General features: G+C 42.1%; 93 protein-coding genes (1 of these 93 running past the window's edge). 41 read left to right on the top strand and 52 right to left on the bottom strand.

The annotated features are described in order from the left end of the window. Both BY457_RS10845 and BY457_RS10840 read right to left on the bottom strand, forming a co-directional pair. Window positions 1-137, bottom strand: partial view of a YceI family protein gene (locus tag BY457_RS10845; RefSeq protein ID WP_106153352.1) — the 5' portion only. 430 nt of this gene lie to the left of the window's left edge; 137 of the gene's 567 nt are visible here — the first part of the coding sequence; its start codon is at window positions 135-137; its stop codon lies off the left edge, out of view. Between the two features lie 440 nt (window positions 138-577). Further along, the gene (locus tag BY457_RS10840) at window positions 578-1195 is read right to left on the bottom strand and encodes a nitroreductase family protein (protein WP_106153351.1); all 618 of its coding nucleotides are present in this window, start codon (window positions 1193-1195) and stop codon (window positions 578-580) included. A gap of 149 nt (window positions 1196-1344) precedes the next feature. Here BY457_RS10840 and BY457_RS10835 point away from each other — a divergent pair, with 149 nt between their 5' ends. Then, window positions 1345-2214 carry a pirin family protein gene (locus tag BY457_RS10835; RefSeq protein ID WP_106153350.1) on the top strand — a complete coding sequence of 290 codons (870 nt, stop codon included), beginning with the start codon at window positions 1345-1347 and terminating at the stop codon, window positions 2212-2214. 102 nt (window positions 2215-2316) lie between these two features. Here BY457_RS10835 and BY457_RS10830 read toward each other — a convergent pair whose 3' ends face one another. The 8 genes from BY457_RS10830 to BY457_RS10795 all read right to left on the bottom strand — a co-directional run bounded on the left by BY457_RS10830 (window position 2317) and on the right by BY457_RS10795 (window position 14110). Beyond that, entirely contained in the window at window positions 2317-4656 is a 2340-nt protein-coding gene (locus BY457_RS10830; protein ID WP_106153349.1) for a glycoside hydrolase family 3 N-terminal domain-containing protein, read from the bottom strand. 66 nt (window positions 4657-4722) lie between these two features. Beyond that, window positions 4723-6936 (bottom strand): glycoside hydrolase family 3 C-terminal domain-containing protein, encoded by a 2214-nt coding sequence (locus BY457_RS10825; protein ID WP_106153348.1) that lies wholly within the window; start codon window positions 6934-6936, stop codon window positions 4723-4725. 341 nt (window positions 6937-7277) lie between these two features. Continuing rightward, window positions 7278-8627 carry a voltage-gated chloride channel family protein gene (locus BY457_RS10820; RefSeq protein ID WP_106153347.1) on the bottom strand — a complete coding sequence of 450 codons (1350 nt, stop codon included), beginning with the start codon at window positions 8625-8627 and terminating at the stop codon, window positions 7278-7280. A 354-nt stretch (window positions 8628-8981) separates the two neighbouring features. After that, the gene (locus BY457_RS10815; RefSeq protein WP_146130968.1) at window positions 8982-10814 is read right to left on the bottom strand and encodes a (Fe-S)-binding protein; all 1833 of its coding nucleotides are present in this window, start codon (window positions 10812-10814) and stop codon (window positions 8982-8984) included. Window positions 10815-10819: 5 nt separating this feature from the next. After that, window positions 10820-11167 (bottom strand): 4Fe-4S dicluster domain-containing protein, encoded by a 348-nt coding sequence (locus BY457_RS19360; RefSeq protein ID WP_106153345.1) that lies wholly within the window; start codon window positions 11165-11167, stop codon window positions 10820-10822. After that, window positions 11164-12198 carry an FAD-dependent oxidoreductase gene (locus BY457_RS10805; protein WP_106153344.1) on the bottom strand — a complete coding sequence of 345 codons (1035 nt, stop codon included), beginning with the start codon at window positions 12196-12198 and terminating at the stop codon, window positions 11164-11166. Before BY457_RS10805 ends, BY457_RS19360 begins: the two co-directional genes overlap by 4 nt. A 165-nt stretch (window positions 12199-12363) precedes the next feature. Then, window positions 12364-13413 (bottom strand): heterodisulfide reductase-related iron-sulfur binding cluster, encoded by a 1050-nt coding sequence (locus BY457_RS10800; RefSeq protein ID WP_219885156.1) that lies wholly within the window; start codon window positions 13411-13413, stop codon window positions 12364-12366. Next, window positions 13403-14110 (bottom strand): 4Fe-4S dicluster domain-containing protein, encoded by a 708-nt coding sequence (locus BY457_RS10795; RefSeq protein ID WP_106153342.1) that lies wholly within the window; start codon window positions 14108-14110, stop codon window positions 13403-13405. Before BY457_RS10795 ends, BY457_RS10800 begins: the two co-directional genes overlap by 11 nt. A gap of 345 nt (window positions 14111-14455) precedes the next feature. Between BY457_RS10795 and BY457_RS10790 the strand changes: the two genes are divergently transcribed. From BY457_RS10790 to BY457_RS10755, 8 genes are all read left to right on the top strand, one after another. Further along, entirely contained in the window at window positions 14456-15391 is a 936-nt protein-coding gene (locus BY457_RS10790) for a sensor histidine kinase (protein WP_106153341.1), read from the top strand. Continuing rightward, a complete protein-coding gene (locus BY457_RS10785) occupies window positions 15388-16020 on the top strand; it encodes a response regulator (RefSeq protein ID WP_106153340.1) in 633 nt (210 codons plus the stop codon). Before BY457_RS10790 ends, BY457_RS10785 begins: the two co-directional genes overlap by 4 nt. 99 nt (window positions 16021-16119) lie before the next feature. Beyond that, a complete protein-coding gene (locus BY457_RS10780) occupies window positions 16120-17139 on the top strand; it encodes an inorganic phosphate transporter (RefSeq protein ID WP_106153339.1) in 1020 nt (339 codons plus the stop codon). Window positions 17140-17292: 153 nt separating this feature from the next. After that, window positions 17293-18558, top strand: a complete 1266-nt coding sequence (locus tag BY457_RS10775; RefSeq protein ID WP_106153338.1) for an alginate export family protein — start codon at window positions 17293-17295, stop codon at window positions 18556-18558. A 94-nt stretch (window positions 18559-18652) separates the two neighbouring features. Beyond that, window positions 18653-19588: a PstS family phosphate ABC transporter substrate-binding protein gene (locus BY457_RS10770; protein ID WP_106153337.1), complete on the top strand. Its 936-nt coding sequence runs from the start codon at window positions 18653-18655 to the stop codon at window positions 19586-19588. Window positions 19589-19760: 172 nt separating this feature from the next. Beyond that, window positions 19761-20651 (top strand): phosphate ABC transporter permease subunit PstC, encoded by an 891-nt coding sequence (pstC, locus tag BY457_RS10765; RefSeq protein ID WP_258176695.1) that lies wholly within the window; start codon window positions 19761-19763, stop codon window positions 20649-20651. A 24-nt stretch (window positions 20652-20675) separates the two neighbouring features. Next, a complete protein-coding gene (pstA, locus tag BY457_RS10760; protein WP_106153336.1) occupies window positions 20676-21530 on the top strand; it encodes a phosphate ABC transporter permease PstA in 855 nt (284 codons plus the stop codon). A gap of 7 nt (window positions 21531-21537) precedes the next feature. Next, a complete protein-coding gene (locus BY457_RS10755) occupies window positions 21538-22356 on the top strand; it encodes a phosphate ABC transporter ATP-binding protein (RefSeq protein WP_106153335.1) in 819 nt (272 codons plus the stop codon). A 321-nt stretch (window positions 22357-22677) separates the two neighbouring features. Here the strand turns inward: BY457_RS10755 and arsB are convergent, their stop codons facing one another. The 16 genes from arsB to BY457_RS10675 form a co-directional block, all read right to left on the bottom strand. After that, entirely contained in the window at window positions 22678-23709 is a 1032-nt protein-coding gene (gene arsB, locus BY457_RS10750; RefSeq protein ID WP_106153334.1) for an ACR3 family arsenite efflux transporter, read from the bottom strand. Between the two features lie 87 nt (window positions 23710-23796). Continuing rightward, window positions 23797-24585 carry an arsenite methyltransferase gene (locus BY457_RS10745; protein WP_106153333.1) on the bottom strand — a complete coding sequence of 263 codons (789 nt, stop codon included), beginning with the start codon at window positions 24583-24585 and terminating at the stop codon, window positions 23797-23799. Further along, window positions 24582-25007: an arsenate reductase ArsC gene (locus tag BY457_RS10740; RefSeq protein ID WP_106153332.1), complete on the bottom strand. Its 426-nt coding sequence runs from the start codon at window positions 25005-25007 to the stop codon at window positions 24582-24584. Before BY457_RS10740 ends, BY457_RS10745 begins: the two co-directional genes overlap by 4 nt. 298 nt (window positions 25008-25305) lie before the next feature. Further along, the gene (locus BY457_RS10735; protein WP_106153331.1) at window positions 25306-25638 is read right to left on the bottom strand and encodes an ArsR/SmtB family transcription factor; all 333 of its coding nucleotides are present in this window, start codon (window positions 25636-25638) and stop codon (window positions 25306-25308) included. A 255-nt stretch (window positions 25639-25893) separates the two neighbouring features. Beyond that, on the bottom strand, window positions 25894-26484 hold the full coding sequence (locus BY457_RS10730; RefSeq protein WP_106153330.1) for a hypothetical protein: 591 nt from the start codon (window positions 26482-26484) through the stop codon (window positions 25894-25896). A 431-nt stretch (window positions 26485-26915) separates the two neighbouring features. Beyond that, window positions 26916-28235, bottom strand: coding sequence for a permease (locus BY457_RS10725; protein ID WP_106153329.1), 1320 nt, complete (start codon window positions 28233-28235; stop codon window positions 26916-26918). Between the two features lie 242 nt (window positions 28236-28477). Continuing rightward, window positions 28478-29176 carry an aromatic aminobenezylarsenical efflux permease ArsG family transporter gene (locus tag BY457_RS10720; RefSeq protein WP_106153328.1) on the bottom strand — a complete coding sequence of 233 codons (699 nt, stop codon included), beginning with the start codon at window positions 29174-29176 and terminating at the stop codon, window positions 28478-28480. Window positions 29177-29188: 12 nt separating this feature from the next. Beyond that, window positions 29189-29620 (bottom strand): nitrophenyl compound nitroreductase subunit ArsF family protein, encoded by a 432-nt coding sequence (locus BY457_RS10715; protein ID WP_106153327.1) that lies wholly within the window; start codon window positions 29618-29620, stop codon window positions 29189-29191. Between the two features lie 23 nt (window positions 29621-29643). Next, a complete protein-coding gene (locus BY457_RS10710; RefSeq protein ID WP_106153326.1) occupies window positions 29644-29874 on the bottom strand; it encodes a thioredoxin family protein in 231 nt (76 codons plus the stop codon). 67 nt (window positions 29875-29941) lie between these two features. Further along, window positions 29942-30262, bottom strand: coding sequence for an ArsR/SmtB family transcription factor (locus BY457_RS10705; protein WP_106153325.1), 321 nt, complete (start codon window positions 30260-30262; stop codon window positions 29942-29944). 483 nt (window positions 30263-30745) lie between these two features. Further along, window positions 30746-32782 carry a glycoside hydrolase family 97 protein gene (locus BY457_RS10700; RefSeq protein ID WP_106153324.1) on the bottom strand — a complete coding sequence of 679 codons (2037 nt, stop codon included), beginning with the start codon at window positions 32780-32782 and terminating at the stop codon, window positions 30746-30748. A gap of 260 nt (window positions 32783-33042) precedes the next feature. Continuing rightward, complete coding sequence (locus BY457_RS10695; protein ID WP_106153323.1) at window positions 33043-34431, bottom strand: alpha-amylase family glycosyl hydrolase; 1389 nt, start codon at window positions 34429-34431, stop codon at window positions 33043-33045. 256 nt (window positions 34432-34687) lie between these two features. Continuing rightward, window positions 34688-36292, bottom strand: coding sequence for a DUF6377 domain-containing protein (locus tag BY457_RS10690; RefSeq protein ID WP_106153322.1), 1605 nt, complete (start codon window positions 36290-36292; stop codon window positions 34688-34690). 196 nt (window positions 36293-36488) lie between these two features. Continuing rightward, complete coding sequence (locus BY457_RS10685; protein WP_106153321.1) at window positions 36489-37205, bottom strand: DUF3307 domain-containing protein; 717 nt, start codon at window positions 37203-37205, stop codon at window positions 36489-36491. Continuing rightward, entirely contained in the window at window positions 37202-37801 is a 600-nt protein-coding gene (locus tag BY457_RS10680; protein ID WP_106153320.1) for a transcriptional regulator, read from the bottom strand. The genes BY457_RS10685 and BY457_RS10680 overlap by 4 nt, the downstream gene beginning before the upstream one ends. Before the next feature lie 505 nt (window positions 37802-38306). After that, window positions 38307-42611, bottom strand: a complete 4305-nt coding sequence (locus BY457_RS10675; RefSeq protein WP_181256457.1) for a hybrid sensor histidine kinase/response regulator transcription factor — start codon at window positions 42609-42611, stop codon at window positions 38307-38309. 351 nt (window positions 42612-42962) lie between these two features. Here BY457_RS10675 and BY457_RS10670 point away from each other — a divergent pair, with 351 nt between their 5' ends. Continuing rightward, entirely contained in the window at window positions 42963-44432 is a 1470-nt protein-coding gene (locus BY457_RS10670; protein WP_106153318.1) for an arabinan endo-1,5-alpha-L-arabinosidase, read from the top strand. Window positions 44433-45006: 574 nt separating this feature from the next. On the opposite strand, the gene BY457_RS10665 is transcribed toward BY457_RS10670, so the two are convergent. Together BY457_RS10665 and BY457_RS10660 are read right to left on the bottom strand one after the other, a co-directional pair. Then, window positions 45007-45603, bottom strand: a complete 597-nt coding sequence (locus tag BY457_RS10665; RefSeq protein ID WP_106153317.1) for a thioredoxin family protein — start codon at window positions 45601-45603, stop codon at window positions 45007-45009. Next, window positions 45600-46079 carry a TlpA disulfide reductase family protein gene (locus tag BY457_RS10660; protein WP_106153316.1) on the bottom strand — a complete coding sequence of 160 codons (480 nt, stop codon included), beginning with the start codon at window positions 46077-46079 and terminating at the stop codon, window positions 45600-45602. Before BY457_RS10660 ends, BY457_RS10665 begins: the two co-directional genes overlap by 4 nt. A 655-nt stretch (window positions 46080-46734) precedes the next feature. On the opposite strand from BY457_RS10660, the gene BY457_RS10655 reads away from it, so the two are divergent. The 5 genes from BY457_RS10655 (at window position 46735) to BY457_RS10635 (ending at window position 51958) form a co-directional block, all read left to right on the top strand. Continuing rightward, a complete protein-coding gene (locus BY457_RS10655; protein ID WP_106153315.1) occupies window positions 46735-48042 on the top strand; it encodes a carbohydrate porin in 1308 nt (435 codons plus the stop codon). Window position 48043: 1 nt separating this feature from the next. Beyond that, the gene (gene nhaC, locus BY457_RS10650; RefSeq protein WP_106153314.1) at window positions 48044-49489 is read left to right on the top strand and encodes a Na+/H+ antiporter NhaC; all 1446 of its coding nucleotides are present in this window, start codon (window positions 48044-48046) and stop codon (window positions 49487-49489) included. A gap of 126 nt (window positions 49490-49615) precedes the next feature. Next, on the top strand, window positions 49616-50236 hold the full coding sequence (locus BY457_RS10645) for a hypothetical protein (RefSeq protein WP_106153313.1): 621 nt from the start codon (window positions 49616-49618) through the stop codon (window positions 50234-50236). 120 nt (window positions 50237-50356) lie between these two features. After that, window positions 50357-51157 carry an SDR family NAD(P)-dependent oxidoreductase gene (locus BY457_RS10640; protein WP_106153312.1) on the top strand — a complete coding sequence of 267 codons (801 nt, stop codon included), beginning with the start codon at window positions 50357-50359 and terminating at the stop codon, window positions 51155-51157. A gap of 246 nt (window positions 51158-51403) precedes the next feature. After that, complete coding sequence (locus BY457_RS10635; RefSeq protein ID WP_106153311.1) at window positions 51404-51958, top strand: sugar O-acetyltransferase; 555 nt, start codon at window positions 51404-51406, stop codon at window positions 51956-51958. A gap of 262 nt (window positions 51959-52220) precedes the next feature. Here the strand turns inward: BY457_RS10635 and rbr are convergent, their stop codons facing one another. After that, window positions 52221-52799, bottom strand: a complete 579-nt coding sequence (gene rbr, locus BY457_RS10630; RefSeq protein WP_106153310.1) for a rubrerythrin — start codon at window positions 52797-52799, stop codon at window positions 52221-52223. A gap of 179 nt (window positions 52800-52978) precedes the next feature. Here rbr and BY457_RS10625 point away from each other — a divergent pair, with 179 nt between their 5' ends. The 5 genes from BY457_RS10625 (at window position 52979) to BY457_RS10605 (ending at window position 57579) form a co-directional block, all read left to right on the top strand. After that, window positions 52979-53902 (top strand): SMP-30/gluconolactonase/LRE family protein, encoded by a 924-nt coding sequence (locus BY457_RS10625; protein ID WP_106153309.1) that lies wholly within the window; start codon window positions 52979-52981, stop codon window positions 53900-53902. Between the two features lie 64 nt (window positions 53903-53966). Next, on the top strand, window positions 53967-54755 hold the full coding sequence (locus BY457_RS10620) for a hypothetical protein (protein WP_106153308.1): 789 nt from the start codon (window positions 53967-53969) through the stop codon (window positions 54753-54755). A 5-nt stretch (window positions 54756-54760) separates the two neighbouring features. Next, window positions 54761-55318 carry an RNA polymerase sigma factor gene (locus tag BY457_RS10615; RefSeq protein WP_106153307.1) on the top strand — a complete coding sequence of 186 codons (558 nt, stop codon included), beginning with the start codon at window positions 54761-54763 and terminating at the stop codon, window positions 55316-55318. Continuing rightward, on the top strand, window positions 55305-56588 hold the full coding sequence (locus tag BY457_RS10610) for an outer membrane beta-barrel protein (protein ID WP_106153306.1): 1284 nt from the start codon (window positions 55305-55307) through the stop codon (window positions 56586-56588). The genes BY457_RS10615 and BY457_RS10610 overlap by 14 nt, the downstream gene beginning before the upstream one ends. 100 nt (window positions 56589-56688) lie before the next feature. Further along, window positions 56689-57579, top strand: coding sequence for a DUF4382 domain-containing protein (locus BY457_RS10605; RefSeq protein ID WP_106153305.1), 891 nt, complete (start codon window positions 56689-56691; stop codon window positions 57577-57579). A gap of 156 nt (window positions 57580-57735) precedes the next feature. Here the strand turns inward: BY457_RS10605 and BY457_RS10600 are convergent, their stop codons facing one another. Continuing rightward, on the bottom strand, window positions 57736-58992 hold the full coding sequence (locus BY457_RS10600; protein WP_106153304.1) for a 3-keto-disaccharide hydrolase: 1257 nt from the start codon (window positions 58990-58992) through the stop codon (window positions 57736-57738). 348 nt (window positions 58993-59340) lie between these two features. Here BY457_RS10600 and BY457_RS10595 point away from each other — a divergent pair, with 348 nt between their 5' ends. The 3 genes from BY457_RS10595 (at window position 59341) to BY457_RS10585 (ending at window position 64140) form a co-directional block, all read left to right on the top strand. Then, window positions 59341-59949 carry a Crp/Fnr family transcriptional regulator gene (locus BY457_RS10595; protein WP_106153303.1) on the top strand — a complete coding sequence of 203 codons (609 nt, stop codon included), beginning with the start codon at window positions 59341-59343 and terminating at the stop codon, window positions 59947-59949. A gap of 152 nt (window positions 59950-60101) precedes the next feature. Then, window positions 60102-61535 carry a T9SS type A sorting domain-containing protein gene (locus BY457_RS10590; RefSeq protein WP_106153302.1) on the top strand — a complete coding sequence of 478 codons (1434 nt, stop codon included), beginning with the start codon at window positions 60102-60104 and terminating at the stop codon, window positions 61533-61535. Between the two features lie 127 nt (window positions 61536-61662). Then, window positions 61663-64140, top strand: coding sequence for an outer membrane beta-barrel family protein (locus BY457_RS10585; RefSeq protein WP_258176694.1), 2478 nt, complete (start codon window positions 61663-61665; stop codon window positions 64138-64140). A gap of 161 nt (window positions 64141-64301) precedes the next feature. Here the strand turns inward: BY457_RS10585 and trxB are convergent, their stop codons facing one another. Beyond that, window positions 64302-65225 carry a thioredoxin-disulfide reductase gene (trxB, locus tag BY457_RS10580; RefSeq protein ID WP_106153301.1) on the bottom strand — a complete coding sequence of 308 codons (924 nt, stop codon included), beginning with the start codon at window positions 65223-65225 and terminating at the stop codon, window positions 64302-64304. 1 nt (window position 65226) lies between these two features. Then, entirely contained in the window at window positions 65227-65574 is a 348-nt protein-coding gene (locus BY457_RS10575; protein WP_106153300.1) for a hypothetical protein, read from the bottom strand. 460 nt (window positions 65575-66034) lie between these two features. Here BY457_RS10575 and BY457_RS10565 point away from each other — a divergent pair, with 460 nt between their 5' ends. Next, window positions 66035-66721 (top strand): Crp/Fnr family transcriptional regulator, encoded by a 687-nt coding sequence (locus BY457_RS10565; protein ID WP_106153298.1) that lies wholly within the window; start codon window positions 66035-66037, stop codon window positions 66719-66721. An 88-nt stretch (window positions 66722-66809) separates the two neighbouring features. Here BY457_RS10565 and BY457_RS10560 read toward each other — a convergent pair whose 3' ends face one another. From BY457_RS10560 to BY457_RS10525, 9 genes are all read right to left on the bottom strand, one after another. Continuing rightward, complete coding sequence (locus BY457_RS10560; RefSeq protein WP_106153297.1) at window positions 66810-67043, bottom strand: hypothetical protein; 234 nt, start codon at window positions 67041-67043, stop codon at window positions 66810-66812. 90 nt (window positions 67044-67133) lie between these two features. Beyond that, entirely contained in the window at window positions 67134-68825 is a 1692-nt protein-coding gene (locus tag BY457_RS10555; protein WP_106153296.1) for an FAD-dependent oxidoreductase, read from the bottom strand. 347 nt (window positions 68826-69172) lie between these two features. Beyond that, entirely contained in the window at window positions 69173-70069 is an 897-nt protein-coding gene (locus BY457_RS10550) for an ATP-binding protein (RefSeq protein WP_106153295.1), read from the bottom strand. Next, complete coding sequence (locus BY457_RS10545; RefSeq protein WP_106153294.1) at window positions 70041-70940, bottom strand: ATP-binding protein; 900 nt, start codon at window positions 70938-70940, stop codon at window positions 70041-70043. The genes BY457_RS10550 and BY457_RS10545 overlap by 29 nt, the downstream gene beginning before the upstream one ends. A 120-nt stretch (window positions 70941-71060) precedes the next feature. Next, window positions 71061-71243, bottom strand: coding sequence for a DUF5320 domain-containing protein (locus BY457_RS10540; RefSeq protein ID WP_106153293.1), 183 nt, complete (start codon window positions 71241-71243; stop codon window positions 71061-71063). Window positions 71244-71247: 4 nt separating this feature from the next. Further along, window positions 71248-71565, bottom strand: a complete 318-nt coding sequence (locus BY457_RS10535) for a NifB/NifX family molybdenum-iron cluster-binding protein (protein WP_106153292.1) — start codon at window positions 71563-71565, stop codon at window positions 71248-71250. Window positions 71566-71581: 16 nt separating this feature from the next. After that, on the bottom strand, window positions 71582-71737 hold the full coding sequence (locus BY457_RS19010) for a hypothetical protein (RefSeq protein WP_181256456.1): 156 nt from the start codon (window positions 71735-71737) through the stop codon (window positions 71582-71584). Between the two features lie 8 nt (window positions 71738-71745). Next, window positions 71746-72147, bottom strand: coding sequence for a DUF134 domain-containing protein (locus BY457_RS10530; protein ID WP_181256455.1), 402 nt, complete (start codon window positions 72145-72147; stop codon window positions 71746-71748). A 206-nt stretch (window positions 72148-72353) separates the two neighbouring features. Next, window positions 72354-73232, bottom strand: coding sequence for a patatin-like phospholipase family protein (locus BY457_RS10525; protein WP_106153291.1), 879 nt, complete (start codon window positions 73230-73232; stop codon window positions 72354-72356). Window positions 73233-73889: 657 nt separating this feature from the next. Here BY457_RS10525 and BY457_RS10520 point away from each other — a divergent pair. Next, window positions 73890-74789: an NAD(P)-dependent oxidoreductase gene (locus tag BY457_RS10520; RefSeq protein ID WP_219885155.1), complete on the top strand. Its 900-nt coding sequence runs from the start codon at window positions 73890-73892 to the stop codon at window positions 74787-74789. On the opposite strand, the gene BY457_RS10515 is transcribed toward BY457_RS10520, so the two are convergent. Further along, the gene (locus BY457_RS10515; RefSeq protein WP_106153409.1) at window positions 74776-75564 is read right to left on the bottom strand and encodes an aspartate dehydrogenase domain-containing protein; all 789 of its coding nucleotides are present in this window, start codon (window positions 75562-75564) and stop codon (window positions 74776-74778) included. The genes BY457_RS10520 and BY457_RS10515 overlap by 14 nt on opposite strands. Window positions 75565-75885: 321 nt before the next feature. Here BY457_RS10515 and BY457_RS10510 point away from each other — a divergent pair, with 321 nt between their 5' ends. Both BY457_RS10510 and BY457_RS10505 read left to right on the top strand, forming a co-directional pair. After that, window positions 75886-77103, top strand: coding sequence for a metallophosphoesterase family protein (locus BY457_RS10510; RefSeq protein ID WP_106153290.1), 1218 nt, complete (start codon window positions 75886-75888; stop codon window positions 77101-77103). A gap of 158 nt (window positions 77104-77261) precedes the next feature. Further along, a complete protein-coding gene (locus tag BY457_RS10505; protein ID WP_106153289.1) occupies window positions 77262-80342 on the top strand; it encodes an AAA family ATPase in 3081 nt (1026 codons plus the stop codon). Here BY457_RS10505 and BY457_RS10500 read toward each other — a convergent pair whose 3' ends face one another. After that, a complete protein-coding gene (locus tag BY457_RS10500) occupies window positions 80343-84362 on the bottom strand; it encodes a hybrid sensor histidine kinase/response regulator transcription factor (RefSeq protein ID WP_106153288.1) in 4020 nt (1339 codons plus the stop codon). Window positions 84363-84482: 120 nt separating this feature from the next. Between BY457_RS10500 and BY457_RS10495 the strand changes: the two genes are divergently transcribed. The 5 genes from BY457_RS10495 (at window position 84483) to BY457_RS10475 (ending at window position 90342) form a co-directional block, all read left to right on the top strand. Next, window positions 84483-85877, top strand: coding sequence for a 3-keto-disaccharide hydrolase (locus tag BY457_RS10495; RefSeq protein WP_106153287.1), 1395 nt, complete (start codon window positions 84483-84485; stop codon window positions 85875-85877). Window positions 85878-86095: 218 nt separating this feature from the next. After that, on the top strand, window positions 86096-87445 hold the full coding sequence (locus tag BY457_RS10490) for a Gfo/Idh/MocA family protein (protein WP_106153286.1): 1350 nt from the start codon (window positions 86096-86098) through the stop codon (window positions 87443-87445). Window positions 87446-87473: 28 nt separating this feature from the next. After that, window positions 87474-88283, top strand: a complete 810-nt coding sequence (locus BY457_RS10485) for an FAD:protein FMN transferase (protein ID WP_181256454.1) — start codon at window positions 87474-87476, stop codon at window positions 88281-88283. 14 nt (window positions 88284-88297) lie between these two features. Continuing rightward, entirely contained in the window at window positions 88298-89584 is a 1287-nt protein-coding gene (locus BY457_RS10480) for a Gfo/Idh/MocA family protein (protein ID WP_106153284.1), read from the top strand. A 527-nt stretch (window positions 89585-90111) separates the two neighbouring features. Next, the gene (locus BY457_RS10475; RefSeq protein WP_106153283.1) at window positions 90112-90342 is read left to right on the top strand and encodes a hypothetical protein; all 231 of its coding nucleotides are present in this window, start codon (window positions 90112-90114) and stop codon (window positions 90340-90342) included. Between the two features lie 77 nt (window positions 90343-90419). Here BY457_RS10475 and BY457_RS10470 read toward each other — a convergent pair whose 3' ends face one another. The 3 genes from BY457_RS10470 to BY457_RS10460 all read right to left on the bottom strand — a co-directional run bounded on the left by BY457_RS10470 (window position 90420) and on the right by BY457_RS10460 (window position 95307). After that, window positions 90420-91511 carry a fatty acid desaturase family protein gene (locus BY457_RS10470; RefSeq protein ID WP_106153282.1) on the bottom strand — a complete coding sequence of 364 codons (1092 nt, stop codon included), beginning with the start codon at window positions 91509-91511 and terminating at the stop codon, window positions 90420-90422. Between the two features lie 216 nt (window positions 91512-91727). Further along, window positions 91728-92570, bottom strand: coding sequence for a LytTR family transcriptional regulator DNA-binding domain-containing protein (locus BY457_RS10465; protein WP_106153281.1), 843 nt, complete (start codon window positions 92568-92570; stop codon window positions 91728-91730). A 253-nt stretch (window positions 92571-92823) separates the two neighbouring features. Next, the gene (locus tag BY457_RS10460) at window positions 92824-95307 is read right to left on the bottom strand and encodes a helix-turn-helix domain-containing protein (RefSeq protein WP_106153280.1); all 2484 of its coding nucleotides are present in this window, start codon (window positions 95305-95307) and stop codon (window positions 92824-92826) included. 766 nt (window positions 95308-96073) lie between these two features. On the opposite strand from BY457_RS10460, the gene BY457_RS10450 reads away from it, so the two are divergent. Further along, window positions 96074-98230, top strand: a complete 2157-nt coding sequence (locus BY457_RS10450) for a S9 family peptidase (protein ID WP_106153279.1) — start codon at window positions 96074-96076, stop codon at window positions 98228-98230. Window positions 98231-98272: 42 nt separating this feature from the next. Here the strand turns inward: BY457_RS10450 and BY457_RS10445 are convergent, their stop codons facing one another. After that, window positions 98273-98629: a hypothetical protein gene (locus tag BY457_RS10445; protein ID WP_106153278.1), complete on the bottom strand. Its 357-nt coding sequence runs from the start codon at window positions 98627-98629 to the stop codon at window positions 98273-98275. 188 nt (window positions 98630-98817) lie between these two features. Between BY457_RS10445 and BY457_RS10440 the strand changes: the two genes are divergently transcribed. Both BY457_RS10440 and BY457_RS10430 read left to right on the top strand, forming a co-directional pair. Next, window positions 98818-99636 carry an SDR family NAD(P)-dependent oxidoreductase gene (locus tag BY457_RS10440; protein WP_106153277.1) on the top strand — a complete coding sequence of 273 codons (819 nt, stop codon included), beginning with the start codon at window positions 98818-98820 and terminating at the stop codon, window positions 99634-99636. A gap of 404 nt (window positions 99637-100040) precedes the next feature. Next, window positions 100041-101240 (top strand): metallophosphoesterase, encoded by a 1200-nt coding sequence (locus BY457_RS10430; RefSeq protein WP_258176693.1) that lies wholly within the window; start codon window positions 100041-100043, stop codon window positions 101238-101240. On the opposite strand, the gene BY457_RS10425 is transcribed toward BY457_RS10430, so the two are convergent. Continuing rightward, window positions 101184-103583 carry a TonB-dependent receptor gene (locus BY457_RS10425; RefSeq protein WP_106153274.1) on the bottom strand — a complete coding sequence of 800 codons (2400 nt, stop codon included), beginning with the start codon at window positions 103581-103583 and terminating at the stop codon, window positions 101184-101186. The two genes, BY457_RS10430 and BY457_RS10425, sit on opposite strands and share 57 nt — an antisense overlap. A 153-nt stretch (window positions 103584-103736) precedes the next feature. Here BY457_RS10425 and BY457_RS10420 point away from each other — a divergent pair, with 153 nt between their 5' ends. After that, complete coding sequence (locus BY457_RS10420; protein ID WP_106153273.1) at window positions 103737-105533, top strand: chloride channel protein; 1797 nt, start codon at window positions 103737-103739, stop codon at window positions 105531-105533. Between the two features lie 319 nt (window positions 105534-105852). On the opposite strand, the gene BY457_RS10415 is transcribed toward BY457_RS10420, so the two are convergent. Further along, window positions 105853-106236, bottom strand: coding sequence for a co-chaperone GroES (locus BY457_RS10415; protein WP_106153272.1), 384 nt, complete (start codon window positions 106234-106236; stop codon window positions 105853-105855). Window positions 106237-106313: 77 nt separating this feature from the next. On the opposite strand from BY457_RS10415, the gene BY457_RS10410 reads away from it, so the two are divergent. From BY457_RS10410 to BY457_RS10390, 5 genes are all read left to right on the top strand, one after another. Then, on the top strand, window positions 106314-107894 hold the full coding sequence (locus BY457_RS10410; RefSeq protein ID WP_106153271.1) for a YfcC family protein: 1581 nt from the start codon (window positions 106314-106316) through the stop codon (window positions 107892-107894). A gap of 84 nt (window positions 107895-107978) precedes the next feature. Continuing rightward, window positions 107979-108569, top strand: coding sequence for an NUDIX domain-containing protein (locus BY457_RS10405; protein WP_258176692.1), 591 nt, complete (start codon window positions 107979-107981; stop codon window positions 108567-108569). Beyond that, entirely contained in the window at window positions 108569-109219 is a 651-nt protein-coding gene (locus BY457_RS10400; RefSeq protein WP_106153270.1) for an urease accessory protein UreH domain-containing protein, read from the top strand. Before BY457_RS10405 ends, BY457_RS10400 begins: the two co-directional genes overlap by 1 nt. A gap of 24 nt (window positions 109220-109243) precedes the next feature. Continuing rightward, the gene (locus BY457_RS10395; RefSeq protein ID WP_106153269.1) at window positions 109244-109603 is read left to right on the top strand and encodes a hypothetical protein; all 360 of its coding nucleotides are present in this window, start codon (window positions 109244-109246) and stop codon (window positions 109601-109603) included. A 423-nt stretch (window positions 109604-110026) separates the two neighbouring features. Continuing rightward, complete coding sequence (locus BY457_RS10390; protein ID WP_106153268.1) at window positions 110027-110842, top strand: universal stress protein; 816 nt, start codon at window positions 110027-110029, stop codon at window positions 110840-110842. Between the two features lie 649 nt (window positions 110843-111491). Here BY457_RS10390 and hgcB read toward each other — a convergent pair. Genes hgcB through BY457_RS10375 form a run of 3 tightly spaced genes read right to left on the bottom strand, consistent with a single transcriptional unit; the run spans window position 111492 to window position 115325 of the window. Further along, window positions 111492-111782: a mercury methylation ferredoxin HgcB gene (hgcB, locus tag BY457_RS10385; protein WP_106153267.1), complete on the bottom strand. Its 291-nt coding sequence runs from the start codon at window positions 111780-111782 to the stop codon at window positions 111492-111494. A 6-nt stretch (window positions 111783-111788) separates the two neighbouring features. Continuing rightward, the gene (locus BY457_RS10380; RefSeq protein ID WP_106153407.1) at window positions 111789-112883 is read right to left on the bottom strand and encodes an acetyl-CoA synthase subunit gamma; all 1095 of its coding nucleotides are present in this window, start codon (window positions 112881-112883) and stop codon (window positions 111789-111791) included. Window positions 112884-112916: 33 nt separating this feature from the next. After that, entirely contained in the window at window positions 112917-115325 is a 2409-nt protein-coding gene (locus BY457_RS10375) for a DUF5916 domain-containing protein (protein ID WP_106153266.1), read from the bottom strand. Window positions 115326-115343: the final 18 nt, after the last annotated feature.

The following is a 115343-nucleotide window of genomic DNA, read 5'->3' as shown; positions in this document are numbered from 1 at the left end:
CCATCGTGAGACCCACCAATTTTTCCGGCTTCCCAGGTAAGGGTACTCTTCTTTACGTCAACCTCTTTGGTTTCCTGAGCATCAACATTTAATGCAAATGAAATTCCTATTATAAAAACAAACAATAACTTCTTCATCACGATAAAATTTTCAATTAAAAAACTTGTTTATCAAATCAATAGTGCCCCAAATATTATCCCAATAGGGATTTCATCCCTTAAACCCTGATCCCGATTATGGTTTTGTAAGGTTTTGTTTTCCAAAACCAACAAAAACCTATTTCGGGACAAAGAAATTATGAACATGATTATTGCTACGCTCGACAATATTCAAGCAAGCTTGATATTGTTCTCACTAAACGCAATAATTCAAGACTGAGCCAGCTTTCGCTCTAAAAACTACGGTTCTTTTTTCGTAATCGCCAAAACTCATCTCGCTTGCTGCACGCACGAGATTCAAACAGAGACGATTTTACGATAAAACAACCTGGTTTTTAGGCTTACCTGCCAAAGTCAGCCCAAATCAGGTCAGTCAGTAGGTTAAAAATATATATTTAAGACATAATTATTTTCAAATCTCAAAATACGGTCACGATATCATCGAACGACCTTCTGGGGCGACGGGGATAAAGCTTTTGGGAATCATCAGCATAACCCAATGCAATAGCCATGACCACCTCCTCACTATCTTTCAGTCCAAAAGCTTTATGAACGCCGTCAAAATCAAGTCCGCTCATTGGATGCGAGTCCACACCGTATTCTTTGGCTGCGATCATCAACGACATGGCCAATAACCCTGCGTTGCTTTCTGCGAACTTTAACTTACGCTCCTCACTGGTTCCATAGAGAAACTGTGCAGCCTGCTTGGCTCCTTCAACGATTTCTTCTCTGCCACCAACCGATTGAAGCATTTCCTCCCATACCGGATTTTCATTATTGTATCCTTCTTTATTTCCAACAACAATAAAGGTAACAGGGGCCTGAAGAATCTTTTCCTGATTATTGGCCAATTCATAAAGCTTGGTTTTATTCTCATCGCTCTGAACCATCACAAGCCTCCATGGTTGAAGATTAAAAGCCGAAGGAGCCATCACTGCCAGGTCAACAATCTCTTTAACCTGCTCTTGCGAGAGTGATTTTGACTTGTCAAAATTATTGACTGAACGTCGTTCGCTAAAAAGTTTTCTTGTTTCCATATCAACGTATTTACTTTTTTAAAATTCAATTACACTGCAAATATATGTTTTAACTTTATTTGTTGCAACATCTATTTATGAATTTTTGTTTTTTTAACAAACAAATTACTATCTTCAGAACTCATAAAATCTTTTAGAACAAAAACATTATGTCAGTAAATAACCTGATTATAGAAGAAAGAGCAGCAGACATAGGCAACTTTTTAGTAGGAAGACTCCTTCCCTTTCGCCGGAAACGAGCTGTAGGTCCATTCGTATTTATAGACCACATGGGACCAGCCAAAATGAATGAGAACCAAAATCTGGATGTATTACCCCATCCACACATCGGACTTTCCACCCTTACCTACCTCTTCGAAGGTGCCATCATGCACCGCGACAGCTTAGGAAATGAAGTTGAAATAAAACCGGGGGCAGTCAATTGGATGACCGCAGGGAAAGGTGTCGTACATTCCGAACGAACCCCTGACAATCTGCGTAACGAACACAAGAGTCTCCACGGACTGCAAATATGGGTAGCTTTGCCAAAAGAGGAGGAGGAAATCGAACCATCTTTTACACACATCGAAGCAGATAAAATACCGGAATGGGAACAAGATGGGTTACAATTCAGACTGATTGCAGGAGAAGCATTTGGACAAAAATCACCCGTGCCGGCTTTTAGCAATCTCTACATGGTAGAAATCAAAAGCAAATATCCTCAAAAAGTCTCACCTGGCAAAGATTTGTATGGCGAAAGCGGTATCTATATTCTGAAAGGAGGTATCAAAAGCGAAGGGCAAGCATACGAGTCCAAACAATTATTAATTGCAAAAGACAGCAGTGTTTGTGAATTTGAAATGGGAGAAAATTCAACTGTTTACATTTTTGGCGGCACTCCCCTCCCGGAAGAACATTACATCGACTGGAATTTTGTCTCCTCGAGTAAAGACCGATTAAAGCAAGCCAAAGAAGAGTGGATAAAACAAGTTTTCCCAAGGGTACCGGGAGAAACAGAGTTTATTCCCTATCCCGGTTAGAAAGAAATAAAAACAAATCAGATTCCAGATCATTTCTCTCTCAAAAAAAACGGGAGTGCCCGAATGGACAATCCCGTTTTTATCTCATATTGTGCAATCTTATTAAATATTGGGAGTTTCCCATTTTTTAGTCTCGGCACAAACAATGTCCAGGACTTCATCGCCAACCTGAACTTTGAAATCTCCTTCTTCCAGAACCCACTTTCCGTCAGACCCCACAAAAGCAAGGTCCGAACCTTTAAGAGTCATAGTAACCGTTTTTGTTTCTCCGGGTTGAATTTCTACTTTTTCAAAATTGCGCAGACGGCGTACATCAGGCGTCAATGAAGCCACCAGATCGCTGCTAAACAGCAGTACACTTTCTTTACCTGCAACATCACCGGTATTGGTCACATCCACAGTAAATGTCAGCTCATCTCCGGCAGTAAAGGAAGATTTATCAACTGATAGATTGCTGTAATCGAAATCGGTGTAGCTCAAACCATAACCAAATGCCCATTGAAATGACATCTGAGAGTTGTAGTTGTAGGCACCTTCCATGGTTCCGGTTTGCTCGCTAGGCTTGTAATCATAGCTACCCAAAGAATTAACGGCTTTGGGATATGAAAATGGAAGCTTACCACTGAAATTCACATCACCACTAACCAGGTTGGCGAGGGCATCACCACCAAAATTACCGGGCAGCATCACATCTATCACAGCATCAGCCAATGGCTCAATGTCACTAATAACACGGGGGCGACCACTGTTGATTACCAACACAATTGGCTTACCTGTTTTGCTAAGGGCTTTAACAAGATTGCGCTGATTTTCAGACAAAGTAAGATCAGTCAGATTCCCGGGAGTCTCGCAATAAGAGTTCTCACCAATACAGGCAAAAATCACATCTACCCCGCGGGCAGCAGCAACAGCCTTTTCAATTTCAGGCTCATTCTCTTCCCAGTACTGACCATCATTATTGTAAGTTACACCGGGTTCATAAACCACATTATTGCTTCCAAATTTAGCTTTAAAAGCCTCCTGGATGGTATTGTGTTTGGCAGCAAATTTATCAGCACCTGTACCCTGCCATGTATATGACCATCCGCCATTCAAGGTACGCATAGAATTGGCATTAGGACCGGTAACCAGAATTTTCTTTTCGTCCGCCAAAGGCAAAACATCTTTCTCGTTTTTAAGCAACACAATTGACTCTTCGGCAGCCTGCAAAGCAGCTTTTCCAAACTCTTCTCCACCAAACAAGGGGAAATCCTCCACCTCGTAAACAGGAGTTTCAAAAAGCCCCAAACGATACTTCATGCGCAATACACGACGAACAGCATCATCAATGCGGCTCATTTTCACTTCTCCTTCTTCCACCAACTCTTTCAACAACACGCAGTAATCCCAGCTGTAAGGTTCCATAGCCATATCAATGCCGGCATTGATCGCCAGTTTGATGGCTTCTTTTTTATCTTTGGCAATTTTCTCCCTGGTGTAGAGGTTGTTGATATCAGCCCAATCAGTCACAATCATTCCATCCCAGTTCAGATCCTCCTTCAACCACTCTGTGAGGAGTTCATGACTGGCATGCACCGGCATACCGTTTACAGAACCGGAATTACCCATTACAGATAAAGCTCCGGCGCGGATGGCCTCCAAAAAAGGAGCAAAATGCTTCTCACGCAACTGACGTTCACTGATAATAGAGGGCGTACGGTCCTTTCCTGAAAAAGGAGCACCATATCCCATATAATGTTTCATACAAACAGCAATCTGTTCCTTACCAATCTCATTGGGGTTTTCACCCTGATGGCCAAGCACGGCTTCACGTCCCATTTCTGCATTGACATAAGCATCTTCACCAAAATTCTCCCACATACGTGGCCAGCGGGCATCGCGACCAAGGTCAACCGTTGGCGCAAAAGTCCAGGGTACACTACCTGCTTTGGTTTCGTAAGCTGTGATTTCTCCGCCTCTGCGAACCAATGACCGGTTAAAGGTAGCTCCCATATTCAGTGTCTGAGGGAACATGGTTCCATCTAAAATATAGGTAGATCCGTGAATCTGATCGAGACCATAAAGGGTAGGAATTCCCATCACCTCCATGGATTTATCCTGAATTTTACTGATGATCTCATGCCACTTTTCACGAGTCTGAGCAGTTGTTCCGGGAGTATTGAGAATAGATCCGACCTTATATATTCCGATAACGGTATCCAACATAGCTTCGCTAATCTGGAAGTCACCCTGATAAGCAGAACCGGGAACGCCCAACACGTCAATGGTCAATTGGGTCATTTGCCCGATTTTCTCTTCGAGAGTCATTTCACTAAGCAATGCCTCCACTTTTTTCTCAATCTCTGCATCTTGCGCAATAGCAGGTTCTGCACCCTTCTGAGCGGAGGTTGTGCAAGCCTGTAAAAACACTACAGCAAGCAATAGAATTAAAATTCGTTTCATGGTTTTATTAGTTTTTTAGTTTGAGTGTGTAAATATAACACCAATGATTAAATTATCGATGATATTTTACTTCAATACAAACGCTGTTTTCCCTTTAACATCAGACGCCGAAGCCCCAACAATAGCTTCAAAATCACCTGATTCCGCAATCCACTCGTGCTTTTCAGCATCGAAAAAGCTCAGAGCAGATTTATCGATGGTGAAAGTAACAGTTTTTGTTTCTCCGGGTTGCAAAGTTACCTTCTCAAAGGCTTTCAACTCCTTCACGGGACGAGGCAAAGAAGATTTCACATCACGGATATACAACTGCACAATTTCAGCTCCTTGGCGTTTACCGGAATTTGTTACATCTACAGTGAAAGTTATTTTTCCATCAGGAGTCATCTCGTTTTTATCAGCAGAAACTTTTCCATATTTAAAAGTAGTATAACTCAATCCATGCCCGAAGCTAAAAAGTGGTTCAATGTTTTCCTTCTCTTGCCATCTGTATCCCACGAAAATGCTCTCTTTGTAATGCACCTGCCCGCCTTCTCCGGGAAATTCACCAATAGAATGAGCCGAATTGTCCGTCAGTTCCACAGGGAAAGTAAAAGGCAGTTTACCTGAAGGATTAGCATCACCAACCAATACTGAAGCCAAAGCATTTCCGGTCTCTGAGCCCAGGAACCATCCCTGTACTATAGCCGGAACTTCATTTACCCAGGGCATGGCCACTGCATTTCCTGAAATGTTTACAACCACCAGATTTTTATTCGTAACAGCCAGTTTTTGAATCAATTCATCCTGATTGTATGGCAAATCCAGGCTCAGGCGGTCGGCGCCTTCACTATCCTGATTCTGGCTCTTATTCAGACCTCCGACAAAGATCACCACGTCAGCGTCTTTAGCAACCTCAAGGGCTTCTTGAGTCAATTCCTCAGACGAACGATCATCCTCTAAATCCTGCCCGGTAACCACCCCGTTGTAGCTCCCGCTGGCATCTCCCACATATCCGCGTGCATAAACGACCTCTGCAGCATCGCCTACACGATTTCTGATACCATCCAATGGAGAAATTTCATATAAAGCCTTCAGCGAAGAACTTCCTCCACCCACGGTCATCATTTTAATAGCATTCTCTCCAATAACAGCAATTTTATCGGTTTTATTTAAGTCGATAGGCAGGGTGTTTTTATCATTTTTCAGTAAAACAATTCCCTCTTCAGCAATTTTCTTTGCAGCAGCAGCATGTGCAGGACTTCCCATTGACCCCCAGGGTTTATTGCGGTTCATGGCTGTACGGAAATTCAGACGTAATACATTGCGAACTTTTTGATCCAGTTCTTCGGTTCCAACCTCTCCCATTTTAATCAAATCGCGGTAAGGATTTGCAAGATGATAATTGTCGTAAGAGTTGGTAGCTCCCATGGTCAATCCATCTGTCCATGTACCAAACTCAAGATCCAGCCCGTTCTTAATGGCCTCCATGGTATTGTGCACACCACCCCAGTCAGAAACCACGGCACCATCGAAGCCCCATTCATTGCGGAGAATTTCAACAAGCAGGCGCTCATTGTGACATCCCTGCTGATTTTGATAACGGTTGTAAGAGCCCATAATGGCCCAGGCGTCTCCTTCCTGAACAGCAGCTTTAAAAGCGGGAAGGTATATTTCGTACAAAGCACGATCATCCACATTGACATTAATGGTATGACGATCAGTTTCCTGATTGTTCAAAGCATAATGTTTTACACAGGCGGCAACTCCATTTTGCTGAACTCCCTTGATGTAAGGAACGACCATTTTTGAGGCCAGATAAGGATCTTCACCCATATATTCAAAGTTTCGACCATTGAGCGGTGAACGGTAAATGTTTATTCCGGGTCCCAACAATACATCTTTTTCACGGTAACGGGCTTCTTCGCCAATTGATTGTCCATACAGCAACGATAAATCCTCATTCCAGGTTGAAGCAAGACACGTAAGTGCCGGAAATGCAATACAGGAGTCGTTGGTCCAGCCGGCCTGTTCCCATTCATCCCAAAGCACCTCGGGACGAATGCCGTGCGGACCGTCAGTCATCCACAGCTCAGGAATTCCCAGTCGGGCGACTCCGGGTGAACTAAATTTCGATTGCGCATGAATAATGGCAATTTTTTCATCCAGTGTCATACGTGAAAGCGCATCTTCCACGCGTTCCTCAATGGGTTGGTTTTCGTCAAGATAGATGGCTTTTTTCTCCTGACCACTTGCAGCAATAGCAAACAGAAGCATAAGAGATACCAGTTTAATAGTTTTCATAGTAGTTTTTATTTGTATGTGTTTTTGTGTTTGGCAAGATAAAGGGAAATGTACGAAGAAAAATAGTTCAGGCCCAAAAAGTAGTTATTCAGAGAGATTTGATCCTTCTCAAACCCACTTCACAATCAACTAAAACACTATCCTAAAGCACATTAAAACTTACAAAAAGAATACGCTCAGATCAGAAAAAAGTAGAAAAAATAGAGACTAAAACATCAATTAAATCAAGGTTTCCTTATTGACAACCATTGGTGTCCGCTTTACAAATTAAGATTGCTTCCCACTGACTAAAAGAAGCTCGCAACACCCGCATTTATCACCAATTCTTTCAGGCAATATCATTACTGTCGGTTCTCTTTACTCTTTCGGGCACTCTTTAAGGTACTACCCCGTTCAATGGAAGAATCAATATCTCCCTTGGAAACATCTATTCTTTGCGAACTGTAAATTCCGGAGTGCCCACTGAAATAATAGGCCACAAAGGTAGCCACGGCAAAATAAAGAATGTGCTCACCTCCAAACAACTCCACTCCCATTATGGTGCAGGCCAGTGGAGTGTTCGTAGCGCCGGCGAAAACAGCAATAAACCCAATGGCAGCAAACAACGGAACCGGATTCCCTGTTACCATGGCAATGGTATTGCCCAAGGTAGCTCCGATAAAAAACAAAGGAGTTACCTCTCCACCTTTAAATCCGGTACTCAGGGTGATGGCTGTCAGCAGAAGCTTCCAAAGCCAACTGAAGGTATCGGCACCTCCGGCTTTAAATGAATTAACAATGGAAACACCCTCCCCGTCGGCAGAATAAACACCCAATCCAAGATAGTCGCGCGTTCCCAACAAAAATGAGATTCCCAAAACAAGGGCAGCTCCAACCACCGGAATTAAAAACTTCTTTTGAATATACTTGTTGGCAAAATGTTTTATCTGGTGAGACAATTCAGAGAAACCAAAACTTGCCAATCCGAAAAAGACACCGGCCAGCATCACCCAGAATAAGAGAGATAAATCAAAATGCAGAAAGGAAGATCCGGATGCAACAGTCTCATGAAAATCAATCTGATAGTGTGTATGTGTAATGCCATAAGCGGTACAGACGATATGTGACATCACCGAGGCAAAAAAAGCAGGCAGCAATGCATCATACTTTATACGTCCGATAGCCATTACTTCAAGTGCAAAAATGGTTCCGGCTACGGGAGTACCAAACACCCCGCCAAAACCCGCAGCCATCCCTGAGATTAACAAAATCCGGAAATCAGCCTGATTCAATTTGAAAATTTTACCCAACCAGTGGGCCATACTCCCACCAATCTGAATGGCAGTCCCCTCACGTCCCGCTGACCCGCCAAATAAGTGCGTAACAACCGTTGTAATCAGCACAAAAGGAGCCATTCGAACAGGAATGCCCCCTCCCGGTTTGTGAATCTCATCCATCACCAGATTGTTTCCGGCTTCAGCATTCTTCCCCTTAAACCGATAAAGTGCAACAATAAGTATCCCGGCAACTGGCAACAGATAGATCAGCCATTCATGCTCCCAACGTAGATGGGTAGCTTTTTCAAGCAAAAAAAGGAACAATGCTACCAGGGAGCCTGAGACAACAGCCACCGGTATGGCCAAAATAAACCACTTGACCACATATTTAAGAATTCTATATTGATCGAAGGAATGCCGGATATTATTAATCATCTTTTCCCTTAAAACTAAAACCACCAAATTTATCCTGCTCTATTCATGACTTTATGCAAAAAGACACCCAAGAAAATGGAAACACCAACAAGAGCAAACAATTAAAATCGCAAATAGCGAAGGATTCTCTATTCTGATTTAGTAATCACTCTTGTTTTACAACAATATTCGAACTCCACCAAAGTTCATATATGAAAAATGCAGGATTGGTTGGTTATTACAATAATGATTATACAAAAATACCCAATAAACTTTTGACGACAATACTTTTCTTTGAATATAATTAACTTAAGGTATTGTGCTGATAGTACTGCCTTAAAAAAGAACAGACTACTTCACAATAAACGAATCACTTTAAAGGCCTTCAACAGCATAACAATCAGCCTCTTGCTTTTCCAAAATTTCTTTTTCCTTCGATAAAGAATCTACACAAATAGCACCAGCCACAATTTCTGCCAAATCGAAGACCTTTAATTTCCTGCCAGCAGCAAAAGTCTTTTTGCATTTGGGACAAGCAGTAACCAATATATCCGGAGAAAACCCTTCATAGGTAACAAGGGCCTGATCGCGCAACAATTTTCTTTTATCTTCACTAATTTTCAAATTCCCAAGACTTCCCCCACAACAAAAAGCATATTCCTTTTCATCTTTCATGTGGACAACTTCCCCAATACGCCCCAACAATTTGCGTGGAGTCTCATACATCCCCATACCACGTCCCAATTCACATGGATCGTGATAGACCATCCTTTGGTTACTGGTGTCGACAGAAAGTTTTCCAGAATGGATTAAATCGTAAATATATTGCGCGTGAAAAACGACTTCCACATCCGGCAACTTATAATCCTCCTTAAATACCTTGTAACAAATAGGGCATGAAACAACCAACGTATGAGCGCCAGAGTCCAGAATCATCCTGCTGTTGTTTTCTATTAACTTCCTGGCAGCTTCGTATTGTCCGGCAAGCATCAGTGGTCGCCCACAACAGGGGGCTTTTACTTCATCCATAAACCAGACATCCTCTTCTGCTGTAGCGAATATCTTTTTCATGGAAGAAATAACCCGCGGCGTGAGGTGAGTCATACAGCCCGCAAAATAAACCACATCAGCCTTCGTAGCGACTTCCTGAATCAGATAATCGTACGATGAATTATATTCCCGAGTAGATTCAATACGCTGAACGGTTCTCAATTCAATCGTTTCAATTCCCACCGGACAATCTACCTGGCATCTTCCACACATCAGACAGTTAAAGAGCTTCTCGTCGCTCAGGTTTTTATTCCGGATATTTTTTAACAAATAAACCGACTGGGAATCATCAATTCCTGCTACTGAAAGCTGACATTTATCCAGACAAATACCGCAGCGGGAACAGGAAAAAACCTGTACATCAGTATAGGAATCGTTTTGCTTCTTCAGCCTGATGCCCGCAACACGAAGAAAAATAAAAACTACCTCGGTGGGGATGTGCATATACCGGCTATTGGGCAAAGCAACAAAAAAGAACCCAAGCGACAGTGAATAAGCCATCCACAAAGGGTAATAGAAGATTGCAGGATTTCCGATAAAGTCAATTGCCGCCCCCACCCCTGAGGTCAAAAATCCACCGTTGTGGTAAACAGCGGCTGATGTGCTCTCGGCCAAAAGACGCAAGGGAAATATCAACCAAAGGGACGTCAATGCAATCTTATCACCCGATTTTAAATGAGTGGTTCGTCTGAGCCCAAACAATTTCTTTCTGAAGCGTTTTACGATGGCAAACATTAAGCCCGACAACACAAAAAGCAATAGAAAATCCATTAAAAAAGAAAACAATCCGGAAAGGAAAAATTCATCGAAACCTTCGTAATACCTAAAAAACACAGCCTTATGAAAGGGGACAAACAAAGAATGTTCTGCAATCATAGTTTCCAAATGCCCTACGACAATAAGAAGAAACCAGCCAAAGGCCAGACTCATGTGCATATAGCCTAAAACCGGATTTTTGCGAAATATCTTTCTGTGCAACAATGCTTCCATAAACGTCTCTTTTATGGATTGAAACAAGCGCCTGCTTCTAATCGACTTAAAAAGACGAATCTTATCAAACTTAGAAAGACCCACAATCCATTTAATGCATCGGAAAGTCAATACCACAAAAAGATAGCCTATCCCAATAAGAAAAGGTATGCTGATAATATTTTCCACTGGTTCTATAATGTTTTTTCAGTTTCAAGTTGGGCAATGCCTTTTTTAATCAACAACACTACATTGCGAATATTGATATCGCGCGGACAAACAAGCGTGCACTTTCCGCAAAACATACATTTCTGGACTTCGTCGGACAGGTCGTTTATATTGCCACGTCTGAGAGAAAGTCCTATTTTCCGAACATTGAAACTCGTGAGATTTCCTGCACTACATGTAGCCGTACATCCCCCACATGATATACACGTCAAAAAAGACTGTTCTCTTTCAAGCACATAAGTCAAAATCCGGTCGTCAAATTGTTCTATTTCAATCTGTCGTGATTTTGGCTGCAAAAAATCAAATTGGCTCATCTCTCCTGTACTTTTAATGATTTATCGACTAACATTGCAGCCGACCGGGCACTTTCGAGACTTTCATTTACGGACATAGGACAAATGCAGCTTCCGGCCAGAAAAACCCCGGACTGCGTACTACTATTCCGATGATTATAAATATTCTTCGATTTAAAAAACCGGTTTTCATCAAGTTCCAAAGCATTATCCCGGCACAGATCCTCGTTTTGTTTGCAGGCCTCCATTCCAATCAACAAGACTACTATATCCGTTTTCATTCTCAAAGGTCGCCCCTGAAGTGTATCTTCGGCTTTTAGCTGAAGTTCTTTACCCTGTCTCTCTGACACTTCAGACAATCGTCCCCGAATAAACTGAATTTTGTGATGTTTTTGAGCCTCCAGATAAAGAGCATCATATTTAGAGCCGTACAAACGCAAATCCATATAAAAATTGAAGACTTCACATTCCGGCCACATCTGAGTAACTTCAATAGCCTGTTTAACGCCGGTAATACAACATACTTTGGAACAATAAGTATTGCCCGTCTTTGCATCACGGGATCCGACACAATGAATAAAAGCAACCCGCCGGGGAGCCTTCCCGTCAGCAGTGGTCAGCTTCTCGCCCGACTTATGTACTTTTTCAAAATCAGCCGATGTTATTACATTTTCAAAAACACCGTATCCGTATTCTTCTTTCAGTGTCGCATCAAATAAATTATACCCCGTTGACATTATCACCGCATCTGCATAAACGTCCAGGCTGGAATTATCCGATAATTTAAACCGGCCGTTTTCTTTTTGAACAGAAAAAATATCAGCATTACAAATCACATTCAGGTTCTTATCTGTGGCAACCTTCACGGCATCTAAAACCAGTTGTGAAGATGAAAAATCAGGAAAAAGTTTACTCCATTTATTGAGCATACCTCCCATTCTTTCATTCTTTTCCAAAATCGTGACTTTATACCCGAGTCCTGTCAAAACGGACGCAGCCTCTTGCCCGGCGATACCGCCCCCTATAATGGCAATATGTTTTTTATCAATCATAAATTGCAATCGGTTGTTATAGTTTTTTTCTAACAAAAGTGAGGGCAGACACAACTAAAAAACAACATTTAAATTTACCAATCAGTCTCTTAACACAAAAAATACGAACAACACAGAAATGGATCTTTTTACCCATTTCATATAGCCTAACAATTCTTATATTAATCAATCCAGACACCCAATAAACTCAGGTTTTCCCATAAAATTTCCGTTTGCATCGAGATACTTTTCATCAGGATTATAATCAAACCCAATTTTCTCAAGTAAAGGTTCAACATCAACCTGATGCATTTGCAATCCGATATCCCAGGGATTATAGCCCAGAACCAGAGCAGCCAATTCCTCAGAAGACAAAACGGGAATTCCATTTTTATCACCACTGTATGTTTTCCCTTCAATTTTAGCCAGGGCATACTGCCACTTGTCCAGAAACATGTTGCAACCGGGACAGTTGGTAACTATCATATCCGGGCAATAAGGCTCCATACTTTCAAATTTCTTTTTTGAATTGGAAATGGAATAACTTCGGTTATTTTTCACCAAGTAATGTCTAAATCCAAAGCCGCAACAGTGACGACGCTCCGGATAATCGACTGACTCACCGCCCCAGGCTTCCACAACAGCCGACAAAACCGTATTTTTCTCGGCCCCTCCAACCCCCTTGTCGGGAAAAATCTTTGCATAATGACACCCGATGTGGTCCACGATTCGGAGCGGTTTACCAGTCTGTTTATTGATTAATTTGTATTTGGCAAGCTCAGCAATGTCATGTCTGAACCTATAAATAATATCACACGAATGAGAAATATTCTCCGGAATTTCAAAACACCGTCCGGTGGCATTTTTTAGGTTCTTACGGGCCTTGGCCTCCTCTTCCGGAAATTCTTTCCAGGTTTCAAGTACTTCATGATAGCCTCCATAGGAAGTAATACAGGAAACAGCTGCATTTCTAAAGCCATGCTCAGTCATAAGGGCAAATTGCCGGGCAACCATAGTCTGATAAGTCTCATAAGGCACTATATCAGAATGATAACCTATGCCAGTACAAGATGTGTGGTTCGCATTGTCAATGATGTTTTTACCTAGCTTATTTTTCAGAATATCGAGAAAAACATTCTCGGCTCCGGGAAAAAAATTCTGACGGATGCAACTCCGCAAATAAAAATAGTTGTCATCTGCTATTTCCTTAGTTACATTCACCTGACTATTTTTCATCGTTATCTTCATTGAGTAAAAAATCGGTATATTTTTCCATATCTGGTTGTCCGTTAGCATCTACAAAACCTGATTCTTTGGCATAAGCCCGGCTATATTCAACGATTGAAGTAAAAAGAGTCTGACCACCACTTTCGGCAAAAACGCGTTCCAGTTCATCTAAATTTTCACGCCCAATTTTCCGCATAGCCCCGGGCCCTTCCTTGTCAAGATTAGCCCCTACACGCTCATAGACTGCCTCCTTGTTGTCATATATCCATTTCCAAACATCCCCTTGTTCGGGGTGAGTTTCAGGTACAACTGATGCCGGATAAACGCAATATCCTGTTTCCAGAATGTTAGTGCCAATGGTTTTTAGAATAAGATATTGCTGACGGCCCAGACGACTTTTCACAAATGCCCCGGTCTCTTGGGACACCCTGCGCAAAACACTAATAATCAAACCCGGGCAATTATTTCGCGGACATCTGGGTTTACAAGACATACATTGACCGCACATCCAGATGGTATCACTTTCGATGAGTTTCCGGATTTTCTCCTCATTACCCGATTGCACAGTTACCACAATGCTTCTCGGATCGTACTCGAAATATTCTGCAGCAGGGCATACAGCAGTACAAATTCCACAGCCCATACATGCATTAAGCCCCTCTTTCAGACGAACATCTTCCCTTAATTTTTGCATCATTGTTCTCATAATGCAAATTTGAGTCTTTCAATTGAATGGTAAAACCGTCAAAACACATATTCAACAATACGTTAAAAGACGTAATTTGAAAAAAATCAATGCTTCAGCGAACTTTCTTAAAGGAAAAAACTTATTTTTTCACCAGTTTTTAAGCATTTTATTATTCTCAATAGTCCGTTAAAAAAAGCTTAAACGCAGAGGCGCAATGACGCAAAGCATTTATTATGAGAGAGTTGCTGTTTGCCGCCCTGGTTTTACAACTGATTATTTATCAACTATTTGTAAAAGTATAACGGAGTATTAATTCTAATACCTGTCATTAAACTTGAAGATGCATCTTTTAATACTTACACCATGATTATTCAGACGGCACTTTTATTATCCGTTCTCCTCCAGTTTGGAGCATTCTTCAAAACACTTGGACTCATCAAGAAAACACGTTTTAATGTTTCCTGGATAAGTATTTCCATTGCATTTTTTCTAATGGCCATACGTCGGGGAAACGAATTAATGACTTTTGCTGCAACTCCTGAGCCAACGCGGGTAGATTACTTTAACAGTTGGACAGCTGTTATCATTTCTCTGCTTATGTTTATTGCCTCGTTCTACATCAGACGAATTTTCAACCTTCAGGAAGAAATAGATAAACTGAGAAAACAAAGTGAAGCAAAGGTGTTATCAGCCATTATTAATACAGAGGAAAAAGAGCGGGCTTTATTTTCCAGGGAGCTGCATGATGGACTGGGACCTATTCTCTCTTCAATAAAAATGGCATTCTCAGCTATCGATAAGGAAAACATTGGCCAAAAGAACAAACTAATCGTTAGCAGAACAGAAACTTCTATAGACCATGCTGTTACTGCAGTCAGAGAGATATCTAACAATCTGAGTCCTCATCTGCTGGAAGCTTTTGGCCTCAAAAAGGCCCTTCTCTCATTTTACAATTCCATAGCCGTTTCGCAAAAACCTGTTTTAGAGCTTGAAAAATATTCCATCCCCAAAGAACTTTCAAAAAATACGGAAGTCATAATTTATCGTATTATTTGCGAGCTCATCAACAACACGCTCAAACATGCAAAGGCTTCAAAAATAACTGTTGGAGTTTTTCATCATTTACGAAAACTCGAGATACATTATAGTGACAATGGTTATGGATTTGATCCTGAGACCAAAGCAACCGGAAACGGGTTGGCCAACATCAGCTCAAGAGTAAAGTCGCTCGATGGCAAAGTGAATATTTTCAGTAAAAAAAATAATGGATTCTATATGAAAATTAATATACCACTATGATTCTGTACATTGTAGATGATCACCAGTTGTTCCGAGAAGGTTTGCGGTTTTTGCTTTCAGAATGGGATTTTGTGACCGAAATCCGTGAAGCTGAAAGTGGAGAAACCTTTTTAGAAATGATAAAAGACCAAAAACCTGGAATTGTTCTTATGGATATCGAACTTTCCGGCATTAATGGTATTCAAGCCACCGAAAAGTGCATGCAAAAAAGCCCCGAATGGAAAGTAATAGCACTCTCCATGTACGGAAATGAAAATTATTACACCGGAATGATTGATGCGGGGGCCAGTGGTTTTCTATTGAAAAATTCAAAGCTTGAAGATGTCAAACAAGCAATTATAGAAGTGGCTGAAGGAAATAATTTTTTCTCGGCAGAAATACTATCCGGAATCATCCAGAACATAAATAAAAAACAAAATGGTCCCAGAAACAGCGGCCTTACAGAAAGAGAAATAGAAGTCCTCTTTAATATATGCAAAGGCCTTTCCAATAGCGCAATAGCCGAGCAGCTCAATATAAGCAAAAGAACCATTGACAAACACCGTGAAAATATTTTGGTCAAGACACATTCTTCCAACACAGCACAAATGGTAGTTTACGCCATAAAAAACAAAATATTTGAAATATAAAACTACGCATAAAGACGTATGCGTTTTACGCCTTTATGCGGTTTTTTTGCATACGTTTTTGTGCGAATTTTGCAAGTTCAAATCATAAAACTACCAATCATGCTGATCCCTTTTCTGATTCCTTTCGTAATAGCTATGTTTCTTGCCATCACCATGGGAGGAAGCGGTACTGCTCCTGCTTTTTCGGCAGCATACGGAACGAATCTGATAAAGCAAAGCGCCATTCCCGGGCTTTTCGGGGTGATGGTATTCATTGGGGCAATAGTAGGCGGCAAAAACACTGCTCATACCATAGGCAAGGGATTGTTGGATCCCGAAATGATGACTTTCACCATTGTCTCCGTAATCCTAATCTCCGTAGCGTTTGCTCTTTTAATAGCCAATTTGTTTGGCATACCTCAATCAACAAGTCAGGCCACAGTGTTAGCAGTTATTGCCCCGGCAGTTTACTTCAACTCCCTCAATACCCACAAGCTGGTTTATGATGTTCTTCCTACCTGGTTTATTATGCCTGTATTATCCTTCGGCCTTTCTTTTCTGATAGGTAAATACATCTACAAACCCATTAGGAAAAGAGGATATACCATGTCGAAGAAACTCAACGATCATTATATGTTTAAAGGTGGTATAATCGCTATGTCTATGTATGTGGCTTTCTCGATCGGAACCAACAATGTGGCAAATGCTGCAGGCCCCATAGCCATGATGGCGGTAAATGAACTGAACATAAATGACTCCTATTTTCTGCAGGTGCTTATACTCTCTACTCTCATTGTAGCTCCGAGTTTTGGAATTGGAAGCTCAATTTTTGGCAAAAAAATTCTTCAGAATACGGGAAAAGAAATTGTCCTGTTCGGAAAAGTAGAAGCTGTCATCATTGCTTTCATTTCTGCTTCCTTACTCCTGACTGCCTCTCTTCTGAAAGGTATTCCAACATCTCTGATTCAACTCAATGTGGCGGCAATAATAGGCATTGGTGTAGCAAAGCTCGGATTCAAAAACATATTCCTCAAAACCGAAGTAAATCGTTTTTTCATTATGTGGGTTGTAGCTCCACTAATTGCTTTTTGCATAGCATTTTTGTTAACATGGGGAGCAGATACCTGGGGATTGATCTAATAGTATCTTGTTATATGCCCCCTGCGGCAGCTTGCCATAAAAGACTATCATCAAGAGACATACGTGTTAATACGTAAAACGGATTTAAGTAAAAACACTGTTTTTTGTAGGTCCGTAACCCCCTACTTTTGCTGAAAACAAATTATATTAACTATGAACAATTTCTTTTCAGCAAGAAAAAAATGGTTTTTTTTAGCCATCATTCTGCTTTCTTTGCAGAATATTACTGCACAGCTAACCGTTGACGCTCACTACCGTCCGCGCTTCGAAGTGAGAAACGGATATCGCGAATTAATTCCGGAAAGTTCTATTGCTTCAGTTATTGCATCCCAAAGAATGAGGCTGTCATTTGTTTATGAAACGGATAAACTGAAACTTAAATTTTCCCCGCAGGATGTACGAGTCTGGGGAGATGAAAATCTGTCCAGTTCAACAGGAGTTTACGGAAACAATGCATCACTGGATTTATTTGAAGGATATGTAGAGCTAAAGCCCTCTGAAAAATTAAGCATTTCAGTAGGTCGCCAGACATTGGTTTACGACAACCAAAGACTGTTGGCTGAGCGCAACTGGAACCAAAATGGACTGGCCTACGATGCCTTGGTTTTAAAATGGAAACTTAACCGATGGAACTTGCATGCCGGAACCTCCTGGAATTCTCTCAAAGAAACCACATCAGATAATCTTTATTTGTCCAACCGAATTAAATCCCTAAACTTCTTGTGGCTCGGCTATCAATTTTCTGACAAGTTTGATGTCTCATTTTTGCACATTGCTTCCGGAATAACCGAAACCGATACTACCAACATCTTGAATTTCCGACATACTTCAGGTGCTTACCTCAACTATAACTCAAGTTCATTAAACGCAAAATCAAATGCTTACTTCCAGTACGGAAACAACCGCGAAGGACAAAAAGTAAGTGCTTTTCTTTTTGATGCAGATGTGGCTTTTAAAACCGGCCGTCTTTCTCCGGGGCTTGGCATCAGCTATCTATCGGGCAATGACGATGCCAACGGAAGCACCGACCACTTATTTGATGTTTTGTATGGTGCCCGTCATCGGTTTTTCGGGCACATGGATTACTTCAGAAACATACCTTCACACACCAATGGGGGCGGGCTGACCGACATCTACGGATATCTTAATCTGAAAATTTCGCCTGAAATAAATCTAAAAAATACCGGGCATTTTTTCTCTCTGTCAGAAACTAACCAAAATACGCCAACAGACAGATACCTTGGATATGAAAATGAGTTGGAACTTAAATACAACTTTAATGAATGGGGATCTCTAAAATCGGCATGGCTATTCTACCTGACCACTGATGCTTTTGAGCAATTACAGGGAGTCAGCAATCCGGTTTTTCCCCAGTTTTTGTATGTGAGTCTTACCGTCGATACCAGCATTTTTGAATAATACGTCTTTTTACTTACTTAATATTTAAGTAAAAAGACTGAAGTATTTTATCACGCAATCAAATAATTTTGTCACCAGACTAAATATTGAAATCATGAAAAAAACAGCATTATACAGTCTTACACTATTGCTCCTGCTTTCAGCCTGTGTTTCAAAAAAAGAGAAAGAAAACACCCTCAGCTTTTCAGGAGCTTTCGCACTCTACCCATTGGTTATCAAGTGGGCCGAGGTATATAAAGAAAAAAACCCGGAAGTTCGATTTAACATATCGGCAGGTGGCGCAGGCAAAGGAATGGCGGATGCCCTTGCAGGAACAGTTGATTTGGGAATGTTTTCGCGAGAAATTACCCAGGCTGAGAAAGACAAAGGTGTATGGTGGGTCGGGCTTTGCAAAGATGCAGTTTTTCCCACCATCAGTGCCAAGCATCCGTATCTCGAACAATTAAAACAGCGCGGATTGACCCAAAGCGAATTTAAGGCCATATTTATTGATGGAACCATTACCAACTGGAATGAGATTCTAAAGAATACAGAACCTTTACAGTTACAGGTTTACACACGCTCTGATGCTTGTGGCGCTGCCGGAACCTGGGCCAAATACCTGGGCGGAAAGCAGGAAGACCTGAAAGGAGTAGGGATTCATGGAGATCCGGGCCTTGCCGAAGCTGTGGGCAAAGATGAAACAGGTATCGGATATAACAACACAGCTTTTATCTATGACATCAACACTGGCAAAAAACACCCCGGCATTGAAGTGATTCCCATTGACCTGAATGAAAATGGTCAGATTGACCCCGAAGAAGGCTTTTATGAAGAATTCGACAATGCACTAAAAGCCATTGCCGACAGAGTTTATCCCTCGCCTCCGGCCCGTGAATTGTACTTTGTGGCTAAAGGAAAGCCGGAAAAACAAGCTACTTTAGATTTTATTAAATGGACGCTGACTTCAGGCCAGGATTACGTAAAATCAGCCGGATACGTACCTATTTCAGATACCAAACTAAAGAATTATCTGAAACAGGTCAATTAATTAGTGCTCGTCTATAAAGTCGGAAAAATATCTAACAAGAGCTGTGTCTGTTCATAAAGAACCAGTTGCTTCGCAATTGGTGTTTTATGAACAGACATTAATTAATCAGAGAATACGTGACAATTACCAAAAGCGTAAAAATCCATTATTTTACCCCAAGATCAATTCAATAATGAATAGCAGAGAAATACGATCAAAAATAACCGGTAACTGGATGCTGACAGCTCTGGTACTCATTCTCCTCTTCCCTCTCCTGATAGGAGTAGCGTTGCTGTTCAAGTCTATTCCCCTGCTGAATGCCGATTCAATAGTTAATCTATTGTTCTCCGATAACTGGGCCCCCAATAGCGGAAAGTTTGGTTTCTGGCCATTTATTTTCAGCTCATTATATGTAACGGTTTTGTCATTTATTTTCTCGGCCCCTTTATGCTTACTGGCAGCTATTTATCTTACCGAATTTGCTTCCGCACGCCTTATCCGGATTATGCATCCGGTAATCGACATATTGGCAGGCATTCCCTCTGTGATTTACGGCATGTGGGGAATTCTGGTAATAGTCCCTTTCGTGGGGGACTACCTGGCCCCGGTTTTTGGGTTAAACTCGTCAGGTTATTCCATTTTGGCAGGAGGAATTGTTTTAGCCATTATGTGCATTCCATATATGTTGAATATGCTGATTGAAACTTTCAAATCGGTTCCGTATGGTCTCAAAGAAGCAGGTTTTTCACTGGGAGCTACTCATTGGGAAACCATTAAGCATATTGTCATCAGAAAAAGCAGGCCAGGCATTATTTCGGCTTTCGGGTTGGGCATGGCCAAAGCCTTTGGAGAAACACTGGCGGTAATGATGGTCGTTGGAAATATTGCCCGTATTACCGGAAATCCATTCGAAGCAGGATACCCGCTTCCGGCACTTATTGCCAACAATTACGGCGAAATGCTTTCCATTCCGTTATACGATTCGGCTCTAATGTTTGCTGCACTCGTGCTCTTTGTGGTAGTGTTACTGATCAACCTCGTATTCCGGTACCTGATAATAGCCAGCAATCCGGCAAAAGTATAGAACCAGTCACAAAATTATCCTGTCATGCAGAAACGAAAAACTATAGAAGAAAGAGTATTCAGAATACTTACCGGAGTGGCATGCTATTCTCTGATAGGCATACTCGGCTATATCATTTTCATCATCTTCAATAAAGGGTTCAGTTCCCTTACTCTTGATATGGTAACAAAATTGCCCTCCGGAGGATATTACTATGGCGGCGAAGGAGGGGTATTAAATGCCATTGTTGGTTCTCTCTATATTGCAGGGGGAGCCACACTGATAGCCATTATCCTTGGTGTTCCTGCTGCCCTTTATATCAACTCTCATCTTATCCGCTACAAACGTACTCAAAATACCGTCAGATACATTCTGGATTCGCTATGGGGAGTTCCCTCTATTGTTTACGGTGCTTTTGGATTCACGTTAATGATATGGCTTGGTATGAGCGCTTCGTTACTTGCAGGTATTATAACCGTGGCCTTTTTGATTACGCCTATTGTAATCCGATCTTTTGACGAAGCCCTCAGTACAATACCCATAGGCCTTCAGGAAGCAGCCCTTTCCCTTGGATCCACCAAATCACAAACAGCTTTTAAGGTGCTTCTGAAACAAGGGTTTTCCGGATTGGTTACTGCCATCCTTTTGGCTTTTGGCAGGGCTATTGGTGATGCAGCCTCCGTACTTTTTACTGCCGGATATACCGATCTGATTCCCACTAATCTGGACGAACCTGCCGCCACTTTACCATTGTCCATATTTTTCCAACTCAGCTCTCCCATTCCGGCAGTAAGGGAGCGTGCTTATGCAGCAGCAGCTATACTTACTATAATCATTTTGATTATCAGCATCTCGGCCCGGTATTTTGCCAAGCATTATTCAAAAGAAAACATAAAATAAAGGGAAAATGAACACACTTACAGCAAAAAATACCGACACACTCATGGAACCAAGAGCCATCCGGAAAACAAAACCAGAATCAGCAATATCCATAAAGAACCTGAATGTACATGCGGGAAGTCACCACATCCTTAACAACATCAATCTTGAAATCCCAAAAAACAAAGTTACTGTTTTACTGGGGCCATCCGGCTGTGGGAAAACAACATTGTTGAAATCACTTAACAAACTAACCGATCTATACAAAGAATTAGATGTATCAGGGAGTGTCTTTATAGGAAAGGACGATATTCTTAATTCCAATCACAACATCCCCGCACTAAGACAAAAAATGGGACTGCTTTCACAAAAACCATATCCCCTGCCTGTGTCTATTTTTAAAAATGTAGCTTATGGCCTGAAGCTGAAGGGAGTGAAGGATAAAAAATTAATTGCCTACAACGTTGAACAAAAGCTGAAAGAAGTGGGGTTGTGGGAAGAAGTGAAAGACCGTCTTCACTCATCTGCTGATAGTTTATCCATTGGTCAGCAACAACGTCTTTGTCTGGCCAGGGGATTGGCAGTTAAGCCACAAATTATTCTGGCTGATGAACCTACTTCTGCTCTGGATCCGGTGTCAAGTAAAATCATTGAAGAACGATTCCGAGAACTAAAAAAATATTATACAATTGTGATCGTAACACACATTCTGAGACAAGCGCAGCGCCTGGCCGACAATGTTGTATTTATGCACTACGGAAAAATAATTGAACAGGGAACTCCGGAAGCAGTACTCAAAAACCCACAAAGTTCTCAACTTAAAGAATATCTTGTGGATGGATTTTGACAAACCGTTTTTCACTTCAGAATATCTAGTCTGATCAATTGACTTCGTGGACCTTCACTCCATGATTTTTATGTCATGATATGCCCAATGCCAGGAAATACTGAAAACCCGCAGTCAGATTCAGAAAAGGGAAAAGTGAACAATTTTCAAATCAAATATTTTGAGAACGCTTGTATTTCGCTGGCAGTTGAGCAGGATAATAAATTTATTATGAATTAATCTGGCAAGACCCGGATGATGTCAAAATTGTTCTTATTTCGAAGCCAATTTGATTGCACTGCATAAATATACAACGGATCAGGATCCACTGCTTATCGTTGGTTAATACTTCCATTTATTGGCCAAAGCCACCAGCGACAACATTACCGGAACCTCAACCAATACCCCAACTACGGTAACCAGGGCTGCGGGAGATTGCAACCCAAAAAGAGAAATTGCCACAGCTACTGCAAGTTCAAAAAAGTTACTGGCCCCAATCATAGCTGCAGGAGAACATATCGGATGCGGAAGTTTCATCTTTCTTCCGGCAAACCAGGTAATGAAAAAGATAAAATAGGTCTGAATTACCAATGGCACAGCTGCCAACAGAATGATTAAAGGATTATTTACAATGTTTTGTCCCTGAAAAGCAAACAGCAACACGAGGGTCACCAGAAGTGCTACAATACTAACAGGTTTCAGCTTTGGCAGAAAAACATTTTTAAACCATTCCTGCCCATGGCTTTTCAGAAGAATTTTTTGCGTTAGCACACCTGCTATAAGGGGAACAACCACAAAAATCAACACACTGGCTACCAATGTATCGTAAGGGATGGAAATATTGGTAATTCCCAGAAGTAATCCAACAATAGGCACAAAAGCCACCAGAATAATCAGATCGTTGATAGAAACCTGAACCAGTGTATAATTGGGGTCTCCATTAGTTAGGTAAGACCATACAAACACCATTGCCGTACAGGGGGCTGCCCCAAGAATTATAGCTCCTGCAATATACTCCCCGGCCATTTCCGGTTCTATCCAGGCCTGATAAAGTTGGGAGAAAAACAGCCAGGCAAAAAATGCCATGGTAAAGGGCTTAATAAGCCAGTTTACAACAAGTGTCAGCACCACTCCTTTCGGGCGTTGTCTGATTTTCTTAATGCTGGAAAAATCAACCTGAAGCATCATGGGGTAAATCATCAGCCATATCAGAATGGCAACCGGAATATTGACTTTCGCTATTTCGAGACTGCTGATAACTTCGATGGAATCACCAGCAAAATGGCCAATACCTATTCCACCCAAAATACCCAGGGCAACCCAAATGGCAAGATACTTTTCGAAGAAACCTATTTTTCTTTTTTGTGTACTCATAGTTTTTCTTTTTTAACACCATGACACTCAAAAACAAAGAGTTTATTTAACCTTTCTGATCGTTCTAAAGAAGCAATTGCGTAGCAACTATCTTTCAGTATACAATGTAATGCTGAAGATTCCGCATGCTGACTGCTTAAAGGATTCCAGTTCATCAGCACTGATGTGATTCAGCAGAACTTCATCAGACAAAACAATTTCTTTTTCTTTCTGAACAATAATGCCGGAGAATCCCTGACTTCTGACAATTGAAATGTATTCATCTTTGTTTATGGCTCCTGAAATACAACCGGCATACATCTCAGCATCTTTTTTTAATCCTTTCGGAAGATCTCCAACAATTACCACATCAGAAATTGAAAAATGACCTCCGGGTTTAAGTACCCGGAAAATTTCAGCGAAAGCCTTTTGTTTGTCAGGCACCAGATTCAGGACGCAGTTGCTGATGACAACATCGAATGATGTATCGGGTAATGGGATCTGCTCTATATCTCCCTGAACAAATTCTATGTTCTTAAAACCTGTTTTCTCCAGATTCTCATCGGCTTTAGAAATCATAGCTTCGGTAAAGTCGAGGCCGGTCACTTTTCCGGAATCTCCTGTTTGGGTGCGAGCCACAAAACAATCGTTGCCTGCCCCGCTTCCAAGATCCAACACATGATCGCCCTCTTTTATCTTTGCAAACTCGGTTGGCAATCCGCAGCCCAGACCGAAGTCCGCATCCTTGTTATATCCTTGCTGGGATGAGTAGTCCTCACTGAAAACTGTATAGTCAACAGAAGAGCAGCAACTGTCGCCGCCGCAACATGATTTTTGCCCTTCTGCAATTTGCCCGTATTTATCCTGAACAATGAGTTTTAAATCTTGTGGATTCATAGCTGAGGTTCAATTTCTTCCTTATAAAATTTTTGAAAAGTCTCTTTTATCTCATCACGAACACGAATAAATTCGCTCCAGATAAATTCATCGGTCCCCGTGGCGTGAGAAGGATCATCAAAGCCCATGTGCAGCCGATGCTCAACTTTACCCATAAACACGGGGCAGTTTTCGTTGGCTCCACCACAAACAGTAATCACGTAATCCCATTCATCTCCCAAATACTTTTCCACAGGGTCGGAGGTATGGTGACTGATATCTATGCCAATTTCTTTCATGGCTTTTACTGCTTTGGCATTGAGTTTTCCTGATGCCTCAGTTCCGGCAGACCGCACATACAGGTCCTTATTGAAAGACTGCATAAAGCCATGGGCCATTTGGCTACGACAGCTGTTGCCGGTACATAGGATAAGAATTTTCATATTGTCTCTCTTTTTTTTATCAATAGACCGTTAGTTTTATAGAAATTAGAGGTTAGAATACCCATATTACACTGACATTATGAATTTTGTCAAAACATTTCATCCGTATAAAATTTATTAATTAAGGTCGGATGGAACTCGCATGCAAGAATTTATACATGTTCTTTTGAGGCAATCGTTGCCATACTCGTTTCATTGGTGTCCGGTTAAAAAATTGAGATTGCTTCATTACGTTCGTAATGATGGGTTTTAAGAATTTTAAGGATTGGTAGCGGTTGATTTTCGGCTTTGCAGAAAATCAACCACACTTAAGATTGTTCACATCAATCTCTTTAAAAAATGCCTTACCAATTCTTTTCAACTCCCTCACTTTCTCAGGATTCAGACAGTAATTGGTGTGTTTACCATTCACATGCCCCTGAATAAGTCCGGCTTTCTTTAATTCCGTCAAATGTTGATTTACAGTAGTGCGGCTCAACGGCAATTCTTCCGAGATATCTCCGGTAATACACACCTTCGTTTCAGCAAGATAGCGCAATATCTGAAGGCGTGCAGGATGCCCCAATGCTTTAAAAAACAAGGAGGCATCCTGTAAATCGGAATCAAATAATTTGGTTTTTGCGAGTACCATAGATTAATTATTTGACGCAAATATACGTCAAATAATTCAATAGACGTAATTATACGTCACATTTTCATTAAATATTCACCATTTAATTATCAGGAGACTTATCTCCGCTGAGAACAGGGGCATGGGGCTGATTTATGGCTTTGACCATATCGAGATGATGCACAACCTGACACAAATAAAAGCAAACAAACCATTATCCCCAAAAGGAAAAATCGAATAGTAATAGATTGATTCTTAGTACTCATATAACAATAATTATGGCAAAGGACTTCCCACAGCAATATCGCATCTGTGCCAGGGCTGACCATGCGGAGGATTAAGACGTGGTTTCTCGCCCGTCGCGGGAGCAGCAGAAGATGTATTTCGTTGTAAATTCAGACGTTTGGCGTTTTCAACAGTTGGCGCCATAGGATTATTGGCAAGATCGGGAGCAGTGGCTCCGGCCGGCTGGGTGGTTGTTCCGGCGGGGGAGTTGAGAGGAGCCCCCACAGGAATATCACAACGATGATTGGGTTCACCATGAGGAGGATTTAACATTACCTCAGTTTCCTTTTTTGCAGTTTTTGATTCTGAATCCAGCGGGGCTCCCACCGGAATATCGCACCGGTGATTGGGTTCTCCGTGCGGAGGATTGAGCATCACCTCATCGGTGCTTTTTTTGTCCGTAGTTTGTTCAGCTACACCCTCTACATCCATATTTAATTGGGACTCCTCCACCTCTTCAGACTCCTGAGTTACCTTTGAAACATCCGAATTATCCGTCTGATTCGATTCTTGTTTGGCCGTGTTACAGGACAAAAAAATGAAGAAAAAAACTAATAAAAATATTCCTAAAATTGACTTCATAAACAACTTGTTTTTATCACCGCAATTATGATGGTTTTCAAACGAAGAACCGACTAACAATGAAAATGCTTCAAGATTTCATCTTTGCTTCAAAAAATCTTAGTCAGCAACACGCCGGTTTTGAACGATTCTGAACAATTAAGGACTTCTTCATAAAACAAGTTCCATCAGACGTTCATAATCATACTTTTTACTGATGAAACGAGCATGGCAACGGTTGCCTCAAGAGACAACTTATAAGTTCCTGCATCCGAGCTCCATCAGACCTTTATAATTTATTTTTATACTAATGAAACGCAAACACTTCATAAAGGTTCACCCTCTTTCCTTCCGGGAATTATCCATTCAATCAAGAGACAATCCTATGCTCCTAACTTTCAACTTAATAATATTTACACAGAGGATCCACAATAACTGAAGACGACCTAAAACTAATAGATACTACCAAACACAACTCCCGAAATAGTTGCCATCACAACAACCAACAACACGTACACCAACGTTTTTTGTGTTCCCATCACACCGCGAATGACCAACATATTGGGCAATGAAAGTGATGGCCCGGCCAACAACAACGCCAATGCGGGACCTTTCCCCATTCCGGCAGCCATCAGGCCCTGAAGAATAGGTACTTCAGTAAGGGTGGCAAAGTACATGAACGCTCCCACTATGGAGGCAAAGAAGTTAGAAAAAACGGAATTGCCACCAACGAGATTGGTAATCCACTGATTGGGGATAATGCCTGCAAGTGCTGTGTCATCATGTGTGGAGCCCAGCAAAAAACCGGCAGTAACCACGCCAATAGCCAGAAGAGGCATAATCTGTTTGGCAAAATCCCACGCAGAAAGGGTCCATTCCCGATTTTCATCATGTTTTTTATCGATAAGGGTTATGATGCTCAATGCTGCAATACCAACAACCATCGGCACCAATGGCGACGTATTCAGAAACGCTGATCCAGCAGTGGCAATCACCCCAAGGGCAACATACTGCCACTTCAGCTTCAGGATAAAAATGAGCGAAAAAACCAATAACACGGAAAAGAAGGAGGTGATGTACCATTTATTGGCCCATAACCAATAAAAACCGCCACTGGTAACGCCGTCACCGGGTTTCCCCCAGTTGGCAAAAACCAAAATCAATACCAGGGTAAAAAAGTGAAATGCAGTCTGCCACATGGGACGTTCTTCCGGTACATCAGGAAAATTCAATTGTTCTTCCCGTTTTGCTTTTTCCTCTTTGCGATAAATGAGCGACATGGCTGAACCAATAACTACTGCAAATACTACGGCACCAATTACTCGGGCAATTCCCATTTCGATACCGAGAATGCGGGCAGTAAGAATAATCGCCAGAATATTAATGGCAGGGCCACTGTAAAGAAAAGCAACGGCAGGCCCTAAACCTGCACCACGCTTATGAATACTTGAAAAAAGCGGCAGAATTGTGCAACTGCAAACAGCAAGAATGGTGCCCGAAACCGATGCTACCGTGTAAGCCACCCATTTTTTTGCTTTGGCACCGAAATATTTCATCACCGCTCCCTGACTAACGAAGACAGCAATTACCCCGGCTATAAAGAAGGCGGGCAACAAACAAAGTATCACATGTTCCTGCGCATACCATTTGGTCAGGTCGAAGGTAGCCATGATAGCTTCCTGAAAACGTGCACTTTCAAGTGGCATGAAAAAGGCGAAAAGAAATATCGCGATGATCCAGCCTAATATTTTGATTTCTTTTTTGAGTTCCATTTTTTAAATTTTTTAAACCTCAAAATCCCCAAGAAAGCCTTTGGGGTTCTGAGTTGATACGCACGATCGTGCGTCTTTACTAATTATGTGTCGGAGGTTTCCCTTCAAAGTGGACAGAAGATAGCGGAAAAGGTTTTTTGTTTTTGAAACGTTAAACTCAATCTCAGCCTTAACCTCAATCTCTAAATCTTACGTTATTCGTAGTTTTACGAACAAGGTCCATAAAAAAAGGGCGCCTTATTTTACAGCAGTAACAACACCGTATAATACAACCCTACACCAATAAATAAAACCGCTACGACCCGGCGAAACCAGATTTCAAAAGTTTTTAATTTATTATAGGTACTTCCGATCGATCCTACGGAAAATGCAATGAGCCAGGCAAAAACAATAACCGGAATGCCGGTTCCCAAAGCAAAAACAATAGGAAGATAAAGTCCACTTACACTGGAAACAGTCATGGGAATAAGCATCCCGAAATAGAGCACCCCGCTATATGGACAAAAAGCCAGAGCAAAAACAATTCCCAACAGCAAAACACCCCAAAAGCCTTTACCTGATTGATCTTGTAATTTATCGGTAACAGAGCCGAGACCGGGAATATTAATATTAATAAAACCCAACATCATGAGACCTATCAATATCAATATTGGGCCAATCACTTTTTCGCCCCATTCCTGAATGAAACCGGCAAACTCAAACTGACTGGCTCCGAAAAAGAACAACAAACCGATGCCGGTATAGGAAACACTTCGACCAAGGGTATAAATGATTCCGTTAATGAAAACCTGTTTCCGGCTTTCCATATCTTTACTGATGAATCCAATTGCAGTTATATTGGTCGCCAGAGGACAAGGACTAATGGCAGTCATCAGCCCGAGCAAAAATGCAGTAAGCAACGGAAGTTCCGTATTTTCAAGGAGATTTTGTAGCAATTCCATGAAAATCCTTCTTTAGAGAGATTCAACCGTTTCCACAATTTTGCTTTTAAGCTTTTCCGGATTGGTTCGCGCATTCATAAAAGCAACATTGGTGAGATTTTCTGCCTTATCCCCTTTAATTACAAGCAAAGTCTGTCCACTTACATTGTGCTTTTTAATCAATGGATGCCCCTTCTCCTCTTCACGATTGACGGAATGAAAAGAAACCGATTCACCATATCTTTCAGCCAAAGCTTCTTTGGTTACCTCTTCTACCGCCTGACAGGTGGCGCATCGTCGGGTAGCATGGAAATAATACACTTCTACATCGGTTGTTTCGGCAACGACTTCTGCCTGATTTTGGCTGTTATCGCTATTTTGTGCAGTTGAATTGCAACATTGTGCTGTTACCGAAACAATGGCCAGCAAAATAAAAAAAGCAAATGAACTGATTTTCTTTTTCATAGTAGATAGAATTTTGGCCTGAATTAACTTAACATTTTTTTCAAAGCATCGTACGAAGGAAGACTCCCCTTAACAAGAACTTTTCCATCGACCACCAAAGCCGGGGTTTTGGCAACATTGTACTGCATGATATCCATGATATCCTCCACTTTTGTAACGGTGGCATCGATGCCTAATTCTTCCACGGCATCGCGGGTAAGTTTTTCAAGGGTTTTGCACTTTGGACAACCCGTTCCCAATACTTTAATATCCATAACTTCTCTTGTATTTAACTGTTAGTAGTTCGTTGTTCGCAAAATCACGAACAAAAGTATAAAAATTTTAGAGCGACCAAAAATTTTTAAATATCTTTTTTGCTTCTTCCCAATTCTCCTTGTTGACACAGTACTTAATCCTGGGCGTTTCAATTTCTCCCTGAATAAGACCGCTATCTCTAAGTTCTTTAAGGTGCTGAGAAAGGGTGGATTTAGCAATGGAAAGATCCTGCGAAAGGTCACCACTGTAGCAACAGGATTGATTGGCCAGCAACTGCATAATATAGACTCTTACGGGGTGGCCTAAAGCTTTAGCGTAACGAGCCATCCGCTTTTGAGTTTCAGTGGGAATAACCAATAAGGAATCCGGATTTATCTTTTCAGACATAACAGTATTTTATTTTGTTGCAGCAAAAATAAGAGATTTTTTGAAGACAGCAGTTTACACAAAAATTGAATTCGTTGACCAATCGTCCGTCAATAAAAGCATTAACACAGAAACGCAAAAATCTTATCATCAAAGAGTCTCAACAACACTCTGTAAACCATAAAGAACCCTCAAAAAAGAGACTTAAATTTATAGTGGATTGCTGATGCTTAGAGATTGCTTCGGGTGTTGCCCTAGCAATGGACAGATTAGGTGCGGCGGATTCTTTGGCAAGCAAAGCAGCAAGGCTGAGCGCCGATCCGCCGCACCTGCTCAACGAATAACCTTTCCTGGAGTTTTAACATTGAGCATCTCAACTTGTCATATTTCTATTATACCCCCAGAAAACTACAACAAATTATAATTCAGAGATTATGAATACAAAAAAATGGTCCTCTGTTACTAAATAGCAAAAGAGGACCAAAAACATTAAATAAAAAAAATTTAATCCAATTTTGAGAAATGAACCGCCTGCCCTCCTCCTGCAGCCAATTGCAGATTGATGGACATTCCGGCAGTTACCTCCTTTTCTTCGATGCGTATATCCAGAGGATTATCTTTGTAGTGAGCTTCCGCGCCATCTCTGTAAATAACCGCTTTGTATTTGGCTTCCGGATCAAGAAAGTCAAGCCCAACGGTCAAGGATCGTTCCTGCTCATCCGTGATGCTGCCCAAAAACCAGTCTTCAGAATTGCGGTCCTGTCTGGCAATGGTTACAAACTCACCAATCTTACCGTTCAACACTTTCGTATCTTCCCAATCAACGGGAACATCCCGAATAAACTGAAATGCGGGCTGTCCTTCATAGTTTTCAGGCAAATCAGCCGCCATTTGTAATGGACTGTAGATCACCACATACAAGGCCAGCTGCTTGGCCAGTGTAGTATTAACCTGGTTGTTGGGATTTTCGGGAAGTGCAATATTAAAAATACCGGGGGTAAAATCCATCGGGCCACCCAGCAAACGAGTAAAGGGCAGAATCGTCTCATGTTCGGGAGGATTTCCGCCATCAGGCCCCCAGGCATTGAATTCCATACCACGGGAACCTTCACGCGTCATCATATTTGGATAAGTACGACGAATTCCGGTGGCTTTGATGGGCTCGTGCACATCGAGCATGATGTGATGCTTTGCAGCTGTTTCCACCGCCTTTCGGTAGTGACGTACCCCAAACTGACTATGGTGCCACTCCTTGCTGTTCATCCCGCGGGGGTTAACATATCCGGTTTTGATATAATTGACGTCATATTTTTCATAAAAAGCATAGGCATCCTCCATTTGTGCTTCATAATTCTCCACGGCGCCACCGGTTTCATGATGACCTACCAGCTCAACGCCCCTGGATGATGCATAATCGGTAATCTCTTCGATGTCAAAATCAGGATAGGGAGTGCTAAAATCGAACCCGTTTCCATCGTTCCACCAATCTGTATCCCAGCCAAGGTTCCACCCCTCAACTAAAACACCACTAAGATTATTCTCCGCAGCAAAATCAATGTATTTCTTCACATTTTTGGTTGTAGCACCATGATTGGGCCCCTGTCCCCAGGTACTTTTATTGATGTGCATCTCCCACCAAACTCCCACATATTTAGCAGGTTTAATCCACGATACATCTTCCAGACGATTAGGCTCATTCAAGTTCAGGATCATATAAGAATCAATCAGATCTCCGGGAGTTTTACCAATCTGAATGGTCCGCCAGGGAGTTGAGAATGGTGCTTCGGCATAAACCTTCACTCCATCAGACCAGGGTACGAGATCGCATTTAAGCTTGTTATTTCCATTGTGAAAAAGGGTCATGGAAGCATAATCGGTAAGTGCCGCTTCATGAACAGAAATGTACAAATCTTTTCCGGCTTCCATTGTAAGTGGCGTATGCATGGTATCAGCCACTTCCTGCAGGCGACTTTTGCTGTAAAGATATTCGTAACGATCGGGACGATAGGCAGGTTGCCACCAGACATCATGATTGGCGGTAAGATTAAACTCCGTGAGCTCATCCATAATTTTAAACTCTCTCAGGCCTTCCTGCTCCGGAAAAACATACCGAAAAGCCACTCCGTCATCAAAAACCCTGAAAACAATGTCCAGCTTTTTCGCCCCTGATTTTTTGGATGAAAGATGAACCACCAACTCGTTGTATTCATTGAGAATTTCACGTTTCTCGCCCCATGGTTGCTCCCATGTTTCAGAAAAAGAACTGGCATCTAAACCATCAATCTTAAAATCACCGGCAAAACCGACCATTTCATTAAGGATGAATCCAAGTTTAGAATTGGCAATCACGGAATTACCATTGCGGGATACCGCATAAAAGGCACTATCGTTCTTCAGACTAAAAGTCAAAGAAATTTGACCATCAGGAGAAGCAACTTCTTCTGAGTTTTGAGACCCGTAACTACACCCCGAAATTAACAAAGAAAGGATTAATAATAAGGCAAGAAGGACCTGTTGCCCATGTTCAAAAGTTTTTTTCATGATATTTTTACATTGGTGTCCGGTTAAAAAAATGAGATTGCTTCACTACGCTCGCAGATGACGAGCTTTGCAGGACATTGAGGGTTGGTAGGGGTTGATTTTCGGCAAAACCGGAAATCAACCCCTACCAACCTTGCTAAACTCTTTAAAACGGAGTCATTGCGAGCAGAGCGAAGCAATCTTCTTTCATAATAAAAGTTTTTCCCGGACAATTGCGATATTTTATTATAATAAATATTTTGTGTGTAAAAAGAGATGGACTACTTTCTTAAAATCAAGTACTCAAAAGGAGCCAATTCAATACTATTGCCAAGTGTGATCGAGGTTTCTGTGAATGCATTCTGCCAAACAGATTCCTGAAACAACTCCGGCACAGTGTAAGTAACATTTTTATTGCGGACATTCACCAAGACGAAAACAGACTCCTCATTCACAGTCTTTTCAAATGCCATCACATCGGTGGAGTTGTGATTGGTCAAGTCGCCACGACGCAATGCGGAACTTTCCTGACGAAAATTTAACACCTTCTCATATTCCACCTTGTAATCGGCATTGATGCTCCAGTCAATTTTATTGGCATTGCCTTCAAAAAAGGAGAGCTGTTCCGGAAAACCTATCTCCTGCCCGCTGTAAACCAGAGGTACACCGTCCATATAGGCAGTAATTACAAAGGCTGCCATAGCCCCATCTTTATTCATAAACTGATCGATGGGAGTCGTTTCCCAGGCATTTTGATCGTGATTGGAAGTCCATCGAAGTACATGCTTTCCGGTTGAAAGTCCACGATATTCTTCTTTATGGGCTTCCACAATAGCGGCAGTGGATTGCCCTTCACTAAAGGTCTCTTTCAGTCCGGTATAAAAACGCCATCCGAACATCATGTCGAAGCCCTGCGTCAACAATTCCTTGCGCTCTGACTCGGCAAACATAATGATGTCCCGATTCGGGATACTGCGAAGCGTATCAATGGCCTGTTTCCAGAAATCATCCGGAACCCCGTGGGCATAATCACAACGAAAACCATCCACATTGGCTTCAAGTACCCAATATTTCATGGACCGAATCATTTCAGCCCGCATATTCTCGTTGTTGAAATTAAGTTCGGCAACATCTTCCCAACCGGTGCCCGGAGGAATTATAATATTCCCGTTGTCATCCTGCGCGTACCACGAAGGATTCTCAGTAATCCATTGATGATCCCAGGCAGTATGATTGGCTACCCAGTCAAGAATTACCGCCATATCACGCTGATGTGCCCCCTCTACCAACTCTCTCAAATCGGCAAGAGTTCCATAGTCATCATGGATATCCATATAATCCTTAACAGCGTATGGTGAGCCTACACTCTTCTCATCTCCTGTCCGATAAATGGGCATAAGCCAGACCACATTGATACCCAGCTTTTCGAGAGAATCCAATTTTTCTGTTACCCCACTAAGGTTTCCTGCCTGGCTAAAAGCTCTCAGGTTTACCTCATACATGGCAACATCGGGGGTTTCAGGGATGTTTTCGAAAGGGGTTCCGTATTGGACGGGTTGAGCGACTTCAGTTTCAGTAAGTTTTGGTCTTTCATGTGTGTCATTTTCACATGCAGACACAATTAATGTGATCAGTAAAAACTGAATCAGAATTGTTAATTTTTTCTTCATTTGATTAGAATTGGATTTAACCTGAATTATTTCAGCAAAACAAATGTGCTAAAGGAAAGACTCGTAATCAAAAAGTATAAGGAGAATATAACGAATTCAAGACACCAAAAGCAGTGTATATTACTTATTTTGTGGATATTAGCAGTCGGGTCATCAACAAAACCGGCCTGAAAAATATAATGGAATTTCGTAGTGTTTTTTGCGATTTAGACACATTTTTTTAACAAAACAGGAATGGTCTGATCAATTTCCGAAGTCAAATGGATTGAATTTTCAGAATCTCTTTTTCAAAATCCTCATTGGGGACTATGGATTTATTCTTGATTCTGGTTTTGTAAGTATTGATGGTATTGACAGTATAATTAAGGATATGGGCTATCTTATCCGTGTCAGATATTCCCAGACGTAACAGCGCAAAGATGCGCATATCTGTATTGAGGTGCTTACTGCTTTCAGGCATCTCGCGGTCCTCCTCTTTGAACAGGGCATTGAACCTGGCAATGAAATCAGGAAAAATATTCAAAAAACCGGTATCGAAATCACGGAAAAGCGCTTCCCGTTCCCGCTTGATATCAGAACGGGTAATGATGGAGCCAATTTGCTGTACTTTATTTAAAGACAGCTTATTGTCAATAGCCTGTCTGTATTCGTCCAATTTTTCTAACAGGTCGGAGTTGGTTTTGAAGAAAAAGGCAATATACTCTTCTTTTATGAGGTTTACTTCCCGCAATTTGGCATTGGTCTCCGAGAGAGCATTATTGGAAAGGTGAAGTTTGTCTTTAACTCTTTTTATTTTTCTGTACTGACGCATCAACAAAATCAGCGTCAAAATAATTAGAAAAGACAACACAGAAAGCGCCAGTGCAAAATTTTGAATTCGGGATTTCTGCTTTTCAATCAAATCCAGCTTTGCGGCTTCCACAAGCGGTTGAATCTGGGAAATTTGCAATTCACGCTGTATAGCACCATACCCACGGGCATCCTCAATCGCCACATTCAGGTAATGACTTGCCTTCTGAATTTCGCCCTGATCAAACAGCCGGTTAGCAATGATGCGAAGTGCCACCGTTTCCTTATTGGCCAGTTTGATATCGCTGATAGCAGCCTTTAAAAGCCACTCCAGTTCTTTCTCAGTTTGCCCCAACTGCCGGTAAACAAAAGCAAAAGTCGAAGCATCTACCGCAAACTGACGGCCTTCCACATCAAAGTTGGAAAACAAATCCTTAAAAACTTCTTCGGCCTCCTGATATTTCATTTTCCAAATGTATCTTAATCCATTAAGTGAATACCAGAGTCGGGATTCAGGATTGGCCCAATGAACCGCAGAATCGAGATGAGCAGTTACCAACTGACCAAATTTCTCAGAATAAAACGGACGTTGGTAATAATTATTCATGTCAATGTACAAACGGGCATTCAGGTAATGATACTTTGCACGCAGGCTATCGCTCAGCCCGGGTAAGGAGATCATCTCCAGAGAATCTTTAACCACAGCAAAAAGTCCGGAGGCCAGCAGCGTTTCGCTCATACGTAATTGTGCCCGGGCAATCATTTCTTCCCGGCCTGATGTGGTGGCAACTTCGAGCAATTGCCGGGAGTAAAATAAGGCCGAATCATAATTAAACGTAAAATAAGCCTGATGCAATTGCTCCGTCAGTGAAAACCGCTCTTCCATGGAAGCTGTTTTCACTGTCATCAGCTGATTTGAAAGGTTTTCAATTTCTCCCTTTTTATCCTCCTCAAACTCCTCTTTCCGTTCAATTGCCTCATCCAGCGCATGAAAAAGGGAATCTATTTCAGGTTGAGCAAAAACCGAAAACGGAATCAGTAAAAAGAGAAAAAAGAGAAAATAATACTTCATCAAAACAATAAATAGAGATTCAACTATAACCCTCCAAAACTAAAAAGTGTTTGTCTATAAAGTCCAACTTCTGCGTTGTTGCTCAAAATATAAATCCCCAAATACAATAGTATTCTGCAGTTTAGACTTTCTATACACATTGAATTTGAACTTTCTAGTTCAAACACGGGATAAACGCTTAGTTTATGGACAGAAACTAAAGAGCATCCGCCACATACAAATACAAAACACTTGTCAGTAAAGCCAGCCCAAAACTAATAAAAGTTCCAATAATCATATACTCGGTCAGCTTCCGGTCTTTGGCCCGTGACAGGTCACTGAACCTGAAAATAGATTTGGCAGCTATAAGAAAACCAATAGCCTGCCACTGATGTAGCAGAATAAATCCGAAAATAAACAACCGCTCCAACATCCCAATATATTTTCCTGCATTCTTTAAAGATTCATCATTTTCCAGTGATTGCACATTCCAACGGCTCATCATTTGTTTGATAATGACCGAAGATACGGAGGTCAACGCAAGCAGAGTAGCAACCATCAAAAATATGCGTGAGGAAAACAGGGCATCCCAATCAATAGGGAAAGAATGATAAAACCCGACCAAAAGAAGGATGACGGTCAAATGCGCCACTTGGTCTATGGCAAAAAGAAAACGCGGATTCAAACGTCCGTTCAGAAAGAGTTTTGCCAGGTCGAAGGTAAAGTGACTTAAGGTATAGACCAAAAACAGTGGCCAGTAACTCCAGTCAAACTGAAAAACCACCAATAAAAGCAACACATGAATCCCGACATGGTAATACAAGAAGGGAGACTTTTGTCGGTTTTTGTTTTTGGCAACCACCCAGCTGTCGGGTTGCATTGCAAAATCAGCCAAAAAATGAACGATCAGAAGTTTCAGGGCCAGCGTTATCATAAGCAGGATATTTGTTCTCTATAATATTCCTCAAAAAGCATTATTTCATCCCAGCCTCCTCTTTTTAGGGCATCGCTGATGCTGCTCTGAGATCGTTGAAGAAAAACTGCCAGTTCTTGTTGATTTTTCTCCGGATGTTCTATTCTGGCACTTACCACCCGTCCTATCGTTGAGCTCCAGCCGTCCACCGTCAGTAAAGCCAAGCCAAGCATTATATTCAAAGCTTTATTCAATGAGGCATCAGTAGATTTCACCCCCAGAGTCTGTTTTTTCAGGGACTCAAAGCAACCTCCCGATAATACAAACGCTTCACCGTTTGATTCTGTGATTTTCACCGCCTGATACTTTACTGTTCCAATCCCAATTCCCATGCGTACATCCAGAGAAGCAACAGACCGCATCACTGCTTTTATATGAAAAGCTGCAAGAATGGCTTTTTCAGCATCAAGCATCAACTGAAAACTATCGCCTCTGAAAATCTCCCAATCCCCGGGTGCTGCGCCATAAAATGAAAGGACTGATTTCAATGAATCAACCCAATCAAAATTTTCACTCTTCCTGGAATCTATAACATCGCCTGTGATAACAGCCTTCATCCGCTTTATTTTTTAATAGAGTCAGCTGATTTTGTCAGCAAACCTATTGAGGTCAGTCTCAAATATAAATCGAATAAATCACATTGTCAAAAAATATAGACTTCAAGGTCGATATATTTACAAATCGGCTAGTAAATCGATATTTCAAATTATCGTAGTATTTATAGATATTCCTTGATATTGGTATATGGTCCACAGCTATCAGCCTGTTTATGCTAACCTGTCGTATGTGTAAAACAGGCTGGAGAATCGTCGCACAATCACTTAACCTGCTTTTTTCATAAATAATCTTTTTCATTCCTCAACTATCGGAAAAATACAAGTGTCCTCGTCAAATTTGATTTGAAAATAGTTCACTATTTCCTGCTTCAAATTTGCCTGCGGTTTCTTGAATTTCTTAACATTTGAACATTTCATCACGAAGATCCATGAATAAATCAGGTTAAATGAACAAGATCCCGGAAATTATGCAAAGTCCCAGCCGGCATAGCCGAAAACAAAGTATTTACTCCAGATATTCACTAGGTGTCTTCTTAAAGAACTTTTTAAATACACGGCTAAAATACTTGGGATCGTTAAACCCAACACTGTAGGCTACTTCACTCACCGTCATCTCTTTGGACAAGATTAAGGGACGAGCTTTCTTAAGCCTGTAAATGGTAATAAAATCGTTGGGTGATAAGTCCACCAGCGCTTTAAGTTTCTTGTAAAGCAACGATCGGCTCACGAACATACTGTCTGAAAACATCTCCACACTAAAGTCGGGATTGCTGTAGGATTGTTCCAGCACATCGTAAGCCTTGGACAAAAACTTATCATCCAGTGACTCACTCTCCTGATTCACCTGGGGGATATCGGCCTGCGCAGTAAAAAGACTTCTGATCTTTCGCCGGGTTTCAATGGCATTGTGAACCTTCGCCTTCAGAATATCCAGATTGAAAGGTTTGGAAATATAATCATCAGCGCCAAACTGTAACCCCTGCAACTGATCTTCAAGTAAAGCTTTGGCCGACAACATAATTACCGGAACATGGCTGGTGTAGAGATTGTTTTTAATCTGACGACACATCTCAATACCGTCCATTTCGGGCATCATTACATCCGAAATAATCAAGTCGGGTGGATTCTTCCGGGCAATATCGTACCCGATTTTACCATTCTCAGCGACCTGTACATGATACTTACCACTCAGGGAGTTGGCAATAAAAAGAGCCAGTTCCTTGTTGTCTTCCACTATCAGCACAGTGGCCTCATCAACATTACCGCCTTCATTCACATCCAGAAAAACCTCTTCCTCTTTAATATCATCCAAAACCACCTGCACTTTATTATTGATTTCAGCCGAATCATAGGTTGGCAACTCATTCACCTCTGCTCCGGGAAAGTCTTCTTTTCGATAAGGTAAAGTCACGATAAAACGACTTCCCCTACTTCCGTTTCGGGCAACAACAATAGATCCGTTCATAACATCCACCAGATCTTTGGTGAGCGCCAAACCTATACCTGTACCCTTGGTGTTCGAATCTCCGGCAGTCCTGTAAAATCGTTTAAAAATCTTCTCCATCTGCTCCTCCTGAATGCCCGTCCCGGTATCGGAAACCTCAATGATCAAGGAAGGCTTCTGATCTTCCACATTTTCCTGTGTAACTTTCAGCTTAATAGTCCCTCCTTCCGGGGTATATTTGAAAGCATTGGAAAGCAGATTGTAAAGAATATTCTCCAGCTTTTCATCATCAAACCAGTATGGCTCGTTTTCAAGATTAACCTCCTGAAGGTAAGAGATATTCTTTTGCTTAGCCAAAACATCATAAGCATGAAAAACCTCGGATATAAACGCTGACAGATCGTTATTGGAAATCCTGACAGAGAGATTTCCCGTTTCAATTTTCCGGAACATCAACAACTGGTCAATCAGAAGATTCAATCTTCGGGCATTGCGTTGAACCGATGTCAGCAATTCATGGGCCATCCCCGGAAGGTGCATTTCTTTCAGCAAACGCTCTACGGGAGAAATGATAAGCGTTAACGGCGTTCTGAATTCATGAGAGATATTGGTAAAAAACCGGAGTCGGCTTTGGTTGATGCTTTCAATTTCCTCATTGAGCTGCAATAATTTATCCCGTTGCAAAAGAATTTCCCTGTTTTTCTCTTCCAGTTCAAGCTTTTGGCCTTCCACTTCATCACTCTTTCGCTGTAAGTCAGTATTTGTAGCCTTAAGTTCTTCCGCCTGATGCCTCATTTGCTCATTTTGTTCGGCAATTTTCTCGGTTCGCTCACGGACGGTACGCTCCAACTTCTCCTTTTCAAGCAACAAGCGTTTGGTATGATGCCTGATATAAAGAATAGTGCCGGCAATCAGAGCTATAGTCAGCAAAACCAAAAACCAGGTAGTCTGCCAAAACGGAGGACGAATGGTAATGCGCAAGGTCGTAACCTCATCGCTCCAACGGCCGTCGCTATTGCTGGCCTTTACTTTAAAGAGATATGTTCCGCCTTTCAAATTGGTATAGGAGGCAGATCGCTGATTGGAGCTTACCTCTACCCAGTCGCGGTCAACCCCTTCCAATTGGTAGGCATATTTAATCTTTCGGGTAAGAAAGTAATCCAGTGCTGTAAATTCAAGTGAAAACACATTGTCTTTGTAGGAGAGCGAAATTTCCTCAACATCCTGAACGGGTTTTTTAAGCACAACGTTACCATTCCTTTTATCCCCTACTTCAATTTCAGAGTTAAAAATCTTAAAAGAAGAAATGGAAACCTCAGGCTCATGAGGATACACCGGGAAACCTGACGGGAAGAAATGATTCACTCCGTTGATACTACCAAAGAACAACTCTCCTTCGTCAGATTTATATGATGCAGACCAATAAAACTGATCACTCAGCAAGCCATCATCGGCAAAGAAATTATCAATCTGCCCGGTTTCACTATTTATTCTTGACAGTCCATAATCTGTACTAACCCAGATAAAACCGGCAACATCCTCCTGGATGGCATAAATGACATTGTTGCTCAACCCGTCGGACTTATTGTATTGCCGAAAACTATAATCTGAACCGTCGGCATCCGAAGTTGCCTCTACAAGGCCATCTCCATAGGTGCCAATCCAGATATTTCCATCCATATCCCGGGCAAGCGAAGTAATGTAATTGCCCGGAATTCCATCAGCACTACTTTTAAATACCTGCAACTGCCTCTCAGGACAATTTGCATTGAGGGGCAGATTCAACGCATCCAGTGTAACCTTGAACAAACCCACACGGGTTCCTATCCACAGATTGTTTCTGTCATCCTTCATCAGACAACCAATTTCACTAACCTGCACCAGGGCATTGTCGTCCTGGTTTATATCGATAAATTTCTCAGTACTGAGATTTAAGATCGCCAACCCACCCTCTGTACCAACAAACAGATATCCTCCGGCATCGTAAAGCAGCGATGAGATAAAAGCATTTTGAAAGTTTGTTTCAGGATCGGGTACTGGGGGAATGACGGTCCGAAATGTTCCGTCGGGCATCATCTTGGCAAGACCACTACCCCATGTTCCCACCCAAAGAGTTCCCTCCGGCGTTTTGGTAATAGCCGTTATATAATCAGAGGGTATGGAAAAAGAATTTCCCGGCTCATACCGAAACCGGTCAAACTCTCCGGTGCGTCGGTTAAAACGGTTCAGTCCTCCTCCGGCAGTGCCTATCCATAAAATATCACCCTCTCCATTGATTGAATTGATGGTATTGTGAGATAAACTGTTGGGGTTGTTTGGCTCGTGAATAATATAATTAAATGGTTTCTGATAGAGATTGAAATGGTTAACACCCCCCTTTTCAGTGCCAACCCAGACATTACCCTCCTGGTCAATTTCCAGGGCATTAATAAAAATGCTGTTAAGAGAAAACTCATCAATGGTATTGAAAGGGAAGGACTCAAAAGAATTACCCGACGGTTTGTAAACATCCAGACCTCCCAGCGACCCAACATATATATTACCTCTGAAATCCTGAACGATAGAGTTTACCCTGTTGTGACTAAGTGAGGATGAATCAAGGGGGTTATGAAAAAACCATTCGTCTCTGCCTGTTACAGGATTATAGACCCAAAGTCCGTTTAAGGTTCCTATCCACAGGTCGCCCTCCCGACTCTCAAATATGGAGAGAATCATTGCATCTTGTAATCCACCATGTGAAAAAAGATGTATTCCGGAACGTTGTTCATCAAAAACAGCAATACCATGGTTGGTTCCAATCAATAACCGGCCATCCTTCATCTGCCTGAAGGAGACCACATGATCTCCTGGCAGCAAGCTGGAAGAGGAATCATAATGTCTGACATCCCATTTACCATCACTTTCAGTAAGTAAAAACAATCCGTGCTCATACGTCCCCACCCAAACACGATTGCTCCGGTCTGTATAAAGGGATACAATATTGAAGGATTGCTTCGGATCATCGGATAATAGAATCTTTTCGAATTCTTCACTTACCTTGTCATACCGCATCAATCCCTGGGAAGTTCCCACCCAGATATAACTTTCATGGCTTTGCGTAAGTCCATTTACAAGATTCGAGGGCAAATCGGGCTTCCAATAATTCATAAAATCATATCCGTCATAGCGACTTAGTCCGTTCCCCGTGGCAAACCACATAAAGCCATCCTGATCCCGCAAAATATCATTAACCGTATTTTGTGGCAACCCCTGATCGATTGTCAGATACTGAACATGGTAACTAAACTCTCCCCTGACAAAAAAAAGTAAAGGAGTCCAGACCAAAAAAAGAAATAAGAACAATACCCTCTTAAGAAATCCCATCATGAATTTTTTCTTATTAACACACCTCTGATATTTTATCATTTCCTTTAAAACTAAGATCAAAATTCATCATCCTGACTACAGTCCCTCTATCCACCGGGCTTCAATATCCCAATCCAACAATCGGTAAAGGAAGCATCAGAACCCCTACTCAATTGGAGAAATTGCCGGCACTAAAGCAAAAAATCACTTTTAGGCACGGATAAAATTAAAAGAAACCAAAAGATATTAAAGCCTGCCCCCAAACAATTATTCAAATGTCCCCCCCTTTTCACGCTCCATCCTCCCGGTTTACCAGCATTGTAGATACATTTGAAAATGGTTTATTTAATGGTAATTTAATAAATTTTTACGATGATCTTTTCAAAACTCCTTTTTTCTGCTTCAATGGCCATGTTACTGATGGTATCGGGGTGCACGCATGACACCACCTCATCCCCTGAAGCCAATCCGTATAAGGATGATTACTCAGATATCACTCCCCTTTCCTTTAAGGATCAGTGGGGAACGGCAAACGTTCATGATCCGTCCATCATCAAAACGGACAGTTTTTATTACGTTTACTCCACCGATGCCTATTATATAAAAAGGGGAGTTCAGTTCAACGACACTGACGAAAAAATGGGAAATATTCCTATTCGCAGATCCAAAGATCTGGTCAATTGGGAATTCACAGGATGGGCGCTAGACTCCATCCCTCAACCCGCCATTGACCATGTTCACTCATACACCGGCAACAAAGGCGCTGACAATATGTGGGCTCCCTATATTTACAAACACAATGATACCTACAGGATTTATTATTCTGTTTCCAGTTTTGGCTCACAGGCATCCTATATAGGCCTGGCAGAAGGGGCGTCGCCCGAAGGTCCCTTTACCGACAAAGGAGTAGTTGTAAAAACTGACACCACAAGTGTGATGAATGCCATTGATGCATCAGTAATCAAGGATAAAAAATCCGGTAAGGTATGGATGCATTACGGATCCTATTTTGGAGGGTTGCATGTCATGGAGCTGGATGAAGAAACCGGACTGGCAAAAAATCCGGGAGATAATGGAAAACTGGTTGCCACCAGAGCCAATAAAGAAACACGTGTCATTGAAGCTCCTGAGATCATTTACCATCCCGATTTTGACCAATATTACCTGTTTGTTTCCTACGATCCGTTGTTTACATTTTACAATGTACGGGTTGGTCGCTCAGACAATCCTGATGGTCCTTTTCTGGACTATTTTGGAAATGACATGGCTGAAGAGACAAACAACTTTCCGATGTTAACCCACTCCTATATGTTTGAAAACCACCCCGGCTGGTCCGGGAACGGACATTGTGGTGTTTTAAATGATGATGGAAAGTTTTTCATGCTACATCAGGGACGTCTGGCTCCTGATAACTTGCAAATGAGAATGCATGTCAGAGAGATGAAATGGCTTCCATCCGGATGGCCTGTTGTTTCGCCCGAGCGATACGCCGGATTGAAAGATAAAACCATTAACGCCGGGGAAATTCCCGGAACATGGGAAATCATACATTTCAAAGATCTTGTAGATCAAACAGAGCTTTGGCAGGGCCAGATTCCTCCCGGAGGTTGGACCTACGACAAAAGTGCTTTCAACGTATCTGAAAAGCTGGAACTTTCCGATGATGGCAAAATCAACCATGAAAGTATTAATCAATGGACCTTTGATGGTGAACACCTTGAAATAAACGATGCCAAATGTATTGTTTTTACAGGATGGGACTGGGAGAACGAAAAAGAAACCATTCTTTTTTCCGGTATCATGGAGAACGGAACTGCAATATGGGGAAAAAAGGTTGAGTAAGACTTAAAGGTTAATTAGTTTGTGTCCATAAAGTACCACTTGCGTCGTTACGCTTGCCGCCAAAATACTCATTTACGATTAAGACAGACTCTAATTAATCTATATGCCATTATCCTCTGAAAAAGGAATTCAACAAAACTCTTTTTTTCATAGCCCAAAAAGGGACTTTCCGAATTGTCGGAAAGTCCCTTTTTCTTTTTAAAACGATAATATGCTACAAATCAATTAAATCCAAACATTTCTCCAACAGGGATTTCATCCCTTAAACCCAGCCCAACTTTAGTTCACGATATAATATCTTTTGGCGTTCATGATTTCCGCTGCACTCCAATTCTTGTCTTGATACAAGAAGGTAGGCAAAGAACTTATTAACATGATTATTGCTACACTCGACAATATTAAAGCAAGCTTGATATTGTTCTCGCGAAACGCAATAATTCAAGACTTAGCCAGCTTTCGCACTAAAAACTACGATTTTACGATAAAACAACCTTGTTTTTAGGCTCACCTGCCAAGGTCGGTGTCAATCAAGCCAGAAAGGTCTTTCAATATATTTTTTTGGAATACGATCAAGTTACTTCCATTTGATGCTGCACCCAATGGCCTTTGTTTCCTTAGGATATACCGGTTCCCCGGCTTCCAGACTGGCGATTGCTCCAGCTACATATTTCTCTTTTACCGCAGATGCATCCTGATAGTTGTCGTCAATAGCCCCGATGTATCTCACAATCAACTTACCGGCTTCTTTGTTTACCAGATAAACATGAGGCGTACGGGTAGCTCCGTAAGTTTTGGCAACTTCCTGTGTCTCATCAAACAAATATGGAAAGGTAAACCCCTTCTCCTCTGCCCTCACTTTCATATTCTCAAAAGAGTCGGCCGGATAGGCCTCCGGATCGTTGGGATTTATGGCAACTACCGGATACCCCATTTCTTTAAACTTTTTATCCAGGGCAATAATTCTGTCTTCGTAGGCAACGGCATAAGGGCAATGATTGGTGGTAAAAATCACAATAAAACCTTTGGCATCGGGGTAGTCGGCCAGTGACACCAATCCATCGTCCACATTTTTCAACCGAAAATCTCTTGCTTCATCACCGGGAGCATATCCCTGTCCTGTGGCAGCAACGGCAAAAAATACCACTGCCAGACTCATCATCAGCTTCTTCATAACGTCATTGATTTTATAATGGTTAGTAATTCTTCTTTAGAAAGAGAACTTTCGTGAAAACTGCTGCTCTCTTTTCTGTAAACCAAAGTAGCAGGGATGGCTCCCGACCAGTCAGGACTCACTTTCTCAATCCATTCATTGCTATTGGGATCATTCAGTAATATAACCCGCTCATCCATTTCATACTTCTCAATAAATGGTAATAACCGGCTCTCTTTTTGGGTGGGAAAATCAAGACTCACAAAAATGAATTTTACCTTTTCATCTTTCAATTCCGATGCCAGCTCCAGAAAATGAGGCATCTCCTCAACACATGGTTTACACCATGTAGCCCAGAAATTAACAACATACGTGGTATCGTTGTTTTGCCGAAGCAGTGGAGAAAGCTCCTCGAAGTTCACTTCCTCAATTGACTGTCCACCAACCGGCACAACAAAAGCCAATGCCGTAAGAATTAAAAAAAAGACCCTTTTCATGATGCGTATTTTACCCGATTAATGAGAAAAAACTTTAACAATTTAAACAACAAGCAACGCAATCGGGTTCAACCAATCCTATAGGATTCCATGTTTTTATGAGATTTCTCTTTCAGCCTTTATCAAAAAAATTAAAGCCAATAGCACGTCAAACTCTTTTCAAAGTTCTGAAAATTAAACCCTTAAACTCCAATGAATGTTTTAAAAAAAATTAAGAAGGTCAATGTTATAAGATTTCTCTAACCTCTAAATTCTAAAAATCTAATGATCTACTGAAAAGCAACACCTGAAGTTTATTGTTACTTTTAAGTAGTGTTTGTCAATTAAGTACCATTTACTGCGTTACGCTTGCCCGAAAATTACTCATTTACTAAAGTAAACTGTGTATTTTCGGGTTTCACACGCCTTGAATTTGAACTTTCTGGTTCAAACACCAGAAAAACGCTTAGTCTATGGACAGACACCGAGGAAGGATGGCCCCGAAAAACCTGCTTCTTTAAAAGGAAATTGTTGTGTTTTGCCGGCAAAGAAGTTATTTTCACGTTTTCTACCGGTTGAGAACAATTGTTCTAAACGTAAAAAAAGCAACAATTTGTCAAGTGAAACCGGCATTTGGCTTTATCCGGATTAACCAAACCATACTAATACAATAAGCATGACTCCTGCAACGATCTCTTCCCAGATCAGACAGATTGTTTCTCTGCTGATGCTGCTGCTGATTTCAGTACAAATAAAAAGCCAGACAAGAATTGAACCGGATTCTGTAAGACACACCCAAACAGAAGCAGAGTTTGACTCATTAAGACAAGCTCTCCGACAAATGAAGCGTGACATAGATGCATTGCGTCAGGCTGTGGACTCCAGTCACTCCGAGATGAATCAGTTGATCAGCATTTTTGATCCCAATGAAACAATAGATGAAGATTTTCAGTCACGTTCCAGACGTGGAAGAGTGGACGCGCTTCTGCAGGCAATAACGAAACAGCCGGGGAGGTTGCAATTTAACGGAGGTGCAACCTCCATATATCAAAATTCCCGGAACCGAAGAAATTATCACAATACCTTTACCGGATCATTTGACATTTATGCACATACTGCTTTTAGTCCCAACTCCCTGCTTTTTTTCGATCTGGAAGCAATCGGCGGCAACGGGCCCGACCAATACTACCCAAACCTTGCCGGAGCCAATGGCGATGCAGGCTCTACACAGTCTTCTGATGGTACCGACAGACTTACCATACTGGAAGCGTGGACTGAATTTACCATGCTGAACAAAGCTATTACCATAACTGCAGGAAAGATCGATTTGACCAACTATTTTGACAACAACTCATCGGCCAACGATGAAACAATGCAATTCATCAGCGGCTCATTTATCAACAGTGCAGCCTTTGCCGTACCTGCAAACAGTCCCGGAGTAAGATTAAGAACCACTTTGCTGAACAAATACCACTTTCAGTTTGGGGTTTCGAGTTCAGATAATTCAGGTGATGAAATATTTCATGACATCTACCGAATCGGCAGTCTGGGATGGACTGTATTACCCGGCACCGGCTTCAAATCTAACCTTCGCATATACGGCTACCAACACCCACTGGCCAATCACGGATGCGGATGGGGCGTCAGCTTTGATAAAATCATGTTCAACGACTACCACATTTTTGGTCGCTATGGGCAAAATGAAGACAATGTGGCACAGCTGTGGGGAGTTAAGCAAGCCTGGAGTGCAGGAACCCGATTTGTTAAAACCATTGCAAACCAGACCCTGGCAATAGGACTGGCTTATGGCGAAAACTTCCCCTATAATGATCAGATAGCAAAAGAGCAAGTCGCAGAATTGTATTTCAGAAGACAGGTAAATCAGTGGATTCACATCTCACCTCACGTTCAGGGGATTCGAAACGCCAATGGAATTGAGGAAGATGTGCTTATATTTGCTGTCAGAACGCACTTTAATTTTTAACATGCCTGAGAATAAAAACACCTCACTATTTGAAGCACTTCTTCCCATCCTGTTCCTGATAGGGTTACTTACTGCCAATGTTTTTCTGTTTGACGACACTCTGGGAGGTGCCAACCAAATTGCATTATTGTTGGCAGCATCACTGGGCGGAATTATTGTATCGCGAAACGGGCAAAGCTGGGCAAATACCAAAGATCACATCGTGAAAACCATCGGCTCCGCCATGCCATCCATGCTGATTCTTTTGCTGATAGGCTCCCTGGCCGGCACATGGATGATCAGCGGAGTGGTACCGGCAATGATCTATTACGGCATGGATATCATAAATCCTCATGTATTCCTGATTACTGCAGTAATCGTTTGCGCAATAGTGTCGGTAGCAACAGGAAGTTCGTGGTCCACCATTGCCACCATCGGAATTGCATTGTTAGGCATCGGCAAAGCCATCGGCGTGAATGACGCCATTACTGCCGGAGCAATAATCTCCGGGGCCTATTTCGGTGATAAAATATCGCCGCTAAGCGATACTACCAACCTGGCACCCGCAATGGCCGGTACCGACCTCTTCACACACATTCGATACATGTTTTACACCACGGTACCCAGCATGACGATCACTCTGATTATCTTTGCAATCATCGGTATTAATTACGATTTCGGAACCAGCATTACAAGTACAGAAACGGTAAAAGCAGCCATCGAGGAATCCTTTAACATTTCTCCATGGCTTTTTCTGGTTCCGGCAATTTTACTGACCATCATCATCCTGAAAATGCCCCCTCTCCCCGCCCTCATGATCGGATCATTGCTTGGCGGTCTGTTTGCCATTATCTTTCAGCCTGAAACGATTCAGGAAGTGGCCGGTCAGGGAATAAGTCTTGTGAAAGCCTCCTACATTGCTGTGATGCAAGCGATGTTTGGTGATGTGCAACTGACTACAACAAACTCAACAGTCAACGCTCTTTTAAGCACTTCCGGGATGCGCGGGATGCTCGACACCATCTGGCTGATTCTCTCTGCCATGGTATTTGGCGGAGTAATGGAGGCCGGAGGCCTCCTTACCCGAATTACCCGACCGATAATGAAGATGGCCAAATCAACAGGGGCATTGGTGACATCCACTGTTGGAACCTGCATCTTTTTCAATACCACTGCATCTGACCAATACATTTCCATTGTAGTTCCCGGACGCATGTTTAAAAAAGCTTATGAAGAAAAAGGATTGAAGCCCGAGGTTTTGAGCCGCACACTGGAAGATTCAGGCACCATGACCTCCGTTCTGATTCCCTGGAATACCTGTGGGGCGACCCAATCCCGAATTTTGGGAGTTGCCACATTTGATTACCTTCCGTATGCTTTTTTTAATATTATCAGTCCTTTGATGAGCATACTTTTTGCTGTTTTGAAAATTAAAATCAGAAGATTTAAGGACAGGAATAACACGTAAAAGTTTTTTAGTAAGCTCGGCAAAGGCCCGTCATTGCGAACGTAGTGAAGCAATGTCCATCTATTAACCGGACACCAATGAATTGAATTGTAAAACATTAAAAACCCGATTTAAACGAACTAACCCATGAAACAAAGAATTCTTATCAAAAGATTATGGAAGCTATTGATTATTTCGACATTTTTAATGGCATTTCAATGCGAGGATGAAAACCAGGAAATTTTAAAGTATAATGATTATAAAGTAAATATATCACCTGCATCATCTTTCTCATTAAATGATACCATTTGGATAGAAGGAATTATTTCTTCACAAGTATATAATTTATCATTGAATGATTCTGTATTCCTGGAGTCTCCCAATGGTGATTATTTTTCAATCTATAAAATGATTGAACCTGAGGGAACTTCAAACTGCATAGACGCAATGAATAAATTCAAGTTAATATTAGACAAAGGAGACTATTCATTGGGTCGTTGTAAAAATGCAGACTTATATATGTCGCCAGCATTAGAAAAAGATAAATTACTTTACACATATAGGATTGGATTAGAACCTCTGCTAATCGGAGATTATGCCCTTAGCTGGAGAAATGCAATAATTCAAAATGCAAATAGACATAAAAATATTATCAAAAACTATCCAATCCAGAACAGTCCTTATCTACTAGGGTTTAATTCATGTGGTGACATTTCATGGAGATTTTTTGATGAATCTGAAGGCGAATATTATTTTAAAGTTGAATAAAAACACTATAGACAAAGCTACATCCGGCCCATGGTTGCAATAAATGAACCAATCATGACTTCACAGACAAAATATTCCAGTTCCACTTTATGTTTGTTATATTCGTAAAAAAGCAAGATTATGGATAGCAAAAAAGTAATTCTCATAACCGGCGGAAGCTCCGGAATAGGACTCAGCATTGCAGAAAAATTGGCGGGACAAAATTACCAGGTCATTTCTTTAAGCCGAAATAAGGAAAAGATTGAGCGTGCGCTTAAAGAGAAGCCCAACCTAAAAAACAAAGTGGATTTCATAATAGGAGATGTTTCCAGTCAGGATAGTATAAATCAACTATGCTCTTACATCAAAGAGAATTACGGGGTACTGCACGGACTGGTCAACAGTGCAGGCGTCATCACTATTGGCACTTTAGAAAGTCTGAAAGCCGATGAATGGCAAAAAATGCTGGATATCAATCTTACCGGCCCGTTTCTGGTAACAAAAACGCTCCTGCCGCTGATGAAAAAAGCCAATGGAGCATCCATTATCAACATTTCGTCCATTGCAGGTTTAAGACCCGGAACCAGCATTGGCTATTCAGTTTCCAAGGCAGGACTGGATATGCTGACGCGCTTTTTGGTTGCTGACCTTGGCCCCTACAACATACGTGTAAATTCTATAAATCCGGGACTGGTAAAGACCCATCTCCATTTCGACAACAACATTTTTTCCAATCAGGAAGATTACAATAAAATGGTAGAGGGTGCAAGGGTACGTCACCCGCTAAAAAAAGTAGGAGAACCCGAAGACATTGCCAACATGGTGAATTTCCTGCTATCTGATGAAGCCTCCTGGATCTCAGGAGCAGTAATTCCGTTAGCTGGCGGAGTAACCGAAGAAAATGGCTTTTTACCTCCCAAGGAAGATGCGCTATTAAAGTAAAAAATATAAACGAATGAAACGAGCATGGCAACGATTGCCACAAGAGAATATGTATAAGTTCTTGCATGCGAGTTCCATCCGACCTTGAAAAATTAATTTTATACTGATGAAACGAGGATGATATTTTTTAAGCATAAATATCACAATAGAATATGTTTAAAAAATATTATGCGAGAGCGAAGCGGTTCCATTCGTTCCCAAATTTTTAATTAGTTTTTTATCAGGTGATTACAAAATTTTAAACGAATGAAAACAGAAAAAGAAAAAATGCTGGCAGGAGAGCCTTATGATGCTCATTGCGAAGAGATGATTGCCATACGCACAAGGGTAAAACGCATACTACATAAGCTCAATGTAACCGAATATTATACCGACCACTTTAAAGATACAATGAAAGAGTTGTGTCCCAACTCAGCCTCCAACATTCATTTGGAACCACCTTTCTATTGTGATTATGGAGAGAATATCTATGCAGGGGATGGAGTTTTCATCAACTTCGGAGCTGTCATTCTGGATGGAGCAAGGGTTACCATTGGCCGCAAAACCCTCATTGCACCGGGAGTCCACATTTACACAGCCGAACATCCGGTGAACATTGAGGATCGCAGGAAATGGGAAAACTGTCGTCCTGTTACCATTGGAGAAGAGTGCTGGATTGGTGGTCATGCCACCATTTGTCCGGGAGTAACCATAGGCGACAGAGCTGTGATTGGTGCCGGGGCTGTTGTCACCAAAGACATTCCTGCAGATGCCCTGGCTGTTGGTAACCCGGCCAGAGTCATTAAAAAATTGAATCAGTAAAAAAAGAACAGAGGGTTTCACATTAAACAAGTGAAACCCTCTGTATAAAAAATTCTCTTCTGCCTTCTGCCTGAAGACTAAATAGAGTCTGAGTATTAACCAAGTAAAGTTTCTCAACTTCGCTGTATCTGTTCAGAAGGTTTCGTTTGCAAGGCTTGCAATTAGTGGAAATGCGGAGTTTCCTTGAGTAAATGAGCAATTTCCTCTAATGGCGTAACGCAGTAAACGGGACTTTATGGACAGACACTAAACAACGATCCCTCTAGTAATTATCAGGCTCAATCTCAAAATGTTCCTGCGGATGGTTACAGGCGGGACAAGCCTTAGGCGCTTTGTTCGCTTCATGAACAAAGCCACATTTGCGGCATCTCCAGCGTACTTTCTCTTCACGCTCAAATACTTTTCCCTCATCCACATTGGCCTTCAGTTTGCGGTAGCGTGCTTCGTGCTCCTTCTCTACCTTGGCAATGTTTTTAAAGGCATTGGCCACTTTCTGAAAGCCCTCAGCAGCAGCAACCTCTGCAAACTTGGGGTACAACTCTTCCCACTCTTCATTCTCGCCCATTGCAGCAGCCTCAAGGTTCTCTGCTGTGGTTCCGACTTTCCCCGCAGGATAAGTAGCAGTAATTTCCACATCACCACCTTCCAGAAAATCAAAAAATCGCTTGGCATGCTGCAATTCCTGTTCTGCAGTTTCCAAAAAAATGGCTTCAATCTGACGATATCCTTCTTTGCGTGCCTGACTGGCAAACATAGTGTAGCGACTACGTGCCTGAGACTCACCTGCAAAAGCTTTCAACAAATTTTGCTCTGTTTCTGTTCCTTTTAATGATTTGTCCATATTATTTGTCTTTTGATTTTGGATGACGAAAATAATCATGGAAATATTGAGAATGAAACCAAATAAAGGATGTAGAGCGTGAAAAAACAGCCGAAAGGAAAAATCAGAAACAACCTCTTCCTGATCGACTTAGAAAATGATTACTTTTATCGTCTCACACATCATAAAAAACAAAAAACATGAAAAACCTATTATTCCTTTCAGCACTGATCCTGATAACCTCCTGCTCTTCGGGCATAAAACCTGTTGACAACACACCGGCTGCCAGGTTGGGCGAAGGAGCCATCTGGCATCCCGAAAAAGAGGCCCTGCTTTGGGTGGACATTACCGGTGGCAAAGTATATATGTACAAACCGGGCGAAGGAATGCTCCACGACATCTCTCTTGAAAGTATGGTTGGCACAGTGGTTCCTGCAACGGGAGATTATTTTGCTGTTGCAGCCCAGGAAACCGGGATTTTTGGATTAAATGAGGACGGAACCAAACAAAAAATCACTGATTTCCCGGTTGATGCACTTCCCAACGTCCGGTTCAACGACGGTAAATGTGATCCTGCCGGACGCTTCTGGGTAGGAACCATGGAAAAAACAGCAAAAGAGGACGCTGCCAAACTCTATATGCTCAGGGACGACAGCCTGCACGTCAAAGAAAACAACATCACTATTTCAAATGGTATTGTGTGGGACACCAACAAAAACATCATGTACTACATAGATACACCGACACAACAAGTGGTAGCATACGATTATAAGCCCGGAACCGGGGACATCTCCAATAAACGGGTCGTTGTTGAGGTTCCCAAAGAAAAAGGAAGCCCTGATGGCATGAGCATTGATGCAGAAGGCAAACTATGGATAGCTCACTGGGGCGGTAACGGAGTTTATCGTTGGGATCCTGAAACCGGAAATCTGATGGAGAAAATTGAAGTCCCTGCCCCAAATGTTACATCCTGTGCTTTTGGAGGGCCGGATTTTACCACCCTCTACATCACCACCGCACGTGAGGGGTTATCTGACGAACAGTTAGAAGCATACCCACTGAGTGGATCTTTATTTGTCATAGAAACTGATGTTAAGGGAATACAGGCGAATCTGTTCAATTAAAAAATAAAATTTTTCCAACCTTTTTTGCCCTTCATCGTCTTTAAAATACCAAAAACAACAAAAAATGCGCAAACAAAGGTTTTATCTGCTAATTTTAGTGACATTGATACTGGGGGCATGTCAAAAAGACGAATTGACATTGCCCGCCAGTGTGGATGTAAACTTCAACCTTACACCCTTTGTTAATAGCGACATCGATTATCAATCAAGTCAGGCACGGCTGAAAAACAGCTCGCTAAACAACAGTGACGTCGTTGAGCAAAACACCCCTCCAGGACTGATAACAAAAATGGAAGTTTTTAAAGCATCCTTTTTCATCTCCGATGTTATTATTGAAGGAATAAGAGAACAGGGTGATGACGTGTATGAGACCATTCCCTTTGATCCTCCCCTGGAAATAAATCTGGACGAGAATAAAACAGCTTCCCAACATCTTTCCTTCGACATTCCACAAGGGGTGTATAAAAAACTCGAGATCAAGCTCTTTTTGGGAACAGAAAACCACCCCGCATTGGAATTCATAGGAGAAGTTACGCCGGGGAAATCGCCAACAGTCACCTTTAATTATCAGTTTAGTGTGAAACAGGAGATAACCATCCGGGCAACCAAAAAAAGTGGAAGACCAGGCGACAACATCATTCTGAAAAAAAATCAGGAGGAGCAGGCATCCTTAATTTTAAATGCTGATCATTTTTTCAAGTATTTCCCCATTCCTTTGTTGGCTCAATATAAAAAGGAAGAACTGACATCAGACAATACCATCAATATAAGCAACAAGAACGAAAAAGACGCGCCCTTTTTTACAGCTATGAGTGAAAGACTTGAAGAGTCTTTTTCTTTAGTTTTTGAATAGCATGAATGGATAAAGAACTGTTTCCTGAAGAGGAGGTAATAGAAGGCTGCAAGAAAAAGAAGCGATATTATCAGGAGTTGTTATATCGCCGTTTTGCCCCGAAAATGTACGGGGTGTGTCTTAGCTATGCCCAAAACCGGGAGCAGGCAAGTGATATTTTGCACGATTCTTTTTTGAAAATATTCAGAAATATTCAATCATACCAAAACAAAGGATCTTTTGAGGGATGGATTCGGCGCATCGTAACCAATACAGCAATAGACCATATCCGACGAAAAAGCAAAAACGTGCCTCTGATTAATGATGAAATCCCGGAAGTGGAAGAAATATACGAGGAACCTGTTGCCATCAGCATGAATGAATTACATCAGCAGGTAGCACGCTTACCTGAGGGAGCCAGAATTGTATTCAACTTATATACTCTGGAAGGTATGACTCACCATGAAATTGCTGAAAAACTGAACATTACAACAGGAACATCCAAGTCGCAATTCAGCAGGGCCCGGCAATTGCTCCAGGGATGGGTAAAAGAATTAATACAGAAAAAAGATGGACTTTCTTAAGTGGTATAAAAACACCGTAGATTCAGGCAAGGAAGAGCCTCCCCGCTACGCCTGGGAAGATATTCAGAATGATCTGGATATTGATCTGGTGTACGAACGTCTGGAAAAATCACTGCAGAAAGACCGGCGCAAAATCTGGATTTGGCGGGCATCTTCTGCGGCAGGAATTCTTTTGTTGCTATCAGTCGGAACAATCCTCCTCAACCGATTCCGACAAACAGCCACGGAACAGCATGTTGCCATTCATTCATCCCCGACCGGTCAGGATCTGCCTCAACAAAGCAGTCTCGAACTGCTACTCCCCCAACCTGAAATCGATTCTCTTGAAAAAATTTCCCATCCCCTTATTCTTCCGGAAGAATACCAGCAAAAAGTATTAAAAACGGCTGCAGATCAAAAAAATATAATTGCAGAATTGCAAACAGAACCGGTAATTGAAAATTTAAAAGTTCATCCGGATTCCCTGCTGCTGAACAGTCCATTTCCGGGTATCCTTTTAACCGAAAACAGTCTCGACATAAGAACCAACAGTGACCGGCTTTCCCCTATGAGTTTCAGCATCCCTGCAGCCAAAATAATGATTAAACATGAGTCTCCTCTTGCGCATATTGAGCTGCCGGAGCAGGAATCATTTGTTCCTGCAAAAAACACAAAGACTCCACTTCTTTCCCGATGCACCATTTTTGCTGTCGGTGAATTGGCCAATACCTGGCTCATCAGTCCGAAAACAAAAGAGGCTTTCGATCCACAAGAATTTACGGCCAACCAAACAACCATAAAACAGAATTACGGTATCGGAATTTCCGGAAACATTACAGAACGCTGGGAAATAATAGGACAATTCAGCCTCGCCAGGCAAAACGGTCAGCATTATAAAGAATATTATCAAGGTAAATATGTCTCTAACAACATTGATCTGGAATATACTGACATCGTTTTAAAAGCCAGGTACCGACCGTTCAAAAGGAACGAAAACCATGCCGTTTCAGCAGGATTCTATACAGCATTTTTAAACAATGCACATCAACTTATCAGTGACGTTAAAACTGATGTATCTTCAGATTATACAGAAAATGACTTTGGGTTGGTTGCCGGATACCAGTATTTTGCTCCTGTAACGGACCAAATAACACTTGCCGCCGGTGTTTTCTACCGACAGGGATTGAAAAACATTTTTGCAGGCAAAAACCTGATTCCCAGAAACCTGAATCAATCCACGAACACATCTTTTAATTTTACACTTTCGGTTGGATACACATTTTCTTTATAATTTTTTCCAACCCTTTGGCAAACCGATCGTCTTTTGAATAGAATAAAATCCGGAAAACCCGGAGTAATTTATTGTATAACCAAAGAAATCAAGGGCAATTATGAAGAAATTAATCTTTCTGACAATCGGGTTAATTACACCATTTCTTTTTTCATCCTGTAACGAGGATGGGAACTCAACCTCGGGAACAGGAACTCTGAAACTTTCCATTACCGATGCCCCAATCGAAACGGATGGCATCACCGCCGTTAACATTGGCGTTAAGGAGGTACAGTACCATATGGAAGGTGAAAAGTGGCAGACGTTTGAAGGATTTGAACCTGATACTTTTAATATTTTGGAGTTGACCGGTGGAGAATCTGAATTATTGGGCCAGTTTGAACTAGGAGCGGGTACCTATACACAATTGCGATTTATTTTAGCAACTCCGGAAGGGAAAGAATCATCAACTATTGACAACCCGGGATGCTATCTTGAATTTGAAGACGGATCAACACAACCACTCTTTGTTCCCAGTGGAGCGCAGACCGGGTATAAAGCTACCGGAAATTTTACAGTTCCTGTAAACGGACAAGTAGCTGTAACAGCCGATTTCGATGCACGTAAATCAGTTGTGAAAGCCGGTAATTCAGGCAAATACATCCTCAAACCAACCATACGGTTAGTGGTGGACAACCAGGCAGGTAGTATCTCAGGAAATGTTGCCAATATTCCTGAAGGAAGTGGCATCATGATTTATGCCTACGAGGATGAAACCTATACTGAAGAGGAGGCTGCTGCTCCGGAAGAAGAAAGTGTAAGATTCCCCAATGCTATTACCAGTTGGGAAGTGGACGAAGAGGGTAATTACACACTGGCATTTTTGGCCCCGGGAGTTTACGATTTGGTAGTTGTAGAAACAATAGATGGTGAATTCAATCAGATATTGAAGGTTGTAGAGGATGTTCAGGTTGAAAGCCTTGAGGAAACAACTTTGGATATAGAGCTATGATCACGTAAAGATGATTCATGAATCATCTTTACATGAATCATCTTTACCGGATCATCTTTATTTTTTTTTGAACTTTTGGGTTAGGTTTAAGTTAGGAAAGCCGGAGGACAAACGTGTCCTCCGGCTTTTTTTTTAGTTATTGAGAATTTCTTCAGCTTACAACTCTTGTAGCTTCAAAGCTCTGAACATTATCTTAACATCTGAATCAGAATGTATCTGCAAGGCAATTCGTCCCTGAGCCTGACCTATCTTTTCATCCTCCAGTTCTATCATTTGCTTACCATTTAGCCACGTAGTCACCTTTGAACCTTCCAATCTTATTCTCAGGGTATTCCACTCGCCATAATTCAGTGCATCCTCTTTTTCTTCCGGTATTTGAATAAGCCAGCCCCTGCCATATGATTCATAAACACCACCAGTATCTTTTCCAGGAGGTGCAATTTCCACTTGCCACCCGGTTATTTTTGTACCTTCCAAAAGGCTTCGGAAAAACAATCCACTGTTTCCATCCTTTACCTGTTTGAATTCCAGGGAAAGGTCAAAATCATTGAAATACCGGGTGGTAGCAAGGTAACCATATTCTTTATCAGGACCGTTTTCTCCAATAATAGCGCCTTCCTCAACATACCATTTTTCACTACCAAACTCTACCCATCCATTGAGGTTATCACCGTTAAAAAGATTAAAAGACTTTGGTTTATCAGGTAGTTCTCTGATTTTAATATTTCTAAACCAGGTTTTACTGCCGTGATCCTGCAGACAGATATGACCTTTCTGCGCCAAGCCGTATTCCGGTGCATTTTCCCATTTCCCACTGTTTTTTAATTCGAACCATTTATCTGTCCATGCTTCAAACTCAACAATCTTAACCCCATTGAGCCAATGCTCCACATGGCCATTGTCAAAAATTATGCGTGAAGTATTCCACTCCCCGGCCTTTTTTATAACCTTCTTATCAGGATCCGCAATATGCATAGCATAATCGGCACCTGTCAACTGCCATTCAGCCAGTTCCTGAGGGAAGTCGAGATCATCTATCATCTGGTATTCAGGACCAGTAAGGTAAGGTGCGGCGAATTTCTCATCTTCAATAACATGATACATTACACCACTATTCCCCTGAGGCTCTATTTTCCAGTCCCACTTGAGTTCAAAGTTTTTGAATTGACGCTCTGAAACAATATCGCCACCAATATCTCCTCCTTTACCCAGGGCTACCAGGCTCTGATCTTCAACAGTCCATCCGACTACTGTATCAGAACCGTTGAACATCTTCCAACCGTTGGTTGAAGAACCGTCAAAAAGAAGCTGCCATCCATCTTTATTTTCAACTTCCGAAAGAGTATTATGAGGCATTGAACACCCCATCAAAACATAAATGGTGATAAAAACCAAAATCAAGATATTCTTCATAATTCATTCGTTTAAAATTTTGTAATCATCTGATAAAAAACTAATTAAAAATTTGAGAACGAATGGAACCGCTTCGCTCTCGCATAATATTTTTTAAACATATTCTTTTGTGATATTTATGCTTAAAAAATATCATGCTCGTTTCATCAGTATAAAATTTGTTTAAGTTATTGGTCTGATGGAACTCACATGAATGGGGTTTATACATGTTCTTTGGTGGATTCCTTGCCATGCTCGTTTCAATAGGTCATTACCAAATTAGGTAAAAAATAGCAGAAATTTGGTAAACTTGCAATCTTACCTACCTTATACATAAAATAGGTAAGATGAAATTTAAAAGAATCAGCAATGAGTATAGAAATCTATCAGAATGATTACGAAGCATTATATACATTTTTCAATTCTATTGTTGACACAAACAGAGTTCTTTTTAATCGTATAATCCCTTTTATACATAAAGGACAATACAACCGCGGAGAGACGATTCTGAGCTATGGAGATATCGAGACACGTTCCAATTTTGTATTAAAAGGAGTGGTCCACCAGTTTATCTATGACGAACTGACCGTAACCACCAATCTTACACCTCAGGGATTGCCATTCAACAGTCTTCAGAGCTACATGGAAAAAAGTCCTTCATTGGAAGTGCATGAAGCTATCACAGATGTACAACTACTGTATATGGAAAAGGAAGATCAGGAAAGATTGTCAAAAACAGATCCTGAGTTTTGCTATTTGTGGTTAAAAATCTATGAAAACATTTTATTGGATCGTGAAAACCGCATGTATTTGTTACAGCACCGCAGTCCCCAAAAAAGATTTCGCCTGTTTCAGGAAAAAGTGGCCCGATGCAATTGGTTGCTCGGCGGAACTCCTGATAAATACATTGCCAGCTACTTAAATATGACTCCCCAACAATATTCCAAAGAGAAAAGAATATATTATTCTGCACAATAACCTGTTGCCATTAGTTATCCTGAGATAACTTTTATATGCCCGGGAACTTATTGTTTTGTGTTATCAAGAGAGACCATGAAATATCACCCTGTTTTTGGTGAATTGGTTTTTCAGGTCCTCTAGGTAATTCACAATCAATAACCATTGAAACTATGTTAAAGAATATCCTTTCTCTACTGCTTTATTGGGGCTTCCTGACTTCGGCTGTTCCCGGGAATGCCTATTTTGAAAAATCACCTGAAATCTACCCCGGCGTCCCTCACTCTTCAATGCATCATTTCCACTCAGGACGATGGAAAGCACCAAAAGCCAATAGGCCCAATGCTGTAACACAACTCGATAGTGTCATTGCTCTTCGTATTAATGAAACCAATCATCAAGAAAAAGAAAAATATTGTAAAGAGTATTTCGTTTATAATACCAGCAACCAATTAAAACATTACATTTTTTCCTTATGGGATAAAACCGCTCAAAAGTGGGGAGAATATCAAAAGGAAACTTACCATTACAATTTCGATGGAAATCTGGAGAAATACATTTTATTCAAGAAATCTGGAGAAGTTTGGATCCCTGCAAGAAAGTATGACTTCCTGATTAACAACGATGAGACGGTTATTGAAATTTCAGAAAATGCAAATGAAACGAGTATGGCATCGATTGCCTCAAAAAAGAATGTAAACAATCAACCATGCGAGTTCCATCAGACCAATAACTTAGATAAATTATTTACTGATGAAAGCAGTTCGGCGGTTTGGGAACCGGTAAACAAATGGATTCAGTATTACAACTCAGGAATGCTGAATCGCGAAACTCAATATTCATGGAATCCGGTGACTGAGACTTGGGACGTAAAGGGAAGAATCATATACAAGTATCTTGGAGAAAGAATTCAGGAAATTGTCAAATGGACCTGGTCTGATTCTGCCACTGCCTGGGTTTATGCAGAAAAACAGTCTTTTCTATATTCAAATATCACCTGGCAATTGATATCAATATCCGGTTATCTCCGGAACGAGTCCCTGCAAAAATGGCAACAGACGACTCTTGAAGGATTTATTTATGATGATGATTTCAATGCAGAAGGACATTCTATAGTGGCAAAAGAAGACGGAAGTAATCAATGGAATGTGCATTTAAAGAACTATTGTACTTACGATTATTCAATTAATGACGTTGATATTATTCTTCCCTGGGAGAATTCGTCTTTCCTACCCTCCTTATTTCATCATCAAATAACCAGCGAAATAGTGCAAACTTACAATTTTGAAGAATTGTTGGATGTGCCTCTACTTGAACGAAGTTATTTCTATTCATCCAAAGATCCGAATACGTCTTCCGAAAATACTAAAGAGGCCGATAGCATAAAAGTCTTTCCAAATCCGGCAAATGATTTTGTTGTGGTAGAATGTCCCGAAAATGCCAGCCATATGGTTTTTGAAATATTTGATCTGACTTCATCCCTGATTATATCGGCCCGGATAATGGGAAGAAGAACCATTGACTTAAGTAACCTCACAAATGGCATTTATTTATATCAGATCAAAGAAAATGGAAACATCAGCACTGGTAAACTCATGGTTTGGTAAAAGGTAAGACATAAGAAATAGATTTAACAACAAATTCATTAACACATCTTAACGCTATTAAGAATTAAACTATTTTAGGACAAAAGCATCTAAATTATCGGATTACAATAACACAAAAAGTTTTGTTATGATGAAAAGATGCTTCCTTTTACTTGCCATACTCTCTCTACTCAGCATTAATCTTCAAGGACAATCGGCACCTCCCCCCGCTGCAAAGGGCAAAATTACGGGAAAAGTTATGGATGCCACAGAAAATGCACCACTCGAATTTGCCACCGTCTCCATTTTCACAACTGATTCGTCGCTCGTAGATGGAGGCATTACCGATGCCAAAGGGGAGTTTCAGTTTGAACTGAATCCCGGCGATTATTACGTGGAAGTGCAATTTGTATCTTATGAAAAACGCACCATCGAAAACGTTAATATTGCCAATCGCAGGGCTTCCGTAGATTTAGGAACCATCCGGTTGCAATCCGCCACCACCAATCTGAACGAAGTAACGGTCCGTGGTGAAAAAAGTGAGATGGTCATTGGTGTTGACCGGAAAATCTTCAATGTGGGAAAAGACCTGAGCAACACCGGGAATTCGGCTGCTGAGATTCTGGACAACATTCCTACAGTGGCTGTTGATGCCGAAGGAAACATTTCGCTGCGTGGTAGTGGCGGAGTACGCATGCTCATTGACGGAAAACCATCAGGCCTCGTTAATTCCGGTGATGCAAGTGCGCTCCAGGCGTTGCAGGGAAACATGATTGAACGCGTGGAAGTAATCACCAATCCCAGCGCTCGCTATGAAGCTGCGGGTATGGTGGGAATCATCAATATTGTTTTGAAAAAAGACGAACGTCGGGGTGTCAATGGCTCGTTTGAAGCCTCCGTGGCTACTCCCGAACGTTATCAGTTTGGCGCCAATGTGAATTTCAGGAGAGAAAAAATTAATTATTTCTTCAATTACGGTCTTCGTTACGGAAACCGATTGGGCGAAGGCTACTCCAACCAGTATTTTCCATTGGTAGAAACGCCCTTTCATACACGCCTCGACCGGGACAGGGAACGCAAAGGTCTCTCGAACAACCTGCGTGGAGGAGCCGACTTTTTCATCAACAGTACAACTACGCTCACGGCTGCAGGAATGTTTGACTACGATACGGATAAAAACTATACCGATGTGGTTTATCACGACTATTATGACAACAATGGTGAACCCGGAACACTCTTTGAGCGCACCCGTCGATACGATGAGGAGATAGAAACAGAATGGGATGTGGAATTTTCATTGAACTTTGAAAAAGTGTTCGACCCCCAAAATGAGGAGCACAAACTAAACATCTTTACACAGTACATTCTGGACGATGAAACAGAAGATTCAGAAATTGAGGAAGAGATGCTGTTCTCGGAAGCCGGCACACTTGATGACATCATTTATCAGCAGGTACTGAATGAAGAAAAAGAGGAGAATTACATGTTTCAGGCCGACTATGTTTATCCCTTTAGCCAAAATGGTCGCTTTGAAGCCGGTGCACGCGGTGAATTCAGGGTTATCAACAATCCTTACGAAGTACAGAATCGTAATGCATCAGGCAACTGGGTAGATGATCCGGAATACACCAATGATTTCAGCTACGATGAAAATATAGTGGCTCTGTATCTTCAAGGATCCAACAAATGGGGCCCTATTAGCACCCAGCTGGGTTTGCGTGGAGAATATACAGGAATCAAAACGCTTTTGAAAACAACAGGAGAAGAGAATGATCGCTCATACCTGGATTTCTTCCCGACTATTCATACCACCTATCATTTCAACAATTACAACTCCTGGCAGATTAGCTATAGCCGACGAATCGACCGCCCGCATTTCTGGCATCTGAATCCGTTCTTCGGCCTCAGTGATTCCCGGAATATACGCCGCGGAAATCCGGATTTGGAACCGGAATATACTGATGCTTACGAAAGCGGTTATGTCTATACTCCCGGAGGTGCATCTTATTATGCAGGCGTATATTACCGCTACACCACCGGCGTGGAAGAACGCATCAACTTTGTAACAGATGACGGTATTACCATTTCAGAACCCCGCAACCTTGCGGAACGACATGCTTATGGTGCTGAAGCAAACATTTCAGTAGATCCCTGGAAATGGTGGAATCTGTCAGGGAATGTCAACTTCTATCGTATGCAAACTGAAGGAAGTTTCGAAGAGAATGGCATTGTCCAGGATTTAGAAAGCGACACCTATTCCTGGGATACCCGTCTCAATTCCCGTATGCGCTGGGACAATGACCTGAGTTTTCAGACCACCTTCTTCTACCGGGGAAAACAGGAAACCACGCAGGGTATCCGCAAACCATTTTATATGATGCATATGTCGCTGAGTAAAGACATCCTGAAAGGAAAAGGAACCCTGACCTTCAATGTGCGCGATGTGCTGAACAGCCGAAAGTTCCGATATGAAATCCATCAACCCAACCTCATATCCACCAACCAATTTCGTTGGAGCACCCGGGAATTCAGGCTTTCATTTATCTATCGTCTGAACCAGAACAAGCGCCAGGGCAGCGGAAGCAGAGATGGTGGAGATGAAGGCGGAGAAGAGATGGGATTTTAATGAGAATAGCACCCGGCTTCAGTCGGGTGACCTCAGGCAAGTCCAAAGCCACCCCGTTAAGCCGGTCTTCAGCCGGCTTCTTAACAAATCAAAAAAGGCCGGTTCGAACATTTTCGAACCGGCCTTTTCCATCTTTGGGTTTTTAGAAACAATTCAAAAAACTACATCTGTCTGAGGTATTCCGAAGCACTCAGTGCCGCAACGGTACCTTCGGCCGTTGCTGTGGTAATCTGTCTGTATCTTTTGTTGATGCAATCGCCGGCAGCAAAAACTCCCGGGATATTGGTTTTCATTTCGCGATCCACCACAAATTCGTTGCGCTCATTCAACTCTACCAAGCCTTTGAATGGCTCTGTATTGGGCAGGTAACCGATAAAAATAAAGGTTCCGTCCACGGCTATATTTTTCTTTTCACCGGTGGGAAGATGCTCCACTGTAAGAGTCTGCAACGAGCCATTACCGGAAAATTCACGGGGTTCTGACTCCATTACAAATTCTATCTTCGGATTTTTACGGGCCTCCTCTACGGCATGCTCAAAAGCCTGAAAATGGTCGAACTGATGAACGATGGTCACTTTTGATGCGAAACTAGTCAGTGTCACAGCCTCTTCAAGGGCTGAATTGCCGCCGCCAATCACCGCAATTTCCTTATCTTTAAAGAAATCTCCGTCGCACGTGGCACAATAGGAGATACCAGTTCCTTTAAAAGTATCCTCACCGGGAATTCCCAACGAACGGGGACGACCTCCCGGGGTCAGAATCACCGTTTTTGCACTGAAAGTACGACCATCTTCCAACTCCACCGATTTCATATCCCCTTCCAGGTGGTACCGGGCAATCTTCGCATTGGACTTGATTTTACAACCAAACGATTTAGCCTGCTTCTTCATGGTATTGGCCAGCACATAACCATTAGTGGTCTCCACCCCGGGATAGTTGGCCACCTCATTGGTCAGCACCATTTGTCCCCCGATGGCTCCGTCATTCAATATCAGCGTTGACAACCGGGCACGGGAGGCATATATCCCGGCGGTGAGGCCGGCAGCTCCTGCGCCGATTATCATTACGTCGTAAGTATCATTCATATTAATTGAAGTGTTTATCAAGTACACTTGTGATTTGATCCATGCTTTGAATACTGCTGGTGGCGTGTGCTACTTTACCGTTTTTGTAATACATGGTAAAAGGAAGTCCCATGAAACCTTGTGCCTCAGGTGCATTGCGAATTACGTGTGCTTCAGGATTATCGAAGGCCATAGAGTAAAACTTCACATTTTCACGCTCCTCTTCCAACTCTTCCATAGCATCATACACGGGAATACACATGGGGCCCATGCGACCACAGCACACCATTACGTTATCATTTTCTGATATAATTTTTTGCAGCTCATCAGCTGATTCAATCTCATGAATTTCTGTTTGTAACATTTTCATATCACTATTCTTTTTGTTTGTTTACAATTTGATGTCAATTTGCTCATTGGGACATCGTTTATTTGACATTGCAAACATACTACGACAGTCTGAGCAGCCCAAGAAATAAGGGCTGTAGCATTCCGGGTTCAAAGCTGAAATTTTTCAGCTTTTTTTATGTCACGGGAGAGTTTGGGGTGCGGGGTTCTGGGTTTGGGGTTCGGGGTTTGGGGTTCTGGGTTCGGGGTTTGGAGTTCGGGGTGCGGGGTTCTGAGTTTAGTTCTGTGTTTGAATTCTCAGTTTTGACTTTGGGGAAAGATGTCTCGGGAAATACACACAGGTGTCAATATTTAGCGGTTCAAGTTGAAACTCGAAACCCCGGACACAAAACACAAAACTCAAAACATAAAACCCCGAACTCCCCTCCCCTCCACCATTTTTTCCTTAACTTTACCATCAAATTCTTAAAAATGAACGCTACATGCCTGATAAAATAAACACAGAGAGCATATTTGACTCAGCCGCCTGCTTTCAGGGACTTTATCCCGAAGAACTGGAAAAACTCAGCGACAGCAAAACGCGTGTACAATATCTCCGGGGAGAAAATGTATTCAAGCAAGGCGCTTTTTCTCCGCATGTCACGTATGTGCTGAGTGGGCTGGTGAGGGTATATCTGCAAACAGGACACAACCGTCAACTGAATATCCGAATGGCAGGGCCGGGTGATTTCCTGTCGTTCAGCTCTGTGTTTGGAGAGAGCACCTATAACTATTCAGCCCTTGCCGTTAAAGATGCCTGGGTTTGCATGATTGAAAAAGATGCCCTCCGGAATTTATTGCAGACCAATGCCGACTTTGCCCTACGGATTGTGTCCCGTAACTGCCGAAACGAAAAACAGCTGTTGGATGTCATCGGAAACCTTTCCTATAAGCAAATGCGGGGAAAACTGGCCTCTGCCCTACTCTACCTCTCTTCAGAATCGTTTATGAAAGAACAGGTATTTCAGCACCTCACCCGGCAGGACATCGCCGACTTTGCAGCCATATCAACAGAAAGCACCATTAAGTTTTTGAAAGAGTTTGAGAGCGAAGGAATCGTAGAACTAAAGAAAAGGGATATTGAAATAACGGATATGAAGAAACTGGAAGTAATGAGCAGGAATAGTTAATCTATAATTTTCAAACACATTAGACACATAAGTAAGAATAAATAAATTAAACCATATAAGGCTTGTAAGTAAATATTGTGAGGAAGATTCATCTAATATTGTTAAAAAAATCATCGACATCGTCAACCCTTTCAGTTTCTCCATTCACAGCATCATTAACCGCTAAAACTGTCCTATTGGAAGGAATATATTCTTTAGAAGAGCTTTCCCCTGCAAATTTTTCAACAACAACAGATTTGTATGTTTTTTCCAGGCTTTTGGCAACATCTAATAATCCCCGACCAACTTTCGTCTTGTCATCAACAATAATTGCAAATCTCATTTTAGAATCTTTTTTTCAAATTTAATAAAAACCCCGACAAAAAATCAACTTTGCCGGGGCTTAAACAAACTCTCAAAAGTAATATACAGATTATTTTTCCCGTTCAAAAGGCCAGGCTGCGATTCCTCCCTCAAGGATTTTCACATTTTTATAGCCGTGATGTTTTAACAGCACAGCTGCTTCGTAACCACGTAGTGAAATCTTACACAGGGTGACAATTTCCTTGTTTTTGTCTTGAGGCAATTCATGAAGTCGCTCTCTTAGTTTTCCGATGGGAATAAGTGTTTCTCCGATACCCAAGCGCATTTGCTCGTACTCATCGGCCCCACGCGCATCCAAAATAAACAGATCCTCCCCTTTATCCACTTTAGCTTTCAAATCAACTGAAGAAATACCATCAAAAATACCTTCCAGTTTGTTTTGCATGATATGAGCCGTGGCAATACTGTGATCAATGGCCAGAGAGAATGGTGGTGCATAAGGAAGATCGGCATTCACCATGTCATCTACAGTCAGGTTACCTTTAATGGCGGTTGCCCAAATGGCTAACTGCTTGCTCACATCTCCGGGGCCCAAAACCTGAGCACCAAGGATTTTCCGGCTCTTACGCTCCACTACCAATTTGGTTATCAGCAACTGCCCGTTCATAAATCCGGGTTTATCAGGACTTGCATTCAACACACGTTCATAATCAAATCCTGCTTCTATTGCCTTGGCTTCCGACAAACCGGTAATACCCACGCCATGATCAAACAGCTTGCAAATACCCGTTTGTATTGTTCCTGGAAATTTGGCAATATTCCCTTTGGTAATATTTTCACCAACAGCACGTCCCTGTAGATTGGCCAGGTCACCGTAAGGTGCCAAAACATTCTTCCCGGTAATGAGATTTTTCACTTCACAGCAATCACCTGCAGCATAAATATCCGGATCATTGGTTTGCATAAACTCATTGGTCGAAATTCCACCAAGTTCTCCAATATTTAAACCTGCTTCTTTGGCAAGTTTCACATTAGGACGCACGCCAATGGCCACAACCGCCAATTCGCAAGGAATTTCTGTTCCATTCTGAAGTTTAACGGCAGTCAGTTTCCCGTTCTCCCCTACAAATTCGGACACCCCGTTTTTGGTGATGACATTGGCCTTGGTTTTCAGATAATTCTCCACCAATTTGGCCATTTTCCAATCGAGAAAAACAAGCAATTGAGGCAAGAGTTCTACCAATGTTAACTCTATACCCGCCAGATGAAGAGCCTCTAAGGTTTCGATACCAATAAGTCCGCCACCGATAACCACAGCCTTCTTAATCTTGCCATCATCACGAACTCTCCGCAAATAATCGGCATCCTGCATCGATTGCAAAGTGGTAATTCCTTCCAGACCAACACCGGGAATGGGCGGCATATTAGGGGTGGCTCCGGTGGTTATCACCAGCTTATCATATTCCTGAGTTCCTTTTTCACCGGTCTCCAGATTGGTATATTCCACCAATTTATTATCCCGATCAATTCGGGTGACTTCTGTATTTACTTTTGCTACGATGCCTTTGGCACTCCAGTAGAACTTAGGATCCCGTACCACTCCGGTAGGCGTACACAACAGTTTATTACGATCATCAAAAAAGCCTCCAACAAAATAGGGATACCCACAGGAAGCCATGGATAAATCGGGAGCTTTCTGAAACATGGTAATTTCTGCAAATTCGTCCATTCGGCGCGCTTTGGCGGCTGCTTTAGGACCGGCGGCTGAGCCACCAATGACAATGATTTTTTTCTTTGACATGGATAAAAAAGTTTTGAGTGTTGAGAATTGGGGTTTGGGATCCGGGTTTTGTGTTCCGGGTTTTAAGTTTTGGGTTCTCAAGTCATAGGTTCCTTGAAATAAAAGTTTGCAATTACAATTGGCTTTAGTATAAAACCACGGGTGAATTTTTTGAGATTGCTTCGGGCGTATCCCTCACAATAACAGGCCGTTGCAGGAATTTCCGGGTTATAGGAGGTGATTTTCGGCTTTGCCGAAAATCACCTCCTATAACCCATTTAAAACCTGTTGAAAAGCGTCATTGCGAGCAACGCGAAGCAATCTCTTAACTTGCTTCTTTACAATCTATCCGGTCAAGGTCGTTAAAGCTACGAGCCAACAACTTTTCCAACTTCCAAAAACGCCTTCATTTGCTCCCACACCATCTTTATAGAGCGAGTTGTTTCACTCCCGGGAGCATATTCAACCACACTTTTTTTATCAACCATTGACTCCACTATATTGGTATCAAACCCCCACCTCCCCAATATAGCAATGTCATTTTCAGTGAGATAGCGTTCAATTTCTTTAGTAATCTCCACAATAATGTCATCCTTATTGATAAAAGCAAACAGCGGAATCTTGAACGAATTCACCAATTCAACAAGCCTTCGGGCATCATGTAATCCGGAGCGTGTCGGTTCAATCACCAGTAAAACCGCATTGGTTCCGGTAACCGATGATATTGCTGAACACCCGATTCCCGGAGGGCCATCGTTTATTACAAAGTCGGCCCCTGTCGCTTTGGCAATTTCACCTGCTTTCCGGCGCACCTCTGTCACCAGCTTTCCGGAGTTCTCTTCACCGGGCCCCATTTTTGCATGAACAAAGGGGCCAAAGCGACTGTCAGAAACGTACCAAAAATTATTCTCACTTCTTTCGGATGTAATAGCTCCTACCGGACAGACCCGTTCGCATAAACGACATCCCTCACACTGAAAGGGATTAATGTACAGTCCACCCTCTTCTCTGTAATGAATGGCATCAAAGTGGCAATGAGATTTACAAATACCGCAATTGGTACATTTATCCTCATCAATGGAAGCGACCCAGGCTCCAAAAAATGTATGAGTCTCCTTCACCTCAGGATTTAAAATCAGATGTAAATCGGCGGCATCCACATCGTTGTCGCAGAATACAGCATTCTCCGCAACCGATGCGATGGCGGCCGTCACACTGGTTTTTCCGGCACCGCCCTTACCACTTAAAATAGTTACTTCCTTCATATTGCAGATAACGCTCTTCTATTGATTTTACAATATTTAAATATGATTCCGTAGTTTCCGGATCAATATCAGTCAACAAATCACCGGATGCATATTTCCCTGCGTAGGCTTTATTAAAAGGGATTTCAGCAAGAATATCGATATTCTGTTCATTCAGAAATTCATAAATATCCCGATTGCCCAGTCCCGCTTTATTAATGACAACTCCAAAAGGCTTATCCAGATCAATTAACAATTCAACCATCAACATCAAATCGTTCAGGCCAAAAGGTGTAGGTTCGGTAACCAGGACCACATAATCCACATCGGCTACCGTCTCCACAACAGGACAACTGGTACCCGGAGGGGCATCATACAAAACCACATCGTAATCCTCGGTGATGGATTTTTTTAGTTCTTTAATCATCAACGTTTGCATCGCCGAGCCCACTTTCAGGTTTCCTTCAGCCAATCCTCCACCAACTCCGGTGTCCATGCGGGTAATTTCTCCAACAGGGACCGGCTTTTCGTTAATGGCTCCATCCTGACAAGCCACACTACACGCTCCACAAGAGTGACACAAAGAAGCATTGACCTCGGCAAAACCGGCAGGAGGCAAAACCACAATGGCATTGAACTCGCAATACTCCACACATTTGCGGCAAAAAGTACATTTATCGGTATCAATTTCCGGAACCATCTGATGAACCTTCGTTTGAGAGGCTACTTTTGCATCCGGAAAGAAAATCCGGTCGTTGGGTTCCTCCACATCACAATCGGCCAGCAAAACTGCGGATGTCAATTGATTGGCAATGGCATTTTGCAAGTTGACAGAAACAGTAGTCTTGCCCGTACCTCCCTTACCGCTGGCAATAGCTATTCTATAGGACATAAAATGTGTTTTAAATCTTCATTCAAAGGGTATAGGGGGCAGCTCTTAGCTCTTGGCTCTTAGCTCTTGGTTCTAAGCTCTTGGCTCCTGGCTCATAGCTCATAATTTACGACTGTCGGGTTATGGCAGATTGCTTCGTAACCGTTTTCCTTTACCTTCACCACAATCGCCTTTGCGTCTTTTACCCATTCCCTCGCCTATTTTGCCAGATGGTGTTTCTCCATCTTTTTTGGTGCAACGTCCCAGATTTCTTCCCGTCCGCGGACCTTGTCCCTCTGGGCCTGTATGATCCATTTTTGGCATATCCTTATCCTTTAATTCGTTCCACGATATCTTTAATGGTCAAATCATCCTCTTCGATAATAACCATCTGCACATTGAATTTTTCCAATAAATCCTTGGCTTTGGGTCCAAAATCTCCGGAAATAACTTTTCCGGCTCCCAGCTCCACTGTTTTCTCAGCTGCTTTAGTACCGGCACCACCGGTAGCATTTACATTTTCATTTTCAAAGAATTCTGTTTTCCCGGTTTGTTCATCCAGAATACAAAACCAGGCTGCACGTCCATAGCGCTTATCAAAGGAAGCATCTAAGCTTCCACCTGTCGATGTTATTAGTGTTTTCATATATCAAGTATTAATTTTAGTTTCCCAAAATGCCCTCATTACCCGCAAACGCCAATCGGTCGCAGCAGATAAAAGGCCTACGCTGATCCGATCGGATTTTTCCATCCCTTTTTCCATCCTGCCATCCAACCTTTCGACCATCCGGTACTCCATGCCCTTTGCCCAATCCCATGCTCTGGCCTATTTTACAGCCTCAACATTAGAAGACCGGCAAACGGGACAATTATGTTCACTGGCAGTCTGCGGAATAGTAAAGCGCGCATTACAGTTATTGCATATCAACCAGCTTTTATCAAGATAAGCATGCCCATAAACAGCTTTTATCTCCTTCACCTCCACCAAAGCCAAAGCAACTTTTCGTCTGGCTCTCTCATAAATTCTGGCAAAAGTGGCTCTTGACACACCCATAACCCGGGAGGCTTCCAGATGATTCATCAGGTCAAAATCGGCCAGCTTTAGTGCTTCATATTCTTCATAAAGCAACTCCACAGGACTCCCTGAAGCATTCTGATTGCCATAGGGTTTATATCCCTTAAACCCTGGTGGCTTTACCACCTTTCTCAATGATTTTGGTCTTGCCATAAACGAACTATTGTTCATACAAAGGTAATGAGAATATTCTCATAACAAAGAAAAAGAGAAAAAAACAGATATTAGAAATTAGAGGTTAGATAATTAGAGATGGGTGCATTATTCTGAAATCAACACTTCTCTAAACTTCTGCAATCGAATGATAGCAGATATTTTGAAAAGCGAAGTTTAAGATTGCATGGTTTCACCCGATTTAACTAATCTGATTTCGCAGTTACCACTGATATTGCTTTTTTCGCAGCATCAGCACCAAGTTTAAGTAATTCATCGGCGCGATGAAAATCGAAAGTGCTGGCAGAATCGGCAGGAATATCAATGACAATATCGGGCTTAAAACGATCAATATTTATTTTGGCAAGCTTATGAATCATTGCAGCAGAACTGGTGGTTAGCAGGGAAATATATCCCAGACTTTTTTTGTCACCTGTAGCCACCAAATTTGAGAAGGCTGCAAACAAACCTCCCTCTACTTGTTTGGGTTTGTTTTTATCATTGTCACCAACAAGCTCGGCTTTGGGTTGCTTTTCTCCGTATAAATTTACTACTACAAGCAAATCTGCCTCAGTACGATGCACATGTTCAATGGGAATGGGATTCAGAATACCACCATCAACCAAAAAGGTTCCATCGTAGTTTACCGGGGTGAACATCGCAGGAATAGCAATGGAAGCTCTGGCAGCTCTGTAAAAACTCCCTTTATTGAAAACAATTTCTTTTTCATTAAGTATGTCAGAGGCCACCGCAGTGAATGGAAGCGACATATCTTCAATCTTCACATCCGGAATGAACTCTTTCATTTTATCAAATACACGTTCTCCCTTCAAAAGGCCATTTGAAGTAAAAGAAAAATCCATTAATCCCCATACCGATCGGCGGTCCAGTGTCTTTATCCAATTGGTATAATCCTCCAGTTTCCCCATTGCCAGAAGTCCTCCAATTACCGCTCCAATGGAAGAACCGGAAACTGAAGTAATATTATATCCCTGACGCTTCAGTTCCTCAATGGCACCAATATGTGCAATTCCTTTAGCTCCCCCGCTGGAAAGTACAAGGGCTATACTCTTTTTATCTTTCATGGAATATTTTTTTGAACGTTCCTTCTCCGTAACCAACGAAATTAATAAACATCCAACAACCCCCACGAATTGAACTAAAAATTTTCACTACTGACCGAGTAAAATAAAATGGATTTAATGAAGACCTGTATTTATTTGCGTTCTGAAAACTTTTACACAGTTCAAAGGTAGGTTCGCATCAAAGAAATTCCGTTAAGAAAACCAGATTGTTTTTCGTTAAGAAATCCGAATTGTTTGAGCGAAGCGAGTTTTCGGATTTTAGAAAAACAATCTGATTTTTAGGAATTTCTTTGCGCGACGGCATTTTTTGTTTACTTTTTTTTGCTGTAGAATTGGAGCGAAGCGTAAATCGTGAACACCTTATAATTTTTATCTCGTGAACAAAAAAAGTAAAAGCCTGCGCGGCTTGAGCGCAATAAGTTAAATGTTTTTTTGTCAGACAGTAGTGAAAAATTTTCTAAAAATGGTTATTGACCAAATCTTTCATGATATGGTGGTTACCAATGACATATTTTTGTCATCAAATTATTCTCCCGTTCCCTCTTTGTGAGTCAATACATCAACATTTTCCCGAAAAGTTTCCTTATTATTGCCAATGGGGTTTAAAAAGGGAAGCCCTCCGCCTCACAACAAACAAAAATCCAAAAAAAAAACATTATGTTGTTCCGAAAAACAGTCGCCATTGAACCCATATCCCTGATTCCTGAAGCAGAAGAGCAATTACACTCCTTTGCAAAAGAGGTGATTTTATATCCGGATATTCCGGGGGGAGATGAGGAAATTGCAAGCCGTATTGGAGATGCGGATGCGGTTCTGCTCAGCTACACCTCTCTGCTGACTAAAGAGGCACTGGAAAAATGTCCAAATGTAAAGTATATCGGCATGGCATGCTCCCTCTACTCCCCCGATAGTGCCAACGTTGACATCCGTTATGCCAACAGCCGCGGAATTACAGTGACCGGCATTCGTGATTACGGAGATGAAGGCGTGGTGGAATATGTGATTAGCGAACTGGTGCGTTGCCTGCATGGATTCGGTCAAACTCCATGGTATAATATGCCCAGAGAAATCACCGGACTAAAGGTGGGGATTGTCGGACTGGGCAAACTGGGAGGAATGATTGCAGATGCATTAAATTTTTTTGGTGCTGAGATTTCATATTTTGCCAGAAGTGAAAAAGAAGAGGCCAAAGTTAAAGGATATCAGTTTCTTCCACTGCAACAGTTGCTTGGCAAAAATGAGGTAATCATTTGCTGCCTCAACAAAAACACAGTTTTGCTACACAACCATGAATTTGAGGCATTGGGGAATAAAAAAATCCTTATGAACACCGGTTTGTCCCCGGCATGGGATGAAAAACCCTTTTTTAAATGGCTGGAAAAAGACAATCTTTGCCTATGCGACAGCACCGGAGCCCTGGGTAGCGAACATCTTCTCAAACATCCAAATGTAAGATGTATGGAGGTATCCTCCGGACGAACAAGTCAGGCATTCACCCGGTTAAGCAATAAAGTTATTGACAACCTGTCGGCTTTCACAGGAATCAAAATACAATAGGCGAGGCAAGGTTAAGCAAGGTGCTTACTACTGACCATCCGGCAATTTCAGGTGTGGCGCTGAATACATCAACGACAGCGTGCACCTGACTATTTTTGATTTCCACGCGCTGTCTGTCCCCTACAAACTCAGGGGTAGAATGCATGGTAACTTTCAGCTTTTCAGGGCCAACAGTTGCCAGGGAAGCAGCCACAGCCACATTAAGCCCGGTTGGAAAGGTTTGGATTGCTTCGCGGGCTGTTCCTGAGAAAACCTCAGTATTTTTCGTCTCCATTTCAGGAGTGTAAAGTGCTGATTTTCGAAGAGCACTCACCCCTTTTTCATTATAGAAACTTGCCGAAGCATTGCCCATCAGTGCAGCCGTTCTTAACACATCAAAACCACCGGTAGCACCACTTACAATATGCACCTTCGCATTGTGTGCAGAAGCAGTTTTGGTCACATCCTCATAAAATGAAGTATCTGCTAAAGCCCCAATCGATAAAGTGATTATGGATGTTCCATTTTTGAGAGTAGGAACAGCCAGTTCTTTCATTGCTGCAGGAGTTGCAGCTTCCACCAGATAATCGGGATTTAAAGAAAGGAGTTCCTCCAGGGTTCCACAAGCTTTACACTCCCTGCCATTGCGTTCCATTTTTGAGGCAAGACGCTCTGCACTTTCAGCAGTCCGGGAGTACACTCCTACCAATTCATATTCAGGCAGCAATCCCTGAATTACTGCATCAACGACTATCTCACTGAGTTTGCCGCAACCGGCAATGACTATTTTTTTCATAATTCGCATTACAATTATGTACCAAACTATACCCCAATCAAAAAATCCATAAAACAGGTGCAAATACTGATTTGTTGAAAACACAAAATTAATAAATCCTGTCACAAACCGACTAAACCCTTTAATACAGATTCATTGCGAGCAGAGCGAAGCAATCTTCTTTCAAAACATTAGCAACCTAAGTAATTGGTATTAACTATCCATCCTTATAATATATAGAAGACAAGCTGCAACATTAAATGCAACAGCCTGCCGCAATAAGCACTCATCCCCTCAAAAAAATTATCTTTGTGAAAACGACAATCAAAAGCAATACAATCCATGAGAATTCTCCATACATCAGACTGGCATTTGGGCAAACGGCTCGAAAGTTTTTCGCGACTGGAAGAACAAAAAGAGGTGCTGAATGAAATCTGCACCATTGCCGATAAAGAAAACGCTGAAGCCATTGTTGTTGCAGGTGACTTATTCGACACTTTTAACCCCTCCACCGAGGCAGTGGACCTGTTCTACAAATCGTTAAAAAGACTAACCAACAACGGCCACCGACCGGTTATTGCAATAGCGGGTAATCACGACTCGCCGGACCGTATTGAGGCTCCCGACCCGCTGGCACGGGAATGCGGAATTATATTCGCCGGTTTTCCCAATTCAAAAGTTTCACCTTTCTCCCTTGAAAGCGGCCTTCAAATCAGTCGCTCAGACCTGGGATTTTTGGAAATTCGGCTACCGGGCGATCATCCCCCACTCAGAGTTGTGACAACCCCTTACGCCAATGAGCTTCGATTGAAAACCTTTCTTGCCCATGACAACAAAGAAGCTTCTTTACGGCAGGTGCTGCGTGATTCATGGCAGGCAACCGCAGACAAATATTGCGATGACAAGGGCATCAACCTGTTGATAACTCACCTTTTCATGATGCAGGAAGGCACAAAAATGCCTGAAGAACCGGAAGATGAGAAGCCCATTCTTTATGTTGGAGGAGCTCAACCGATATTTTCATCGGATATCCCTGAAAATATCCAATACACAGCACTTGGCCATCTCCACAGATATCAGGAAGTAAAAGGTGCCAACGGTCCGGCAGTTTATACCGGCAGTCCCCTTGCTTACAGCTTTGCCGAAGCCAACCAACAGAAATATGTTTCCCTGATTGATGCAGAACCCGGGAAACCTGTATCAACCAGGCAAATTGAACTAAAAAGTGGTCGAAGACTATTGCGCAAACGATTTGAAGACATCGACCAGGCTATCCGATGGCTCACTGAAAATCAGAAGGTGTACGTGGAATTGACACTGGTGTCGGATACCTACCTCAAAACGGAAGACCGAAAAAGAATCTATAGCGTCCACGATGGCATTGTCACCATCATCCCTGAAGTCACCAATAGCAATCCTGACGAAACACCCGATGGCCCCGCCATTGATATGGAAAAAAGCATGCCTGAACTTTTTGAGGACTTTTTTATCCACCACAAAGGGCAGCAACCCAATGAACGAATTAAGGAGTTGTTTAAAGAAATAATAGGGGCCCCCTAAATCCCCCCAAGGGACTCGAAGTTTTGATTTCTGGGTTTTGTAAGTTTTGAGACATATCAGAACATTGAAGAGCAAGTAACCGTTGCTCAGTGTTCCATGCACCATACACTCTGGCCATCTCACCCTCAGACCCTTTTACCATTAAACCAAAATCACCGATGATACCAAAGAAACTGACCATCCAAGGCATGTATTCCTATCAGCAGAAACAAACCATCGATTTCGAGACGCTCACCCAAGCCGGGCTTTTTGGAATATTCGGAAGTGTGGGCTGCGGCAAATCTACGATATTGGAGGCCATCTCATTTGCCTTGTTTGGGCAAACGGAAAGACTCAATGCCCGCGACAACCGCAACTACAACATGATGAACCTGAAATCGAATGAATTATTCATTGATTTTGAGTTTGCATCAGGCAATGAGGCTTACCGGTTTATGGTTCATGGTAAACGAAACAGCAAAAAATTTGAGGATGTAAAAAAACTGGAGCGAACCGCTTATCAGTTAAAAAATGGTACATGGGAACCTGTTTCTGAAGATTCTGCAGAAGAAATAACCGGGCTAAACTACAATAACTTCCATCGAACCATCATCATTCCGCAGGGGAAGTTTCAGGAGTTTTTGCAACTAACAGCCAAAGACCGGACCAATATGTTGGGGGAACTCTTCAACCTCAACAAATTTGAGCTTTATGGCCGCGTGGCCGATATTGAACGCAGTAATGACCAGCGCTTGCAAAACTTAAACGGCCAACTTGAAAACATTGGAAATATTGACCCGGAAGAGATAAAAAAACTGGAGACCAAGTTGAAAGACACCTCTGAAGAACTAAAAAAAGCCAATGAAGAAATAGAAAAGATCCAAAAACAGATCAAGGAGCAAGAAGGCATCCGCGATCTTCACAAAAAGTTAGCGGAAAGCAAACGTCTTCAGGAAAAACTGTTGAAAGAAAAAGAACAAATTGACCGGCTGGAAAAGGAGCTTCAGGAATATGAAATTTTCACCCGAATTTTCCGATCCCCATTAGAGCAAGTCAACCGGCTGACAAAAGAAAGCAATAAGATTAAAGGAGAACAAAAGCAAGCCAAAGAACAACTTCAGAAGCTCCAAGAGCAATACGCATCACTCACAGAGGCTTTTCAAAAGACCAAACAGGCATGGGAACAGCGCGATAAGTGGCTTCGCGAAGCTGATGAACTTGGGAAAATGGCTGATATCCGAAAACTAAAAGCAGAAATTGAAAAAGAGCAGGAGCGGCATAAAAAGGGCAACCTGATGGTTCAGCAAAACCTGGACATCCTGGAAGAACTGAAAAAAAAGCAAAAATCCATCAAAGAAGAGGTAGCCAAAAAGAAAGAAGTTCTCCCCGATCTTAAGGTTCTGTCGGATGTGCGGGAATGGTTCTCTCAATTCAAACAGCTGAAAAAGGAACAAAAGGAGGCCAAACATCTGCAAGAAGAAACTGACGAGGCCGTGAAAACCTTACAAAAACAGCTTCTGGATATTGCTGATAAATACAGCGTACCTCAAACTGAGAACTCCCGGGATTTAATTCATAAATTACAGGAAACCCTCGCCAACAATAAAAAGCAACTGGAAGAGGAGAAAGCTGAGATGGAAGCCCAATGGCATCATCTGCAGGTACAACATCAATTGCAAAAGTATGCCCATGAACTGGAAGACGGTAAGCCTTGTCCCCTCTGTGGTTCAGAACACCACCCCAATATTTTAAAAGCAGATGATCTGTCGTCCGGAATTAAAGAAATTAAAGAGAAACGTGAGAAAAATCAAAAGAATATTTCGCTGCTAAGTGAGACTGAGACAACGCTTTTACGTTTATCGGATCGGCACGACAACCTAAGCAAGGATCGTAAAAAACAGACTGAAAACCTGGATGAACTCACAGTGCAAATAAAACAACACAACGCAAAATTTCAATGGAAACAGTTTTCTCCAGAAAAAGAAGATCAGGTGACCGAAGCTTTTAAGCAATCTGAAATCATCAGCAAAGACATAAAAAAGCTGGAAGCTGAACAGGAAAAAATAAATACAGACACCGAAAAAGGTGAGAAGAACAAAGAAAATTACCGGAAGCTTCTGGATGAAATTGAACGTTCCATTGTGGACAAAAAAAGCCGCATTGAAATCCTCTCCGATCAATTCAAAGAAGTTAATCCGGAACAGCTTAAAGAAGTTTCCACCGACGAACTCACACAAAAGGCAGCAGGACTGAAAACGCAGCATGCCGAAATTGGGAATCGTTACCAAAAGGAGGAAAAACTGGTGGCCGACACCGGCAAAGAAGTGGATATGCTGCGTGGTCGTATGGAAACCCGGGAACAACATCTGAAACAAACTCAAAAAGAAATAGAAGTCATAAATCAACAGCTTGAACAATTGCTGAAAGAGCATGGTAATCTTCCACTCGAAAAAGTTTCAGAGATTGTTTTTAAACCTTTTGAAATTGATGCTACACGCAAAAAAATTGAACAATACAAGCAGGAGCTGAGCTCAAACACCAATACAATTAAACAATACGCGGAAGAGCTTAACGGGCAGACTTTTGACGAAAAAAAATACCTGGAACTCGCACTGGAAAATCAAAAACTCAACAAAACAATAGAGGAACTCAACCGCGCCTGGGGAGAAGCCAACACCACACTTTCCCGCCTGAAGAAAGACGAACAAAAGGCAGGAGAACTAAAAAAAGAACACGACAAAGTACAGGAGCGGGCCGAAAACCTCAAAATGATGAAAAACCTCTTTAAGGGCGGGGCTTTTGTCAATTATATTTCCACAGTCTATTTACAAGAGTTGGTAAGAGCTGCCAATGACCGTTTTTACCGATTGACCAACCAGCATCTCTCCCTGGAGCTGGCATCAGATAATTCTTTCCAGGTGAGAGATTACATGAATGAGGGACACCATAGAAGCGTCAAAACCCTGTCGGGGGGGCAAACCTTCCAGGCTTCTTTGTCACTGGCACTAGCATTGGCCGACAGCATTCAAAAGCATACTTCGACCAGCGGCAATTTTTTCTTTCTGGATGAAGGGTTCGGAACATTAGACCGCGAATCGCTCAACATTGTGTTTGACACGTTGAAATCACTGCGTCACGAGAACAGGATTGTGGGTGTCATCTCACATGTGGAAGAGATGCAGCAGGAGATCTCGACCTATTTGAAGATTGATAATGATGATGAAAAAGGAAGTCAGGTTAAGGCGAGTTGGGAGATATAATCATCTTCCCCAGGCACCGGGAGTTTCCCCAAATTCCTCTTTAAAGCATTTTCGAAAATGGGCCACACTCTGAAAGCCCACCTCCTCAGCCACCTGAGAAACAGGAATGTCATCCTGCTTCAAATAAACCGAGGCTTTATGCAGTCTGATTTTTCGAAGATAATCAGCGGCAGAAACACCTGTTAATGCTTTAAATTTCCGGTAAAAAGTGGAACGGCTCATGTTCATCTCATTACTAAGTATCTCCACACCAAAATCGGTTTCAGAGTAACGATTTTCAATAATATTATTGACCGATTCAATAAATGACTGATCTCTTTTGTTAAGCGCTTCTCCGGAGATGAATACTTGAGGCTGGTGCTCAAAATGCCGCTTCAACTTTTCGCGATTCTCGAGTAATGCTTTCAACCGGGCCAAAAATATCCGGCTGTTGAAAGGTTTTTCGATGTAATCATCCACCCCCATTTCAAATCCTTCAATATGCATTTCGGGATCTGTCCGCGCCGTCAACAAAATAAAGGGAATGTGAGAAGTCTGTATGTCTGCCTTCACTTTGCGACAAAATTCTATACCATCCATCACAGGCATCATTACATCCGAAATAATCAAATCCGGGGTAAAATCGCCCATTATTTCAAAGGCTTTCCGTCCATTTTCAGCCACCATCACATTAAACCATGTATCCAACAATCCTCTCAAAAACTCAGAAAGCTCGTGATTGTCCTCCACTACCAAGATATTCTGCTCCCCAAACTTAGAAAACCCATTATTTCCCGAAAAAACAACAGGGATTTTCTCCTGAATTAAAGGTTCTTCATTGACGTTCTTAAAATCACGATTCGCAAAATGGTCTCTACCTTTCAAGAAGGTCAAAACAAACTCAGATCCTTTCTCCAACTCACTTTCAACATGGATGGTTCCTTTCTGAATTTCTGTAAGTCCTTTCACTATTGTCAATCCAATGCCATGTCCTGCCGCCTGTCCCTGCCCCTTTTCAGAACGGTAAAAACGATCAAAAGCATTTGCCACCTCTTCCTCCGACATTCCCATCCCCTGATCCTGAACAACCAAAGAAAACCGGTCGGAATTCTCTGCCACACTGACCAAAATGGTTCTGCCACCCGGCGTATATTTTAGAGCATTGGCAACCAAATTGTAGAGAATCTTCTCTGTTTTATCGACATCCAACCAAATCTCCAGCTTTTCCACTGAACTGAAAAAACCAAGATCAATTCCTTTCTTTGATGCCAAAATCTGAAACGACTCCACAATCCCTGCGGTAAAAGCAACAATATCAAACCGGGAGATGGAAAGCGCCAATTCGCCCTGATCAAGTTTTCGCAGATCTATCAGCTGATTTATCATGTTCAACAACCGAAAGGCATTACTGCGAATCGTCTTCACGGCTTTACTCTTCGTACTCTCCAGGTTATCAAGATGGGCCAGAATTAAAGTCAGGGGAGTTCGAAAATCGTGAGAAATATTGGTAAAGAACCGAAGCTTAGCCTGATCTGCCTCATGAAGTTTTTCAGATATTTCCACAATTTGCCTGTTGCGGTCTCTCAGTTCCCGTGTCTGCTCCTCCACCCGCTTCTTCAGCAGAAAATTGCGCTTACGAATTTGCCTCAATCGTATTTGGTAACCAGCAAAAACCGTCGAGAGCAGAAGCAGTACCAAAAACGATTTAAACCATCCCGTTTGCCAAAACGGAGGAACAACCTCAATATCCAATCGCGTTACCGGCCCATAATCGGCATGACTGTAGGCAGCCTGGACTTCAAATATAAAATGGCCCGGGGGAACGGCCGCATACCGCGCTTGCCGGTTGTTTCCCTCCAAAACGGTCCATTCATTCTGCAATCCGGCCAACCGGTACCGGAAAACATTTTGATTGGGCACGTCAAAAGGATAGGCATTAAAATTTATGGTAAAAGAGTTCTCGTCATAGTGGAGCTCCAATCCGGAGGTGTCCCCCAGAGGTTTATCCATCAAGATCCTCTGGTTCACAGTATCTCCGGGCAAAATTGGCCGGTTAAACAAAGTAAAACGCTCCAAAGTAGCCCTGACCTTTGAACGAAACGGATCAATATCATGAGGATAAAAACCGACAACTCCGGTGTAGCCACCATAGTAGATTTGGCCATCATCGCCCACAAAATGGGCATCATCCATAAAAAAATCGTTGGACAAGTAAGTTTTAAAATCACCGGAAACAGGATTAAACCTGCTAATCCCCCGATTGGTACTCATCCAGATTATTCCTGAAGAATCAATGTTAAGGCTATAGATGATATTATTGCTCAATCCATCCTGCTCAAAATATCTTTTTACGACCTCTCCCTCACCGATACTGAACAAATTAAGACCTGAATTGGTGCCAATCCACAAACTGTCACCGTCATCCGCCATACAATACACTTTGTTATCCGACAGCTTGTGGGAATTTTTCTGAACCGTTTCAAAGGGTTTGTCCCACTGATCGACCCTGAAAATTCCGTTTTCATCCTTTGCAATCCAGTAATGACCATTTTCATCCCTTACAATATCCCTGAGACTACCCGACAAATACCCTTCCTGGTCGCTAAGATTAATGACCCTGTCCAGAGTCATGAATTCCAGCTTCACCCAACCAATATTTACGGAAGAAGTCACCAGTAAAGTTCCCCTGTCCCATTCCTTGATCACATAACTCTGATGCGGCCATCTCCAGTTGAATCGCACATCCACCGCCTCAATGCGCTCCTCTTTCTCATTGAAAACACACAATTCACCCGATTCCCCAATCCAGACATTGCCCTTTGAATCCTCAAATATGGATCGAACATTATTGATGGGACGGTTATTCCCGTCTTTGGTATGATAGTGACTAAAATATTGCTGATGTCCATCAGGAAAAATAATTCCGACTCCGTTTCGATCGAACCCCAGCCATAACTCACCGTTTTTCCTGCGACAGATAGCTCTTACAGGATCTGCATCGGGCCTGCTTAATGAAGTGGCATTCCAGTTGAAATGCAAAAACTGGTTTTTCTCATAATTGAAATGGTTTATGCCGTTTTTCTGTGTACCTATCCAGAGATTTCCAAGTTCATCAAACTTCATGTGGGTAACATTATATCCTTTAAAGGTGTAGTCATTCTCTGCATCATAGGAGAATCTACGTGAACTCCAGCCTTCCCCATCCTTTTGAATTCTGACCAACAGATTATATCCGCCAATCCAATAATCCCCATTAAAAGCGGCAAAACTGGTTATCGAGGAAATTCTCAAATCAGAAAGTCCGATATCGGAATAATAGAAAACGGCCATATTTGAGCTAAAATCATAGGGGAGTTTATACATGCCATCCCCTGAAAGAGCCATCCACCCATCCTCCACCTTTTGCATGAAGTAACAGGGAACTGTAGATATTAATTCAGGCTCCCTTTTCAACGTTTGCTGCTCATCATCAATCTTCCACTGCAAAACGCCAAAATCTCCATAGAGCAACAATTTATCTCCACGCTGATCAATACCATTGATATATCCCGGAGTACTGAACGTGTGGCAGTCCTCTGTATTGATGTTCAAAACACCAGCCCGGCTGCCCTGGCTAAACCAAACCAAAGAATCATTGAATTGCCAGAAATTATTTTCCGGAAAAATCCCAACATCTTCAAAAATTTTCTGACTAAATCTTCTGAACTTTTTTGACGATGCCACATACTGATTCAAATCTCCTTCCCGTGTGGTTACCCAGACATCTCCATCCATTCCTTTACCCATCGAGACAATATGATTCCCAGAAATTTCTCCTTCCAGCCCGGCTCCCGGCTTAAAGATTTTAAAGTTATATCCGTCATATTTATTCAGTCCATCAAGTGTCCCTGCCCAAATATTTCCTTTGTCATCAATAACAAGACCGTTAATGTTATTCTGTGATAACCCGGTAGAAATATCAAAATGGTCGAACCTGGGTGTTTGAGCAAAAACCAGTTCCGACAAAAATGACAGCAACACAATTACAAAAAAAAGCCTCATTATTTATCTGATCATCTGATACATGAAACAATTCCATCCGGTTTTGACACAAAAACATCTACTCTCCGGGGTTAACAATCCTTAAATTGCCTTCACAAATTAATACTAAAAAGAAGAACTATGAAAAAATGTCTTTCTCTTTTATCTGTAATTCTGCTGATATCGATGACCGGGGTAAATGCCCAGGGCGACCGGGAGGAACTTTTTAACGGGAAAAACCTCCGGGGCTGGGAAGTACTCAACGGAAATGCCCCTTACGATGTGGAAGACGGGATGATTATTGGTACCTCAGTTACTAAATCTCCCAACACCTTCCTTGCCACCAAAAAAGAGTACACCAATTTCATTCTGGAATACGACATGAAAATGGATGAGGGATTGAACTCGGGTGTTCAAATTCGGAGCCACAGCAACAAAGAATATAACAACGGACGCGTACACGGACCACAAGTGGAATGTGAAGACTCGAAACGTGCATGGGCCGGCGGTATCTATGACGAAGCCCGGAAAGGCTGGCGCTACCCGTTGGACTATAACCCCGGGGCCAAAGATGCTTTCAGGAAAGGTGAATGGAACACCTTTAAGGTGGTCGCTTTCGATCATCATATTATGACCTGGGTCAATGGGGTACCTGCCTCAAACCTTGTTGAAGACGATATTGAAACCGGTTTTATAGCCCTCCAGGTGCATAGCATTGGCAATAACAAAGAGTTGGAAGGCAAAAAAATAAGGTGGAAAAACATCCGGCTAAAAGAAATCAACGAAAGAGACTTTGAAGAATACAAAAACATGAAAGCTCCGGAAGTAAGTTATCTGAAAAATCAGCTTACCGAACGCGAAGAAGCCGATGGCTGGAAACTGTTGTGGGACGGAAAAACCACCAGCGGCTGGAGAGGTGCCAAACTGGATCACTTTCCTGAAAACGGTTGGAGCATCAATGATGGCATCCTGAAAGTTCACGCCTCAGGAGGTGGTGAATCGACCAATGGTGGGGACATTGTCACCGAAAAGCAATACTCAGATTTCATCCTGATCGTAGATTTCAGCATCACAAAAGGAGCCAACAGCGGCATCAAGTATTTTGTGGATACTGAGTTGAACAAAGGAGAAGGCTCTTCCATTGGTTGCGAATTCCAGATCCTTGATGACGAGCATCATCCCGACGCAAAAATGGGAGTTAATGGTAATAGAACCATGGCATCCCTTTATGATCTCATCACGGCCAACGGGTATGAATACAATACCCATTTACCCCGGGAGAAATATGTCAATGGTTATGAAAACTGGAACCGTGCAATGATTGTGGTAAATGGTAAAAAAGTTCAGCATTTCCTTAATGGCATCAAAGTCGTGGAGTACGAACGCGACACCCAGATGTGGCGGGCTCTGGTGGCTTACAGTAAATACAGCAAGTGGCCTGCCTTTGGTGAATATGAAAAAGGAAACATCCTGCTTCAGGATCATGGCAATGAAGTAGAGTTCAAGAATATAAAGATAAAAGAGATTAGTCGTTAGTAATTAGTTAGTAGTAATTAGCCAGTAGTAAGTAGTTGAAATTGCTAAGAAACAACATACTAACTAAGAATCTGGCTATAGTTTAAAATAACGTTTTTACAATTTGAGATTGCTTCGGGCTAAGCCCGAAGCAATCTCAAAACAAACACACGTTACTATAAACTTAAGCTAAGAGTCTTTATGCAAACCAATTTTCAACATCCAATAAAACCAAAACCATGAAAAAAAATAAAAACTCAAGAAGAGAATTCATCAAAAAATCGGCACTAGGAGCCGCCGGCCTTACCATTGCCGGAATGGGCATGAGCCCTAAAAGTTATGCGGGAATTATGGGCGCCAACGACCGCCTGAATGTGGCCATCGTTGGCCTTGGTCGCCGATTAGGTGCCTACATTCCACCCATCTCAGACCCCAAAAGCAATGTTCGATTGCTTTACCTGTGCGACGTGATGCAAAGCCAAATGACTAATGCAGCCAAAAGATTTGGAGAAGTGCTGGATTACAGACCCAAACTTGAAGAAGATTTCTTCAAAGTAATTGATGACAAAGATGTGGATGCCGTATTCCTGGCCACACCCGACCACTGGCACGCACCAGGAACCTGGCTGGCAAATGCTGCCGGGAAACATGTGTATGTGGAAAAACCCTGCAGTCACAATCCTTATGAAGGTGAATTACTGGTAAAGTCACGCGATCGCTACGGTAAGGTCATTCAAATGGGTAACCAACAGAGATCCTCAATTGAAACCATCGAAATCATCAAAGAAATCCACAATGGAGCTATTGGTAAACCTTACATGGCAAAAGCCTTTTACAGCAATGGGCGCGGAAGGGTTGTCAATCCCACCAAAGCAGCTCCTCCGGAAGGTCTGAATTGGGAATTGTGGCAGGGACCGGCCCCCCGAAAAGCTTACGAACACAACACCTGGGACTACAACTGGCACTGGTATGGATGGGACTATGGAACAGCTGAAACAGGCAATAACGCCGTGCATGAGTTAGACGTGGCCCGATGGGCTTTACAGGTCAGTTTTCCTGAGGCCGTGATGGTCAACTCGGGTAAATATCACTGGCCGGATGATGGCTGGACGATGTACGACACCATGGATGCCACCTTTCGTTTTCCCGGAAATAAAATCATTCAATGGGATGGCAAGAGCAGGAATTCCCACAAAACCTATGGTGCCGGGCGTGGAACCATCATTTATGGTACTGAAGGAAGTGTGTGGGTTGACCGGGGTGGTTACAAGCTGTTTGACCGAAACGGCTCTCTCATCAGGGAGAAACAATCAGGAAGCAATGAAGGTGGCACGCAACTGGGAGGCGGTGGAGATATGTCAACCCTGCATGCTCAAAACTTCTTTGAAGCCATCAGAGGCAAAGAAGAATTGCGTTCCCCAATCGATGAAGGGGCCACCAGCACCCTGCTTGGACACTTGGCAAACATCTCCTCGCGTACCGGGGAGTCACTTATATGTGACCCAAAAAACGGACACATCACCAATAGCTTTAAAGCTATGGAATTATGGGAAAGAACTTATGAAAAAGGCTGGGAACCAAAATTCTAATAACATCTTCCACAAAAATGCATTCCTGATGAATACCCCGCTGGACATCGTCTTTTGGGGTATTGATCAGGCTTTAGCCGATCAGGTTACTGAAAAAGTAGTCACCCATATTATGGAATTACAAACCATTCTGGATCGATTTAATTCAGAAGCCGAAACTTTTAAGGTTAACCAAACTGCCTTTTCGAAAAGGATGGTCATCAGTCCCTTTCTTTTTGAAAGCATCAGCAACGGGATGAAATATTTTCAAAAGTCGGAGGGCTATTTCAATGTATTTGCCGGAAAAGTCTATGCCTCCTTAAAAGAAAAAAGTTCATTTTCAGAAAATTCCCTCCCCATACATCCACCGAAAGATATTATTAAAATAAATACGTCGAATAATTCCATACGGTTTCTTCATCCTGCTGTATCCCTGGATTTTGGAGGAATAGGAAAAGGACTGGCGTTGGATGAAACATCGAAGATATTAGATGAATTTGGTATTAAAAATACGTTTATCAGTTTTGGAGGCAGTTCCATCCTTACCAAAGGACATCATCCACATGGTGATCACTGGCCCTTTTCATTGAAGAGTCAGAAAATTGCAGGAGATATCTGGCCGCTGAGAAATGATGCCGTTTCTGTCAGCTGTTCCGGCCATGGGAGTGGAAAAACGCCACACATCCTGAATCCCAAAACGGGAGATTATCCCCCCTCCTTTACCTCAGTTGTTCAGAGTGTAAGTGCCACGGAGGCGGAGGTTTTATCAACTGCCCTTATCGCAGCACCTGGTGAAAAACATCAGAAAATTGCCAGCCATTTCAATGTGAAGAAATGGGCTGTTTTCCCAATTCATTAAAACACACAAAATCTATGCAGGATAAAATACAGTCAAGAAGAGAATTCCTCAAAAAAATGGCTATCACAGGTTCAGTGGCAACGCTGGCTGCCTCACCATGGCTTAGTGCTTTTGCGCAGTCATCTACAGCCGGTAAAAATGCCTCAGACAGGGTAAGACTTGCCGTTATTGGCACAGGCAGCCGGGGTAAGCAGCTCCTGCGCCTTTTATTTGAAATAACCGAAAGCAGCAACCTGGAAATTGCAGCTCTTTGTGATGTTTATCAACCCAATCTGCAGGAAACGAAGAAAATGTGTAAAGAACAAAACATGAATCCGGTTCTTTACAACAATTACGAAGATTTGCTAAACAAAGAGAAAGTAGATGGCGTAATCATTGCCACTCCACTGCACCAGCACGCTCATATTGCTATTGATGCAATGCTTGCAGGTATTCATGTTTTTTGCGAAAAATCCATGGCTCGCACATTGGACACCACAAAAGCCATGTATGATGCACATAAAGCAACCGGAAAGATCCTTCAAATCGGCCATCAACGCCTTTTCAACCCCGTTTATCTCGAGGGAATGCAGCGCATACACAATGGAGAACTTGGGAAACTGGGACAAATCCGCGCCTACTGGCATCGAAACAACGACTGGCGGCGCCCGGTTCCTGACAATACCATCGAGATGGAGCGCTTCATCAACTGGCGATTGTATAAAGAATATTCAGCCGGATTGTTAACTGAACTAATGTCACACCAGATTCAGGTGGCCAACTGGGCCCTTCAAAAAACGCCGGTATCAGTAACAGGAACCGGAAGTATTGTGTACTGGAAAGATGGACGCGAGGTAAACGACAACGTGGCGCTCATCTATTCTTACGAAGATGGCACACAGTTTATCTATGACTCCATGACCAGCAACAAAAAATACGGTTTGGAGGAACAAATCATGGGACACAAAGGCACCATTGAGTTTGAAACCAATCGCTACTATACTGAAACGCCTCCTCCTGCACCTGGCATACTCCAGTTGCTCAACGATATGGAATCAGGATTTTTTGGCAAAGTGATGATTGGTGGTGCCAGCTGGGTTCCCGAAACAGCAGTAAAGTACAATGGGGAGCCCATCATCGAAAACACCGACTTTTATGACACTGCACTTCAACTGGAAGGCTTTGCCAAATTCATCAGAGCAGGAAAAGCACCTGAATCACTTACCCGGGAAGGATATAACGCAAGTATCTGGACGCTTTTGGGCGAAATTGCCATTGAAACAGGAGAAAAACTAACGCTTGCCAACAAATATAAGATATAAATGAAAGTAAGTTAGTCGTTAGGCAGTTGTCAGTAGGCAGTAGTTATTTCTCTTGATAACGACACACCCAAAGAACTAACACAATCATATAAACAGCACATTTCAAAGGGCTTACAATTCGAGCTATATGAAAATAGCTCAATTGCAGGTAGTTAGCCTACATGAAAAAGGTGTGGAGGATTCCGATCCGCCACTTTTAAGAACTCAAGCAAAGCGTATTTTGCGACATTCCCAAAGAACTAACGAAATCACCTAAATTGCAGATTTTAAAGTGAATATAAATTTAATTAGATGAAACGAGCATGGCAATGATTGCCTCAAAAGAATATGTATAAGTTCTTTCATGCGAGTTCCATCAGACCAATAACTTAAACAAATTTTGTACTGATGAAACGAGCATGATATTTTTTAAGCATAAATATCACAAAAGAATATGTTTAAAAAATATTATGTGAGAGCGAAGCGGTTACATTCGTTCTCAAATTTTTAATTAGTTTTTTATCATGTAATTACAAAATTTTAAACGAATGAAAGATATTATCATTACCCATAGAAAACTAAAAAGAGAGCTTTTTATATGGCTGGTTTGTTTGGTCGCTGCCATCGGACTTAACGTATATTCAATAATTTACTACGATACCAGTTGGAGCGAATTGTACACTCATCTGGGGTACGTTGTAGCAATCAGTATCGTCATCTATCTTATTTTGTGGATCTTTCGCGGATTGTTTTTATTGGTTCGTAACCTCAAAAAATAACAAGTCCGGCCATAAATTGAGATCAATTAGGAGGCCGGACCATCAAAATCTTGTAAACCCTGTTTGAATAAATAAACTTAAGCAACCTGTCTTCCCAGCATTTTTAACATTCTCGCGTGACCTGCTACGGCTTTAAAGAACGTTTCCTGAGAGTGATACGGAAGATTGTATTCAAAAGCAGTTTCTTTAACCAGTTGCGAAAGTTTTCTATAATGTACATGGCTGATATTGGGAAACAGATGATGCTCTACCTGATAATTTAAGCCCCCTATCATCCATGAAAGAACTTTACTCTTGGGTGAAAAATCAGAGGTCGTCAGCAACTGATGAATGGCCCAGTTGTTTTCCAGTTTTCCTTCATCAGATGGTAGTGGATAAGCTGAACTTGGCACCACGTGAGCAGTTTGAAAAATGGTGGTTAGTATCAGGCCGCTGATATAATGCATAATAAAGAAGCCGCCAACAATCCAGTACCAGCCAACCGGCATTATCAAAATGGGTAATACCAGCAGAAAAAAGTAATAAATTGATTTGGCAACAATCAAATCAGTGAGATACGACTTGTATTTCTTATCAAATGGAGCAACACCCTCATTCTTATAATTCTTTATTCGAACAAAATCCTTCATCGTCACCCACGACAGAGTCATCAAACCGTATAAAAACCAGGCATAGATGTGCTGAAAACGATGAACCTTAAAAAGCTTGCGGTGAGGTGAAAACCTCAAAAACCCGACCGGCGCAATATCTTCATCATGACCTTCAATATTGGTGAAACCATGGTGCATCGTGTTGTGCTGATGCCTCCAGTTTGGCGGAAACCCTCCAAGAAGATACAGGGACTTTCCAAGCCACTTATTAACTGTTTGGTTTCTGGAAAACACGCGATGATTGGCATCATGCATCAACACCATTCCCAAACCGGCCATTCCGCCACCCATCGCTACCCAGCTCAAAATAACTCCCGGAACCGACGTTATTACACCTGACAGCATCAGCACATAAGGCAGAACATAGAGAACACCCATGAAAACAGACTGAAAAACAATGGTTTTATTGCCATATTTTGAGAGATTGTTATCCTTGAAATAACCATCCACCCTCCTTCTCAAATCATTGATGAAATCAGGATTTTTATCTAAGGGGAAAATAATTTTTTGATTACTCATACCTAAAAAATTTATAAATTGAACACACAAAGCACTTCCTATAAAACCGGTTTACAAATAGGACCGGTCTTTATGGAAGTTCCATTCTATACAAAGGTAGCTTCCCAAAGGAGCTGCATCAAATGAATGGGGCAAATGGAATAAAAAGGATGGCGGAGGGATGTCTTATGGGATAGATGGCAATATTAAAGGGCGAATAACACTCACCCCTACAACTCACATAACCTCTCTAACCCTCAGCAAATACTGACGTGAAACAGGCAGTTTTTGATCTGTACCCTTTAGAGATATCCAATAATTGTTGTAGTTTTTACGCAATTGATCAATGAAATGAATGTTAACCAGGCAGGTTCGATGACAACGAATAAAGTTTGAATACGGAGATAGTAAAAGCTGGAGATTCTTCAACGTGTTCCGCAATAACTTCTTCTCAAAGTGTTCATTTTCTTTGAAGACAATCTCCACATAATTATCTGCCGAAACAACGTAAATGATATCCGAAACAACTACCTTAAATGTATCTCGTCCTCCTTCGGCGCTTAACTCTACCGTTTTGCTCAGGAATTCGTCTTCGTACCTCTCAACCCGCTTTCGCTCTTTTTCCCTGGCAAGAATTAAAGCTGCATTGTGTGCCTTCAGGTTTTGGATGGTATCATGCAGACTTATTGTCACCGGTGGAACCAATGAGATAACCAGTATTTTGAAAAAAGTAAAAAAGGACATATTCACCATCCCGACATACCTCAGATAAAATGTTAGAGCGATGCTGCTCAAAACCATCAGAATAAACCCCGTCACGTAGGAAGAAAGAAATGATTCTTTTATGGGAGAACGGGATCGGGCAAAGAAATGAGAAATAACCACGTAAACCAGCATCATCAAAACAAAGAAAATACCCGTAAGCCCCACCAGAAACACCAGGCGTTTATTTAAGTCTGAAAGAAATATAGAAAAAGGCTCAAAAAAAAGCATAAACATGAATATCCCGAGACCAATGCTCAGAAAAAGACGGAGACGCTCCTTTGAACCTTCGATTATTTGAGAAAGTTGACTGTTCATTATTTTAAAACACAATTATCCAATGAAAGTTGTGGTTCACCCCGACAGATAATAAAATTTGAACATCTCATGAATCTGAAATAATGATAACTTCGGAAAGCCCTTAAAAGTCATTCGTTTTGCATTTTTGCCATCCGCCGGACCGGATAATGCACGGGGCTACACGCCTATTGTTTGTTTTTGCAAAGTGAAACCACCCAATAAAACGCACGAAAAATCCCGTTAAAATCATTGTGCCACCTCATTATCAACCTTACCCCTTCACCTCTTCCTTCGCTTTCACATGATTGACAATCAACCGCAGTTCATCCCAGGAAACCTCATCACCAAAATGGTTTTTGACCTCGGTAAGTGATTCTGCTTTATTTCCATTGAGCCAGTCTGCCACGCGGTGTACTTTCTCAGCCGGAATGATCTGAAAGATATTGATTTCACCACTCCGCACAAAATGTCCGATATGGCTAAAGATGGTTCCGGCGGTTAGTGATCGTTCCTGGGCTATGGCTTCGATGGTTTTCCCTTTCTTGAAAAGATCGAAAGTTACCTGTTTGGTATCCACTTTCTCCTTTTTGGGTTTGGATGAAGGCATTTCAAAAGGATTCTCCTCCCCGTCCGTTCTTTCCAGATCATGTTCTTTGCAGTAATCCAGTACTATTTGGAGTACTTCAGGACCGTACTTTTCCAGTTTCACTTTCCCGAAGCCATGAATCTTTTTCATTTCCTTCATCGACTGTGGCAGGGTGGCTGCAATATGCTTCATCGACTTAATCTGAAGCACCATATAAACCTCCTGATCAAGCTCTTCGGCTTTATCGTCGCGCCACTGTTTCAACCGACTGTACAAATCAGGGTATTTCACAGACACATCCACTGCTTTGCGTGACCGGCCTGTCGATGGCACGGAAACTCCGTCAAGCACCCCTTGTGCACGGGCCTTGAGATATTTCTTCACCTCAAATCCCTCTTTACACTGTTCATAAACTTCAGATTTAATGCCAATTTCCAGTCCAAGCCGCTCAAAGGCCTGCTTCAGCGTTTTTCGAACAGTCTTATTGTCCGTCTCCAGATTTAGGTTTTCAAATGGGGCCTTGAGGCTTTCAGCTGTTTTATCAGAAAACCAGTTACTTGCTTTTTGGATCCGTTCCTGTAAAAAATCATTGCTGTCAGAATCAGGATTTTCCTGCAACAAACGGTTGATTTGTCCAAGAAACTTATCGGCCACAGGTTTCATCTCACTTGTAAGCATGGTTTTCATATTCCCGAGAGTCACTGGTAATTCATCCTGCACAGCCCCTTTGTTTTCATACGCCACCCTGAGACAATACGCCAACTGACGTTCCAGGCTACCCATATCAAACATTTCCTGCAACAACATATACCGGTAATCCCGCTTGGCCTGCATCAGAGCATCATCTCCAACAGGTTCCTCCTCCACCTTGCGGATAAAACCGGATACTTCGGCATCTGTTTTCAATGCAGACACATTCAGTGGACTGGTCAACACCAACCCTTCAAGAGATTTACACCTACTCAGGGCCACATAGACCTGTCCATGTGCAAAAGCAGCATTGGCATCGATAATGGCTTTCTCAAAAGTGAGTCCCTGACTTTTATGAATGGTAATGGCCCATGCAGTTTTCAGCGGATATTGGGTAAAAGTGCCCTCCACCTCTTCCCGGATCTCTTTGGTTTCGTCATCGATCTTATAGCGGGTATTGTCCCAACGCTCCGGCTTCACCTCAATAACCTCTTCATCTCCGGGACATTTCACAAATATCTTGTCACCCGCAATGGCAGTAATCTGTCCAATTTTACCATTGTAGAAGGCTTTCTCAACAGATGAATCGTTTTTCACAAACATCACCTGAGCCCCTTTTTTCAACGTCAGACTTGATTCTGTAGGAAAATTGCTTTCCGGAAAATTTCCCTCCACGGTTGCTTTAAAGGTGTGCGAATTTCCGGCAAGCTGGGCAAGTCTGGCATCATTAATCTTTCTTGCCTGATAATTGTGTGTAGTCAGTGTGATGTAACCTTCTGCGTCTCCATTGACTATCTCGGGCCGATGACTTTGGTTCAACAAATCCAATCCGTCTCGGTCAAGTTGATTGTCTCTGATTTTATTGAGTACCCCGATAAACTTATCATCCTGCTGACGAAAAATCTGCTTCAGTTCAATACTCACATAATCGGTTTTTTGCAAAGCCCGGCTCCCGAAGAAAAAAGCCGAATCGTAGTAAGGACGTAACAAACTCCACTCCTCATCTTTTATCACAGGTGCCAACTGCTGCAAATCACCAATCATCAGCAACTGTACACCTCCAAAAGGAAGATTGTTTCGCCTGAAACGACGCAACACCTCGTCAATTCCGTCCAAAAGGTCGGAACGCACCATACTCACCTCATCAATCACCAGCAAATCAAGCGTTCGAATGATATCAATCTTTTGGCGACTGTAGCGATGAACATTTCGCCTTTCCTGCCCGTTTCCTCCGGCAGTACCGGGTACAATCGGGCCAAAAGGCAATTGAAAAAAAGAATGGATGGTTACACCACCGGCGTTAATGGCAGCGACTCCGGTAGGCGCCACAACAACCATGCGCTTGGGAAGCGTGGCTTTCAGTTTATGCAGAAAAGTTGTTTTTCCGGTTCCGGCTTTTCCGGTAAGAAAAACATTCCTTTTGGTTGATTCAACAAATTCACGTGCCAGGCTGAGTTCAGGGTTGGTTTGAAAATCCATTATATTCATATTTTGCAGTTCCAATCTTCAAAAATAGGGCTTAAAGAGTGGATTTGCAACAATGAAGAATGCAAAGCCCTGTTAATAACCAGACCATACAACAAAACGAGGATGCCCCGAAGAAGGCACGGAGGCAGCTGCTTGTAATCCCGGAGATTTAACTCATACCGGAGTGACACAGCCCGAGTATACAAATATTGAGGTTGTAGTTTGAAACTAACTAAAATCTTCGTTTTCTGTTATTTTTAAGCAATAGCATCAGACAGAAAAATGCAGTCCTCTTATAAACAAATGCTTGTACTGACAAAGGTGGAAGCAGAGATCCCATAATAATACTCTCCTGTCAGCCTCCTTTTGTCTTCGGTATGGAAGATCAGCAACCTGATTTAAGTTGCATCAAAACTTTGTGGAAATCTGCTTTCGGTTTATTTTAGTCAAAAATCTGTCTATTTTTGTAATTTAGGAATGACATAATCAGTATAATCAATTTGGAAAATAATTCTGTTGATTCAGCAACACATAACAACTCCCAATGAAACGAGTATGGCAACGATTGCCTCAAAAGAGAATGTAAACAATCAACCATGCGAGTTCCATCAGACCAATAACTTAAATAAATTATTTACTGATGAAACGAGCATGATATTTTTTAAATATAAATCACAAGAGAACATGTTTAAAAAATATTATGCGAGAGCGAAGCGGTTCCATTCGTTCTCAAATTTTTAATTAGTTTTTTATCAGATAATTACAAAATTTTAAACGAATGAAAAAACCGGTACTTTTAATACTCACAGGCCTTGCACTAATGACGGGCTGTTCAGAAAAAACAAAACAAGAAATGCGACCTACTTTTAAACCTGAGAATGTGAAGGTTGAAAACGGTATCATGACCCCTGAAATTCTTTGGTCAATGGGCCGTATCGGAAACCTAAATGTTTCTCCCGATCACCAGAAAGTGCTTTTTACGGTTACTTACCCCAATATCGAAAACAACAGCTTTAATACCGATCTGTTTGTTATGGATGCGGATGGAACCAACCGACAGAGAATCGAAACGCAATTTAAAAGCAACTGGTCATTTTCATTTTCCTTTGGAGGCAAAAAGAAAGCAGTAGAAGTAGAAAAAAAGGCCAAAAGAAATACAGTAAGTGCTGTCAACTGGCGCCCTGATGGTCAAAAAATAACATTTTTATCCGAATACAATGGCGACCGCCAGCTTTATGAGATGAATCCCAACGGGAAAGAAGTAGTTCAGATTTCAGATATCCCCGGGGGAATCAGCAATTACAAATATTCTCCCGACATGGAGCATCTGCTGTTTGTCAAGGATGTCAAGCTGGATGAAACTCCGGAGGATATGTATCCTGACCTTCCCAAAACCAATGCACGCATCGAAGACGATTTGATGTATCGGCACTGGGACAGTTGGCATGACTACAAGTACAGTCATATTTTTGTAGCTCCGTACCAAACCGAAAAACACATAACCGAGGCTACGGATATCATGGAAAATGAACGTTTTGACACCCCCCTGCAACCTTTTGGTGGAATGGAGCAGATTACCTGGACGCCTGATGGTCAAAGAATTGCTTACACCTGCAAAAAGCTGAGTGGAAAGGATTATGCCCTATCCACCAATTCCGACATATATCTCTACGATCTGGAGAAAAAAACAACCGTCAACCTGACCGAAGAAAACCCCGGTTATGACAAGAACCCGGTATTTTCACCCGACGGACTTCGGATGGCCTGGGAGTCGATGCCCCGTGATGGTTATGAGGCAGACAAAAACCGGCTATTGGTTAAAGATCTGGAAACCGGCCGGGTGATTGATTACACCGCCAATTTTGATCAGGATATTCATGCCCCTGTATGGAACCTTATGGGTGATGCCCTCTTTTTTATCAGCAACCGCCATGCAACAGAGGATATTTATCGCATCAACCTGCCGGGTGGAGACATTCATAAAATCACCGATGGAAAGAACAATTATACCTCTGTGATTCCGGCTGGCGGACATCTGATTACCACTCGTATGAGTATGAGTGCTCCCTCCGATATTTTTGCTGTGAATCCGGTGGATGGATCAGCTAAAAACATCTCCGCCATTAACCAGCCCATTCTGAACCAGATCAAGATGGGGAAAGTGGAGAAACGCTGGATTACCACTACAGACAATAAGGAAATGCTTACCTGGATCATCTATCCGCCCAATTTTGATCCCGAGAAGAAATATCCCACACTGCTTTATTGCCAGGGAGGCCCGCAAAGCAGTGTGAGTCAGTTTTGGAGTTACCGATGGAATTTCCAGATGATGGCAGCCAACGACTACATTGTGGTGGCGCCAAACCGAAGGGGACTTCCCGGTTTTGGCCGTGAATGGAACGAGCAAATCAGTGGGGATTACGGTGGCCAGAATATGCAGGATTATTTCAGCGCCATCGATACTATGGCCAAAGAACCTTATGTGGATGAAGAAAATCTGGGTGCCGTAGGTGCCAGTTACGGGGGCTATTCGGTCTATTGGCTCGCAGGCAACCACGATAAGCGATTCAGCGCTTTCATCTCGCATTGCGGGGTGTTCAACCAGGAGATGATGTACACCACCACCGAGGAGATGTTCTTTGTCAACTGGGATCTGAAGAAGCCTTACTGGGAAATGCCGGAAAAACATTACAATTTCTCACCACACCTCTTTGTGGAAAAATGGGACACCCCCCTGCTTGTCATCCATGGAGGTAAAGATTTCCGGATTCCTTACACCCAGGGAATGGCTGCCTTCAATGCTGCAAAACTCAGAGGGGTTCCGTCACGTTTCCTCTTCTTTCCCGAAGAGAGTCATTGGGTACTTACCCCACAAAACGGAATCCTATGGCAAAGGGAATTCTTTGGTTGGCTGGATAAATGGCTTAAGGAATAGCTGGTAAGCTGATGAGCTGGTGAGTTTTTTCTCACCAACTCATCAGTTCAACAGCTCTTTCGTCTGCATCCTTCGTTTGCGCCCCACTACTACCATAAATACAATAGAAACAGCTTTCAGTAGAAATCCGGCGTACATAAGCAAAGAACCGATCAAAGCGGTTGAAGGCTCGCCCTTCAAAAAACCGCCGGTTCCCACCATGGCAATACCTGCAAAAAGCATCACGAGATAACGTCCTCCAGCGAGAGAGCCATTAAGTAATCCAAGTGTGAGATATAAAACTTTAAGCGAAATACCCGCAATCAGCACATAGCTGTACCAGTCCACACTAAAAATTCGCAATCCGACAGCTACAAAAACCAAAAATAACCCTGTAAAAAGAAAAATTTTATTGTTCATTCTTAATGTTTTTCATTTAATGTTCATATAAGCTCCGAGGCAATTCATTCTTCGGCCACCATCATTCAACAAACATAAAAGCAAGTTTATTGTTCTTTATGATACATTGATAAAATAAAAAAAACCTCTAAATACATTTCGCGTCAAAGGTAGAATAACCATTTTTATTTTACTCATCAAAACCATCCATGAACACAAAAAAGATTCTCATTACAGGGGCCTCCTCAGGAATAGGACGCGAAACCGTTCGTTACTTTGCGGCACGCGGCTGGAAAGTCGCTGCCACTATGCGCAATCCCGAAAAAGCAGGCGACTTAGTCAATATCCCGGGCGTTGCCATTTATCCTCTGGATGTAACCCAACCACATGGTGCTGAACAAACCATCCTTAAAGCATGGCAGGACATGGAGGGGATTGATGTGGTGGTTAACAATGCCGGCTACGGCGCACTGGGGATTCTGGAAGGAGCAGGTGATGAACAAATCATCAGACAAATAGACACCAATGTATTGGGAACCTTAAGGGTAATCAGATACATATTGCCTTTGATGCGAGAAAGAAAGAAAGGAACTATTATCAATCTATCCTCCATTGCCGGAAAAATGGGGCTCCCTCTTTATTCGCTGTATCATGCCAGCAAATATGCAGTGGAAGGACTAACAGAAAGTCTCTTTTATGAACTTCATCCCTTCAACATTAAAGTAAAAATCATTGAGCCGGGCCCGGTGAAAACCGAATTCAACGGCCGCTCCAAAGATGAAATACTACCCCCTGATGACCAAAAATATATTGCCATCTCACAGAAGGTTTCTCATTTTTACAATAAAACATTCAAATACGCGGCTCAACCCGAGGTTGTAGCGAAAGCCATATACCGCGCAGCCACTTCGCGAAGTAACAAGCTCAGGTACCCGGCAGGTTTTCAGGCCAAAATGTTTTTATTGCTTTACCGGATTTTACCGGGAACATGGTTCAGGAGACTGACACGCATTCTTATCAACATTTAAGAAATGCTTGTCTATAAAGTCCAACTTCTGCGTTGTTGCTCAAAATCTAAAACCTCATCCCGATTGTACTTTTTGTTGGTTTTTTGTTCAAAAAACCTTACAAAAGCTACTTCGGGACTGCGGTTTAGATTTTTTACACGCCGTGAATTTGAACTTTCTATCTCAAACACGTGAAAAACGCTTAGTTTATAGACAGCCCCTAAGTAGTGCCTGTCCATAAACTAAGCAAATTCTGTTTTTAGAGCTGTTTCTGGTCAGAAAGCCCCAATTGCTAGGCTTGCGAAGCCGCCAAAAACGGAGTTTACTAATCGTAAATGAGTATTTTGGCGGCAAGCGTAACGACGCAAGTAGTACTTTATGGACAGAAACTAAGTATATTTGCATTTCCTGATTAAACTTCTCACATGCAAAAAAGTCAATATTTTATGTTTTTTGTAATCGTACTCACAGTTCAGATACTCGTCAATTTTTATCTTACATGGCGGGGATACCAAGCCCTTGAGGCATATCCAAAAGTCAGACCCTGGTTTATAGCCTTCATGGTACTGGCCACTTTTAGCTACATCATTGGGCGCACCCTCGAAAAAAGCATGTACAACCCGCTCACTGTCTCCCTCCACTGGCTGGGAGCGTTTTGGTTTGCCGTTATGCTTTACGCCACACTGCAGGTATTATTGATCGATATAGTTCGACTCATTGATCTGGCAATTCCGTTTATTCGAAAAATGGCCGGAGCCGATTATACACGGTTCAAGTTCATTGTGGGAGCCTCTGTAGCTTCAGTTACATTCCTCATTATCTTGGCGGGTCATATCAATGCCTGGCACCCAAGGACAGCCAAACTTGATATTGAAATTCCCAAATCGGCCAATGGCCTGAAAGAATTGCGTATTGCTGCGGTCAGTGACGTGCATATGGGCACCATCATAGGGCCTCGGAAGACCGGTAAACTCGTCAATAAGCTCAATGCCCTCAATCCGGATATCATTTTAATGGCCGGAGATGTGTTGGATGAAGACGTAGGCCCTGTTATTCGCCAGAACCTGGGAGATTCTCTGCGTAAACTCAAAGCACCTATGGGCATTTATGCCTCTACCGGAAACCATGAATATATCGGTGGAGGAGAACCATCAATAAATTATCTTGAAGAACATGGCATAAAAGTCCTTCGCGACTCTTCAGTGCTTATCGGGAATGCCTTTTATGTGATTGGCCGTGAAGACCTCCATGCCAATTTCAGCAAAGACCAGAAAAGAAAGGGCGTGGAAGATCTTCTTCAGAATATCGACACCAACCTGCCGGTAATTATGCTGGATCACCAGCCATATCATCTGGACTCCGTTACAGGAAAAGGCATAGACCTGCAGATCTCCGGGCATACTCATCACGGGCAATTATGGCCATTCGGATATATTACCAATAAAATTTATGAGGTAAGCCGTGGTTACAAACAAAAAGGTGACACGCATTTTTGGGTAAGTACCGGATTTGGCACCTGGGGCCCACCGGTAAGGACCGGCAACAGACCCGAGGTGATTTTAATTAATTTAAAATTCCAGGATAACACCAATAGTAGGAAGGACAGTTCCCGAAGTGGTAATTAACTCCTTCAGGTCGTACTCCTGATTCTCAGCAGGAGCAGATGGATTGGCTACCACCGGCTCTCCATTATCTCCAAGACGCTGAACCAACCGTGGAGGATTCTCATTCTGCTTGTTGTAAACATTCTGAATGTCCAAATACAATCCCAGGGAGAACTTTGGAAACATCCATGATTTATCCACCCGCAAATCGAGTTGATGGAATGAGGGCAACCGCTTTTCATTGAAACGATTGTAATCCGGGTATTCACGGCCGCGCACATTCCATGCCTGCACATCTCTTGATTTTTCCAGATCATAAGGTGTGTATGGCAAACCTCCGGCAAAACGCCATTTCAGTCCGAAATCCCAATTCTTTTTAAACGACTTATTGAAGGTGAACGTCAATAAATGCTCACTATCCCATGCTGAGGGCACATAATTTCCGTCCACATCGGTAAACTCGGCATGACTCCAGGTATAAGCCAATATATAACTGTATCCTTTGGGTGATTTTTGTCTGACCAACAACTCCAATCCATAGGTACGCCCCTCGGAAGAACTGGTCACTTCCTCATCACCGAAAGTTCCGTAATCTCCACCTTTGCTTGCCATCGCTACGGAATCCTGAACCGAAAACGGATAGTTGTCATAATCTTTCAGGAATCCTTCCAGCCCAATGCGGGTATAGTTATTGGGCCTCCACTCAACACCAGCCACCAAATGGTCGGCATGAATGTACTTTAAGCCGTTGTTTTTATTTACCAATTGTCCATCGTTGTCACGGTACCCCATCATGGTGTAGGCCGGCAACTGGAAATACCGTCCGGAGTTAAAGGTAACGCTTACCCGGGGCATCAATTCGTAGGATGCCGTAAGCCTTGGACTGAATTGCGTCAGCGGATTATTCATCTCATTGCTGTAGGTATTAGCATCAAAACGCACTCCGGCTCTCACATCCAGCTTTTCATCCAGAAACTTTCTCGACACAGAGCCAAAAGCACCATATTGAAAAAAATCCAGATCGGAACTGTAACGAATCAATGCTTCCTGACCGTCACGAAAAGTACGGGCAAAAGTCCGGTTGTAATAGGAGGCACTTTCCAGATTTATCCCCCCTTTAAGCGTATATTCCCCGGGATTGCTGAAAATTTCGAACCGCAAACGGTTTTGAATCTCATCGCTGGTATAATCGGTCAGCAATTTGTCGGGATTATCCACCTCGTTGTCTTCGTATTTTGAAATAACATTGTTCAAATGACTGCGACTGAGGGCCAGCACATAGTAATTTCGCTCCCTAAAGTGCTTATAGCTGGCTCCCACAGTATAATTCCATTGCTCGTAAGCCGGCAGATACTTTAAGGTATAGCGATTTTCCTCCGTAGGATCAGGAGATGGATTGTACTTAAACTCATCTATGGCTCCGACACCCAGCAATGTCAATTCGTTTTTCTGATCAAAGCGCGTTTTGGTACGAAACTGAAAATCATTAAACGTAGGCAAAAAGGGCAAACCAATCTGATCAAACAAAAACTGTAAATAAGAGCGACGCACTGAAAACAGCGCTCCTGTTTTCTCTCCTAAAGGAGTATTAGCAGATAAGGAAATTTCTGAGGCACCCAAAGTACTCTTAAAAGATGGTTTGTCCTTGTTGGCATCAATCTGCTTAAACTCGAATACCGAACTCATGGCACCTCCCCTGTCAGCAGGAAAAGCACTGGAATAGAAATCCACTTCACGAATAAAGTCCACATTTAAAATCCCCACAGCTCCTCCCGATGCTCCCTGAGTGGAGAAATGGTTCAACACAGGAATTTCAATTCCGTCCAGAAAAAAACGATTCTCAGAAGGGCCACCTCCTCGCACAATCAGGTCATTGCGAAAGGAGACAGCTGCACCCACCCCGGGAAAGCTCTGCAATACTTTGGCCAAGTCACGGGATGCCCCTGCCCCTTTCTCTATTTGCTCAATTCCTATCCGTCTCAAAGACACAGGCGTTTCACCACGGCGAACAAAACTTCCGGCAGTTACCTGCACCTCCTCCAACTGGGTGGTTTTTTGTTTCATGGCGATCTCGATGTAATTAGATCGCACAGCCGAGAGATTAATCTCTTCTGTCAACTTGTTCTCATAACCAATGGACGATAATTGCAAACGAATAAATCCGGGATCCAGCTCCTCAAAAATGAATTCTCCATCCTCATTGGTAGTAGTCCCTGTATTGGTGCCTTCGATCACAATATTCACAAAAGGCAGCGGATCGTTATTGTAGGCATCTTTCACCAATCCTCTGAGGGTCGCATTCTGGGCAAAACCCAGTGAGGTAATGAAAAGGAAAACTATAAATAATTTCAGTTTAAGTGTCATCTTGTTTTGTTTAGAGTTTAAATGTAGAATATTAAACACCAATTACAATCAAGTTGTTCTAAAAAAAGAATCAAACCTTCAAAATCCACACCTCAAATTCTTTAGTTTCGTACTAAAAATGATATATTTGAGAGATAACCACAAAAATGATGGATGGGGCAAAAGAAAAATCTACATCCCGAAAAGCTACTGGGGAAGTTTCTGAAGTGGCGGTTGCGACACATCAGCAATCGTCAGTTTATCATGTTTCTGAGCATCCTGATAGGAATTGCTTCGGGTCTGGGTGCGGTTGCCATTAAAAACAGTGTTCACTTCATCAGTGTGTTGGTTCAGGATATTATTCATGCCGAAGGACCCGGATATATCTTTCTTTTCTCCCCCATCATCGGAATTCTACTCACGGTACTTTTCATCAAATATGTACTCAAGCGCCCGGTACGCCACGGTATTCCCAACGTACTTTATGCACTGTCCAAAAGAAAAGGACGCATCAGAAGCCACAATATGTTTTCGAGCATTGTTACCAGCTCCTTAACGGTGGGATTTGGAGGCAGTGTGGGATTGGAGGGCCCCACTGTATCAACAGGAGCAGCCATTGGCAGTAACATCGGGCAACTCTTTCATCTCAATTTCAGACAAATTACCCTGTTACTGGGTTGTGCTTCGGCAGCGGCCATGTCGGCCATTTTTAAAGCACCTGTTGCCGCCATTGTTTTTGCATTGGAAGTCATTATGCTGGATCTGACCCTCTCGGCAATCGTTCCTTTGCTGATGGCCTCAGCATCGGCAGTTCTCACCTCCTATCTGTTTATGGGACAACAGCTGTTGTATCCCGTAAATATTCGGACAACTTTTGAAATAAACGATCTCCTTTTTTATATTTTGCTGGGTATCATAACCGGACTGGTGGCCGTATATTTCACCAAAGTGTATCTCTATATTGAACGCCTTTTCGGAAAATTAAAAACCCTGCAATCCCGACTGCTCGCCGGAGGACTCGGACTTGGGATATTGCTTTTCTTTTTCCCCTCACTCTATGGAGAGGGCTACGAAATCATCAACCGCATTCTGGCAGGAGACGTATCCTTTCTGTTTGACCAGCAAATTTTCTCCGGACTTCGCACCTATTGGCCCGCAGTGGCAGGCTTAATGCTTCTGATGATTGGCCTGAAGGTGGTGGCGACCTCCATCACCTTCGGCAGCGGAGGAGTAGGAGGAATCTTTGCCCCAACCCTTTTTATCGGCTCCAGTACGGGCTTGTTGTTTGCCATGCTCATCTCTCACATGGGCATTGCAGAACTTTCGGAACAAAATTTTGCCCTTGCAGGAATGGGAGGATTGATTGCCGGGGTTCTGCATGCGCCTTTGACAGGTCTTTTCCTGATTGCCGATGTCACCGGAGGCTATGAACTCTTTCTCCCATTGATGATAACGGCTGCCATTTCTTTTGCCACGGCCAAAACCTTTGTTAAAAACTCGGTATATACCCATCAGCTGGCACAACGCAAGGAGTTGCTGACTCACGACAAAGACCAGGTGGCGCTTACCCTCATGGATGTAACCAAACTCATTGAAACAGACTTCTCGATAATCTCTCCCGATGCCAAATTGGGAGATCTTGTAAATGTAGTCTCCAAAGCACACAGAAACCTGTTCCCGGTAGTTGACAACCAGGGAATTCTACACGGAATGGTGAAAATGGATGACATACGTAACATCATTTTCAAGCCGGACCTTTATGAAACTGTGAAAGTCAACGACCTGATGTACATGCCGGAATATTTCATCAGTCCCGACGACTCCATGGAAGACCTTGTAGAGATTTTCCGTACATCCGGACGATTCAATATTGCTGTCATCGACAAAGGGAAATACCTGGGCTTTATTTCCCGTGCCAATGCATTTACGGCTTACAGAAATTTTGTAAAACGCTTTTCGGGAGAATATTAAGAATCTTGAGGGAAATACAAAAGCCAACACAATTATGATATTGAGGCGAACTCCAAAAGATTTTGAATCAAGGTGTCACCCCTGCCGGGGCTTTTGCACACATTGCAATGCCATTGCTACCAAACTGTCGCCCCCCCGGGGCTGGTCTACCATGCAAAGGAAAAATTAAATAATAATAACCTCCACCTATAAATTGAAAAATGCATGGTCATGCCAGAAATCCAACTTCAGCTAAAAAGAAGGCCCTCATTCCTCTTCCCTCATTCTGCACCATCCAAACACCACCCTCTTTGCTCTATGCATTTTGCCCAATTCATCTCTACTCAAAAAGTCCCTCATCTCTGATAAGCATCAGGATTGCCGACTGGGAGACAATCACATACTTCTGATTATTAAATTCGATCTCGTAGCCACTGTTTTGCAGATAAATAGCCAGATCTCCCTCACGAGGCTGAAGCGGCACATAACGAACATTATCACTCTTCGATTTCCATGGCTCATCCTCCTCAGCAATGGCCGGGATGGGATAACCTGGCCCTACTTTCACCACATAACCGGAGTGTACTTTTTCTTTTTCCTGCACATTGGGAGGCAGAAACAGACCTGACTTGGTTCGTTTTTCGGGTGTTTTGGGCTGAATCAGCACTCTGTCGCCCACTACAATGAACTTGCTTAAATCTTTTTCGTCAATTCCGGGAACCATTTTTTTCCGGCAAATATAAAAATAATCGTTCGTAAAAGGCTATTTTTGGAGTTGACTAAAAACAAAGACCAATACCAATGTTTAAAAAAGTTCCTCATACCTACGTAATTGTATTTTCTCTGATAGTAATGGCAGCCGTGGCCACCTGGTTCGTTCCCGGCGGACAATATGTAGCCCCCGAAGATGGCAGCACCACCTCTATGGTCGATTTCCGTGAGGTGGAGAGTCAACCCCAGACGTGGCAGGTATTTTCAGCGCTATTCGAAGGTTTCGAGAAACAGGCAGGCATCATCGTATTTATCCTGATGATTGGCGGAGCCTTTTGGATTCTCAATGACAGTAAAGCCATAGATATGGGGATTTACTCCTTTCTGAAATTCACCCGGAAAATGGATAAATACAAAGCCATCAAACTCATTGGAGCCAACAATCTCATCATTGTCATGGTGATGCTGATGTTTTCCATCTTTGGGGCAGTTTTTGGCATGAGTGAGGAGACCATCGCCTTTGTGGTCATTGTGGTTCCGCTGGCAATATCCATGGGTTACGACAGCATCATGGGGGTTTCCATGGTGTTTGTGGCAGCCGGTCTGGGCTTTGCCGGAGCAGTACTAAATCCTTTTACCATCGGGATTGCGCAGGGACTGGCAGGTCTTCCACTTTTCAGTGGTTTCGAATACCGGCTCTTTTCCTGGGTCGTCATCAATCTCATTGGCATTGGTTATATTTTATGGTATGGAGCACGCATCAAAAAAGACCCGAAGCGGTCACCTGTTTATGAGGAAGACCATCACTGGCGACATGAGATAACGGAGATTGATGCCGAAACAGGTCATAAAACCTATACCGCCTCATGGGTTGCCTATTTCCTAACCTTAGGTGCACTGATTCTGTTTTCCATCTATTGGCCTGTGAGCACCCTGACAATTGGCGGAGGCGATGGAATAACCACCTTTTTTATTCCCGGTCTCACAGCGCTTTTTGCCATAACAGGATATCTTGCCCTGCGAAAATCTTCTCCTGCCTTTGTGTTGGTAATTCTGGGGTTCACCATTTTATTCCTGATAGTCGGTGTCATGGGTTTTGGCTGGTACATCATGGAAATTGCCACCCTCTTCTTTGCCATGGGCATACTGGCCGGAATAGCAATGAACAAAAGTGCTGATGAAATTACTCACCTGTTTCTCGAAGGTGCCAAAGATATCATGTCAGCCGCACTGATTGTAGGATTGGCCGGAGGAATCATTGTCATTCTCGAAAACGGTAATATTGTGCACACCATTTTACACGCGATGGCCGGAGGAATGCAGGAAATGGGCAATGTGGCTTCTGTTGGAATTATGTATGTCATTCAGACTGTCATCAACATTGTTATTCCCAGTGGATCGGCTAAAGCGGCACTCACCATACCCATCATGGCTCCTTTTAGTGATCTGATAGGTCTTTCCAGGCAGGCTACGGTAATGGCCTTCCAGTTTGGCGATGGTTTTACCAACCTCATCACCCCCACATCAGGGGTGTTAATTGGGGTGTTAGGCGTGGCACGTATTCCTTATGTGAAATGGGCAAGATGGATTGCTCCTTTAATTGCCATCCTGATCATCACTGGTTTTCTGCTACTTATACCTACAGTAACCATGAACTTAAACGGTTTTTAACCATTTATTTTTGTTTTTTCTCTTGTCGGTTTGTTGATTTGTATTTAGGTTTACAATTAAACAGCAAACCGAAAACGCAGTAACATGGCGCCTGACAATAGCGCCAAGCAACAACAAAACAGCAAAATAGAATATCAACAAATCTTATATATGGCACGTCCCGAAAAAGTTTTGAAGTATTGCCCCAGTTGTGGCTCAGGATTGTTTAAAACAGACTCCGCCAAATCATTCAAATGCGACAGTTGCGGGTTTAAGTTCTTTATCAACAGTGCTGCAGCCGTGGCCGCTGTCATAGAAAACGAAGAAGGGCAGATACTACTCACAGTCAGAGGGGTAGAACCGGCCATCGGGGCACTTGACTTACCAGGCGGCTTCGTTGATCCCATGGAAAATGGGGAAGATGCACTAAAACGGGAATTAAAAGAAGAACTGAATCTTGAGGTCACCGACCTGTCCTATCTGGGAAGCTTTCCCAATGAATACGTCTATAATGATTATTCCGTTTTTACAACCGATTTCGGATTTGCCTGCAAAGTAAAAAGCTTTGAGAATATTAAGGTGGACGACGACATTGCGGACTTTCACTTTTTCGACCCCAAAGAGATTGATTTTAACAAAATCAGCAGTAATTCTATCAAAAAGATCCTAAAAACCTATCTGGCAGACAAAAAATAATGACGAGCGAACTTATCATTCTCCTGTGGAGTGCTGCAAGTATCGGGTTTGTTCATACACTTCTCGGACCCGATCATTATCTCCCATTCATCGTAATCGGGAAGGCAAAAGACTGGGGTCTCTCGCGCACTCTCGGACTAACGGCTATTTGTGGTATAGGGCACGTTTTAAGCAGCGTAATCATAGGTGTGTTAGGGATACTCATTGGCATTCAGATGCAAAAGTTAACCTGGTTCGAAGGAGTCAGGGGCAATCTGGCTGCCTGGGGTTTAATTGCATTTGGTTTGTTATATGCCATCTGGGGTTTGAGACATTATCTCAAACACAAAAGAAAGGCCCGGCATGGCCATGAACACAAGTCTGTATCCAATGCAACTCCATGGATGCTTTTCATTATATTTTTCCTGGGGCCGTGCGAGCCGCTTATTCCCCTGCTTATGTATCCGGCCGCACACGAAAGCGCAATGGCTGTAATATTGGTTACCACAATTTTTGGAGTTGTAACGGTAGGAACCATGCTCATAGCTGTTTGGGCCGCATCCCTGGGACTGTCGCAAATCAGATTTCAGAAACTTCAACCTCTAGCCCACCTGTTGGCTGGTATCATTATATTTGCATCAGGATTATCCATTCAGTTTTTGGGACTGTAAAACAGACACAAAAGCAATACACCCATGAAACAATCTTACGATTTAACCGGTTTTTGGCGTTTCCATGAAGAATTTGATCATGGAGAAGACTTCGGAGAAGCCCGTTTGTTTCAATCAGGGAAACAACTTTCCGGACATATCGTATTCAAAGAAGTCATTCCGGATGAGTCTCCTATGTTCATCCGCGTCACAATAAAAGGAAAAGTTGAGGGGGCACAGGTTATTTTCTCAGAATCATCAGTAGTCGTCCTCTCCGGGGGAGAAAATGCTTCTTACGAGCCCGAAGAGCGGTCAGGGCTCATCAACGCCATGGGACAAATTGTTGGCTCGGGAGAAGATACTCAGGGTGTAAATGGTGTATTTGTGTTGGAACGAATTCTATAAAACACAAGTAATCACTCCACTACAACTGTCCAAAATTGCCTCATCCAGCCAGAACTTGTTTATTAAGATCAAATGGACGAGTTACCCCAAAAATAATATTTCATAACATTGGTTTCCGGTTATTAATTGATGTTGCTTCGCCCTTCTCGCAATTATTTCATCTTAAAAGGTCCGTCATCACGAACGTAGAGAAGTAATCTAATTTTTTTTTACCGGCCCCTAATAAAAAATTACATCATCATTTCCGGCACACCTTGTCATGCTCTTCCATTAAAAAAATAACAAGTTAAAAATTACTCCTTTCAAACTTTCTTTTAAAAAATATATTTCGTAAATTTTATGACATCTGAACCGATAGTAGGAGTTGTTCAGTGAGTGATAAAGCGCGAAACGAGATTGTTTTACCCTCAAAATACCAGACCTATGAGACGTGTATTACTCCTTACAGATTTTTCAGAGATTGCCAGAAATGCCGCAATCTATGCGCTTAAAATGTTTGAAAAAGAACAGGCACATTTTGAGTTACTGAACATCTTTGACGTCGAATTCAGTGGCAGTCCCTACATCATGCAGGTAAAAGAAGAAATGGCTGAAGAAAGCATTCGCGGTTTGCGAAAAGAACTGTCTTTGCTTCATGCCAAATTCCCCAATGCACGCATAGAACTGGCCTCCAGATTTGGGGCAATGACTGAAATCTTAAAGAAAGAGATCAACGACTACGAACCGGAAATAATTATATTGGGCTGCAAAGGAGAAATCGCCCTGGAACACTTCCTGCTTGGAAGTACTGCTCTTGAAATCATCAAGCATATACATTTCCCTATGCTGGTTGTTCCCAAAGAAGCAAGATTTGAGGCACCCGACAAGATTGCATTTGCAACAGACCTGAAAGACGTTGACATTCCCAAAATGGCTGCCCCCCTCACCCATCTGATTGAAGCCTACAACAGCGAACTTCTATTTCTGAATGTGCTGGAAGAGGAATACATCAACCGCATTGAAGCTGAAGAAAAAATTGCAGCTCACTTTCCCGGTATAAAACTGAGTTTTCACTTCATCGATAACGAGGGTGATCTTTGCAAAAGCATATTAAAATTCATGGATGAAAACGATGCAACCCTGCTGACACTAATCAGACATCACCATTCCTTTTTTCAACGAATTTTCAATCCCCATATCATCCAAAAAATGGTAAGACATCCGCATCATCCGATGTTGATATTGCATGAACAAAGTTAAAGCCTTGTTGGTATTTTGAGATCTTATGAATAAAAGCAGCCGGAGTCTCTAATGCCATAACATTTATAGTTTAAATATGGAAGCCACTGTTCCTGAGGCGTGCACCGTATCAGTCCGGCTCAAAGTTGGCAATAATGATTTTAGCGCATCATTGCTTTATTATCTCACAAACAGACAGTCAAGTAATAATCCAATTGAAAAAATATTTCCGTTTCTTTTGTAATAAATTCTTAACAAGGAATACTTTATTTGAAACAGATCACTAATAACTTCTTCAATGTATATTTGGGTTACATGGTTTGTCAAATAGATGATTTTTTTAGATGGGGTTGCGCCATATTACCGCTGGCGAACACATGTATTAAATCATTGGGAATTACGGGAGTTGTTATTGTCTGCCGTTACAATTGTTGACCGGGGCAGGAATCTTTAAGCAACTGCCTACCATCAAACATTTTAAACATAATTCTGACAACGGGACGTACATCTCAGTATAATGGTTTCAAATCACATTTAAAGATTATTTCTTCTGTTTCTCAACCTGTACAAATATCTCTGTAGAATAAGGACCAAAACAAGATGTTGTTCAGAAGTACCAGTTTATTATATTTTTTTACTTTGCGTAATATGTCCTTTGTGCTGACTAAGGTTAACAGCTTGAACACCCACAATCTTTTCTATTCCCGGCAAAATAGTTTTCAATAATGCCAGTAGCGCAACCACACCCTAATCCCGAAAGAACTGTTATTGCCGCCTGGCGACAATTTAAGGCACATGCCCCACATTCCATACAATAATCCTGTTTAACAATTTCAGCTTTTCCCATTTCAATATTGAAAACCGCATGTGGGCAGACTTTAACACACATGCCGCAACCATTACATTTGTCCTGATTAAGCTTTAGGGTGACAACATCTTTTATATAAACCATCGTTTTCATCACTTTCTAAGTTAAGTTATTGATAATATACAAAATAAGCCCAGTGCTGACCATAAAAATTTGAATTGGTACAAATATTTTCATCTCTTTTTTAACTCCCGAAAGAGAAGTGAATGTGGAGGCACCTGTAAAATTCATGGTCATAAAAGATGAAATTGCCGGGAGCAAAAGGAACCAGGCTGCAATCCCAAAATATCCAACCCCTAAATCTCCTGTTAAGAATAGGATACCCGACAAGAAAAAACCGCTAATCAAACCTTTAAAAGCAAACATTCTTACCGGGATATAAGGCAAGACAACGGGAGTAATGAGTATGCCTGTAAAATAAGAAAGAGTAATTAAAATCATGGCCGTTAAGCCATTATTAATAGCTTGTATCAGGTTTACACCCTGTGGATCAATTGCTGAAAGCAGAAACATTATTGCAAAAGCTGCAAAAAGTTTATACCTGGCATATACAATATCCACCGTTAACAATTTTATCCGGTCGGAGAAATTGAAGGTTACGGTACGCATTTCGGTTGTTGTCTGGTATCTGTTTTGTATAAAGGCTTTTATATCTTTTGCCCTAACCGGACCGAATATTACACGAAATCCATGATCAACAATTTCTCCCAAAATACGTGGGTTAATATTAGTCTGAGATTGCTTTATTGTACCGGGAATGGGTTTTGGGCAAACTGCCGTTAAACTTTTTACAAGGTGGGCTGCTATTCCAACAGCACCAAGTTGAGGTACAATAATTTTCCTGTGATTAACTATCTTACCCAGTCGTGTCACTTTTATCCGGTGAACAAGTTCAGATGTACCGAAGGTGCCTTTCCCGGCTGCGCACCAAACATTAACACCTTTCGTGTCTAACACCAATATCCAAGCATCAATGCCATCAAGGTTTTTTCGCAAATGATCGAATGACAATTTATAATTGGCGGTAACAAATACATCAGAACTTTCATCAGGTTTACCTGTTGCATAAAGACCTGGAGCGACCAGATAATGGTCACGTCCTATTAGCCAACGCACTTTTACTGCACCCCAGTATAACTTAGTTGCTACTTGAGGAATTTCTCTAATTGGGGTATTGACAGTACCAATAATCATTTGTCTATTTTTCTGTTTCATCATTATAGGTTTTTATAATCCAAGCCAGTATGTTAGTTTAAAGGAGAACTCGAAATTCTTATTCTTTGCTGAAGTTGTCATATCATCCTTTACTATCAGATACAAATCACTCATTGGTGCAAACCGCCATTGAAGGATACTATTAAAGTTTACATTTTTTATTTGCGTATTATACTGAATCAGATTGGACCAGAATAATTTGGTTGAGAAGCTTACTTCAGGTTCAAAACTAATTAAGTGATAGGTAACATTACCATTGTCCTGATTAAGTTCAATATCAGCTAAATTGTAATTTAATGTAATTGTGGCGAAGGGTTGAACTGAATAGGTGGGGCCACCTGAGAAAGTAAATTTTGTACCATCGTAAAATTCTCCATAATCGGCCTGGAACTTATATTTGAATTTCTTCCGCTTATCAGATTCATAAAGAAAAAACAGATTCTTATTGGTGTAGGTTCCGGACTTAACGGGATTTTGATTTCCGAGAACATCATGTGGAATAAGTAGATCGAAACTATTATATGATCCCTGTAGAACAATATGTACATTGTTCGAGAAAACACACCAATATCCCAAGTCAAAAATCAGCTCGTTTAATCTGTTCTGCTCATTTAAGTATGTATGGAGATTAATATATTCTCCCATTACAATAATATGTTCGTCATTCTTAAATTGATATAATTCATACTTGTTCGTAAAATGCGTATATCCAAAACGATAGGTTGTATCAAGAAATGAATCCTTGTGATAAAGGCGAGGAATAAAACCAATATCGGGCGAATAATTTTTGTCGACATGTTCCATCCAGTTCTGGGTTTTGAATACTTTATTGTAATAAGTGAAACCAAGACCATAAAAAAGATTGTCAGTTTTATTGCTCTGAGTGAAATTGGAATGTAATTTTGTACTTCCAGACCATTTGCCATCCTCACTCGTGAAGTCAAATTCAATTCCACCAGTGCGGTTGTAATCCTCCTTCTGATATTCGAAATCTCCTATTGAATTCCTATTGGTGAACAGGCCTTTTATAGCTGAGCGCTTGAATATCCCTCTCTGAACACTTGCTACTAAATAGTTTTGTGCACTATAGTCACCCCTCTTTTCTGTATGCGTATTGAGAAGTCCGATACGGGTACCATCTGTTATTTCACCCGATAGTCTCACACCATATAGAATAGGAATTATGTTATCATCATTTATTCCAATTCTCCGGGTATAAACAGGTTTAACTCTGCTTTCTGAAGGTGAGGTCGAAACATCATCATAAGTACCAAAACTTGTGATCAGATCACTATTTTCCAGAAAAAATCCTCTTTGCTCAGGCAGGTAATTTTCAAAGCGATAGAAATCGATATATTGCTTGTCGACCGCAACATTTGAAAAATCAGGGTTGATTGATAAATCAAGGTTAAGTGAGGTTCCAAGCGACACTTTAGCGTCCAGACCAGCCTTGGCAGTGTAATTCACTTTCTCACTTGTTTCAGTATTGTTATTGATCCCGCTGGAGATTGAGGGAATAAGAATAACTTTCTTTTTCTCGACTTCAGACAATCCCTCATTAAAATGTAATTTTCCTGTATATCCTAAATCATAATTATGCTTGCCTGCAGGGAATGAAGTCCATGAATAGGTAACATTTCTGCCCACATCGTTGCGTATAAAGTTGACACCCCAATTATTACAATCATTTTTATACTTTAGGGTGCTAAATGGGAGAACAATTTCATAAATCAGATCATTCCCCCGGGCGCTGACTTCTGCTGACCATTCGTTATTCCAGTATTTATTTACTGAAGGATACATTCCATTTTGATAAATGTTACCATCCATCAGGGCTCCTGCAGCATTTACTCCGAAATAGTAGCCATTCTTTGAGTTATCTGCAGGATCGATTACAATAGCAACGAAATCACTATTGTTAAAACTGCCATCATCATCTCTCTTAAGGCTCTGTACAATAGGTTTACCGAGCGATTCGTGACATATCAGACCAATGTACAAGTTGCTTTCGTCATACATCATTCTTACTTCAGTTGTTGCATAAGCCTGTCCGGTATCGATAGGATAATGAAGCCAGAAAGTTGTGTCATATGCAGCAAGTCCCCATGCCCTCTCTTCAAGTATTCCATCCAATGTAATATTGTCTGATATAACAGGAATATCCAAAAGTTTCTGAGCAGAATCTATGGTCGTAATCTGGCCAGGACTTTTCACAGAAATGAATAATACCAAGGATAGTATAATAAGCCTGAAAATATTCCTGAAGGATTTCCTGAACTTGATTCGTTTGGATTTTCGGATGCAATTATTTGAACAATTGGCTCTAAAGGATATAACACTTAATGTAAGCCATCGGCCTCCTACATATTGCATCCTCCGGTCTCCAGCCGTTACTTTGATGGCAAAAAATGAGGATGACATTAACAACATTTAAGCAAC

Source organism: Marinilabilia salmonicolor, assembly GCF_003003035.1.
Lineage (GTDB): Bacteria > Bacteroidota > Bacteroidia > Bacteroidales > Marinilabiliaceae > Marinilabilia > Marinilabilia salmonicolor_A.
Note: the sequence above shows the minus strand (reverse complement) of the source record. Positions and strands in the feature narration are given on the sequence as shown.

What these genes read in the sequence shown, in the direction of transcription:
- pstA (WP_106153336.1), top strand. Translation starts at nt 20,676, where the DNA reads ATGCAGAAACGAAAAACTATAGAAGAAAGAGTATTCAGAATACTTACC.
- BY457_RS10610 (WP_106153306.1), top strand. Translation starts at nt 55,305, where the DNA reads ATGGACTTTCTTAAGTGGTATAAAAACACCGTAGATTCAGGCAAGGAA.
- BY457_RS10520 (WP_219885155.1), top strand. Translation starts at nt 73,890, where the DNA reads ATGTTGTTCCGAAAAACAGTCGCCATTGAACCCATATCCCTGATTCCT.
- BY457_RS10375 (WP_106153266.1), bottom strand. Translation starts at nt 115,325, where the DNA reads ATGTCATCCTCATTTTTTGCCATCAAAGTAACGGCTGGAGACCGGAGG.
- BY457_RS10640 (WP_106153312.1), top strand. Translation starts at nt 50,357, where the DNA reads ATGGATAGCAAAAAAGTAATTCTCATAACCGGCGGAAGCTCCGGAATA.
- BY457_RS10705 (WP_106153325.1), bottom strand. Translation starts at nt 30,262, where the DNA reads ATGTCTGAAAAGATAAATCCGGATTCCTTATTGGTTATTCCCACTGAA.
- BY457_RS10545 (WP_106153294.1), bottom strand. Translation starts at nt 70,940, where the DNA reads ATGTCCTATAGAATAGCTATTGCCAGCGGTAAGGGAGGTACGGGCAAG.
- BY457_RS10840 (WP_106153351.1), bottom strand. Translation starts at nt 1,195, where the DNA reads ATGGAAACAAGAAAACTTTTTAGCGAACGACGTTCAGTCAATAATTTT.
- BY457_RS10480 (WP_106153284.1), top strand. Translation starts at nt 88,298, where the DNA reads ATGCAGGATAAAATACAGTCAAGAAGAGAATTCCTCAAAAAAATGGCT.
- BY457_RS10485 (WP_181256454.1), top strand. Translation starts at nt 87,474, where the DNA reads ATGAATACCCCGCTGGACATCGTCTTTTGGGGTATTGATCAGGCTTTA.
- hgcB (WP_106153267.1), bottom strand. Translation starts at nt 111,782, where the DNA reads ATGAAAACGATGGTTTATATAAAAGATGTTGTCACCCTAAAGCTTAAT.
- BY457_RS10790 (WP_106153341.1), top strand. Translation starts at nt 14,456, where the DNA reads ATGATTATTCAGACGGCACTTTTATTATCCGTTCTCCTCCAGTTTGGA.
- BY457_RS10595 (WP_106153303.1), top strand. Translation starts at nt 59,341, where the DNA reads ATGAGTATAGAAATCTATCAGAATGATTACGAAGCATTATATACATTT.
- BY457_RS10645 (WP_106153313.1), top strand. Translation starts at nt 49,616, where the DNA reads ATGAAACAAAGAATTCTTATCAAAAGATTATGGAAGCTATTGATTATT.
- BY457_RS10460 (WP_106153280.1), bottom strand. Translation starts at nt 95,307, where the DNA reads ATGGATTTTCAAACCAACCCTGAACTCAGCCTGGCACGTGAATTTGTT.
- pstC (WP_258176695.1), top strand. Translation starts at nt 19,761, where the DNA reads ATGAATAGCAGAGAAATACGATCAAAAATAACCGGTAACTGGATGCTG.
- nhaC (WP_106153314.1), top strand. Translation starts at nt 48,044, where the DNA reads ATGCCTGAGAATAAAAACACCTCACTATTTGAAGCACTTCTTCCCATC.
- BY457_RS10690 (WP_106153322.1), bottom strand. Translation starts at nt 36,292, where the DNA reads ATGAAGTATTATTTTCTCTTTTTTCTCTTTTTACTGATTCCGTTTTCG.
- BY457_RS10465 (WP_106153281.1), bottom strand. Translation starts at nt 92,570, where the DNA reads ATGAACAGTCAACTTTCTCAAATAATCGAAGGTTCAAAGGAGCGTCTC.
- BY457_RS10660 (WP_106153316.1), bottom strand. Translation starts at nt 46,079, where the DNA reads ATGAAAAGGGTCTTTTTTTTAATTCTTACGGCATTGGCTTTTGTTGTG.
- BY457_RS10590 (WP_106153302.1), top strand. Translation starts at nt 60,102, where the DNA reads ATGTTAAAGAATATCCTTTCTCTACTGCTTTATTGGGGCTTCCTGACT.
- BY457_RS10695 (WP_106153323.1), bottom strand. Translation starts at nt 34,431, where the DNA reads ATGAAGAAAAAATTAACAATTCTGATTCAGTTTTTACTGATCACATTA.
- BY457_RS10830 (WP_106153349.1), bottom strand. Translation starts at nt 4,656, where the DNA reads ATGAAACGAATTTTAATTCTATTGCTTGCTGTAGTGTTTTTACAGGCT.
- BY457_RS10725 (WP_106153329.1), bottom strand. Translation starts at nt 28,235, where the DNA reads ATGGAACTCAAAAAAGAAATCAAAATATTAGGCTGGATCATCGCGATA.
- BY457_RS19010 (WP_181256456.1), bottom strand. Translation starts at nt 71,737, where the DNA reads ATGGGATTGGGCAAAGGGCATGGAGTACCGGATGGTCGAAAGGTTGGA.
- BY457_RS10525 (WP_106153291.1), bottom strand. Translation starts at nt 73,232, where the DNA reads ATGAAAGATAAAAAGAGTATAGCCCTTGTACTTTCCAGCGGGGGAGCT.
- BY457_RS10475 (WP_106153283.1), top strand. Translation starts at nt 90,112, where the DNA reads ATGAAAGATATTATCATTACCCATAGAAAACTAAAAAGAGAGCTTTTT.
- BY457_RS10700 (WP_106153324.1), bottom strand. Translation starts at nt 32,782, where the DNA reads ATGAAAAAAACTTTTGAACATGGGCAACAGGTCCTTCTTGCCTTATTA.
- BY457_RS10405 (WP_258176692.1), top strand. Translation starts at nt 107,979, where the DNA reads ATGGCGCCTGACAATAGCGCCAAGCAACAACAAAACAGCAAAATAGAA.
- BY457_RS10380 (WP_106153407.1), bottom strand. Translation starts at nt 112,883, where the DNA reads ATGATTATTGGTACTGTCAATACCCCAATTAGAGAAATTCCTCAAGTA.
- BY457_RS10415 (WP_106153272.1), bottom strand. Translation starts at nt 106,236, where the DNA reads ATGGTTCCCGGAATTGACGAAAAAGATTTAAGCAAGTTCATTGTAGTG.
- BY457_RS10450 (WP_106153279.1), top strand. Translation starts at nt 96,074, where the DNA reads ATGAAAAAACCGGTACTTTTAATACTCACAGGCCTTGCACTAATGACG.
- trxB (WP_106153301.1), bottom strand. Translation starts at nt 65,225, where the DNA reads ATGAATGATACTTACGACGTAATGATAATCGGCGCAGGAGCTGCCGGC.
- BY457_RS10615 (WP_106153307.1), top strand. Translation starts at nt 54,761, where the DNA reads ATGGATAAAGAACTGTTTCCTGAAGAGGAGGTAATAGAAGGCTGCAAG.
- BY457_RS10410 (WP_106153271.1), top strand. Translation starts at nt 106,314, where the DNA reads ATGTTTAAAAAAGTTCCTCATACCTACGTAATTGTATTTTCTCTGATA.
- BY457_RS10710 (WP_106153326.1), bottom strand. Translation starts at nt 29,874, where the DNA reads ATGGATATTAAAGTATTGGGAACGGGTTGTCCAAAGTGCAAAACCCTT.
- BY457_RS10625 (WP_106153309.1), top strand. Translation starts at nt 52,979, where the DNA reads ATGAAAAACCTATTATTCCTTTCAGCACTGATCCTGATAACCTCCTGC.
- BY457_RS19360 (WP_106153345.1), bottom strand. Translation starts at nt 11,167, where the DNA reads ATGAGCCAATTTGATTTTTTGCAGCCAAAATCACGACAGATTGAAATA.
- BY457_RS10575 (WP_106153300.1), bottom strand. Translation starts at nt 65,574, where the DNA reads ATGAAAATGTTACAAACAGAAATTCATGAGATTGAATCAGCTGATGAG.
- BY457_RS10565 (WP_106153298.1), top strand. Translation starts at nt 66,035, where the DNA reads ATGCCTGATAAAATAAACACAGAGAGCATATTTGACTCAGCCGCCTGC.
- BY457_RS10400 (WP_106153270.1), top strand. Translation starts at nt 108,569, where the DNA reads ATGACGAGCGAACTTATCATTCTCCTGTGGAGTGCTGCAAGTATCGGG.
- BY457_RS10720 (WP_106153328.1), bottom strand. Translation starts at nt 29,176, where the DNA reads ATGGAATTGCTACAAAATCTCCTTGAAAATACGGAACTTCCGTTGCTT.
- BY457_RS10820 (WP_106153347.1), bottom strand. Translation starts at nt 8,627, where the DNA reads ATGATTAATAATATCCGGCATTCCTTCGATCAATATAGAATTCTTAAA.
- BY457_RS10745 (WP_106153333.1), bottom strand. Translation starts at nt 24,585, where the DNA reads ATGAATCCACAAGATTTAAAACTCATTGTTCAGGATAAATACGGGCAA.
- BY457_RS10490 (WP_106153286.1), top strand. Translation starts at nt 86,096, where the DNA reads ATGAAAAAAAATAAAAACTCAAGAAGAGAATTCATCAAAAAATCGGCA.
- BY457_RS10510 (WP_106153290.1), top strand. Translation starts at nt 75,886, where the DNA reads ATGAGAATTCTCCATACATCAGACTGGCATTTGGGCAAACGGCTCGAA.
- BY457_RS10665 (WP_106153317.1), bottom strand. Translation starts at nt 45,603, where the DNA reads ATGAAGAAGCTGATGATGAGTCTGGCAGTGGTATTTTTTGCCGTTGCT.
- BY457_RS10620 (WP_106153308.1), top strand. Translation starts at nt 53,967, where the DNA reads ATGCGCAAACAAAGGTTTTATCTGCTAATTTTAGTGACATTGATACTG.
- BY457_RS10770 (WP_106153337.1), top strand. Translation starts at nt 18,653, where the DNA reads ATGAAAAAAACAGCATTATACAGTCTTACACTATTGCTCCTGCTTTCA.
- BY457_RS10550 (WP_106153295.1), bottom strand. Translation starts at nt 70,069, where the DNA reads ATGAAGGAAGTAACTATTTTAAGTGGTAAGGGCGGTGCCGGAAAAACC.
- BY457_RS10835 (WP_106153350.1), top strand. Translation starts at nt 1,345, where the DNA reads ATGTCAGTAAATAACCTGATTATAGAAGAAAGAGCAGCAGACATAGGC.
- BY457_RS10775 (WP_106153338.1), top strand. Translation starts at nt 17,293, where the DNA reads ATGAACAATTTCTTTTCAGCAAGAAAAAAATGGTTTTTTTTAGCCATC.
- BY457_RS10670 (WP_106153318.1), top strand. Translation starts at nt 42,963, where the DNA reads ATGATCTTTTCAAAACTCCTTTTTTCTGCTTCAATGGCCATGTTACTG.
- BY457_RS10430 (WP_258176693.1), top strand. Translation starts at nt 100,041, where the DNA reads ATGCAAAAAAGTCAATATTTTATGTTTTTTGTAATCGTACTCACAGTT.
- BY457_RS10805 (WP_106153344.1), bottom strand. Translation starts at nt 12,198, where the DNA reads ATGATTGATAAAAAACATATTGCCATTATAGGGGGCGGTATCGCCGGG.
- BY457_RS10785 (WP_106153340.1), top strand. Translation starts at nt 15,388, where the DNA reads ATGATTCTGTACATTGTAGATGATCACCAGTTGTTCCGAGAAGGTTTG.
- BY457_RS10715 (WP_106153327.1), bottom strand. Translation starts at nt 29,620, where the DNA reads ATGAAAAAGAAAATCAGTTCATTTGCTTTTTTTATTTTGCTGGCCATT.
- BY457_RS10540 (WP_106153293.1), bottom strand. Translation starts at nt 71,243, where the DNA reads ATGCCAAAAATGGATCATACAGGCCCAGAGGGACAAGGTCCGCGGACG.
- BY457_RS10780 (WP_106153339.1), top strand. Translation starts at nt 16,120, where the DNA reads ATGCTGATCCCTTTTCTGATTCCTTTCGTAATAGCTATGTTTCTTGCC.
- BY457_RS10730 (WP_106153330.1), bottom strand. Translation starts at nt 26,484, where the DNA reads ATGAAGTCAATTTTAGGAATATTTTTATTAGTTTTTTTCTTCATTTTT.
- BY457_RS10515 (WP_106153409.1), bottom strand. Translation starts at nt 75,564, where the DNA reads ATGAAAAAAATAGTCATTGCCGGTTGCGGCAAACTCAGTGAGATAGTC.
- BY457_RS10825 (WP_106153348.1), bottom strand. Translation starts at nt 6,936, where the DNA reads ATGAAAACTATTAAACTGGTATCTCTTATGCTTCTGTTTGCTATTGCT.
- arsB (WP_106153334.1), bottom strand. Translation starts at nt 23,709, where the DNA reads ATGAGTACACAAAAAAGAAAAATAGGTTTCTTCGAAAAGTATCTTGCC.
- BY457_RS10600 (WP_106153304.1), bottom strand. Translation starts at nt 58,992, where the DNA reads ATGAAGAATATCTTGATTTTGGTTTTTATCACCATTTATGTTTTGATG.
- BY457_RS10635 (WP_106153311.1), top strand. Translation starts at nt 51,404, where the DNA reads ATGAAAACAGAAAAAGAAAAAATGCTGGCAGGAGAGCCTTATGATGCT.
- BY457_RS10470 (WP_106153282.1), bottom strand. Translation starts at nt 91,511, where the DNA reads ATGAGTAATCAAAAAATTATTTTCCCCTTAGATAAAAATCCTGATTTC.
- BY457_RS10680 (WP_106153320.1), bottom strand. Translation starts at nt 37,801, where the DNA reads ATGAAGGCTGTTATCACAGGCGATGTTATAGATTCCAGGAAGAGTGAA.
- BY457_RS10440 (WP_106153277.1), top strand. Translation starts at nt 98,818, where the DNA reads ATGAACACAAAAAAGATTCTCATTACAGGGGCCTCCTCAGGAATAGGA.
- BY457_RS10685 (WP_106153321.1), bottom strand. Translation starts at nt 37,205, where the DNA reads ATGATAACGCTGGCCCTGAAACTTCTGATCGTTCATTTTTTGGCTGAT.
- BY457_RS10505 (WP_106153289.1), top strand. Translation starts at nt 77,262, where the DNA reads ATGATACCAAAGAAACTGACCATCCAAGGCATGTATTCCTATCAGCAG.
- BY457_RS10605 (WP_106153305.1), top strand. Translation starts at nt 56,689, where the DNA reads ATGAAGAAATTAATCTTTCTGACAATCGGGTTAATTACACCATTTCTT.
- BY457_RS10425 (WP_106153274.1), bottom strand. Translation starts at nt 103,583, where the DNA reads ATGACACTTAAACTGAAATTATTTATAGTTTTCCTTTTCATTACCTCA.
- BY457_RS10500 (WP_106153288.1), bottom strand. Translation starts at nt 84,362, where the DNA reads ATGAGGCTTTTTTTTGTAATTGTGTTGCTGTCATTTTTGTCGGAACTG.
- BY457_RS10735 (WP_106153331.1), bottom strand. Translation starts at nt 25,638, where the DNA reads ATGGTACTCGCAAAAACCAAATTATTTGATTCCGATTTACAGGATGCC.
- rbr (WP_106153310.1), bottom strand. Translation starts at nt 52,799, where the DNA reads ATGGACAAATCATTAAAAGGAACAGAAACAGAGCAAAATTTGTTGAAA.
- BY457_RS10740 (WP_106153332.1), bottom strand. Translation starts at nt 25,007, where the DNA reads ATGAAAATTCTTATCCTATGTACCGGCAACAGCTGTCGTAGCCAAATG.
- BY457_RS10555 (WP_106153296.1), bottom strand. Translation starts at nt 68,825, where the DNA reads ATGTCAAAGAAAAAAATCATTGTCATTGGTGGCTCAGCCGCCGGTCCT.
- BY457_RS10795 (WP_106153342.1), bottom strand. Translation starts at nt 14,110, where the DNA reads ATGAGAACAATGATGCAAAAATTAAGGGAAGATGTTCGTCTGAAAGAG.
- BY457_RS10495 (WP_106153287.1), top strand. Translation starts at nt 84,483, where the DNA reads ATGAAAAAATGTCTTTCTCTTTTATCTGTAATTCTGCTGATATCGATG.
- BY457_RS10585 (WP_258176694.1), top strand. Translation starts at nt 61,663, where the DNA reads ATGATGAAAAGATGCTTCCTTTTACTTGCCATACTCTCTCTACTCAGC.
- BY457_RS10560 (WP_106153297.1), bottom strand. Translation starts at nt 67,043, where the DNA reads ATGAGATTTGCAATTATTGTTGATGACAAGACGAAAGTTGGTCGGGGA.
- BY457_RS10655 (WP_106153315.1), top strand. Translation starts at nt 46,735, where the DNA reads ATGACTCCTGCAACGATCTCTTCCCAGATCAGACAGATTGTTTCTCTG.
- BY457_RS10445 (WP_106153278.1), bottom strand. Translation starts at nt 98,629, where the DNA reads ATGAACAATAAAATTTTTCTTTTTACAGGGTTATTTTTGGTTTTTGTA.
- BY457_RS10755 (WP_106153335.1), top strand. Translation starts at nt 21,538, where the DNA reads ATGAACACACTTACAGCAAAAAATACCGACACACTCATGGAACCAAGA.
- BY457_RS10420 (WP_106153273.1), top strand. Translation starts at nt 103,737, where the DNA reads ATGGGGCAAAAGAAAAATCTACATCCCGAAAAGCTACTGGGGAAGTTT.
- BY457_RS10390 (WP_106153268.1), top strand. Translation starts at nt 110,027, where the DNA reads ATGAGACGTGTATTACTCCTTACAGATTTTTCAGAGATTGCCAGAAAT.
- BY457_RS10535 (WP_106153292.1), bottom strand. Translation starts at nt 71,565, where the DNA reads ATGAAAACACTAATAACATCGACAGGTGGAAGCTTAGATGCTTCCTTT.
- BY457_RS10800 (WP_219885156.1), bottom strand. Translation starts at nt 13,413, where the DNA reads ATGAAAAATAGTCAGGTGAATGTAACTAAGGAAATAGCAGATGACAAC.
- BY457_RS10675 (WP_181256457.1), bottom strand. Translation starts at nt 42,611, where the DNA reads ATGATGGGATTTCTTAAGAGGGTATTGTTCTTATTTCTTTTTTTGGTC.
- BY457_RS10395 (WP_106153269.1), top strand. Translation starts at nt 109,244, where the DNA reads ATGAAACAATCTTACGATTTAACCGGTTTTTGGCGTTTCCATGAAGAA.
- BY457_RS10530 (WP_181256455.1), bottom strand. Translation starts at nt 72,147, where the DNA reads ATGGCAAGACCAAAATCATTGAGAAAGGTGGTAAAGCCACCAGGGTTT.